This is a genomic window from Paenibacillus tarimensis (genome assembly GCF_021532315.1).
Taxonomy (GTDB): Bacteria; Bacillota; Bacilli; order Paenibacillales; family Paenibacillaceae; genus Paenibacillus_I; species Paenibacillus_I tarimensis.
In genome coordinates this window covers 1-115,343 of the sequence record NZ_JAKGAO010000013.1, presented here as the reverse complement: position 1 = coordinate 115,343, position 115,343 = coordinate 1, and the positions used below count along the sequence as shown (strand labels likewise).

General features: G+C 53.1%; 100 protein-coding genes and 3 riboswitches (1 of these 103 running past the window's edge). Of the genes, 77 read left to right on the top strand and 23 right to left on the bottom strand.

From position 1 onward, the window contains the following. The 4 genes from L1N82_RS15325 to L1N82_RS15310 all read left to right on the top strand — a co-directional run. Positions 1-1,602: the 3' portion of an ABC-F family ATP-binding cassette domain-containing protein gene (locus L1N82_RS15325; RefSeq protein WP_235288325.1), read on the top strand. It extends 18 nt beyond the left edge of the window; only the last 1,602 of its 1,620 coding nucleotides appear in the window; its start codon lies off the left edge, out of view; the stop codon is at positions 1,600-1,602. 93 nt (positions 1,603-1,695) lie between these two features. Further along, positions 1,696-2,229, top strand: coding sequence for a zinc ribbon domain-containing protein (locus L1N82_RS15320; protein WP_235288324.1), 534 nt, complete (start codon positions 1,696-1,698; stop codon positions 2,227-2,229). Positions 2,230-2,525: 296 nt separating this feature from the next. Then, positions 2,526-3,425 carry a cation diffusion facilitator family transporter gene (locus L1N82_RS15315; RefSeq protein WP_235288467.1) on the top strand — a complete coding sequence of 300 codons (900 nt, stop codon included), beginning with the start codon at positions 2,526-2,528 and terminating at the stop codon, positions 3,423-3,425. Positions 3,426-4,056: 631 nt separating this feature from the next. After that, positions 4,057-5,091, top strand: coding sequence for a C40 family peptidase (locus L1N82_RS15310; protein WP_235288323.1), 1,035 nt, complete (start codon positions 4,057-4,059; stop codon positions 5,089-5,091). An 85-nt stretch (positions 5,092-5,176) separates the two neighbouring features. On the opposite strand, the gene L1N82_RS15305 is transcribed toward L1N82_RS15310, so the two are convergent. Both L1N82_RS15305 and L1N82_RS15300 read right to left on the bottom strand, forming a co-directional pair. Further along, the gene (locus L1N82_RS15305; RefSeq protein WP_235288322.1) at positions 5,177-6,589 is read right to left on the bottom strand and encodes an NAD-dependent malic enzyme; all 1,413 of its coding nucleotides are present in this window, start codon (positions 6,587-6,589) and stop codon (positions 5,177-5,179) included. Positions 6,590-6,707: 118 nt separating this feature from the next. Continuing rightward, positions 6,708-7,823 carry an MGDG synthase family glycosyltransferase gene (locus L1N82_RS15300; RefSeq protein WP_235288321.1) on the bottom strand — a complete coding sequence of 372 codons (1,116 nt, stop codon included), beginning with the start codon at positions 7,821-7,823 and terminating at the stop codon, positions 6,708-6,710. A 168-nt stretch (positions 7,824-7,991) separates the two neighbouring features. Between L1N82_RS15300 and L1N82_RS15295 the strand changes: the two genes are divergently transcribed. Next, a complete protein-coding gene (locus L1N82_RS15295) occupies positions 7,992-8,378 on the top strand; it encodes a kinase-associated lipoprotein B (RefSeq protein WP_235288320.1) in 387 nt (128 codons plus the stop codon). A 111-nt stretch (positions 8,379-8,489) separates the two neighbouring features. Here L1N82_RS15295 and L1N82_RS15290 read toward each other — a convergent pair whose 3' ends face one another. Next, positions 8,490-9,848, bottom strand: a complete 1,359-nt coding sequence (locus L1N82_RS15290; RefSeq protein WP_235288319.1) for a stalk domain-containing protein — start codon at positions 9,846-9,848, stop codon at positions 8,490-8,492. A 385-nt stretch (positions 9,849-10,233) separates the two neighbouring features. On the opposite strand from L1N82_RS15290, the gene gltB reads away from it, so the two are divergent. The 18 genes from gltB (at position 10,234) to L1N82_RS15200 (ending at position 32,996) form a co-directional block, all read left to right on the top strand. After that, positions 10,234-14,835, top strand: a complete 4,602-nt coding sequence (gltB, locus tag L1N82_RS15285) for a glutamate synthase large subunit (RefSeq protein WP_235288318.1) — start codon at positions 10,234-10,236, stop codon at positions 14,833-14,835. A gap of 425 nt (positions 14,836-15,260) precedes the next feature. After that, entirely contained in the window at positions 15,261-15,413 is a 153-nt protein-coding gene (locus L1N82_RS15280; RefSeq protein ID WP_235288317.1) for a hypothetical protein, read from the top strand. A 300-nt stretch (positions 15,414-15,713) separates the two neighbouring features. After that, positions 15,714-16,187: a PilZ domain-containing protein gene (locus L1N82_RS15275; protein WP_235288316.1), complete on the top strand. Its 474-nt coding sequence runs from the start codon at positions 15,714-15,716 to the stop codon at positions 16,185-16,187. 36 nt (positions 16,188-16,223) lie between these two features. Beyond that, the gene (locus tag L1N82_RS15270) at positions 16,224-17,009 is read left to right on the top strand and encodes a tyrosine-protein phosphatase (RefSeq protein WP_235288315.1); all 786 of its coding nucleotides are present in this window, start codon (positions 16,224-16,226) and stop codon (positions 17,007-17,009) included. Between the two features lie 46 nt (positions 17,010-17,055). Next, the gene (locus L1N82_RS15265; protein ID WP_235288314.1) at positions 17,056-17,802 is read left to right on the top strand and encodes a YveK family protein; all 747 of its coding nucleotides are present in this window, start codon (positions 17,056-17,058) and stop codon (positions 17,800-17,802) included. Then, positions 17,783-18,469 (top strand): CpsD/CapB family tyrosine-protein kinase, encoded by a 687-nt coding sequence (locus L1N82_RS15260; RefSeq protein WP_235288313.1) that lies wholly within the window; start codon positions 17,783-17,785, stop codon positions 18,467-18,469. The genes L1N82_RS15265 and L1N82_RS15260 overlap by 20 nt, the downstream gene beginning before the upstream one ends. 347 nt (positions 18,470-18,816) lie before the next feature. Beyond that, the gene (locus L1N82_RS15255; protein ID WP_235288312.1) at positions 18,817-20,142 is read left to right on the top strand and encodes a lipopolysaccharide biosynthesis protein; all 1,326 of its coding nucleotides are present in this window, start codon (positions 18,817-18,819) and stop codon (positions 20,140-20,142) included. Next, complete coding sequence (locus L1N82_RS15250; protein WP_235288311.1) at positions 20,139-21,548, top strand: phenylacetate--CoA ligase family protein; 1,410 nt, start codon at positions 20,139-20,141, stop codon at positions 21,546-21,548. Before L1N82_RS15255 ends, L1N82_RS15250 begins: the two co-directional genes overlap by 4 nt. A 24-nt stretch (positions 21,549-21,572) precedes the next feature. Further along, a complete protein-coding gene (locus tag L1N82_RS15245) occupies positions 21,573-22,682 on the top strand; it encodes a glycosyltransferase (protein ID WP_235288310.1) in 1,110 nt (369 codons plus the stop codon). A gap of 13 nt (positions 22,683-22,695) precedes the next feature. Then, positions 22,696-24,183 (top strand): O-antigen polymerase, encoded by a 1,488-nt coding sequence (locus tag L1N82_RS15240; protein WP_235288309.1) that lies wholly within the window; start codon positions 22,696-22,698, stop codon positions 24,181-24,183. Further along, positions 24,077-25,243 carry a glycosyltransferase gene (locus L1N82_RS15235; protein ID WP_235288308.1) on the top strand — a complete coding sequence of 389 codons (1,167 nt, stop codon included), beginning with the start codon at positions 24,077-24,079 and terminating at the stop codon, positions 25,241-25,243. Before L1N82_RS15240 ends, L1N82_RS15235 begins: the two co-directional genes overlap by 107 nt. Then, a complete protein-coding gene (locus L1N82_RS15230) occupies positions 25,221-26,654 on the top strand; it encodes a right-handed parallel beta-helix repeat-containing protein (RefSeq protein WP_235288307.1) in 1,434 nt (477 codons plus the stop codon). The genes L1N82_RS15235 and L1N82_RS15230 overlap by 23 nt, the downstream gene beginning before the upstream one ends. A 61-nt stretch (positions 26,655-26,715) precedes the next feature. Next, positions 26,716-27,738: an NAD-dependent epimerase gene (locus L1N82_RS15225; protein ID WP_235288306.1), complete on the top strand. Its 1,023-nt coding sequence runs from the start codon at positions 26,716-26,718 to the stop codon at positions 27,736-27,738. Positions 27,739-27,744: 6 nt separating this feature from the next. Beyond that, positions 27,745-28,959: a glycosyltransferase family 4 protein gene (locus tag L1N82_RS15220; RefSeq protein WP_235288305.1), complete on the top strand. Its 1,215-nt coding sequence runs from the start codon at positions 27,745-27,747 to the stop codon at positions 28,957-28,959. Positions 28,960-29,049: 90 nt separating this feature from the next. Next, entirely contained in the window at positions 29,050-29,718 is a 669-nt protein-coding gene (locus tag L1N82_RS15215) for a sugar transferase (RefSeq protein WP_407946762.1), read from the top strand. A 14-nt stretch (positions 29,719-29,732) separates the two neighbouring features. Continuing rightward, the gene (galU, locus tag L1N82_RS15210) at positions 29,733-30,626 is read left to right on the top strand and encodes a UTP--glucose-1-phosphate uridylyltransferase GalU (protein ID WP_111147152.1); all 894 of its coding nucleotides are present in this window, start codon (positions 29,733-29,735) and stop codon (positions 30,624-30,626) included. A 5-nt stretch (positions 30,627-30,631) separates the two neighbouring features. After that, positions 30,632-31,963: a UDP-glucose 6-dehydrogenase TuaD gene (tuaD, locus tag L1N82_RS15205; RefSeq protein WP_235288303.1), complete on the top strand. Its 1,332-nt coding sequence runs from the start codon at positions 30,632-30,634 to the stop codon at positions 31,961-31,963. 43 nt (positions 31,964-32,006) lie between these two features. After that, positions 32,007-32,996 carry an NAD-dependent epimerase/dehydratase family protein gene (locus L1N82_RS15200; protein WP_235288302.1) on the top strand — a complete coding sequence of 330 codons (990 nt, stop codon included), beginning with the start codon at positions 32,007-32,009 and terminating at the stop codon, positions 32,994-32,996. Positions 32,997-33,135: 139 nt separating this feature from the next. On the opposite strand, the gene L1N82_RS15195 is transcribed toward L1N82_RS15200, so the two are convergent. Next, on the bottom strand, positions 33,136-33,519 hold the full coding sequence (locus L1N82_RS15195) for a helix-turn-helix domain-containing protein (RefSeq protein ID WP_235288301.1): 384 nt from the start codon (positions 33,517-33,519) through the stop codon (positions 33,136-33,138). Between the two features lie 337 nt (positions 33,520-33,856). Between L1N82_RS15195 and L1N82_RS15190 the strand changes: the two genes are divergently transcribed. The 4 genes from L1N82_RS15190 (at position 33,857) to L1N82_RS15175 (ending at position 37,700) form a co-directional block, all read left to right on the top strand. Beyond that, complete coding sequence (locus L1N82_RS15190) at positions 33,857-35,179, top strand: UDP-glucose dehydrogenase family protein (protein WP_235288466.1); 1,323 nt, start codon at positions 33,857-33,859, stop codon at positions 35,177-35,179. Positions 35,180-35,477: 298 nt separating this feature from the next. Further along, entirely contained in the window at positions 35,478-35,753 is a 276-nt protein-coding gene (locus L1N82_RS15185; RefSeq protein WP_235288300.1) for a hypothetical protein, read from the top strand. A gap of 215 nt (positions 35,754-35,968) precedes the next feature. Next, the gene (locus L1N82_RS15180; protein ID WP_235288299.1) at positions 35,969-36,922 is read left to right on the top strand and encodes an ABC transporter ATP-binding protein; all 954 of its coding nucleotides are present in this window, start codon (positions 35,969-35,971) and stop codon (positions 36,920-36,922) included. Then, entirely contained in the window at positions 36,915-37,700 is a 786-nt protein-coding gene (locus tag L1N82_RS15175; protein ID WP_235288298.1) for an ABC transporter permease, read from the top strand. The genes L1N82_RS15180 and L1N82_RS15175 overlap by 8 nt, the downstream gene beginning before the upstream one ends. A gap of 102 nt (positions 37,701-37,802) precedes the next feature. Here the strand turns inward: L1N82_RS15175 and L1N82_RS15170 are convergent, their stop codons facing one another. Next, on the bottom strand, positions 37,803-39,125 hold the full coding sequence (locus tag L1N82_RS15170; protein WP_235288297.1) for a glutamate-1-semialdehyde 2,1-aminomutase: 1,323 nt from the start codon (positions 39,123-39,125) through the stop codon (positions 37,803-37,805). 174 nt (positions 39,126-39,299) lie between these two features. Continuing rightward, entirely contained in the window at positions 39,300-40,379 is a 1,080-nt protein-coding gene (locus L1N82_RS15165; RefSeq protein ID WP_235288296.1) for an LCP family protein, read from the bottom strand. A gap of 173 nt (positions 40,380-40,552) precedes the next feature. Here L1N82_RS15165 and L1N82_RS15160 point away from each other — a divergent pair, with 173 nt between their 5' ends. The 21 genes from L1N82_RS15160 to purD all read left to right on the top strand — a co-directional run bounded on the left by L1N82_RS15160 (position 40,553) and on the right by purD (position 65,105). Continuing rightward, positions 40,553-41,632 (top strand): ABC transporter ATP-binding protein, encoded by a 1,080-nt coding sequence (locus tag L1N82_RS15160; RefSeq protein ID WP_235288295.1) that lies wholly within the window; start codon positions 40,553-40,555, stop codon positions 41,630-41,632. After that, on the top strand, positions 41,625-42,419 hold the full coding sequence (locus tag L1N82_RS15155) for an ABC transporter permease (protein WP_235288294.1): 795 nt from the start codon (positions 41,625-41,627) through the stop codon (positions 42,417-42,419). The genes L1N82_RS15160 and L1N82_RS15155 overlap by 8 nt, the downstream gene beginning before the upstream one ends. Positions 42,420-42,423: 4 nt before the next feature. Beyond that, a complete protein-coding gene (locus tag L1N82_RS15150; protein ID WP_235288293.1) occupies positions 42,424-43,218 on the top strand; it encodes an ABC transporter permease in 795 nt (264 codons plus the stop codon). A 105-nt stretch (positions 43,219-43,323) separates the two neighbouring features. Next, a complete protein-coding gene (bcp, locus tag L1N82_RS15145) occupies positions 43,324-43,794 on the top strand; it encodes a thioredoxin-dependent thiol peroxidase (RefSeq protein ID WP_235288292.1) in 471 nt (156 codons plus the stop codon). Between the two features lie 79 nt (positions 43,795-43,873). Then, positions 43,874-45,412, top strand: coding sequence for a glutamine-hydrolyzing GMP synthase (guaA, locus tag L1N82_RS15140; RefSeq protein WP_235288291.1), 1,539 nt, complete (start codon positions 43,874-43,876; stop codon positions 45,410-45,412). A gap of 214 nt (positions 45,413-45,626) precedes the next feature. After that, a complete protein-coding gene (locus L1N82_RS15135) occupies positions 45,627-46,469 on the top strand; it encodes an HD-GYP domain-containing protein (RefSeq protein ID WP_235288290.1) in 843 nt (280 codons plus the stop codon). A gap of 52 nt (positions 46,470-46,521) precedes the next feature. Continuing rightward, complete coding sequence (locus tag L1N82_RS15130; protein ID WP_235288289.1) at positions 46,522-47,205, top strand: Crp/Fnr family transcriptional regulator; 684 nt, start codon at positions 46,522-46,524, stop codon at positions 47,203-47,205. Between the two features lie 91 nt (positions 47,206-47,296). Next, a riboswitch (purine riboswitch) is annotated at positions 47,297-47,396 on the top strand. Between the two features lie 123 nt (positions 47,397-47,519). Then, the gene (locus L1N82_RS15125) at positions 47,520-48,908 is read left to right on the top strand and encodes an NCS2 family permease (protein WP_235288288.1); all 1,389 of its coding nucleotides are present in this window, start codon (positions 47,520-47,522) and stop codon (positions 48,906-48,908) included. 157 nt (positions 48,909-49,065) lie between these two features. Next, positions 49,066-51,246, top strand: coding sequence for a transglycosylase domain-containing protein (locus L1N82_RS15120; protein ID WP_235288287.1), 2,181 nt, complete (start codon positions 49,066-49,068; stop codon positions 51,244-51,246). 194 nt (positions 51,247-51,440) lie between these two features. Next, a riboswitch (purine riboswitch) is annotated at positions 51,441-51,542 on the top strand. Positions 51,543-51,831: 289 nt separating this feature from the next. Next, positions 51,832-52,317, top strand: coding sequence for a 5-(carboxyamino)imidazole ribonucleotide mutase (purE, locus tag L1N82_RS15115; RefSeq protein WP_235288286.1), 486 nt, complete (start codon positions 51,832-51,834; stop codon positions 52,315-52,317). Next, on the top strand, positions 52,314-53,486 hold the full coding sequence (gene purK / locus L1N82_RS15110; RefSeq protein ID WP_235288285.1) for a 5-(carboxyamino)imidazole ribonucleotide synthase: 1,173 nt from the start codon (positions 52,314-52,316) through the stop codon (positions 53,484-53,486). The genes purE and purK overlap by 4 nt, the downstream gene beginning before the upstream one ends. 6 nt (positions 53,487-53,492) lie before the next feature. Then, the gene (gene purB, locus L1N82_RS15105) at positions 53,493-54,788 is read left to right on the top strand and encodes an adenylosuccinate lyase (protein WP_235288284.1); all 1,296 of its coding nucleotides are present in this window, start codon (positions 53,493-53,495) and stop codon (positions 54,786-54,788) included. A gap of 73 nt (positions 54,789-54,861) precedes the next feature. Next, the gene (locus L1N82_RS15100) at positions 54,862-55,758 is read left to right on the top strand and encodes a phosphoribosylaminoimidazolesuccinocarboxamide synthase (protein ID WP_235288283.1); all 897 of its coding nucleotides are present in this window, start codon (positions 54,862-54,864) and stop codon (positions 55,756-55,758) included. A gap of 85 nt (positions 55,759-55,843) precedes the next feature. Then, positions 55,844-56,086 carry a phosphoribosylformylglycinamidine synthase subunit PurS gene (gene purS / locus L1N82_RS15095; RefSeq protein ID WP_111147175.1) on the top strand — a complete coding sequence of 81 codons (243 nt, stop codon included), beginning with the start codon at positions 55,844-55,846 and terminating at the stop codon, positions 56,084-56,086. 4 nt (positions 56,087-56,090) lie between these two features. After that, complete coding sequence (purQ, locus tag L1N82_RS15090) at positions 56,091-56,786, top strand: phosphoribosylformylglycinamidine synthase subunit PurQ (protein WP_235288282.1); 696 nt, start codon at positions 56,091-56,093, stop codon at positions 56,784-56,786. After that, entirely contained in the window at positions 56,764-59,007 is a 2,244-nt protein-coding gene (purL, locus tag L1N82_RS15085; RefSeq protein ID WP_235288281.1) for a phosphoribosylformylglycinamidine synthase subunit PurL, read from the top strand. Before purQ ends, purL begins: the two co-directional genes overlap by 23 nt. Beyond that, positions 58,992-60,479, top strand: coding sequence for an amidophosphoribosyltransferase (gene purF, locus L1N82_RS15080; protein WP_235288280.1), 1,488 nt, complete (start codon positions 58,992-58,994; stop codon positions 60,477-60,479). Before purL ends, purF begins: the two co-directional genes overlap by 16 nt. Positions 60,480-60,514: 35 nt before the next feature. After that, the gene (gene purM, locus L1N82_RS15075) at positions 60,515-61,558 is read left to right on the top strand and encodes a phosphoribosylformylglycinamidine cyclo-ligase (protein WP_235288279.1); all 1,044 of its coding nucleotides are present in this window, start codon (positions 60,515-60,517) and stop codon (positions 61,556-61,558) included. After that, a complete protein-coding gene (purN, locus tag L1N82_RS15070) occupies positions 61,558-62,166 on the top strand; it encodes a phosphoribosylglycinamide formyltransferase (RefSeq protein ID WP_235288278.1) in 609 nt (202 codons plus the stop codon). The genes purM and purN overlap by 1 nt, the downstream gene beginning before the upstream one ends. A 71-nt stretch (positions 62,167-62,237) precedes the next feature. Continuing rightward, complete coding sequence (gene purH, locus L1N82_RS15065; protein WP_235288277.1) at positions 62,238-63,785, top strand: bifunctional phosphoribosylaminoimidazolecarboxamide formyltransferase/IMP cyclohydrolase; 1,548 nt, start codon at positions 62,238-62,240, stop codon at positions 63,783-63,785. A gap of 54 nt (positions 63,786-63,839) precedes the next feature. After that, positions 63,840-65,105 (top strand): phosphoribosylamine--glycine ligase, encoded by a 1,266-nt coding sequence (gene purD, locus L1N82_RS15060; RefSeq protein WP_235288276.1) that lies wholly within the window; start codon positions 63,840-63,842, stop codon positions 65,103-65,105. Between the two features lie 420 nt (positions 65,106-65,525). Here purD and sspI read toward each other — a convergent pair whose 3' ends face one another. Then, positions 65,526-65,759 (bottom strand): small acid-soluble spore protein SspI, encoded by a 234-nt coding sequence (gene sspI / locus L1N82_RS15055; protein WP_235288275.1) that lies wholly within the window; start codon positions 65,757-65,759, stop codon positions 65,526-65,528. 134 nt (positions 65,760-65,893) lie between these two features. On the opposite strand from sspI, the gene L1N82_RS15050 reads away from it, so the two are divergent. After that, positions 65,894-66,574: a potassium channel family protein gene (locus tag L1N82_RS15050; protein ID WP_235288274.1), complete on the top strand. Its 681-nt coding sequence runs from the start codon at positions 65,894-65,896 to the stop codon at positions 66,572-66,574. 3 nt (positions 66,575-66,577) lie between these two features. Continuing rightward, positions 66,578-67,390 carry a TrmH family RNA methyltransferase gene (locus L1N82_RS15045; protein ID WP_235288273.1) on the top strand — a complete coding sequence of 271 codons (813 nt, stop codon included), beginning with the start codon at positions 66,578-66,580 and terminating at the stop codon, positions 67,388-67,390. Between the two features lie 134 nt (positions 67,391-67,524). Here L1N82_RS15045 and L1N82_RS15040 read toward each other — a convergent pair whose 3' ends face one another. After that, positions 67,525-67,899, bottom strand: coding sequence for a winged helix-turn-helix transcriptional regulator (locus L1N82_RS15040; protein ID WP_235288272.1), 375 nt, complete (start codon positions 67,897-67,899; stop codon positions 67,525-67,527). Positions 67,900-68,122: 223 nt separating this feature from the next. Here L1N82_RS15040 and L1N82_RS15035 point away from each other — a divergent pair, with 223 nt between their 5' ends. From L1N82_RS15035 to thrS, 3 genes are all read left to right on the top strand, one after another. Continuing rightward, positions 68,123-68,659 carry an NAD(P)H-dependent oxidoreductase gene (locus tag L1N82_RS15035; protein WP_235288465.1) on the top strand — a complete coding sequence of 179 codons (537 nt, stop codon included), beginning with the start codon at positions 68,123-68,125 and terminating at the stop codon, positions 68,657-68,659. Positions 68,660-69,478: 819 nt separating this feature from the next. Continuing rightward, positions 69,479-70,426, top strand: coding sequence for a prominin family protein (locus L1N82_RS15030; protein ID WP_235288271.1), 948 nt, complete (start codon positions 69,479-69,481; stop codon positions 70,424-70,426). A gap of 696 nt (positions 70,427-71,122) precedes the next feature. Beyond that, a complete protein-coding gene (gene thrS / locus L1N82_RS15025) occupies positions 71,123-72,871 on the top strand; it encodes a threonine--tRNA ligase (RefSeq protein ID WP_235288270.1) in 1,749 nt (582 codons plus the stop codon). Between the two features lie 69 nt (positions 72,872-72,940). On the opposite strand, the gene L1N82_RS15020 is transcribed toward thrS, so the two are convergent. Beyond that, on the bottom strand, positions 72,941-73,876 hold the full coding sequence (locus tag L1N82_RS15020; protein ID WP_235288269.1) for a DMT family transporter: 936 nt from the start codon (positions 73,874-73,876) through the stop codon (positions 72,941-72,943). 171 nt (positions 73,877-74,047) lie between these two features. Between L1N82_RS15020 and L1N82_RS15015 the strand changes: the two genes are divergently transcribed. The 3 genes from L1N82_RS15015 to L1N82_RS15005 are packed head-to-tail and all read left to right on the top strand — an operon-like array spanning position 74,048 to position 76,546. Then, the gene (locus L1N82_RS15015) at positions 74,048-74,947 is read left to right on the top strand and encodes a Cof-type HAD-IIB family hydrolase (RefSeq protein WP_235288268.1); all 900 of its coding nucleotides are present in this window, start codon (positions 74,048-74,050) and stop codon (positions 74,945-74,947) included. After that, on the top strand, positions 74,947-75,579 hold the full coding sequence (locus L1N82_RS15010; protein ID WP_235288267.1) for a YczE/YyaS/YitT family protein: 633 nt from the start codon (positions 74,947-74,949) through the stop codon (positions 75,577-75,579). Before L1N82_RS15015 ends, L1N82_RS15010 begins: the two co-directional genes overlap by 1 nt. Further along, positions 75,572-76,546, top strand: coding sequence for a LacI family DNA-binding transcriptional regulator (locus tag L1N82_RS15005; protein ID WP_235288266.1), 975 nt, complete (start codon positions 75,572-75,574; stop codon positions 76,544-76,546). The genes L1N82_RS15010 and L1N82_RS15005 overlap by 8 nt, the downstream gene beginning before the upstream one ends. A gap of 50 nt (positions 76,547-76,596) precedes the next feature. Here L1N82_RS15005 and L1N82_RS15000 read toward each other — a convergent pair whose 3' ends face one another. Together L1N82_RS15000 and L1N82_RS14995 are read right to left on the bottom strand one after the other, a co-directional pair. Next, on the bottom strand, positions 76,597-77,901 hold the full coding sequence (locus L1N82_RS15000; protein ID WP_235288265.1) for an N-acetylglucosamine-6-phosphate deacetylase: 1,305 nt from the start codon (positions 77,899-77,901) through the stop codon (positions 76,597-76,599). Positions 77,902-78,204: 303 nt separating this feature from the next. Further along, positions 78,205-79,320, bottom strand: a complete 1,116-nt coding sequence (locus L1N82_RS14995) for an NADH-dependent flavin oxidoreductase (protein WP_235288464.1) — start codon at positions 79,318-79,320, stop codon at positions 78,205-78,207. Between the two features lie 312 nt (positions 79,321-79,632). Here L1N82_RS14995 and L1N82_RS14990 point away from each other — a divergent pair, with 312 nt between their 5' ends. Both L1N82_RS14990 and L1N82_RS14985 read left to right on the top strand, forming a co-directional pair. Then, positions 79,633-80,889: a copper amine oxidase N-terminal domain-containing protein gene (locus L1N82_RS14990; protein WP_235288264.1), complete on the top strand. Its 1,257-nt coding sequence runs from the start codon at positions 79,633-79,635 to the stop codon at positions 80,887-80,889. Positions 80,890-81,297: 408 nt separating this feature from the next. Further along, positions 81,298-83,268: a stalk domain-containing protein gene (locus tag L1N82_RS14985; RefSeq protein ID WP_235288263.1), complete on the top strand. Its 1,971-nt coding sequence runs from the start codon at positions 81,298-81,300 to the stop codon at positions 83,266-83,268. Between the two features lie 337 nt (positions 83,269-83,605). Here L1N82_RS14985 and L1N82_RS14980 read toward each other — a convergent pair whose 3' ends face one another. Then, on the bottom strand, positions 83,606-83,845 hold the full coding sequence (locus tag L1N82_RS14980) for a helix-turn-helix domain-containing protein (RefSeq protein WP_235288262.1): 240 nt from the start codon (positions 83,843-83,845) through the stop codon (positions 83,606-83,608). Positions 83,846-84,024: 179 nt separating this feature from the next. On the opposite strand from L1N82_RS14980, the gene L1N82_RS14975 reads away from it, so the two are divergent. Further along, positions 84,025-85,239, top strand: a complete 1,215-nt coding sequence (locus L1N82_RS14975; protein ID WP_235288261.1) for a polysaccharide deacetylase family protein — start codon at positions 84,025-84,027, stop codon at positions 85,237-85,239. A gap of 396 nt (positions 85,240-85,635) precedes the next feature. Here L1N82_RS14975 and L1N82_RS14970 read toward each other — a convergent pair whose 3' ends face one another. The 4 genes from L1N82_RS14970 to L1N82_RS14955 are packed head-to-tail and all read right to left on the bottom strand — an operon-like array spanning position 85,636 to position 89,861. After that, positions 85,636-86,736 carry a glycosyltransferase gene (locus L1N82_RS14970; protein WP_235288260.1) on the bottom strand — a complete coding sequence of 367 codons (1,101 nt, stop codon included), beginning with the start codon at positions 86,734-86,736 and terminating at the stop codon, positions 85,636-85,638. Between the two features lie 13 nt (positions 86,737-86,749). Next, complete coding sequence (locus tag L1N82_RS14965) at positions 86,750-87,730, bottom strand: GDP-mannose 4,6-dehydratase (protein ID WP_235288259.1); 981 nt, start codon at positions 87,728-87,730, stop codon at positions 86,750-86,752. After that, positions 87,727-88,776 (bottom strand): glycosyltransferase family 4 protein, encoded by a 1,050-nt coding sequence (locus L1N82_RS14960; RefSeq protein ID WP_235288258.1) that lies wholly within the window; start codon positions 88,774-88,776, stop codon positions 87,727-87,729. The genes L1N82_RS14965 and L1N82_RS14960 overlap by 4 nt, the downstream gene beginning before the upstream one ends. Next, positions 88,773-89,861 carry a mannose-1-phosphate guanylyltransferase gene (locus L1N82_RS14955; protein WP_235288257.1) on the bottom strand — a complete coding sequence of 363 codons (1,089 nt, stop codon included), beginning with the start codon at positions 89,859-89,861 and terminating at the stop codon, positions 88,773-88,775. The genes L1N82_RS14960 and L1N82_RS14955 overlap by 4 nt, the downstream gene beginning before the upstream one ends. 256 nt (positions 89,862-90,117) lie before the next feature. Between L1N82_RS14955 and L1N82_RS14950 the strand changes: the two genes are divergently transcribed. Then, positions 90,118-90,519 carry a hypothetical protein gene (locus L1N82_RS14950; RefSeq protein WP_235288256.1) on the top strand — a complete coding sequence of 134 codons (402 nt, stop codon included), beginning with the start codon at positions 90,118-90,120 and terminating at the stop codon, positions 90,517-90,519. Between the two features lie 17 nt (positions 90,520-90,536). Beyond that, positions 90,537-90,737, top strand: coding sequence for a hypothetical protein (locus tag L1N82_RS14945; protein WP_235288255.1), 201 nt, complete (start codon positions 90,537-90,539; stop codon positions 90,735-90,737). Here the strand turns inward: L1N82_RS14945 and L1N82_RS14940 are convergent. Beyond that, positions 90,734-92,005 carry a glycosyltransferase family 2 protein gene (locus tag L1N82_RS14940; RefSeq protein WP_235288254.1) on the bottom strand — a complete coding sequence of 424 codons (1,272 nt, stop codon included), beginning with the start codon at positions 92,003-92,005 and terminating at the stop codon, positions 90,734-90,736. The two genes, L1N82_RS14945 and L1N82_RS14940, sit on opposite strands and share 4 nt — an antisense overlap. 111 nt (positions 92,006-92,116) lie before the next feature. Here L1N82_RS14940 and L1N82_RS14935 point away from each other — a divergent pair, with 111 nt between their 5' ends. From L1N82_RS14935 to L1N82_RS14910, 6 genes are all read left to right on the top strand, one after another. Next, positions 92,117-93,313: a hypothetical protein gene (locus L1N82_RS14935; RefSeq protein WP_235288253.1), complete on the top strand. Its 1,197-nt coding sequence runs from the start codon at positions 92,117-92,119 to the stop codon at positions 93,311-93,313. Positions 93,314-93,359: 46 nt separating this feature from the next. Beyond that, positions 93,360-94,133, top strand: coding sequence for a sulfotransferase domain-containing protein (locus L1N82_RS14930; RefSeq protein WP_235288252.1), 774 nt, complete (start codon positions 93,360-93,362; stop codon positions 94,131-94,133). A 471-nt stretch (positions 94,134-94,604) separates the two neighbouring features. Continuing rightward, positions 94,605-94,967, top strand: coding sequence for a group I truncated hemoglobin (locus L1N82_RS14925; RefSeq protein ID WP_235288251.1), 363 nt, complete (start codon positions 94,605-94,607; stop codon positions 94,965-94,967). A gap of 135 nt (positions 94,968-95,102) precedes the next feature. Then, complete coding sequence (locus L1N82_RS14920; protein WP_235288250.1) at positions 95,103-95,459, top strand: nucleotide excision repair endonuclease; 357 nt, start codon at positions 95,103-95,105, stop codon at positions 95,457-95,459. A 270-nt stretch (positions 95,460-95,729) separates the two neighbouring features. Next, a riboswitch (cyclic di-AMP (ydaO/yuaA leader) is annotated at positions 95,730-95,930 on the top strand. 17 nt (positions 95,931-95,947) lie between these two features. Further along, positions 95,948-96,196 (top strand): hypothetical protein, encoded by a 249-nt coding sequence (locus L1N82_RS14915; RefSeq protein WP_235288249.1) that lies wholly within the window; start codon positions 95,948-95,950, stop codon positions 96,194-96,196. 9 nt (positions 96,197-96,205) lie between these two features. Beyond that, positions 96,206-97,573 carry a TrkH family potassium uptake protein gene (locus tag L1N82_RS14910; RefSeq protein ID WP_235288248.1) on the top strand — a complete coding sequence of 456 codons (1,368 nt, stop codon included), beginning with the start codon at positions 96,206-96,208 and terminating at the stop codon, positions 97,571-97,573. Between the two features lie 352 nt (positions 97,574-97,925). On the opposite strand, the gene L1N82_RS14905 is transcribed toward L1N82_RS14910, so the two are convergent. Further along, positions 97,926-99,572 (bottom strand): LysM peptidoglycan-binding domain-containing protein, encoded by a 1,647-nt coding sequence (locus L1N82_RS14905; RefSeq protein WP_235288247.1) that lies wholly within the window; start codon positions 99,570-99,572, stop codon positions 97,926-97,928. A 267-nt stretch (positions 99,573-99,839) separates the two neighbouring features. Between L1N82_RS14905 and L1N82_RS14900 the strand changes: the two genes are divergently transcribed. Continuing rightward, positions 99,840-101,156: a cell wall-binding repeat-containing protein gene (locus L1N82_RS14900; protein ID WP_235288246.1), complete on the top strand. Its 1,317-nt coding sequence runs from the start codon at positions 99,840-99,842 to the stop codon at positions 101,154-101,156. A 103-nt stretch (positions 101,157-101,259) separates the two neighbouring features. Here the strand turns inward: L1N82_RS14900 and L1N82_RS14895 are convergent, their stop codons facing one another. Further along, the gene (locus L1N82_RS14895) at positions 101,260-103,242 is read right to left on the bottom strand and encodes a glycoside hydrolase family 15 protein (protein ID WP_235288245.1); all 1,983 of its coding nucleotides are present in this window, start codon (positions 103,240-103,242) and stop codon (positions 101,260-101,262) included. Positions 103,243-103,254: 12 nt separating this feature from the next. Next, positions 103,255-104,280, bottom strand: a complete 1,026-nt coding sequence (locus L1N82_RS14890; protein ID WP_235288244.1) for a LacI family DNA-binding transcriptional regulator — start codon at positions 104,278-104,280, stop codon at positions 103,255-103,257. A gap of 458 nt (positions 104,281-104,738) precedes the next feature. Between L1N82_RS14890 and L1N82_RS14885 the strand changes: the two genes are divergently transcribed. From L1N82_RS14885 to L1N82_RS14860, 6 genes are all read left to right on the top strand, one after another. Next, positions 104,739-105,320 carry a nitroreductase family protein gene (locus L1N82_RS14885; RefSeq protein ID WP_235288243.1) on the top strand — a complete coding sequence of 194 codons (582 nt, stop codon included), beginning with the start codon at positions 104,739-104,741 and terminating at the stop codon, positions 105,318-105,320. A gap of 88 nt (positions 105,321-105,408) precedes the next feature. After that, positions 105,409-105,816: a TFIIB-type zinc ribbon-containing protein gene (locus tag L1N82_RS14880; RefSeq protein ID WP_235288242.1), complete on the top strand. Its 408-nt coding sequence runs from the start codon at positions 105,409-105,411 to the stop codon at positions 105,814-105,816. Positions 105,817-105,993: 177 nt separating this feature from the next. Continuing rightward, a complete protein-coding gene (locus tag L1N82_RS14875) occupies positions 105,994-107,022 on the top strand; it encodes a LacI family DNA-binding transcriptional regulator (RefSeq protein ID WP_235288241.1) in 1,029 nt (342 codons plus the stop codon). A 22-nt stretch (positions 107,023-107,044) separates the two neighbouring features. Then, positions 107,045-108,211 (top strand): Gfo/Idh/MocA family protein, encoded by a 1,167-nt coding sequence (locus L1N82_RS14870; RefSeq protein ID WP_235288240.1) that lies wholly within the window; start codon positions 107,045-107,047, stop codon positions 108,209-108,211. 74 nt (positions 108,212-108,285) lie between these two features. Beyond that, a complete protein-coding gene (locus tag L1N82_RS14865) occupies positions 108,286-109,011 on the top strand; it encodes a ThuA domain-containing protein (RefSeq protein ID WP_235288239.1) in 726 nt (241 codons plus the stop codon). A 27-nt stretch (positions 109,012-109,038) separates the two neighbouring features. Continuing rightward, positions 109,039-110,139, top strand: a complete 1,101-nt coding sequence (locus tag L1N82_RS14860) for a Gfo/Idh/MocA family protein (RefSeq protein WP_235288238.1) — start codon at positions 109,039-109,041, stop codon at positions 110,137-110,139. 101 nt (positions 110,140-110,240) lie between these two features. On the opposite strand, the gene L1N82_RS14855 is transcribed toward L1N82_RS14860, so the two are convergent. Further along, positions 110,241-110,402 carry a hypothetical protein gene (locus tag L1N82_RS14855; protein ID WP_235288237.1) on the bottom strand — a complete coding sequence of 54 codons (162 nt, stop codon included), beginning with the start codon at positions 110,400-110,402 and terminating at the stop codon, positions 110,241-110,243. Between the two features lie 8 nt (positions 110,403-110,410). Beyond that, positions 110,411-110,827, bottom strand: coding sequence for a DUF2500 domain-containing protein (locus L1N82_RS14850; RefSeq protein ID WP_235288236.1), 417 nt, complete (start codon positions 110,825-110,827; stop codon positions 110,411-110,413). A gap of 229 nt (positions 110,828-111,056) precedes the next feature. Between L1N82_RS14850 and yunB the strand changes: the two genes are divergently transcribed. Continuing rightward, positions 111,057-111,893: a sporulation protein YunB gene (gene yunB, locus L1N82_RS14845; protein ID WP_235288235.1), complete on the top strand. Its 837-nt coding sequence runs from the start codon at positions 111,057-111,059 to the stop codon at positions 111,891-111,893. A 128-nt stretch (positions 111,894-112,021) separates the two neighbouring features. On the opposite strand, the gene L1N82_RS14840 is transcribed toward yunB, so the two are convergent. Then, on the bottom strand, positions 112,022-113,095 hold the full coding sequence (locus L1N82_RS14840; RefSeq protein WP_235288234.1) for a M23 family metallopeptidase: 1,074 nt from the start codon (positions 113,093-113,095) through the stop codon (positions 112,022-112,024). Positions 113,096-113,228: 133 nt separating this feature from the next. On the opposite strand from L1N82_RS14840, the gene lipA reads away from it, so the two are divergent. Beyond that, positions 113,229-114,134, top strand: coding sequence for a lipoyl synthase (lipA, locus tag L1N82_RS14835; protein WP_235288233.1), 906 nt, complete (start codon positions 113,229-113,231; stop codon positions 114,132-114,134). A 29-nt stretch (positions 114,135-114,163) separates the two neighbouring features. Further along, on the top strand, positions 114,164-115,138 hold the full coding sequence (locus tag L1N82_RS14830) for a YutD-like domain-containing protein (protein WP_235288232.1): 975 nt from the start codon (positions 114,164-114,166) through the stop codon (positions 115,136-115,138). Positions 115,139-115,343: the final 205 nt, after the last annotated feature.

Genomic DNA, 115,343 nt, shown 5'->3' with positions numbered 1-115,343 from the left:
GTAACGCTTCGCTATGGCAAGCGCGCACTCTTTGAAGATGTGAATATTAAGTTTACCCCCGGCAACTGTTACGGACTGATTGGTGCCAACGGTGCGGGCAAGTCGACATTCCTCAAGATTCTCTCCGGTGAGATCGAGCCGACCAACGGCGAGGTGCATATTACACCGGGTGAGCGGATCGCAGTGCTGAAGCAGAACCACTATGAATACGATGAGTTCAAGGTTCTGGATACCGTTATTATGGGCTACAAGAAGCTGTACGAGGTAATGAAGGAGAAGGACGCCATCTACATGAAGGCCGATTTCACCGATGAGGACGGCATGCGTGCAGGCGAGCTGGAAGCCGAATTTGCCGAGATGAACGGATGGGAAGCCGAATCAGAGGCGGCAGCGATGCTGAATGGTCTGGGTATCCCGACTGAGATGCATGACCGGCAAATGAACGAGCTGGACGGCAATGAGAAGGTCCGTGTCCTGCTTGCTCAGGCGCTGTTCGGCAACCCGCAGATCCTGCTGCTCGATGAGCCTACCAACCATCTGGATATGCAGTCGATTGAATGGCTGGAGAACTTCCTGGCCGGTTACGAAGGCACAGTTATCGTGGTCTCCCATGACCGTCACTTCCTGAATACGGTATGTACCCATATCGCTGATATCGATTTTGGTAAAATCCAGATGTATGTGGGCAACTATGACTTCTGGTATGAATCCAGCCAGCTGGCGCTGCAGCTGATGCGCGACCAGAACAAGAAGAAGGAAGACAAGATCAAGGAGCTGCAGGCGTTCATTCAGCGCTTCAGCGCGAACAAGTCCAAGGCGAAGCAGGCGACCTCCCGTAAGAAGCTGCTTGATAAAATTTCGCTCGATGACATTCGTCCGTCCAACCGCAAGTATCCGTTCATTAACTTTAAGCCTGAGCGTGAGGCCGGCAAGCAGCTGCTGCTCGCAGAAGGTCTTACAAAGTCGATTGACGGTACCAAGCTGATTGACAATCTTACCCTGACGGTGAACAAGGGCGACAAAATTGCGCTCGTCGGTCCGGATTCGCTGCCGAAGACGCTCTTGTTCCAGATTCTCACGGGTGAAGTGGAGCCGGATGCCGGCACCTACCAGTGGGGCATTACAACGACTCAGGCATATTTCCCGAAGGACAACTCGGCTTACTTCGACGGCGTGGAGATGACCCTGGTGGATTGGCTGCGCCAGTATTCGAAGGATCAGGATGAATCCTTCATCCGCGGCTTCCTCGGCCGCATGCTGTTCTCGGGGGATGAGGCGCTCAAGAAGGCGAATGTCCTCTCCGGCGGCGAGAAGGTTCGCTGCATGCTGTCGAAGGCGATGCTCTCGGGCGCTAACGTCCTGCTGATGGATGAGCCGACGAACCACCTGGATCTGGAGTCGATCACGGCGCTTAATAACGGGCTGATTGATTTTGACGGCACGCTGATCTTCACCTCGCATGACCATCAGTTCGTGCAGACCATTGCGAACCGGATTGTTGAAATTACCCCGAATGGTGTTATCGACCGGATGATGACCTATGACGAATACCTGGAGAGCAGTGAGGTTAAGGAGCTCCGGGAGCGGGCTTACTCCGCATAGTCAGTCGTATGACGGTCTGTCGGCCCGGACGGATAAAGATAGCAGCGGGTAATAACCAATGAAATTTTGTCCTCAAGAGAAGGGGTAGTGAGCATGTCTTTGTTCGAGCGCATGAAGCAGGGCGCCTCCGAGGCAGCCCGCAAGGTAGAGCAGACCGTTGAGATCACCCGGCTGAAATCCCAGATTTCGAGCAGGGAGAAGGAGATGGATAAGCTGTATGCCCGTATTGGCCAATCGGTCTACAGGTCCTATATAGCAGGCGACGTCTCGACCTCCGAGGAAGAAGTAATGGACTACTGTGCCGAGCTTACCGAGCTCGAACAAGAAATTACGCAAATCCAGACGAAGATTAAGGATATTAAGCTGGAGAAGACCTGTTCCGGCTGCGAGACGGTTGTTTCAGCCGGTGTACGCTATTGTCCAGAGTGCGGGAAGAAATTCCCGGAGGAGGAGCAGCCGAAGGCGCCAGATACCACAGCGGCAGAAATCCGTGTCATATGCAACCGCTGCGGAGCGGAGAATGATATGGCTGCACGCTATTGCGTTGGCTGCGGAGATGAGCTGTCGGCTGGCGCAGCGACAGGCGAATATGTTAAGAACGACCCGGACGACACCGCTCAGCGTTAATCAGCTGTAGTCGTTTTCACAGTGGTCGAAATATGGGGGACAGCGCCAGGGGGATTTCCCTATGGATAAGCTGTCCTCTTTTTGGCTTGCTGCAGCGTGTGAAATATGCGGCTCCTGGGTATGCTTAATAGTTGTAGGGCGGCTTAAAAGCGCAAGGAGAGAAAGTTGAATAGGGGCAAACTAATTGCCCCGCTACATAATGCTGGGGCTGCGGCAACACTGTTTCTCTAGACCCACACAGGATTCGTCAGGTATGATACCGATATTGGAAAAAGCTTGGAACGGAGGCGGAGAAGCTGGATCAATATCAGAAGATTAAGGCAGGGGAACGGGGAGCATGGGTTAGTATTTCGGCCTACCTGGTTCTGTCGACAGTTAAGCTTGCGGCAGGCTACTGGTTTCTTTCGAGTGCACTCGTAGCGGACGGATTCAACAACCTCACAGATATCATCGCGTCTACGGCCGTCTTAATTGGCCTCCGCATCTCTCAGAAGCCGCCGGACCAGGATCATCCCTATGGCCACTTTAGGGCGGAGACGATCGCGGCTCTGGTAGCCTCCTTCATTATGGCAACAGTTGGTTTGCAGGTGTTGATAGGTGCTGTTCGTTCCCTGTTTGCTGAGGCAAAGGCAGTCCCGGATCTGAACTCGGCTTGGATTGCCCTCGCTGCTTCCGCATGTATGCTGGGTGTATACTGGTACAACCGGCGGCTTGCGAAGCGAATTGAGAATCAGGCTCTGATGGCGGCTGCGAAGGACAATCTGGCGGATGCTCTTGTGGGGGTAGGGGCTGCAATCGGGATTATTGGTTCTCAATTCGGCTTGCCATGGATGGACCCTGTAGCTGCGTTGGCGGTCGGTATCATTATCTGCAAGACAGCATGGGAGATATTCCACAGCTCCACTCATGCCTTAACTGACGGATTTGATGTCAATCAGTTGAATAATCTGCGGATGACAATTGAAGGGACGAAAGGGGTTCGTTCCATTAAGGATATCAAGGCAAGGGTTCATGGCAGTAATGTGCTGATTGATGTCATTGTACAGGTAGATCCCAGTTTGTCCTTAATTGAGAGTCATCGTATTAGCGACGAGATAGAGAGACGGATGGAAGGCGAACATAATATATTAAATGTCCACGTCCATGTTGAGCCGCATATCATGGAAGAGGCGGTCAGAAAACCGGACACGCACTAAAATGATGATGCCGGCTCTACAAGAAGTACTGTTTCATGGATTGGCAGCAAGTCCCTTCGATAAACATTGGAATCCTGAGCGGATTATGCCGATGATCTATCTAAGGGGCTTTTTTGTGTTAACACCTACGCTTGGTAAATGTATGGAAGGCCAGGCGAAACGGCTCGTTGGCAGGTGGTAAATTCAGCCAAGTCCTGGAACGAAATATAGTTAGAAGGACTTTAGCCCTATATTTAAGGAAGGTCAGGATTGTCTGCAAACTGCGAGCAAAGGAATATTTTTTCCCGGCGCTCCGCTTTTTTTGGCGGTTGGCTGTTTCAGATGTCCTTTGCGGGGGTTGATAACCAGCGCCAGACCTTTTGAAACAGACATGAAGTGGAGCAGCTGGTAATTAGGGCTCCCGTTGGATGCTCTATGGCAGCTGCGCAAATAGAATAAGAGCTATCAGACAAGCCGTCCAGATGAGGACAGCCTTCGGGGAAGGAAGTGAGGGATCGGGCTAATCCTGATTATACCGGCAGATTCCATCTGCGATTTGCGGATGAAGACAGTGGGAAATGACAGACACCAGGACGGGTAGCAAGGAAAGAACCTTACGAAGACAAATCGACAACTTGGAGGCTTTATTCATATGAAAAAAATGACATCGTTATTACTCTCGCTTGCTGTGGCAGCGGCATGCACGTTCCCGGCGCCTTCGCCGGCAAAAGCGGCACAAGCAACCCAGGCGGAAATCATAAACAGTGTAAGCTTTAGAGGGAAGCCGAGTGTGAACGGCGGTTTCATCCGCTACCTTAAGAAAGGCGAGAAGGTTGCCGTACTAGGCCAACCCAATGCTTACTGGTTTCAAGTGAAGGACGGACAAGGTGTCATTGGATATATATCGACTCAGAGCAAATACACGCAGGTAACGGGTACGGCCGTCAGCGAGACGGCTGCTTCACCAGCATCGGCAGGAGCGAACGCGGTAATCGTGAACTCGGTATCCTTCCGGACAAGCCCGTCGACAGGAGCCCAGCGTATCCGTTATCTGCAGAGCGGAGAGGCTGTTACGGTTGTAAGTCAACCAAACAGTTATTGGTATCAAGTGAAGGACAGCGACGGTGTGACTGGATATACGAGCACAAACAGCAGGTATATTCAAGTAACGGACGGGAATGCAGTACAAGCCCCGGCTTCAGCCCCACTATCTGCCCCGGAGTCGGCACCAGCGGTTGGAGGTTCTGTTGTTATCGAGAAAGTAGTGGCGGCAGGAATGGGTTATCTGGGCACGCCGTATGAGTATGGCTCAAGCCGCAGCACGACGGCAACGTTTGACTGTTCCGATCTGATACGCCAGATGTTCATTGACGGCGCAGGCCTCACGCTTCCGGCGGATTCCCGTAAGCAGGGCGACTATGTGAAGCAGCTTGGGATGGACAGCAAATCCTTAAGCCAGCTGAAGCGGGGGGACATCCTGTTCTTCATGAGCTATAAGGGCTCAAGTGCTTCCAGCTACAGCTCTGTGGATAAGGAGACGGCGAGGATTACGCATGCGGCTGTCTATCTGGGAGACGGACAAATCCTTCATACGTACTCGAAGACGTCAGGCGGGGTGCGGATCGACAGAATTGGCGGAAATCATTGGGAATATCGCTTCCTGTTTGGCGGCAGTGTAATCAAGTAGTTGTTAGCAAAAGGGGTGACTGGATTAGGCAGTCACCCCTTATTTTTGCTGTAATACCGTTACTCAAGAGCAGCACGCTAGCTGCTTACTCGCGGGGCGTGCGGCGTGCTGCGCCGCTTGCCAAGGCGGCTTGAATGACCCGCCGGCGAACCTCGCTGACAACCCGGCTGTTAAATACACTCGGTATGATATAGAACCGGTTCAGCTCTTCGGGATCAATGACGGCTGCAATTGCTTCAGCCGCAGCCAGCTTCATCGGCTCATTGATCTCTGAAGCGCGGCAATCCAAGGCTCCGCGGAAGATGCCTGGAAAGCAAAGCACGTTATTAATCTGATTGGGGTAATCGGAACGCCCTGTGGCGAATACGGCAACAAGATCCTCCGCATCCTCGGGCCGGATCTCCGGCTCGGGATTGGCCATGGCAAATACGATAGGCTCCTCCGCCATGGAGAGGATATGCTCACGTTTCAGCAACCCGCCGGCAGATACGCCAATGAATACATCCGCTTCTTTAACGGCATCGGCTAGACCGCCGCTGATTTTCCGCGGGTTTGTATGCTCTGCATACCAATTCCACATAGGATGAGCATACTTTTTTTCGGTGGTGAGAATGCCTTCCTTGTCCACGCCTACAATGTCGCGGGCGCCGCCGGCAAGCAGCATCTTGGTACATGCCGTTCCGGCAGCTCCAATACCGCAGACGACAATCCGGGCATCCTGCAGCTTACGGCCGGTGAGCTTGAGAGCGTTTAGAAGACCGGCATACAGGACGACCGCGGTGCCATGCTGGTCATCATGGAATACGGGGATGTCGAGCTCCTGGCGGAGCCGCTGTTCGATCTCGAAGCATCTTGGAGCCGCAATATCTTCCAGGTTAATGCCGCCGAAACCGGGTGCAACCGCTTTGACGGCTGCGATAATCGACTCAGTGTCCTGTGTGTCCAGGCATAGGGGGAAGGCGTCCACATCGGCAAATTGTTTGAACAGCATGGCCTTTCCTTCCATGACGGGCATGGCGGCATATGGGCCGATATTGCCAAGACCGAGTACAGCGCTGCCATCAGAGACAACCGCTACCGTATTCCGCTTGACGGTCAACGTGAATGCTTTAGCGGGATCCTCATGAATGGCCTGGCAAACCCGGGCTACCTCGGGTGTATACACCCGTGAGAGATCATCGCGGTTTTGAATCGGTGTCTTGGGCTGGACGCTGATTTTGCCGCCCAAGTGAAGCAGGAAGGTGCGGTCAGATACATTTACAAGCCGGATGCCTGGCATTGCGCCGAGTGCTTCCTTGATGGCGGGCAACGTCACTGTATCATTTACTTTTACCGTCAGGTCACGAACCGTCCGATCGCGTCCGGTTTCGATTACGTCAATTGCGACGAGATCACCGCCAGCCTGTTCAATGGCACCGGCAGCCTGCCCGAAAGCAGCTTGCTTTGTGTCAAGCTCGACTCGCAGGATGATTGTTTTACCGTCCAGTGCTTTAGCCATATAAACTATCGCCTCCAGTTCAGTATCTATATATGTTACCCGGGTCTGCGCGCTTCACACTCATAACTGTTTACGTTCCTTGGCTGCTTGTTATGCCTTTATAAAAGAAAAGCGCCGGTTACTGCATCATCTGCAGTATGGCGCGGGAGCATTGTTCCGGATTATATTGTTGGTTGCGCTTGGACATCAGGGTTCTGCGGAATTGCACGGTGGCATAAGGCTCCTGAATCAGCGTAAACCACTTGTCTATCGTCTGTCTGCTGTCAAGCATTTCGCCAAAGCCGTTGCGGATAAAGTATTCGCAATTCTCTTCCTCTTGACCGGGAATCGGCTCATAGAACAGCATAGGTATGCCTTTGCTGAGTCCCTCGGTACAGGTCATGCCGCCGGGTTTTGTAATAAGCAGGTCCGACACATCCATTAGCTTGCTGACCTCGCGAGTAAAGCCCAGAATCTTAATATTGGTATGCTGGAACAGTGGGTTGGATGCCATCTGCCCGCGGACCTTCTCATTGCTTCCAACGCAGAAGATCAGCTGTACCTTATCCCGGTAACGGGCCATGTATTCGAATAAGTCGTTATCCTGCAGCAGTCCCCAGCCTCCGCCCATAACAAGTACAGTCGGCATAGGCTTAAGATCGAATTGACGCTGAATTTCATTGCGGTCAAATGTTGTCCAGAACGTAGGATGAACGGGAATGCCTGTTACTTCGATCCGAGCGGGCGGGATACCGTGCGCCATCAGCTTGCGTTTAACAATGGGGGTCGAGACCAGGTATTTGGTCACTTCGGCATTGGTCCATGTGCCGTGTGCATCATAATCCGTAATTAGTGTATATAATGGCACATTCAGGCCAAGGCGCTTGAGCCGCCCGACGACAGCATTGGGCACGGGATGCGTACACACGATCAGGTCGGGCTTAAGCTGAGCGATGACCTGGGAGGTATGTGTGTAAAATATCCTGTGCAGCGCAAGCTGCGTGAAGCGGTTCAGCGAACGTTTATAGTTCGTCCGGTACATCATGCCGACCAGCTTGGGTTGTTTGCTGACGGTTTTGCGGTATGCTGATACGATCCAGGGACCCAGCACCGGGTTGAGAAATTTACCGAGCTCGATTACGCGGGTCTGAATATCAGGATTGAGCTGCTTGATGCCAACGGCCAGCGCATAAGCGGCTTGGGTATGTCCGGAACCGAACCCCTCAGAGAGCAGAAGCACTCTTTTTTTACGCATCGTCTCACCTACTTTTCCTAATACCATATTACGGGAGGAAATGCCGATTGACAAGGTGGTTCGCCCCTTCCGCAGCGCCTTGGCCGCTTAAGTTCTTCTAAAGAAATTGAAAAATGAGGTACAATAGATTTAAACTCCATAATTTATACGATTGGAAGGTGCAAAAAGATGAGCCAACCGGCAAAAGATTTTCCCGCGCCAGGACAGAACGTCAAGATGAATTACAAATCCGGTGTCTACATTGGAGAAGTCATGGAAATCAGCGGCCCGCGTGCTGTTGTTAAGGTGCTGGCCGTATTGAAGCATCCGGAGCAGGGGGACCTTCACAACCCGTATAACCCGGATGTACCGATGTTCCATGAGCGTCGTGCATTGAGCTACACGGAAAAAGCGCTTGCTCTCATTAATGATCTGCAGCCGTACAGCGGCCATATACCGGATTACCGCGAGTCGCTAATGCATGCGGTGGAATCAGAGCTTGCAGATTTGGAGAGACTAAGGCGCTGGGCGGATCGAAGCATCCAGCAGCTGGAAGCGCTGCGCAGTGAATATTAAGGAAGAGTAACCGCAGGCCTGGCCGCTTCTAAAAGCCGTGCCGGCCCGTCCACACACCGCTGTTTCATATCTGCTGATATATGCTTGTTACCATACATTCTACGTTTGTAACTATGAATTAATGAATGCTGTTTTTATCGGAGCCCGGTAGACTACCTGATAACCCAGCCCGTCAGCCAGAACGGCAAGCGGAACATAGGTTTTCTGTTCTTTTCCGGAGCGCTGCAGGAAAGGCGGCGAGTCGATGGTAACCGGCTTGCCGTCGACGAGCATGCTGTCCGAGCCGATCGTGAGCGCTACCTGCCGGCTGCCAAGCTTAATGATGGCTGTCTTGGATGAAGCGTTCCACGAGGTCTCCGCTCCCATAGCATCGGCTATGTCACGCAAAACCAGATAAGAGCGACCATTCTTAATTATGGGCTTGAACGGTGTTATGACCTCTTTACCGCTGACAACAACCGAAATAGGCTGATCAGCAGTCCTTGGCGAGGTTTGGCGTACCTCCCCCCACACCGCTTTTGCAAATGCATCGCCCATAGCGGTATACCCGCTTTGGGTAGGATGAATATCTTTCCCCTTGGAAGCTACTATAGTTGTATATTTCGTTTCATTATTAATGAAGGATTCCCCGACGTAAGCGGGTTTAACCCTATAGCCCTCCGTTGAAAAACGGCCGCTGACCTCATTCAGCTTAGCTCGGAACTTGGCTGATACACTTTGTACATAGAGGTAATCGGATTCCTGAATGCCAAGCAGCTTATTGTTTGGAAGCGGCGAATAGAGATCTGCGGCGACAATCTGCACCTTCGGATTAATAGATAGAATGCTGCTCAGGGCTGCAGAGAAGGAGAGGTCAAATTCTGACAGCATGCTGTCGATCCAGGCGTCCGTTTCTTCCCGTGTCGCGCCGGCCTTAATAAGGTCAATCATCGGGGAGAAGTCGTTGGAACCAATCGTCAGGACAGCCAGGTCGGCCAGCTGAAGCTGTTCCTTGATCTCGGCAGCACCCGCAGCGATTTTATCGGCACGGGGGTCAAAAAGGCCTGTCTGGACTTCTGCTCCCGACAGCGGCTTGCTCATTGCGGCAGCGGCCATAAGACGTTCCAGCCCGCCAGTCTTCAATCCAAGGATGCCGTAATTAGCGATTTCGGTGCGGTAGCCTTGGAACAGGGCTTGCTCATATACGCGCTCCACATAGCCGTATGGTATGGGGTTTGGCTGGTTTTCCATGCCGAATTCATAGCCTACCGTCAGTGAATCGCCAAGCGCCACGATACGGAAAGTCTGGTCCTCATGTGAAGCTGTTTGTGCTGCTGTATAGGGAACAGCCAGCAGCTTAAGGTTATGAGCATAGGCAGAAGTAGTTAGCGGAACCGTCAACAGCGACAGGCCGACAGCAAGCGCTGCCATACGCTTGACATACGGTTTGGCGGCAGGGGCAGCTGAGGATTTCCTGAATTTTCTATACATTGAATGCACGTCCTTTGGTATATTGATAGTATGTTCATGAAGAAAAGTGTATAAAAACAAGCGCCCAGTTAAGGATTCCTTATCACTACCATAAAAATATTAAATTGATATCGGTATAGGGTGATGTTAGAATAATATAATAATGAAAATGCGGAAACTGGCCGTTTTTGCTTGATTATGCCGGCAGAAGCCTGGTAAACGGCTGTAACAGGTTCCGAGGTATCTATGGGCGGGCTTTTGGATTGGACAATGAAATCCGTCTCTGCAATTTCCATTTTATGATAAAACAAGCCGGAATTGAAGCACGTTTTTTTTACCGGCGTATCCGCCGCTTGAACGGCTGCCGGATGTTGTCCAAAATTTTCTGATAGAAAGGTTGCACGAAATGAAAGAACATCGTTTGGGATTGCCGCCGAAGCAAGGCCTCTACGACCCGCAGTTCGAGAAAGACGCCTGCGGTATGGGCTTTGTGGCAAACATCAAGGGGAACAAGTCGCACACGATCATTCGTCAGGCGTTAACCGTTCTGGAGAACATGGAACACCGCGGCGGTCAGGGAAGTGAAGCGAATACGGGAGACGGTGCGGGTATTATGCTTCAGCTTCCGCATACGTTCTTCGTCCGTGAGCTGCAGAAGCAGGCTATCACCCTGCCCGCAGAGGGAGATTATGCCGTAGGCATGCTGTTCCTGCCGCAGGATGAAGCGATTCGCGCTGAGCAGGAGCGCCGCCTGGAAGAAATTATTCGTGAGGAAGGCCAGCAGTTCCTGGGCTGGAGAACCGTTCCAACGAATGACGAGAAGCTGGGCGAATCCGCCAAAGCGGTAAAGCCTTATGTCCGGCAGGTCTTTATCGGCCGTGGAGAAGGTGTAGAGGGCGAGCTGCCGTTCGAACGCAAGCTTTATGTTATCCGCAAGCGTGCGGAGCTGGCGATCCGTTATTCGGGTTCGGCAGGCGGGGAGTCATTCTATTTCCCAAGCCTCTCCAGCAAGAAGATTGTTTATAAGGGTATGCTCACGACCGAGCAGGTGCGTTCCTTCTATATTGATCTGAATGATGAAGCGATGGAGACGGCAATTGCGCTTGTACACTCCCGCTTCAGTACGAACACATTCCCTAGCTGGGAGCGGGCGCATCCGTACCGCTACCTGATTCACAACGGCGAGATCAACACGCTGCGCGGCAATGTGAATTGGATGCACGCGCGGCAGACTCTGTTCGAATCCGAACTGTTTGGCGAGGATATGAACAAGATTAAGCCGGTTATTAACCCGGATGGTTCGGATACGGCGATGTTTGATAACACGCTGGAATTCCTGTACCTGGCCGGCCGTTCGCTGCCTCATGTGGCAATGATGATGGTACCGGAGCCATGGTCCAACCATGAGAGCATGAGTGAAGAGCGGAAGGCATTTTATGAGTATCACAGTACACTCATGGAGCCGTGGGACGGCCCTGCCGCCATGGCATTCACGGACGGTACGCAGATTGGTGCCGTGCTTGACCGTAACGGACTGCGCCCGGCGCGATACTATGTTACGAAGGATGATGTTATCATTCTTGGCTCCGAAGCAGGCACGGTTGAAATCGCTCCGGAGAACATTCTGTACAAAGACCGTCTTCGTCCAGGCCGCATGCTTCTTGTCGATACCAAGGAAGGACGCATTATTGCCGACGAGGAGGTTAAGGCGCGTATTGCATCCGAGCAGCCATACAGAGAATGGCTGGATGAGCATCTGGTTGGTCTTGAAGAGCTGCCGGAAGCCGTTGAGCTGCCGGAACCCGACCATAAGACAGTACAGCGTCGCCAGCAGGCATTCGGATATACATTCGAAGATCTGCGCAAGGTGCTGGAACCGATGGCCGGTAGCGGTGTTGAGCCGATCGGCTCAATGGGTTATGATGCTCCGCTGGCTGTTCTGTCCGAGCGCCCTCAGCGTCTGTACAACTACTTCAAGCAGCTGTTTGCCCAGGTAACGAATCCGCCGATCGATGCTATTCGTGAGGAGATTATTACCGCTACGGGAACAACGATCGGACCTGAGCGGAACCTGCTCAATCCAGAGCCTGAGAGCTGCCGTCATATCCGGCTGGCTACGCCGATTCTCTCCAACGAGGAATTCGCGAAGCTGCGCCATATCCGCCGTCCTGGCTTCAAGGCGATTACAATCCCGATCTTCTTCCCCGCAGACGAGGGAGAAGCGGGACTGCGTGCAGCGCTTAAGACAATGTGTGAAGCGGCAGACCGTGTCATTGCGCACGGACACAATATTATCATTTTGTCCGACCGCGGAATCGATAAGGAGAATGCGGCTATACCGGCTCTGCTGGCCGTGTCGGCCCTGCATCACCATCTTATCCGCACAGGCATGCGGACGAAGGTCAGTCTGATGCTGGAATCGGGCGAGCCAAGAGAAGTGCATCATTTTGCTCTCCTGCTTGGTTATGGGGTAAGTGCTGTGAATCCGTATCTTGCCTTTGAATCGCTTGATGATATGATCCGTCAAGGCATGCTGCGCGGCATTTCACATGAGAAGGCCGTCAAGAATTACATCAAGGCAGCTACCAAGGGTGTCGTAAAGATTCTTTCGAAGATGGGGATTTCAACGATTCAGTCTTACCGTGGAGCGCAAATCTTTGAAGCCGTTGGTCTGAAAGAGGATGTCATCGACGAATTCTTCACCTGGACACCGTCCCGTATTGGCGGCATCGGGCTGGATGTTATCGCCGATGAAGCGCTCAAAGCTCACAAGCGCGGTTATGATGATAAGGAAGGCGTAGACCTCGAGCTTGATTCCGGCGGGGAATATCAGTGGCGCAAGGACGGGGAAGAGCATCTGTTCAACCCGCATACCATTCATACGCTGCAAATGTCCACCCGGGCTAATGACTACGCATTGTATAAAAAATATTCCCATCTTGTACAAGGTGAGGATCGCAAATATGCAACACTTCGCTCACTGCTTGGTTTTAAGAAGGGCAACCCAGTACCGCTGGAGGAAGTTGAACCGGTGGAGAGCATTGTAAAGCGGTTCAAGACCGGTGCTATGTCCTATGGTTCCATCAGCAAGGAAGCTCATGAGGCATTGGCCATTGCGATGAACCGCATCGGCGGCAAGTCTAATACGGGTGAAGGCGGGGAAGACCCGGACCGTTTCACTCCAGACGCCAATGGTGATTCCCGCCGCAGTGCGATCAAGCAGGTGGCTTCCGGACGATTTGGCGTAACAAGCAACTATCTTGTGAACGCCGATGAGATTCAGATTAAGATGGCCCAAGGCGCGAAGCCTGGTGAAGGCGGACAGCTGCCAGGTCGTAAAGTATATCCTTGGGTTGCTGAGGTCCGGGGTTCAACTCCTGGTGTCGGTTTGATCTCGCCGCCTCCGCATCACGATATCTATTCGATTGAAGATTTGGCGGAGCTTATTCATGACCTGAAAAATGCTAACCCGCGTGCCCGTATTAACGTTAAGCTTGTATCCGAGGTTGGCGTAGGCACAATTGCAGCTGGTGTAGCCAAAGGCCGTGCTGACGTAATTCTGATCAGTGGTTATGACGGCGGAACCGGCGCTTCGCCAATGGCATCCATGCGCCATGCGGGACTGCCTTGGGAGCTGGGTCTTGCCGAAACTCATCAGACCCTGATGCTGAATAATCTGCGTGACCGGGTTGTTGTTGAGTGTGACGGCAAGATGATGAACGGTCGTGACCTTGCCATCGCTGCGCTGCTGGGTGCAGAAGAATTTGGCTTCTCGACAGCACCTCTTGTAGTGCTTGGCTGTGTCATGATGCGGGTCTGCCAGCTGGACACTTGCCCAGTAGGCGTAGCTACACAGAATCCGGAGCTGCGTAAGAAGTTCATGGGCGATCCGGCATACGTGGTCAATTACATGCGTTTCGTGGCGGAGGAGCTTCGTGAAATTATGGCTGAGCTCGGCTTCCGTACTCTGAACGAAATGGTAGGCCGCTCCGATATGCTGGAGACTAAGGAAGCAATCGGTCACTATAAAGCGAAGGGTCTTGATCTCTCGCCTCTGCTTCATCAGCCGGAAGTGCCGGTTGAAGCTTCGCGCTATTGCGTTCAGGAGCAGAACCACGGCCTTGATGAGTCACTTGACGTACGCGAGCTCCTTCCAAGAGCCCAAGCGGCAATTGAATCTGGAGAAGCAGTACGTGCTACATTCCCGATCTGTAACACGAATCGTGTAGTGGGTACTATTCTTGGCAGTGAAGTAACACGTAAATACGGGCTGAAGGGACTGCCTGAAGATACGATTAACTTCCACTTTGTGGGCTCGGCGGGCCAGAGCTTTGGTGCGTTTGTGCCAAAAGGGATAACGCTGTCGCTTGAGGGCGACTCGAATGACTACGTCGGCAAAGGATTGTCCGGCGGTAAAATCGTCATTGCTCCTTCTCCGAAGGCTACATTCAAAGCCGAGGAGAATGTCATCATCGGCAACACTGCTTTCTACGGAGCGACAGGCGGAGAAGCCTATATCCGTGGGATTGCAGGTGAACGCTTTGCGGTTCGTAACAGCGGTGTGAAGGTCGTTGTAGAAGGCGTGGGGGACCACGGATGCGAATACATGACGGGCGGGCGAGTAGTCGTCCTGGGTACAACAGGACGCAACTTTGCAGCTGGCATGTCCGGCGGTATCGCCTATGTCTACGACCAGGCCGGTGACTTCGTGAACCGCTGCAACCTGGAGATGGTTGGACTGGAGCGTCTGGAGTCTGAGCAGGAGCTGGCGGAACTGAAGCAGATGATTATGAATCATGTCATGTACACGGATAGTGCTCCGGGACAATACATTCTCAATCATTGGGAAGAGGAAGTTCCGAAGTTCGTTAAGGTTATCCCGAAGGACTTCAAGCGGATGCTGGAGCAGATCGACAAGATGCATGCCTCTGGTCTTACCGGGGATGAGGCTCTCCTTGCTGCATTCGAAGCCAATATGCGTGAACTGGCGCGTGCTGGTGGTAACTAAATAAGATGCATATGAGTCTATAGAACTACTATGGTGCTCCCGCTTGCGGGGGCACCATTTTTTTGTTACGAATACCCAATTATAGAGCGTTGAAACATTAGAGTTTTTTTAAGGGTTTCGACAAAAAATTAGAGAAGAGGCTTACATGATACGACAGACAGTGATGATTGCATTCGGTATAATGGCAATGTTGTGATTTCCAACGGATTCCTTTTGAGTTAGAATTCTGTCTACAGATTCTTAAGTCTGAATATTTCCCGTATAGAGATGAGTATATGAACCCAATTCTCAATCATTATTCAATAATATGTTTAAGTATGTAGCATAGCGGGTAATTGGACAGGCTGGGGTAAATCGACAGATGCTGATAGCGTTTAAAGGTTCATTCACAATGAATTAGAACAGTAAAGGCTGGGAGTGTGGGTATGATTAACAACGGAGCTAATCGGCTGCAATCAATTGAGAGTGAACAGAAGACTCTGGACGTATATGAGGTATTGGAACAGCTTGGCATACCGAAGGCCAAATGGATTGAATTTTACATAAGCAGTGCACAGGAGGCAGCCTCGGGTGAGTGAAAGCTTAACCGTTAATAAGGAGCCGGAACGGACTGGCCGCATTAGGATGCGGGTTCGTAAAGGTTCCTTTTTTCTTTGTTTTACTGACAAATGATCCTACATCTATCCGGAAAAGGTGGAATTTTGGAGAAGACGGCTGGAGGTTTACGGGATAACACGTTGGATTGTGTCATATATAAGGAATCTTAATAAAAAAACGCTTGACATGTTACAGATTGTATCGTAAATTAAGAGTGCAAAATGATACAGAACGTATCCTAAATGAGGAACTAAAAATGTAGCAGAGGACGGTACAACCTAATGACTGGCTTATTAACTTTAGAGAAGTTGAGGGCACAGAGCCAACTGCGCATCAAGCTATCCGATATCGCGCAAGCCGTAATGTCGGTGGTTGAAGTGGCAGGCAGCCGGGTTCAATCAGGTGAAAGGCCGATATTAATCACGACTCTCGACGAACAAGGCCTGAGCATGCTGACATCGCTGCGATTTCCAGTACGTCAAGATTACAAGTTAGGTTTCCAAATTTCAATCAACGGACACAAATTATACCTGACTGGCGAATGTATATGGCAAAGGGAAGAAGGCAGCAGCCTGTACCGCTATGGGGTCCGGTTCGTACAAAGTGTGCAGGAACGTGAAGCATTATGGTGCCAACTGGCCGGCTATAGTCATCCGGTGCTTCCAGACCGCAATCAGATTCATGAGCTGTACAACAAGATGAGCAGTATAGAATCGGAATTGGAGCTGTCGGCATCCATGAACATGGTCAGCTGATGGGCTTTAACCAAAGTTCCAAGGAGTACGTGTGCCATGATTGATACACATTGTCACATTTTGCCCGGATTGGATGACGGTCCGGCAGGCTGGGAAGAGTCGATACGTATTGCAAGAATCGCCTTTTATGGAGGCATACAGACAATAGTAGCGACTCCGCATCACGGAAACCGGCATTACTGCAATGCGGCAGCCAATATTCAAGATTCTGTTAACCGTATGAATGAGAGGTTGAAACAGGCTGGCGTGCCGGTGCTGGTGCTGGCTGGGCAGGAATACCTGCTTGGTGAAGATTACCGTGAAGAGCATCTCGCCGGGCGGCTTCAGAGTCTGGGAGGAGCAACGCCTTACCTTCTGGTGGAACTGCCGTCTGAAGAGGTTCCAGCTTATTTTGGGCCTTTCGTTGAATATATGCAGCGCTACGGAATTACAGTCGTGATCGCACATCCGGAACGCAACCGGCAGTTTATGCGAAGGCCTGAACAGATGTATGGATGGATTGAAAGAGGTGTTCGTTTTCAGGCGACTGCTCATTCCATACTGGGACTGAATGGCAGAAAGGTTCAAGCGGCGGTCCAGGAAATGTGCCGTTACCGCTGGATACAGCTGATTGCTTCAGATGCTCATAATACCCGTACTAGGGGCTTTCAGCTTCGTGAGTCGCTTGTGCGAGTAAGGCTGGAGTATGGAGGGGAATTCGCGGATCTGTGCGAAGCAAACGCTGAGCATGTGATTGCAGGCCGTGAGTTGATTGTAGCCGATCCGGTGAAGCCGCATCGCAAACGGACGCTGCTTGGCCGGATATGGGGCGGCAGCAACTGAAGTAGAATCTGGATGATGAGAGAGGAGTTTGAAGATGAACTTGGATATGAAGGATTTATTGCGGATCATTCGCAAGCGGGCATGGATTATCGGGCTGTTGATTGTAATTGCAGGGAGTGCGGTTGGATTTTATTCCTACCAATATATAGAGCCGGTATATGAAGCTTCCTCCAAGGTGATTGTTAACAAAACCCGGATCGTTGAGGGGGTTGAGGATGTAACTTTCCAAGACCTTAATGCCCAGGTACAGATGATCGGGACCTATAAGGAAGTGGTCAGAACACCATGGCTGCTGGATGATGTCGTACAGAAGCATCCGGAGCTTCAGACTACTTCGTCTGAGCTGGCAAGCAAGCTGGAAGTAAGCTCACCGGCTGGCACACAGGTCATGACCTTCAAGATCTCGGACACGGATTACAGCAGAGCGGCTAATATGGTCAATGCGGTAACGAGTGAATTTGTGGCCAAGATGCCGGAGGTTATGATCGATAACCTGACCGTGCTGAACCGGGCGAATCCCGAAGCGACACCGGATCCGGTTAGCCCCAACCCGGAGCTAAACATTGTGATCGCGGTCGTACTGGCACTTATAGCTGGCGTAGCCATTGTACTGATTGTTGAATACTTCGATGATTCAATCCAGTCAGAAGAAGTAGTTCGTGATTATCTGGATCTGCCGACATTGGCAGTAATTAACCATATCAAGGCATCGGACCTGAAAGGGACGAACCGTTATCCGACCAACAAGACGCAGAAAGCAGGGGAGGCAAACTATGCTGCGGCAAAATCTTAAACAGGCGATGGTTACGGAGATTAACCCATTCTCACCGGTTTCTGAATCGTTCAGAGCACTTCGCACGCATCTCCAGTTCATTGATCAGGACGAGCCCCTCCGGGTTATTACAGCGGCTTCCGCTGCCAGCGGGGAAGGCAAGACAACAACCTTGGTTAATCTGGCGATAGCTTATGCACAAGAAGGCAGAAGGGTCGTCCTTATAGACGGCGATCTCCGCCGGCCAAATCTGCATCATGTATTTGCAGAGAGCAACCATATCGGTCTCTCCAACTGTTTGCGTGACAAGCTGGAAGCAACTGAGGTAATGAGGTCAACTGCAATCGGAGGATTGTTCTTGATACCGTCAGGTCCGATTCCTCATAACCCGGCAGAGCTGCTCGCAAGCGGCCATATGAGAGAGGTTGTCGAACAGCTTAAAGGTAAAGCGGATGTCGTGCTGATCGATGGGCCGCCTGTATTGGCCGTTACCGACTCCAAGCTGATCGCATCCTATTGTGATGGTGTAGTGCTTGTTGTTCACACCTCCAAGTCCAAGCGTGAGCTGGTTAAGAAGGCGAAGGAGCAGCTTGAAGCGGTCAAAGCACGGGTGCTTGGCGTTGTTCTTAACGGACAGAAGCATCAGGCGAATAAATCGGTGTATCAATACGAACGGGCTGCCAAGTAGCAGCCGGTCACTTTTACAGGATATAAGGGAACATCAGCGCTTATAACCGGGATTATTGTCTCGTGCAGGTGCTAAGGTAATGCCTACCAGACCTTTATCATTGTAGGCACTCGGCCGTGCTGTGGGCGATAATCGCCTTAGACGTTAATCGTCAAGGGTGCGGTGATGAGGAGGGGTTAGATGCCCCGATGCATGGCGGAGCCAGCGGATACGCTCGCTTCGCCATGCGCCTTTTTTTATCAGCAAAATGATACAATCTGTATACATGAGGCTCGATAGAAACTTAAGGTATGGGGTTAAAGCTTAACCTTGTACCTTGACTTTCTATTGAATGGGAGAAGTGTGTAATGAGAACTCCGCTCGCGGGAAATGCAGCCGGCCGCTTGAAGATGGGCTCCTTCGGCAAGCAGCTGGCCGTACTGATGTCCGGTACGGCACTGGCACAGGTCATCACGATACTGTCTGCACCAGTGCTCAGTCGTCTGTTTACGCCGGAGAATTTCGGTGTGTTTACCTTCTATAGCTCGATTATCAGCGTGCTCTCCATAGTGGCGGGGGGCAAATACGAAATTGCTGTTGTGCTTCCCGAGAAGGACGAGGATGCAGTGAACGTAATGGGGTTATCCATTATGCTCGCATTCATCACATCACTGCTGTCCGCGCTCTTGCTGGGCGGAGCGATGTGGGTGAATGCGCCAATTACCGCGCAGATGGATACGTGGTGGCTGCTGTGGATTCCGGCAAGCATTCTTGCCATCGGAATCTATCAGAGCTGCAACTACTGGAGCACCCGTCAGAAAACGTTCCGCAGACAGTCTGTTTCACAGGTTGTCCGCTCGGTTGGCGTTTCGGGCACTCAGCTGTCGACAGGGTTTGCCGGGTTAGGCGGGGCCGGATTAATCTTAGGCCAGCTGCTCGGACAATGGGTAGCGACGATGACCCTGTTTGTGCAGACCTGGCGTGAAGACGGGAAGGCCATTCGCGATAAGCTCAGCATGAAGAAAATGCTGGCGTCAATCAAGACGTATAAGCAGTTTCCTCTCTTTAATATGCCGCAGGCGTTCATCAATGCGATGTCTCAGCAGATGGCGCCTTTTTTGCTTGCTGCTTACTATGGATCTGCTGCGGTTGGTTTGTACGGCTTGTCGCTGCGGCTGCTGCAGATGCCGATTAATGTGATCAGCCAGTCGATCCGTCAGGTGTACCTGAAGCGAGCATCAGATGTGTTTAACCGTAAAGGCAAACAGTTTCCCCTCTATGTGAAGACAATCTTGTCACTGGGTGCTGTTGGCATCCTGCCGGTATGTATCCTGGTAGTCTGGGGACCAGAGCTATTCGCTGTCATATTGGGCGAGCAGTGGCGTGAGGCCGGTGAATTTGCCAGATGGATGATCTTGTGGCTGTACCTGGTTTATCTGAATCCGCCGGCATCGGTGACTGCACAGGTGCTTAACCTCCAGCAGCTGGTTCTGGTATTTGAAGTCTTTCTGTTCGCTGCGCGCTTCCTGGCGCTATGGCTCGGTTTTGTTTACGGCACAGCGCTGACAAGCATTGTATATTACAGTCTGACAGGCGTTTTGTTCCAAATGACTCTCATTGCGGGGATGGGCTGGTTCGCCTACCGCCATGATAAACAAATCAAGCAACAGCTGAAAGAGGTCGATGGGAAATGATAGGGCTCAAAAAACAGATGGTGAAGATGAAGCTGAGCAGCCATCAGCATGTGATGGATAAATTTCACCAGCTTAAAAAAGTGGAACAGCTTGACGCTGCAGCGATGAAGGCAACACAGGATGCACAGCTGACGAAGCTGCTGGAGCATGCTTATGCGCATACGGGCTATTACCGTAAGCTGTTTGAAAAGCATGGTGTGATGGCAGGCGGCAAGATCAGGCTGGACCGGTTTGATCGTCTGCCTTTCCTGACAAAGGAAATTATGCGTGACGAGTTTGAAGGGCTGAAGTCAGATGACCTCGCAAGCCGCAGCTGGTATGAGAATACATCGGGGGGCTCGACAGGCTTCCAGGCCAAGTTCCTGCAGGATAATGTATATAAGGATTGGGCACAGGCGAATAAGGTGCTGTTTGACGAGTGGAGCGGCAGGGGGATCGGGGACAAGCAGATTCGTCTCTGGGGCTCCGTCCGGGATCTGCTGGTCGGTAAGGAAACCTGGCGCACACAGGCGGGCCGCTGGCTGCGCAATGAAATCTGGTTGAATGCCTACAACATGACAGCCGACCGGATTAGCGAATATGTGAATACAATTAACCGGTTCAAGCCGGTTCATATTCTGTCTTACGTAGAGAGTATATACGAGCTGTCCCGGTATATCCGCCAGAAGGGAATCAGAGTCCATTCGCCGCGCGGTATCATGACGACAGCAGGCGTGCTTACGCCGGAGATGCGGGAAATGATTGAAAGCACATTTAATACCCGCGTATTTAACCGGTACGGCTCCCGGGAGGTTGGTGATATTGCCTGTGAGTGCGATAAGCATGAAGGGCTGCATATCAGTGAATACACGCACTATGTCGAGATCGTCCGTGATGACGGCTCGCTGGCTGAACCCGGCGAGATCGGTCATATAGCCGTTACTCAGCTTACCAATTATGCCATGCCGCTAATTCGTTACCGCATCGGGGACATGGGGGCCATGTCGGAGCACCGCTGTTCATGCGGCCGTCCGCAGCGGATGCTGCGCGAGGTGACTGGCCGTGAGAGCGATACGTTCTATACACCGGGCGGCGGCAAAGTGCATGGCACCTATTTTACGCAAATCTTCTATCCTGAGCAGTGGATCAAGCAGTATCAGGTTGTTCAGGAGCAGATTGATGAGATTGAGGTCAAGATTGTCTGCGAGGAAGGCGCAGTTGCGCTGAACAGCCGTAAGGACCGCTTGGATGCTGTCAAGAGCAGCATTAAGCGGGCGATGGGAGATACCTGCCGGATTACGTTCACATTTACGGATCACATTCCGGCAACGGCGTCAGGCAAATACCGGTATACGATTTCGAAGGTGGATCCGTCCAAGCTGGCGGAAACAGGGGAAGACAGCCGTGAGCCGGTTGGAATCGGATAATAGAAGCAAGGAGACCGCTATCTTATGAAGAAAATCGTATTCATCACGCCTTCACTGCGCGGCGGCGGCGCTGAACGTGTCGTCGTCCATCTTCTGCGGCATATGAACCGTGACAATATCAAGCTGGGGCTCATTGCGCTTAAGCTTGAGGGTCCTTATGTCAGCCATCTGCCGGATGATGCGGAAATTGTCGATCTGGGGACGCGCCGGGTGAGGCACAGCATCGGCAAGCTGATTAAGGAGCTGAACCGGATGCAGCCGGATGTGGTCGTATCCACGCTAGGACATTTGAACGTTGCGCTGCTTGCGCTGCGGCCGTTTCTGAAGAATAAGCCCAAGATCGTGCTGCGTGAAGCCAACGCACCGAGCTTTGCCATGCGCAAGGGTAAGGGCGGCGTGAAGCTGTACCGGACCCTGTACCGGATGTTCTACCCGAAGGCGGACCGCGTGATCGCCCTCTCAAGAGGGATGGCGGATGACCTGCTTTCCTTCTCAAGGATGCCAAAGGATAAGATATCGATTATCCACAACCCGGTGGTAACAGAGGAGATTAAACGGCAGGCAGACGAGCCGCTGGATCATCCATGGCTGCGCGAGAAGGGAGCCGGACGTGAGCTTCCGGTATGCATCAGTGTCGGCAGACTGGTGGAGCAGAAGAATTATGATATGCTTCTCCGTTCGTTCGCCAAGGCTGTAAGGCAGACACCGGCCAGGCTGATAATCCTGGGTGAAGGCCCCAAGCGGGAACACCTGACCGCGCTGATCAAGGAGCTTGGCCTTGAAGACAAGGTTGAGCTGGCAGGCTTTACGGGTAATCCGTATGCTTACATGGCCCGCGCAGATTTGTTCGTCATGAGCTCCAGCTTTGAAGGCATGCCGAATGTGCTGCTCGAAGCGCTTGCCGTCGGGCTTCCGGCAGTGGCCACTGACTGCATCGGCGTGCCGGACGTGCTGGATGACGGTCGGTACGGCACGATGATTCCTGTAGGGGCAGAGGATGCGTTAGCCGAAGCGATTGTGAACGCTCTACAGCAACAGACGGCGGATATCGGTGACCGACAGCGTGAGCGGGCCAAGCAGTTCCATATTGAGAAGATAGCAGGTGAATACCGACAGCTGTTAACCAGCGTGTGAGGTGAATGTACACATGGGAATATACGCAATACCGGTTGCGCTGCTGCTGGGCGGTTTGATTATACTGGTCGAGCTGAAGCGGAAGAAGCAGCGTGGACCGGTTGACTTTTTGACGTTAGTGAATGCCATCTACTTTATGAGCTTTGCTGCAAGTCCAATTTTTCTGATGACCTACGATGTAGAAACGATGAGCAAGTGGACATGGCTGACGAAGGAGCCCCGCGATTCGGCGGTTTACTTCTACGCGGCACTGATCGCACTGCTCGCTTACATTGGCGTCCTGCTGGGATATGGATGGGCGCAGAAGCTGCCGATTAAGAACCGGGTTCATATACCGTTTGGACGTCCGGCGCTGAGCTACGCCATTTCAGAGAAACAGCTGCTGGTATGCGGGCTCATTATCGGAGCCATTGGCACGCTGAGCTTTGGTGTCTACACGATGGCGATCGGCGGACCGTCCAAGCTGTTTGAGCTGGCGATTGTTCTGCGCGGCGGCGGTAATATTTTTGATTCAAAATGGATGTTCCTGAAAAATGTAAGTCCGTTCATGCTGGTCGCCTCCTACTTCTTCTATGCTTTGATGAAGCAGAGCAAGAGGCCGGATATCAAGCGGCTGGCAGCCATATTATTTGCGATCATGTTCGCCTTGTCGCTGGCCCTTCTGTTCCATAAGGCTGGACGGATGGGGCTGCTGTCTTACCTGATTACCTTCCCGATCGCCAATATGCTGTTTACCGGGAAAATTAAGCTGCGGACGATTGTGTTCGGCGGCTTGTTCTTTGTTTTCATTACTCTGTTCGGCAAACAGATATTTAACTACTTTATGTATCCGGAAGGGCTGACGCAGCGGATGGGCACGGTATCGGAGGATACCGGCGGCGTGCTCGCGATGATTTTGGCGGAATTCGCGTTTCCATTCGCTACACTCGTCAACGTCATGACCAGCTATCCGGTGGCTGAGCCATTCCGCTGGTTCCAGGATGTGGCGGTAGGCTGGATGTATATTATACCAGACAGGCTGCTCGGTCTCGGTGGTATCGAGCTGCCGGCGACTGTGTCCCAAATCAATACGGAGCAGTTCGGCGCAAGCGGAACGGTGCCGGTTGATTTGGTGTCATTCGGCTACCTCAGCATGGGTCTTGCAGGAGTTGTCATTGCGGCACTCGTATTTGGCATTATGCTGGCCTTCATGGACCGCCTGTTCAAGGATACATCCCGGATGGCATGCATTATTTTCCGGGTGGCCTGGATGAATTTCTTCGCTTTCCGCGTGATGTATTCCGATCCGGAAATGTTCTTTGCAGCTTCCTTCTCGCTGGCAGCCGGAACGGTCATGCTGCTGGGAAGCGCTTGGCACACAAATAAGAAGCAAGTGAAGGAGTACGATTGGACCCATGAACGACAAGGTGAAAGTGCTGAGCTTGATCACAGGGCTGCAGACCGGCGGCGCCGAAATGATGCTGTTCCAAACGGTGACTCACTTAAACCGCGAACGGTATGAGTCCGTCGTCGTATCGCTGGAGTCGAACGGCAAGCTGACCGGCCGGCTTCGTGAACAAGGCATCAAGGTATATGAACTCGGCTTCAAGAAGAAAAATCCGCTTCACTGGCTGCGGCTCTTCCGTGTGCTGGCGCTGCTGCTGAAGGAGAAGCCGCAGATTGTGCATGCGTATATGTTCCATGCGGATATTATAGCCCGGGTTATGGGCAAGCTTGCCGGCATTCCAGTTATTATCTCATCCATTCGCAATGAGAATATCGGCGGCCGGATGAGAGAGCGGATGCTAGGCATGACAAAGCGTTTTGCCGATTGCGTGACGGCTGTCTGCCGCTCGGCCGGCGAACGCCAGGTCAGGCAGGGGGCAGTCGGTGCAGACCAGCTGACCGTTATTTACAACGGAGTGGACATGAGCCGTTTCGAGACTCATGCGCATGAAGATCCGGCAGCAATCCGCCGTGAGCTGGGCGTGCCGGAGCATCATTTCGTCTATATGACGGTGGGCAGGATGGCACAGCAAAAGAATCATCTTCAGCTGATAGACAGCTTCGCTGAAGTACAGAAGCGGCATCCGGATACAACGCTGCTGATCATCGGCGACGGCCCGCTTCGCGGAGAAATCATGGCGAAGATTAAGGAAAAAGGGCTGGAGGGCCATGTCCGTTGTCCGGGTCTTCGGACGGATGTGCCAAGGCTGCTTCGGGGCGCCGATGCTTTCGTTCTAGGCTCGCTCTGGGAGGGCTTCCCGAACGTAGTCATTGAAGCGATGGCATCCGAGCTGCCGGTTGTGGCTACCCGAACCGGTGGAGTGGCTGAGGTAGTTGAAGAGCCGGGCAGCGGCTTTATAGTAGAACCGGGTGTAACGGATGAGATGACCAAAGCGCTCTCCGCTCTGATCGCTATGGACAAGCCGGCAAGGGAAAAGATGGGCCGGTATGCGAAGAACATTGTGACCACACGATTTACTTTAGAACGTACGCTCGAACAGACAGATGAGCTTTACCGGTCCCTGCTGCAGCGCAAAGGTGTCGTGCCTCTATATGAGCGGACGCCCGCAGGATAAGCCGGATGCTCTGCTGTCACGGAGGCAGTTTCTGAAGAAGGCTACAGCAGCCGGACTTAGTGTTGTGCCGCTTGCGCTGGGCGGGCACAGCCTGTGGGCAGAGCTGCTCCGAACGGCTTCTGCCGAAGCAGTTGACGGAACCGAAACATGGAAACCGGCTGAGTCCTCAGAACATGCCAATCCGGAAGCTCCTTCACCCGGCTGGTTGAATGTCAAGGATTTTGGGGCAAGAGGGGACGGCAGTACGGATGACCTAGAGGCGATAGCCAGAGCGGCAGGAAAGGCTGCTGAAGTCTCAGGAGGGGTCGTGTATTTTCCGCCAGGAGAATATGTGATTACGGATACGCTGATGATCACCCGGCCTATGAAGCTGGCGGGTGCTGGCAAGGATGCATCGGTCATCAGGCTGACAAAGGAGAACGTTGATGCTGTTAAGGTTCAGGGAACCAAGGATGTGACGATCTCGCATCTGCAGGTCAGGGACATTATTAACAGGGGCCAGGGTGAGAACACCGGTATTCATTTGTACGCCAGTCACAACTGTGTGGTCGAGCATGTTAGAGTATACAATAGCGATGACTCGGGTATCCGGGTAGGCTACGGCAAGTTCGAGGTATCCCGTAGCTGCCGTATTCTGAACTGTCAGATTGAGAAGACGAATGGCGGTTCAGGAATCGAGGTCATGCGTGCAGCGGATACGCTGGTGCATGGGTGTACAATCCGCGACAGCCTGCAGCACGGCGTAAGGCTATGCGGGTCCAGCGGCTCTATTGTGACGTCTAACCGGATATCGGGCAGCGGAAGTTCTGATATATCTATCCAGGGCTTTGGCAGCAAGGGGGTTATCCTGCATCCGGTAGAGGACTTTCTGGTTGAGGATAACACCTGTGAAGGCACAGGAGAGAACGATGGCGTGTCGATGTTCAATTATGCGCTCACCGGTCTTCTGCAGCATAACAGCTTCAGCGGACACCGTAACGGGATGAGGCTTTACGATCCTGACGGCTACGGAAGCCGGGATGTACGAATCACCGGGAATACCTGGAGAGGACAGCAACGGGGGATCCTAATTGAAGGCAAGCATAACCGGCTTACATTCCGGTATAACCGGTATGCAAGCTTTGCGCGTCCGGAGAACGGAGGTCCGGCTTATGCCTTTGATATACAAGGCACAGGCGCCGAGACCGATATTACCATTGAAGAAAATTGGGTGACAGACAAAGTTGAGTCGCCTGCAGAGCTGGTTGCCATCCGGCTTCGCCATTGCGGCAGCGGTACCCGCATCCAGTTCAGACGCAATCAGCTGGAATATTGGCCAGCGGGCGCAACAGGCACGTATTGGATGAATGATAATACAGGCCTGCTGATTCGCGACCATGGAGGCAGAGATACAAACGTCATCGGCAGCTGATGCCGCTGCGCGTTGTGAATAATAATACAGAACCCGATAAGGGGCATGGAGGGATTCCACGATGAAGGTATTGATCACAGGAGCGGCAGGCTTTGTCGGTTTTCATACGGCGGTACGCCTGCTTGAAGCGGGACACGAAGTAGTAGGTGCCGATAATTTTAATGACTATTATGATGTAAGGCTGAAGGAAGACCGGGTAGCTCAGCTGCTGGACTATGACCGGTTTGAACTGGCGAGAATGCATCTGGAGGATCTGACAGCTGTTCAGGACCTGTTTGCACGTCACACGTTCGACCGTGTCATCCATTTGGCTGCACAAGCAGGCGTACGTTACAGTCTGAAGAATCCGCATGCTTATATCGCTTCCAATGTGGCAGGCTTTACGAACATTCTTGAAGCATGCCGTTATCAGAAGACGCCGCATCTGATCTATGCTTCTTCCAGCTCGGTCTATGGTGCCAACGCCAAAATGCCGTTCGCTGAAGCCGATCCGGTCAACCATCCGGTCAGCTTGTACGCGGCTACGAAGAAGGCCAATGAACTGTTTGCGCATACCTACAGCCATCTATACGGTCTGCCAACAACCGGGTTGCGATTCTTCACCGTATACGGTCCTTGGGGTCGTCCTGATATGGCGTATTTCTCCTTTACGAAGAAAATTATGGCCGGCGAGAAAATCCAGGTGTTCAACCATGGACAAATGCGCCGTGACTTTACGTATATTGACGATATTGTAGAAGGCATCGTCCGCCTGATGGATCATGTTCCGCAGGGTGAACCAAGCTTTGACCGGTTGAACCCGGACCCGGCGACAAGCTATGCGCCTTACCGTGTGTACAACATCGGCAACAATGAGCCGGTTGAGCTGATGCATTTCATCCGCACGCTGGAGAGCGCGCTCGGCAAGAAGGCGGACATCGAACTGCTGCCGATGCAGGATGGTGACGTTGTAGAAACATTTGCTGATATCAGTGCGCTGCAGCAGGCTGTCGGCTTTAAGCCGTATACATCTATTGAAGAAGGCCTGTCGCGCTTTGTAGCCTGGTATACCAAGTATTATGCAGACCAGCCCGCGGGGGTGTAACGGGACATGAAGGTTGCTCATCTCTGTACGAGTGCGCTAAGTCATAAGATATTAGTCGATAAGCTGGCGCTGTTGCGTAAGAAGGGATACGACATTCATCTCGTTTCGTCTGAGGAAGGCTATGATCCGAATCTCGTGGACAAATACGGGTTTGAGCTCCGTTTTGTTCACATGAACCGGCCGATCAAGCCGTTGGATGACCTGCGCTCGATCTTCAGAGTGGCCAAGGTTCTGAAGCAGGAGCAGTACGATATTGTTCATACGCATACCGCAAAGGCCGGGGTAGTCGGACGGATAGCGGCGCGGCTCGCAAGAGTCCCCGTCGTGATCCATACGACCCACGGTCTTCCGTTTTATGAAGGGCAAAGCCGGCTTAAGAACCGGCTTTTTTGTTTGCTTGAAAAGGTTGGCGCTGCCTTCGGACATGCCATAGCCTCCCAGAATCGTGAGGATATTGCCAAAATTCGCGAATATGCTCCGCGTGCGACTGTCTATTACGAAGGCAACGGCGTTGATCTGGAAGCCCTCGACGCCAAGCGTGCCGCCATTACGCCTGATATGCTAAGCGAGCTTCGGCGGCAGTGGTCGATCCGGCCCGATCAGAAGGTTATGCTGATGGGTGCCCGCTTTGAGCCGGTGAAGGATCACTTCTTCCTGCTGGAAGGGCTGAAGCGGCTGAAGCAGCTTGGACAGACGGATTATGTCTGCGTGCTTGCCGGCAAGGGTGAGCTTGAGGATGAGGTGCGAAGCCGGATCAAGGAATACGGTCTGGAAGCTCAGGTCCGATTAATTGGGCATACCCGAGAAATTTACTCATGGATTGAGCTGGCTGACGTCATTGTTCTGTCTTCGGAGAAGGAAGGCATCCCTCGCATCGTGATGGAGGCCATGACCTACAGCAAGCCTGTTGTGGCGAGCGATGTCATTGGCACGCGTGAGACGGTAATCAATGAGCGCAACGGTCTTCTTGTTCCTTATAAGGATGCGGATGCACTCGCCGGAGCGCTTAACAAAGTGCTGAGCGACGGTGAATACGCGCATCGGCTCGGCCTGGAAGGCCGCCGCATGGTGGAGCAGGAATTTACCGAGGAGCTGGTTGTCGAGCGCATTCACGCTTACTACGGCGAGTTGATTGAGAAGCTGGGATTAACGGAGAAAGCCAAGCACCTGCAGTCCGTAGCGGTAGATACCGGCTACGCCGAGCGCTCGAATTCCGCTTAGCTTAGCCTGCCTGAATACGTACAATGTTTTACCCATAATCAGAATATGAAGGAGTGAAGTCGAACCATGAGTATGAATCCCCAGCAACGTATGTCAATGGAGATGGAACTGAACCGCACTGAGAACCAGTTCTTATCTTACCGGAGAGTGAAGCGTATGCTGGATGTCGTCAGCAGTGCCTTTATCCTGGTCTTTATCTCGCCGCTGCTGCTATTGGTCTATCTGGCCATAGCCATTACAGACGGCCGTCCGGCTGTATTCAAGCAGGTTCGCACCGGGGTAAACGGCGTACCGTTTACGATTTATAAGTTCCGTTCGATGAGACTTGCCCACAAGCAGGTGCCCGCGCCTAACCAGGCCAAGGCCAACTATGACGAGTGGACAGACGGAGTGCCGGATGATTTTGTATTCAAATCCGGTTTTAACCCGAATGTAACCAAGCTAGGTGCATTCCTGCGCAAGACCAGCCTGGATGAGCTGCTGCAATTCTACAATGTGCTCAAGGGTGATATGAGCATTATCGGCCCACGTCCTGAAGTGCCGCAGATTACAGATAAATACAACGCTCACCAGCGTCAGCGTCTGCTTGTCAAGCCGGGCATTACCGGCTGGGCGCAGGTTAACGGCCGTTCGGATATTCCGCATGGCGATAAGATCCGATACGACCTGGAATATGTGCAAAATTGCTCGCTCTTGCTTGATGTGAAGATCTTTCTGAAGACGATCCAGATGGTACTGCTGAACAAAGGTTCATATTGAGGAGGTAATCATTCATGAAAGTTAAAAAAGCGATTATACCAGCCGCGGGTCTTGGTACAAGGTTCCTGCCTGCAACGAAGGCGCAGCCAAAAGAAATGCTGCCGATTGTCGATAAGCCGACCATTCAATACATTATTGAAGAAGCTGTCGCCTCCGGTATTGAAGATATTATCATTGTCAGCGGACGAGGCAAGCGTGCGATTGAGGACCATTTTGACAAATCGTTCGAGCTCGAAGAGACCCTTGCCAAGAAGAATAAGCAGAAGGAACTGGACGAGCTGGCTGCCATTAATGATCTGGCACAGATTCATTACATCCGTCAGGGCGAGCCGAAGGGTCTAGGACATGCGATCTGGTGTGCGCGCAAGTTTATCGGCCATGAGCCGTTCGCGGTACTGCTTGGCGATGACATTGTGCAGTCCGAAGTACCTTGCCTGAAGCAGCTGATCAATGTTTTTGATATGTACCAATCCTCCGTTGTCGGCGTGCAGGAAGTGCCGGATGAGGATGTATCCAAATATGGCGTAATTGACCCGCATGGCCTCGAAATCGCTCCGGATTTGGTGCGTGTTGCCAACTTTATCGAGAAGCCGAAGAAGGAGCAGGCGCCATCCAATTATGCGATTATGGGCCGCTATGTGCTGCGTCCGGAAATTTTCGATATTCTCGGCAGCCTGGAGCCGACCTCAGGCGGCGAGATTCAGCTGACAGACGGCATCCAGCGTCTGAACGCATTGCAGACTGTTCTGGCGTATAACTTCACGGGTGTTCGTTATGATGTCGGTGACAAGTTTGGCTTCATCAAGGCAACGGTTGACTTTGCATTGCAGCGTGAAGACTTGCGCGATGATGTGATGGCGTATCTGCAGGAAATTTACCAAAATCAGCTTGTAACTCACGGGGGGTAATCGATATGAAAAAAGTTGCAGTAATCGGAACGGGCTATGTCGGTTTGGTATCGGGCACATGCTTTGCCGAAATCGGACATCAGGTTATCTGCTGTGATATTGACCGCCGCAAGATTGACCTGCTGAAATCGGGTATTATTCCTATCTATGAACCGGGCCTTGAGGAACTTGTCTCCTCGAATACCGAACTCGGACGCTTGTCCTTCACGGATGAGATCGGGGCGGCTATTCAGGCCTCCGACATTGTGTTCATCGCAGTCGGCACGCCGATGTCCGCTACAGGCGAAGCCGACCTGACGTATGTTAAGGCCGTAGCCAAGACGATCGGTGAGAACCTGAATGATTATAAAGTTGTCGTTACCAAGAGTACGGTACCGGTAGGGACGGGCCGGCTCGTTGCGCAAACCGTTGCGGATAACCGTCCGGACAGCTCGATTGAATTCGATGTTGTATCCAATCCGGAGTTCCTGCGTGAAGGAACAGCGATAGCCGACTGCATGAAGATGGAGCGTGCGGTTATCGGCGCAACCAGCGATAAGGCTGCGCAAATCATTGCCGAGCTGCATGAGCCGTTCAACACAACGATCTTTATCACTGACCTGGAAAGTGCGGAGATGATTAAGTACGCGGCCAATGCTTTCCTCGCGACTAAGATCTCGTTCATTAACGAAATCGCCAACCTGTGTGAGCGCGTAGGAGCTGATGTTACGGAAGTTGCTGCAGGCGTTGGCCTTGACAGCCGGATTGGCTCGAAGTTCCTGCAGGCAGGCATCGGTTACGGTGGCTCTTGCTTCCCTAAAGATACGGAGGCGCTCAAGCATATTGCAACACAGAACAACTACGAGTTTAAAATTATTGAGTCGGTTATCGAAATTAACCATCGTCAGCGCCTCATCATGCTGGATAAGCTGAAGGAAGCGCTCGGCAGTGTTCAAGGCAAGCACATTGCCGTTCTTGGTCTCGCATTCAAGCCGAATACAGATGACATGCGTTATGCACCTTCCCTTGACCTCATCCCTGCTCTTCTGAAGATGGGCGCAACGGTTACAGCATACGATCCGGTAGCTATTCCTGAGGCAAGCAAGCAGCTGCCGGCAGAAACGGAGTATGGCGCAAACGTATATGACACCCTGCGCGGCGCGGACGCTTGTATGATTCTGACGGAATGGAACGAAATCAAGGAGATGGATCTCTCCCGCGCGCGTGAGCTTCTCCGCGCCCCAATCGTCGTCGACGGCCGGAACTGCTTCTCGCTGCAGGAAATGGAAGAGCTTGGTCTTGCCTATTACAGTGTTGGCAGACCTGTAGTCCGTACACCGGAGCACGCAGTCGTATAACCAGGCACTCATTAATCCACGCAGATAAAGGAGTCGGAGCAGGATGCAGAAAATATTAGTCACAGGGGGAGCCGGATTCATCGGCTCCCATATTGTGGATCGCTGTATTGAAAAAGGCCACCGTACGATCATTGTCGACAATTTATCGACAGGCAAGCGGGAGAATGTGAACCCGGAAGCGATATTTTACGAGGCGGACATTCGTTCCAACGACATGTTCAGCATCATGGAAAAAGAGCGGCCGGATGTTGTGATTCACCATGCCGCCCAGATTGACGTTCAGCAGTCTATCGTCAATCCGTTCGAGGATGCGGGTATAAACATCTCCGGCACCGTTAACCTGCTGAAGGCTTCGGTTACAGCTGGCGTGAGGAAGTTTATCTACGCCTCATCGGCTGCGGTTTATGGTCCGCCGGAGAGTTTGCCGGTGACGGAGGATCACCGGAAGATGCCGATTTCATTCTATGGTGTGTCCAAATATGTGCCCGAGTATTATATCCGCACCTTCGCTTCGCTTCATAATATTGCGTTCACGATTTTGCGGTATGCCAATGTATACGGAGTCAGGCAGGATCCGAAGGGTGAAGGCGGCGTAATCTCGATCTTCCTTGACCGGATGCTGCAGAATAAGCCGCTTCGGGTATTTGGAGACGGTTCGCAGACACGGGATTTTATCTACGTCGGAGATATAGCGGAGGCCAACGTGCAGGCGATTGACCGCGGGGACGGTCAAATTGTAAATATCAGCACGGCTACCTCCGTCAGCTTGAACGGCCTGATTACCGCTTTCGAGGGTGTCATGGGAAGGAAGCAGGAGGTTATCTATGAGGAGGCCCGCCAAGGCGATATCCTTCACAGCTGTCTTGATAACAGTCTAGCTAAGGAACAGCTTGCCTGGGAGCCGAAGGTCAACCTCGAAGAAGGACTTAGGCGAATTTATGATTATTACGCGCCCCTCTATTCGGCCAGCCGTATAGAAGAGGCCAAACAGCTCGAACGGGAAGCGAGGGAGGCGGCGCTGGCTGCAACCTGATGCTGTCCGGTACGGTATACCACAGCATAAAGCGGGGATGCTTCGAATATCGAAGCATCCCCGCTTTTTTGGCGTGTCAAGCACAACCCTCCCATGCAACAGACCGCTGCCCGCGTGGGGGCCTACTCAGCAGGTAAAGTTATTGATTGCCGCGTCCGTGCATCAACCGCTCCGCACGGACAAAGGCAATAAACCGGCGTGCTTCGTCGGCCGACAGCTTGCGACCATCTATCGCAAGGGCAAACTTCTCCAATATTTCCTCATCTGATAATTCCAATGCATCCGAAAACTGTCTGACCTCCGGGTCTAATGTCCTATGCGGCAGCTCAGTACGTCCAACCAGATAATCGATGGATACTTTAAACAGGTCAGCAAACTTTGTCAGTGTCTCTGTGTCCGGCTCCCGCCGGTTTTTCTCATAGTGCGAGAGAGCGGCGCGGGATATTCCAAGCGAGGAGGAAGTCTGTTCCTGTGTCCACCCCCGCTGTTCCCTCAACTTTGCAATACGGCTGCCTATGTTCATTGTAATCCCCCTATATATATAACCCGTCAAATGCACGCTTGGAAACAAAAGTCGATCGAAAGCTGTATTCGCCGGACTACCTAAAATTACCGTTACATTTTGTATCTTATGATATTCAATCTTGCCTGTCTATACTACTTCTATACCTATCTTAAAATTTTTTTAAAGTTTTGGTAGAACGATGGAAAAAATAGAGTCATTTTTCGCGTAAAACCCGCATAGAATGGCGGATAAGGGCACAAGGGACATGCCAAAATGCCGAAAAACAGGGCTGAGGATTTTCCGCGGCAACGGTAGTATAATGGAGGCAGCATATAAGGGTACGGAGGGAATTGTCGTGAGAATTGCTATTATTGGAGTCGGTTATGTAGGCCTGGTCACAGGAGTATGCTTTGCTGAGCTGGGCCACCGTGTAGTCTGCATTGATCGCGACGAAAATAAAATTAAACTGTTATCGGCCGGAAGACCCGCGATTCACGAACCAGATCTGGAGGAATATATGCTTCGGCTGATGGGAGAAGAGCGTCTCCGCTTCTCGGCTTCAGTGGACGAAACGGCACAGGCTGATGTGGTGGTCGTAGCCGTGGGAACTCCGCAGCGCATAGATGGAGCTAGTGATCTGACGGATTTAGAGTCAGCAGTGCGTAGGCTTGCTCCGTTCTTGCGCGAGGATACCATTGTCATGATCAAAAGCACCGTTCCGGTCGGGACGAATGAACGTGTAAGGGATTGGATTAGGGAGGAAACCGGGCGGCATGCGGATACGGTATCGGTTCCGGAGTTCATGAGGGAAGGCTCGGCGCTGCAGGACAGCTTCCATCCTGATCGTATTGTGATCGGATCCGACAGCCCCAGGGCTGCTGCTATAGCAGGGGGGCTGCACGCTCCTCTGACTGCTAATATTCTGCATACCGACCTGCGGACGGCCGAGATGATCAAGTATGCTTCGAATGCTTTTCTGGCGACGAAAATTTCCTTTATTAATGAAATGGCTAATCTTTGCGATAAGGTGGGCGCGGATGTTGAGGTTGTGGCGGCAGGGATGGGGATGGATCCCAGGATCGGCAGCGCCTTTCTTAAGGCGGGTATTGGTTACGGGGGCTCCTGCTTCCCCAAGGATACTCACGCGCTGCTGCAGATTGCCGGTCATGTGGACTATGATTTCAAGCTGCTTAAGGCTGTTATTGAGGTGAATCAGACACAGCGCAGATGGGTGCTGGATGCTCTGAATGAACAGCTCGGGACGATCGAGGGCTTAACAATTGCTGTATGGGGAGCTTCCTTTAAGCCGGGAACAGATGACGTTCGTTCTGCTCCTTCGCTTGATATCGTGCCTGAGCTGGTTTCGCGCGGCGCTGCAGTACGGATGTGCGATCCGGCCGGGGAATCTAACTTTCGGCGGGCATATGAGCATCCACAGGTAACCTGGTACAACGAAGCACTAGCCGCTGCTGAGGGTGCTCATGCCGTCTGCCTGCTGACAGAATGGCCTGTCTTTAGAGAGGTGGATTTGAGCTTGCTTCGCTCCGTTATGGCTGCACCTGTTCTGATAGATGGACGTAACGCCTATCAGGGTGAAGCGGTCATGCAGGCAGGGCTTTATTACACGGCGGTAGGGCGCCCGGTACTCCGCCAGATGGCCCCGTGCTCCTTGGACTAAATGGAGCTATGGTAGATCATTGTCGGATAAAGTCTGGCGAGGGGAATTTTTAAAATTTTGTTGAGAAAAATGACGAATCGTGTTTTAAGGGGATAGGGCTTGGGTAATGAGAAATATCCTACATATGAGTTTATCAGCTTATCATAATGACAAAATAGAACAATGTAAGCGTCTTATCCTTGACACAAATCGAGAAATGTCATAAATTAAAAGTGTGCTTAGATACATTCTGTAACATAAATAAACATAAATGATACAAAAGGTATACACACTTTACTATTAAGGGAGTGAATTACTAATGCACGGATCAAATCAGTTCTACTGTGTCTGCTGTAACAGTCTGGAGGAAATGAGCGAGGCGGATGTGCTGTTCAAGACAGGTTACTTCCGTGTTATTCATCCGCTCGGCTGCTGTGAAAGCTGCACGCAGTCAGCGGTGAACAGCGGAACGGACGACGACCTGCTCTGCGCTGAGCTTACGGCATCTGAATCAGGCAGAGACGTTTATGAACCCAGCCAGAAGCTCAGGGATGAACGGTTTGACTCGCTGCTGGCCCGGTTGGTGTCTGCGTAGCCGCATTCAAATACCGGATGGGTCCCATGGGTATGTGAAGGAGACAAGCAAATAATCGTTTAGAATAAGACAAACAGCCCGGGGGAGTTATAGATCCCAGCCGGGCTTTTGGTTATTCCAGCATAACAGCCGGCCAATCTCAAGGTTTGTTAAAGAACCTTCCAATGTTTTCCTAGCTCCTATATAATAGCAGGAGTATAGAGGGAGGGGAAACAATGCGTGAACAGATACCTGCATCCGCGGCAGTTGCTAAAGAGCCTGTCGTACGACTGCTGAATGTTACGAAACGGATTGGCGGCAAGACAATTATCGACAAGCTGACGCTGGATATCCCAACCGGTGAGGTATTCGGCTTTCTGGGACCTAACGGATCGGGTAAAACAACGACGATCCGGATGATGGTAGGTCTCATGGGCATGACTGACGGGGAAATCAAGATTAGAGGATACAACATCAAGACGGAATATGAGAAGGCTATCCGCCAGGTGGGGGCGATTGTCGAAAACCCCGAAATGTACAAGTATTTGACGGGTTATCAAAACCTGCTGCATTATGCCAGAATGATACCGGGCATCACCAAGCAGCGGATCGATGAAGTCGTCGCCCTGGTAGGGCTTAAGGAGCGCATTAATGATAAGGTGAAGACATACTCGCTTGGTATGCGGCAGCGTCTTGGCGTCGCTCAGGCAGTTATGCATAAGCCTTCCTTGTTGATTCTGGATGAACCTACCAATGGTCTCGATCCCGCGGGTATCCGGGAGCTCCGCGACTATCTGCGCCAGCTGGCAAGAACAGAAGGTATCACCGTGTTTGTCTCCAGTCACTTGCTGTCCGAGATGGAGCTGATGTGTGACCGTGTGGCAATCATTCAAAGCGGAAAGCTGCTGGATGTCCGGGCTCTGAACGGAGCTGCAGAGACTGGTCTGACCGGCACGGTTGTCCATTTCGAAGTGGACCGCCCGGAGGAGGCGGTGAAGCTGCTTGAAGCAGAAGGTGTACCGGTGACCCTTGCTGGCGCCTTGCTGTCCATGAACATGGACCGGGAAGCGGCAGCCGGCGTTAACGCACGTCTGGTTGGCGCAGGCTTTAAGGTGTACGGCTTCCGCTCGGTAGCCAAATCGCTTGAAGATCAGTTTCTTGAAGTGACCGGAGGTGAGGGGATTGTTTGATTTCATGCAGCTAGTCGCCAATGAGAATATGAAGACTTACCGCAGAATCCGCACCTGGATTATGCTCGGGATATTACTTGTGCTTGCAGCGGGCACGACCATTGTCTTCTATAGTATCACCGATGAAATTCCGAACATGTGGATGGTCACGGAGCTGGAGGCAACCTTCTTGTCTTCGCTAATTACCATCTTCGTCGTTATAGTGGCAGCCGAGAGTGTGGCAAGTGAATTCTCGACAGGTACGATAAAGCTGCTGCTTATTCGCCCGTGGAGCCGTTCCAAGATCCTGCTCTCCAAGTACATATCGCTGATGCTGCTGGCTGTATTTTTTACGGCTGTCGTGTTCGTGTTTACCGTTCTGATGAATATGATCGTCTTTGGATATTCCAGCGAGTTGGAGCTGGCCGTTGGCTCGGCGGATAATATGGCACCGCTGCCGTATATGCTGATGTTCTATCTGTATAACTTCATCAGCCTGGTCGTGGTGGCTACACTGGCGTTCATGATTTCTTCTGTCTTCCGGTCGTCGGGACTGGCGATCGGTCTGTCGATCTTCCTGACGGTTGGCGGGGGAAACATCCTCGTGGCCGTTCTGGGTATGTTCCAAGCGGATTTGGTGGATTATATCCTGTTTACGCATCTCGACATTACGGGTCACCTTTCAGCTGGTGAAACCGAGTATACGCTCGGTTTCTCATTGGGCGTGCTAGCGGTCTATTATGCCATCTTCATGGTGCTTGCCTGGTACGTGTTCAAAAAGCGTGACGTGGCGGCGTAATTGAAGGCAGGTATTGCTGCCGCATAGCTAATCGGCAACTCATAGTGAAGCAGCCCCACAGACTATCGATAGCGATGGCTGTGGGGCTGCTCTTGTTTATTTTTACTTCATGGCCTTAAAGGCGCGGTCGGCCGCTTCCAGCGTAAAGGCGATATCTTCCTCGGTATGAGCGACGGTGAGGAACCAGGCTTCATATTTGGAAGGCGCCAGGCAGACCCCTTGGTCCAGCATGTACCGGAAGAATGCTGCGAACTGCTCGCTGTCCGTATCCTGGGCTTCGTCATAATTCGTGACCGGGTGGCTGCAGAAATGTGTCGAGAACGAGCCTCTGATCCGGTTCACGGTCAGAGGGATGCCATGCCGCCCGGCAGACTGCTCCAGCCCTTCGGTGAGCTTTGCCGCCAGCGTGTCCATCTGTTCATAAACGCCCGGCTGTTCCAGCACTTCGAGGCAGGCAATGCCGGCAGCTACGGAAGCAGGATTTCCGGCCATGGTACCGGCCTGGTATGCGGGTCCAAGCGGCGCAACCTGCTCCATAATGGCCTTGCGTCCGCCGTAGGCCCCGATCGGCAGTCCGCCGCCGATGATTTTGCCAAGCGCGGTGAGATCTGGCTCAATGGCAGCTTGATCCGAAAACGCGTGGAACGTTTGGGCGGAGCCATAATGGAACCGGAAAGCGCTGATGACCTCGTCATAGATGACAAGCGCGCCAGCATCGCGGGTCATCCGGCACAAGCCTTCGAGAAAGCCAGGCTTCGGCATCACCATGCCGAAGTTGCCGACAATCGGCTCTACCATGACAGCAGCGACATCCTCGCCGTATCGCTCTAGAGCAAGCTTCAGTCCATCCAGATCATTGAAGGGAACGGTGATGACTTCCTGCGCGATGCTGACGGGAATCCCTGCGCTGTCCGGGATACCAAGAGTAGATGGTCCGGAACCGGCAGCGACCAGCACAAGATCGGAATGGCCGTGGTAACAGCCGGCAAATTTAATGATTTTATTGCGGCCGGTATAAGCCCTTGCCACACGGATAGTGGTCATGACTGCTTCCGTACCTGAATTTACGAACCGTACCTTATCAAGAGAGGGGATAGCTGTTTTCAGTTTGCGCGCAAGCTCGATTTCCAGCTCCGTTGGTGTACCGTACAGGGTGCCGTTCGATGCTGCCCGGGTTAATGCTGCTGTAATATGGGGGTGCGCATGTCCGGCAATTATAGGTCCATACGCCGCTAGATAGTCGACATAACGGTTGCCGTCAACATCCCAGAAGTAGGCGCCTTCAGCACGCTTCATGAATACGGGTGCACCGCCGCCGACAGCCTTGAAGGAACGGGAAGGGCTGTTAACGCCGCCTACTATATGCTGAAGTGCTTCCTGATATAGTGCTTCCGACCGGGTGCGAGGGCGAGATTGTATTGTCATATATAAATACCTGCCTTTCATAAGGGAAGACGATCCGTTAGCGCGGATCACCTTCCAGTTAAGGTTTAGTCCTATTATAGGCCAAAAAGAAGAAGAGGGCGATTACGGTGCCAGACCGTAAACCCTCTTCGTTATGCGGGTGAACAATAATCGGCTTTTTGTTAGTAAGACTCGTCAGCCGGCGGTGCCGCCCGCGGTTCGGGTCTCGTCTCCGCTGGACTCGATGCCGCTTGCGCCGGAGCCTTGCGTCGATGTTTCCTTGACAGACTCCGGAATAGACGTGTCTTCATTCAGAACCTCTTGAACGTAAGCCTTAAGCGCCTCTGTGTCGCGGATGCCGAGCACACTGCCCACACCCTGAATCCGTTCGTCAGCCAGCAGATCCATTGGAGGGAGCTGGGCTGAGCCGGCCATATGGAGGCCGAGGCCCAGCTGGCCGAGCTTCAGCATGTCGTTCACTTCAAGATTCGTCTCAATGAAAGGCTGTACGCTGTCCAGAATTTCCTTCATGCGGACGAGATTCCAGGTGGACTGCATCTTCGTGGCAACGGCATTCAGGAAGTTCCGCTGACGCTCTGTCCGTGTAAAGTCGGACATGGCATCATGGCGGAAGCGGACATATTGAAGCGCTTTGTCCCCGTCCAGGTGCTGGTAGCCCTTCTTCAGATTAATATCGTAGCGGTTCTTGTCGGCATTATCGGTGTAGACCATGTCCTTCTCTACCTCATAGTCCACTCCGCCAATGGCGTCAACAAGAGCCTTAAATCCTTCAAAGTCTGCATAGATATAATATTGGATGTCGAGCCCGAGCAGGTCCCCGACCGTCTGCATAGCCAGCGGCGGTCCGCCGAGTGTAATGGCCGTATTAATTCGGTTGCTGCTGTGACCGGGAATTTCAACATAGGTGTCCCGAAGCAGAGACAGCAGGTGGGCTTTTTTGGTAATCGGATCTATGGAAGCTACCATCATGGAGTCAGAGCGAGCTACCTGGCCTTTTTCCAGTCCTCTGGCATCGCCGCCTAGCAGCAGAATGTTTACCCGTTCCGTGCCCGTCCATTCCGGCGGTTTCTCAATGGAGACATCAATGACATCCTTGAACCGGGACTCCGTATCTGATTTCTTGAAATTATCCAACGCGTTGTAGATGCCGATCCCTTGGTAGGCTGCATAAGCCCCAATTATAATAGCGACTCCTAATATACTGTATAAAGCCCACTTCCACGGCCTTTTCTTCTTTTCGGCCCGCACTTTCATCCGGCTTAGACCATCCTCTCTTTTTGTGCTTCCAATGCTTCAGGATAAAATGTATGATTACATATCATAAAATTATAATTTGTCAGGCGCTGTCTTACAAGTGGTATACTAAATGTCGGAACAAACCAGCCATTTCCCGGGAAATGTCGAGCAGGAGAGGAGAACAAGAGACCATGCCGGCAATTGACGTTAAAGATTTAAGGAAAGAGTTTCGAGTACAGAAGAACAGGGAAGGCTTGACAGGTGCGTTCAAGGACTTGTTCAAGCGTGAATACACGGAGGTTGCTGCCGTAAAGGATATCAGCTTCACGATCCCCGAAGGCGAGATTTGCGGTTATATCGGTGAGAACGGAGCGGGCAAATCAACCACGATCAAGATGCTGACCGGTATACTTGTGCCTACTTCGGGACAGCTGAAGGTGAACGGTTATGTCCCTTATCAGGAACGGGAGAAATTCGTCCGAGAGATCGGTGTCGTCTTCGGGCAGCGCAGCCAGCTTTGGTGGGATATCGGCGTTATCGAATCCTTCCAGCTGCTTCGCAAAGTCTACAGGGTGCCGGAGGATCAGTACCGCAAAAGGCTGAATGAGCTTGTTGAGCGCCTTCAGCTGGGTGACCTGCTTACCCGCCCGGTGCGCAAGCTAAGCCTAGGCCAGCGGATGCGTTGCGAGCTGGTTGCTTCGCTGCTGCATAACCCGTCCATTCTCTTCCTGGATGAGCCTACAATCGGTCTTGACATTGTCGTGAAGACGGAGATCCGCGATTTTCTCAAGATGCTCAACCGAGAGCACGGCACGACAATTCTGCTGACCACGCATGACCTGCAGGATATCGAGGCGCTCTGCTCCAGGGTCATCATGCTGGATGACGGTCGGATTATTTATGACGGCGGATTGGAGGAGCTCAAGGAAAAATGGAGCAAGGGCAGGGAGATTCGCTTCCAGTTCACGAGCCGTCCCAAGCTTGAAGAGCTTGTGCCGCTGACGAGGGATTTTCCAGATGTCCAGTGGACCTCAGAAGACGAACTCACGGCCAGTATGTGGCTGCCTCATCATATCAATGTGTCGGATGCCCTGTCACGGGTGGTTGGTGCGAAGGAAATTCGCGACATTAAGATTATCGAGACCAATACCGATGAAATTGTGCGGGAAATCTACAAGTCCGGCTCCGCAGAAGCGCGGAAGCATGGCCAGGCAAGCGGTGAAAACGGCGGCAGTCCGGCTGGGCAAAAGGAGACGGTCCCGAATGCTTAGCGCGTATATGGACCTGATCCGCATCCGCTTCCTCATGATGCTGGCTTACAGGGTTAATTATTACAGCGGTATTGTTATTTATGCGATTAATATCGGCGCGTATTACTTTTTCTGGAATGCCATCTATATGGACGAAGAAGTAATCCGGGGGTTTACGCTGGCCCAGATGACGACCTATGTGGCGGTCTCCTGGATGGCTCGTGCCTTCTATTTCAACAACCTGGACAGGGAGATTTCAAATGAGATCAGGGATGGCAGTGTCGCCATTCAATTCATCCGTCCCTATGTTTATTTGGTCGTGAAGATGATGCAGGGCTTTGGAGAAGGCCTGTTTCGGCTGCTGCTGTTCATGGTTCCGGGGCTGGTCGTCGTCAGTCTCATCTTCCCGATCGAGTTTCCGTCAGAGCCAAGGACCTGGCTTTTGTATGCGCTGATGCTGCTGCTGAGCTTTCTGATCAATTCGCAGATCAACATACTGACGGGCTTATGTGCGTTCTTCATTGAGAATATCGAGGGCATGATGCGAATGAAGCGCGTGCTGGTCGATTTGTTCTCAGGAGTTGTCATTCCAATCGCACTGTTTCCAGGCTGGCTTGCCGCCATCGTGCAGTGGCTGCCGTTTCAGGCAATTGCTTATCTGCCGAGCTCCGTCTTTACCGGGCGGACAACGGGAGATGCGGCTCTTCAGGCATTGATGGTTCAGGGGATCTGGTTTGTGGTGCTCATCATCCCGATCTGGCTGTTGTGGCGCGCGGCACGCCACCGCCTGTTCGTGCAAGGGGGTTAAGACGATGTTCTTTCATGCGATGCTGTTCTGGGAATATCTCAAAAATTATGCAAAGACACGGCTGACCTACCGCGCGGACTTCTGGATTGAGGTGCTCTCGGATCTTGCGTTCCAGGCGATGAACCTGATTGTAATCCTGATTGCCTTCCAGCATACGCCGACACTCGGCGGGTGGACGGAGTCGGAGGTAGTGTTCGTATACGGCTTCTTCATGGTGCCCTTCGGCATCTTCAGCTGCTTCTTCAATCTCTGGAACTTCAGCGACCGTTATATTGTAAAAGGCGAGATGGACCGCATTCTGACGCGGCCGGCTTATAACCTGGTACAGATCATGCTCGAAAATATGGACCCGCCATCGCTGTTCGGCTCGCTTGTCGGGCTGGTGATCATGGCCATCACATCGGCCCAAATGGGCATGACATACGGCTTCCTGGACATTCTGGTCCTGATCCTGCTCGTCGCAGGAGCGGTGCTGATCTATTTTGGCATCTATACGGCACTGACGGCGATTGCCTTCTATTCGGATTCGCCAACAGGCATTCTGCCGCTGATGTACAATATTCAGAACTACGGCCGTTACCCGGTCAATATTTACAACAAGGTTATGCGTTTTATCTTAACCTGGCTGATCCCGTTTGCCTTTGTGGGCGTCTACCCGGCCGCTTTTTTTCTGGAACGGAGCCAGACGGATGATATCCGGATGGCGTTCCTTACTCCTGTGGTAGGACTGGTGTTCGCGGCGATTGGCCTTGCTGTATGGAACTTTGGCGTGAAGCGTTACAGAGGTGCAGGCTCCTAAGGGCTGGCTGTGCCTGGCAGGCGGAACCGGTCAAGGCCGGGTCCGCCTTTTCCATTTTTGGTCTATACTAAATTCTGTACTACATATCCAAGGAGGAATTGCATCATGAGCACCATCATCGGCGCGCCAGCGCCCGACTTTACACTGCCTGCTCCAGGCGGCAAGCAGGTTACGTTATCTGAGCTGAGGGGGAACCATGTCCTCCTGTATTTCTATCCCAAGGATATGACGCCGGGCTGCACGACCCAGGCTTGCGATCTGCGTGACAGGCATCCGGAGGTCAGGGGACTGAACACGGTTGTGCTGGGCGTCAGCCCCGATCCCGTGAAGCGTCACGAAACCTTTGCGGCTAAGCATGAGCTGCCCTTCACGCTGCTGTCTGATGAGAACCACGAGGTCTCCGAGCTGTACGGCGTCTGGAAGCTGAAGCAGATGTACGGGAAGCAGTTCATGGGCATTGAGCGTTCCACCTTCCTGATTGACCAGAGCGGCATACTGGTCCGGGAGTGGCGGAAGGTTAAGGTAGCCGGGCATGCGGATGAGGTAGTGAAGGCAATCCGGGAGCTGGAAGCCTAAGAAGCGCGCAACCTTCGTTCTTGACTGGCAGAAAAGCCGTTCGATATAATATGCCTTATGAATTAAGGGAGGCCGTGGAATGGACAAGCCAAATGAAATCATCGTCGTTCTCGATTTCGGGGGACAGTATAACCAGTTAATCGCACGCCGGATTCGTGACCTGGGCGTATACAGCGAGCTTCTGCCGTATAACACGCCGGTTGAGAAGATACGGGAGCTTCAGCCGAAGGGGATTGTATTCTCCGGCGGTCCTGCAAGCGTGTATGAAGAGAATTCACCCCTGATTGATCCGGGCGTGTACGAGCTTGGCGTGCCGATCTTCGGCATTTGCTACGGCATGCAGCTGATGGCCCATCAGCTGTCCGGCAAGGTGCAGCGCGCGGGCAAGCGCGAGTACGGCAAGGCCGAGGTTGATTTCGTCGAAGACAGCCAGCTTGTGCTTGGACTGGAGAAGCGCCAGACGGTCTGGATGAGCCACAGCGATCTGGTTGTGGAGCCGCCGGCAGGCTTCCGCATTGACGCCAGCACCAATCATGCGCCGATAGCCGCGATGAGCAATCCGGACAAGAAGTTCTTCGCGGTTCAGTTCCACCCCGAAGTGCGTCACTCCGTCTTCGGCAACGACATGATCCACAACTTCTTGTACTCGATCTGCGAATGTGAGGGCAATTGGTCGATGACGACGTTCATCGATGACGCGATTCGTGAGATCCGTGAGCAGGTAGGCGACAAGAAGGTATTGTGCGCGCTGTCCGGAGGTGTCGATTCCTCCGTTGTGGCGATCCTGATCCACAAGGCGATCGGCGATCAGCTGACGTGCATGTTTATTGACCACGGCCTTCTCCGGAAGGGCGAAGCAGAGAGTGTTATGGAGACCTTCGTCGGCAAGTTCGACATGAAGGTTGTGAAGATCGATGCGCATGACCGGTTCCTTGGCAAGCTGAAGGGTGTTGATGACCCCGAGCAGAAGCGCAAAATTATCGGCAACGAGTTCATTTATCTCTTCCAGGAAGAGTCCGAGAAGCTCGGCGAGTTTGAATTCCTGGCACAGGGCACGCTGTACACCGACATTGTGGAGAGCGGCACAGCTACAGCTCAGACGATTAAGTCTCATCACAATGTAGGCGGCCTGCCTGAGGACATCAAATTCAAGCTGGTTGAACCGCTTAAGGCGCTGTTCAAGGATGAAGTCCGCAAGGTCGGCGAGGAGTGCGGACTGCCGGCAGCAATCGTATGGCGCCAGCCGTTCCCAGGTCCGGGACTTGCGATTCGCGTGCTGGGTGAAGTAACCGACGAGAAGCTGGAAATCGTCCGGGAATCGGATGCCATCCTTCGTGAGGAGATCGCGGCAGCCGGGCTGGAACGCGAGATCTGGCAGTATTTCACGGCGCTGCCGAATATGAAGAGCGTAGGGGTTATGGGCGACGCCCGTACCTACTCCTACACCGTCGGCATCCGCGCGGTAACCTCGATCGACGGCATGACCGCCGACTGGGCGCGCATCCCGTGGGACGTGCTGGAGCGCATCTCGAACCGGATCGTCAACGAGGTCGACAACGTGAACCGCGTTGTGTATGACGTGACGTCGAAGCCGCCAGCTACGATTGAGTGGGAATAGGTTGAATTTGTAAAATGGATAAGCTGTTTTTCCGGATATTCCATCCGGGAAGGCAGCTTTTTTGCTGTGATAACTCCCATTTTGTAACTGTGGTTACAGAATTCTGGCCGGTACCTGTGCTACCATGGTTTAACAAGTTACCTAGGGAGTGGATTCAGACCTATTACTTAGGTTTTGAGCCACTCCCAATGATCGGGATATTGGAGTGTGCAGAATGATGGTAGTACCAGTGCGAAAGCTTCGGGAAGGGGACCGGCTTGGCGCCCCTGTCTACTTTAACGACGGGCGGGTGCTCATGCCCAAGGGGACAGTCTTGAATATCAGCCTGATTACAGTGCTCGGGGGTCTGAATGTAGACACTGTACTGATTGATAACATGGCTGCCGGTCAGAAGCAGAGCGCTTATCCGGTTCAAAAGGCAGAAGAGCTGCAGCGGGCAGCTTATGAAACGGTGCTCCAGGTTTTCAGAGATGTTGAACGCAGCGGGAGCTTCCAGGGCGGAGCAGTTATGGGGCTGGCTACCGAGCTTGCAGCCTTCGCGATTGAAGCTCCAGTGTTCCCGCCCGTAGAGCGGCTGGAGGGTGACGGAAGTAAGTGGTCCGAGCTGGCGGCTCATAGCGCCTACGTCTGTATGCTGGCTGTAGCAACCGGTCGTCAGCTCCCCTATACCGGTCAGCATCTGAAGATGCTGGCGATTGGCTCTCTTTTGCACGATATCGGTTATATCACGGATAAGGATCGGGCGCAGAGCAGGCTGGAGCATCCTCAGAAGGGTTATGATATGATCCGCCGCCTGCCGGATCTGCCGCTTCTATCGGCACATATTGTGCTGGAGCATCATGAGGAGCTCAGCGGAAAGGGCTTCCCCCGCGGGCTTCGGGGGGATCAGGTTCGCTTATCCGCCCAGATTTGCGGGATTGCCAATGCGTTTGACCGGTATAGGCACGGAGAGCAATTGAGGTCCTTCAATGAAGGAATCGAGCATCTTTTGTCGAAAATAGAGATATCGTACGATGGAGCGGCTGTCCGGGCGTTTATCCAAGCGGTATCTCAATAACGACCGGCAGTGTCTCCATCTTGAGTCCACTCGGATGAAATGGGGGAGACCTATGCCGATCAACAAAGAGCAGCTGTGCTCCGCTATCCCTTTCTTTGGGGCAATCGATCCGGACCTGCTGGATAAGGTGCTGCCTTACATCCGGGAGACGGTCTGCAAAAGGGGGACAATCGTCTTCTTCGAGAAGGATGAAGCGGATAACATGTATTTTATCCGGTCTGGTTCAGTGGATATATACACGTTTGACGGAACGAAGAAAGTGATCCTAGCTACGTTGCGGGAAGGCGATTATTTCGGTGAAATGGCGCTGATCCGGCCTGGGCTTGTCCGGTCGGCCACTGCGGAGGCGGCTGAGCCGGTTAAGCTGTATGCGCTTGGACGAAGTGATTTTGAACACTTGATAGCATCAGATCCGCGGCTAGTTATTCATCTGCTTGAGGATACGATGGAGCGGCTGCGCAGGGCCAACCGGCAGATTTATGAGTTGACCTTCCTTAATGTTCGGACCCGTATTATCAAACGGCTGGCGAGGCTGGCAGAGGAGCATGGCAGAAGTACGGAGGAAGGCGTTCTGATCAATATGAAGCTGACGCATCAGCATTTGGCTGACATGGTGGGAGCTGTGCGCGAGACGGTCACCAAGGTGCTGCTGGACCTTCAGGAGAACGGCATGATCAGGGTGGAGAACAAGAAGATCCTGATCTTTGATCTGGACACGATGATGCGGCTGGAATGACGAAAACCGAACATTCCATGTGACAAATTATGTGATCATTCGATATTTTTCGTTGACAATACGTATGGACGGCGCTTAGAATGAATTTGAAAAACAACAGCATAGCTCTTTTCGTATAATCCCGGGGATTGGCCCGGGAGTCTCTACGAGGTCACCGTAATGATCTGACTACGAAAAGCAGGAACAGTACCCCCGGTAACCGGAACCGTATGGGAATACTATTCCTCTTTTGCGCAGAACCTAAGAGACGGATCGATACGCTCGGAGGTTCTTTTTTGTTTGTTCGGATAACTATTTGGGAGGCGTATTAACCAATGGAACGTTTCTTTAGGCTCAGAGAGCTGGGCACGAATGTCAGAACGGAAATTATGGCAGGCTTGACGACATTCATGACGATGGCCTATATACTGGCTGTCAATCCGGGCATCCTCTCAGGTGCAGGACTTGATTTTTACAGCGTGTTTCTGGCAACGGCGCTTGCAGCGGGTATCTTTACGATCGCCATGGGATTGTTCGTTAATTTTCCTGTAGCGGTAGCGCCGGGTATGGGGCTTAACGCTTATTTTGCAGCTACGATACTGGCATCAAGCGCGACGGATACACCTATATCTCCAGCGATGGGTCTGACGGCGGTATTCCTCTCGGGTATCATCTTCATCATTCTGACAGTTACACAGGTAAGACAGATGCTTCTTGTCGCTGTACCGGACAGCCTCAAGCATGCCATAACGGTGGGGATCGGGCTGTTCATCACCATCATTGGCCTGAAGGGAAGCGGCATTCTGACAATTGCGGTTGAAACTACGCAGGATGTGCCAGCTGGTACATATACAAATCTGCTTGGCTTTGAATCGGTTATTCACCTCGGTGATTTCAACGATCACGGCATGCTGCTGACGTTAATCGGCATTCTGCTGATTGCGTGCCTGATGGTCATGCGCGTGCCGGGCGCGATTCTCTTCGGTATCGTCCTGACAACAATTATTGCGGCCTTCACTGGCGATATCAACACTTCTTCACTTGAGAACGCAACATGGATTCCTGATTTTGGCCAGCTGAATTTCTGGCACTTTGACTTCAAAGGTGTTCTGGAGGTTGGTCTTGTATCCGTTATTCTGACCTTTACATTCGTAGAGCTGTTCGATACCTTCGGAACGCTCGTCGGTACGGCGAACCGCGCAGGCGTTATGAAGAATCCGGAAGAAGGCAAGAAGACAGTCGGCAAGGCGATGTTCGTTGATGCGGTAGCGGTCAGCGGCGGCGCGATGCTCGGTACAAGTACGGTTACGGCATTCGTGGAAAGCTCCTCCGGTATCGCGCAGGGCGGACGCAGCGGCTTGACGGCTGTTACAACAGGCGTATGCTTCCTGCTCGCGCTGTTCCTGGCTCCTGTAGTGGCGCTTGTACCGGCAGCTGCGACAAATGCGGCGCTGATCATTGTTGGCGTACTGATGATGCAATCCGTCAAGGAAATTGATTTTTCTGACATGGTATACGCAATTCCTGCATTCCTGACCATTACGCTGATGCCGTTTACGTATAACATTGCTAACGGTATCTCGTTCGGTATCGTGTTCTATGTTCTGCTGGCTGCGCTGGCGAATGTTTCGGGCCGAGCTGAGAAGAAATATTCCATTCACTGGCTGATGTGGGTGCTTGCAATCCTAATTGTCCTGCGGTATGCGTTCCTCGGCGGGCACTGATCTTATTAAGTTGAATTAATGGTAACGGGCATTCAGACGGGTCATTTGATCCGGCTGGATGCCTGTTTTTTTACATCGGGCTATCCCTCAAATGCTCCCCTGCTTGCGAATGTTCTTTACCAAGTGCAAGGACACAGCAAGAGAAGGGGGAACACTTATGTTGAATAAGCCTAAGAAGCTTCAAAGTAAGCGGCGGTATGTACGCAGAGCAGCGGGAGCGGCCCTCATCGCGGCGGCAGCTCTGCTGCTGATAGGAGCATGGTGGGTTTCTTCCCAGGATATAAACAAGCTTGGAGAGCCGCTGCATGGGCAGACACTGCTGTTTGACCGCAATGGCGGGCAGTATGCGGCCTTATCCTCCTCCAAAATCATTCCGGTTCCGCTAGCGGAAATCCCGAAGCACCTGGTTAATGCCGTTGTGGCGGTAGAGGATAAACGGTTTTATGAGCATGAAGGCGTAGATCTAAGTGCGCTTGGCAGAGCCGCGGTCCGCAATATAAGGGCTGGGGGAGTTGTCGAGGGCGGAAGCACCATTACCCAGCAGCTGGCCAAGAACGTTCTGCTGAACGCAGACCGCACCATGGCGCGCAAGCTGAAGGAAGCCGCAATGGCGGTCAAGATTGAGCTGGTTTATGACAAGGATGAAATCCTGGAGATGTATATGAATCAGATCTATTTTGGAGAAGGGGCTTGGGGAGTAGAGCAGGCGGCCAGAGTTTACTTTGGCAAGTCTGCTGCAGGGCTTGGGCTTGCGGAGTCGGCTCTGCTGGCCGCGCTGCCGAAGGCCCCCTCGCATTACTCTCCTTATACTGATGAAGGCAGGGCGCTGGAACGCCGCAATCTGGTTCTCCAGCTGATGGCAGAGCAGGGTTATATCACGGCAGATGAGCGGAAACAAGCCCAAGCCGAGCCAATCAGGACCTCAGGCGAGCGGGAAGCGCCAGGCCGCAAGTACCCGTATTATGTAGATTATGTGCTCCAGGAGGCGGAGGAAACATACGGGCTGACCGAGCGTGAGCTCTTGAGCGGGGAATATCGGATCTATACGCATCTGGACCCGAAGGTGCAGGAGGCGGTAGAGCAGGTATACGCTGATAACAGCATGTTTCCGGAACAGGCTGACGATATACCGGTTCAGAGCGGAGCTGTGGTCAGCGAGCCGTCCTCCGGCGCGATTCGCGGTCTGGTTGGAGGGCGGGGCGGTCAGGTATACAGGGGACTTAACCGGGCAAGCCAGATCCGCAGGCAGCCGGGCTCGGCCTTTAAGCCGATATCCGTCTATGCCCCCGCGCTCGCAGAGGGCTACAAGGCGGATTCCCGTCTTTATGACGGAGAGCTGGATATCGGCGGTTACAGGCCCCGTAACTATGACGGCAGCAGCAGGGGGGAGGTTTCGTTAAAAGAGGCCTTGGTCCACTCTTATAATGTACCGGCTGTATGGCTGCTTAACGAGATCGGTCTTGGTAAGGGCTGGGACTACGCGATGAAAGCCGGCTTCAAGCTGCTGCCGGAGGACCGGAATTTGAGCCTGGCACTGGGCGGCCTGCAGCAGGGCGTATCTCCTCTGGAGCTTGGCCAGGCATATGGCGCATTTGCAAATGGCGGCATGATGATGGAGAGCCATGCGATTGTCCGGATTGAGAATAAGGCGGGCACGGTGATTGGCGAGGCAAGTCCCGCAAAGACCAGGCTGCTCAGCGAGAATGATGCTTATACGATGACGCTGCTGCTTGAGGAGGCGGTGAAATCGGGAACAGGGACCCGTGCGGCGTTAGAACGGCCGGCTGCAGGGAAGACTGGTACGACACAGCTGCCGGATACGGAGATGTTTCAGGGATTGGACGGTTCGAAGGATATCTGGTTTGCGGGCTACACGCCCGAGCTGGCAGCTGCGATTTGGATGGGATATGACAAGACAGACGCAGACCACTACATGCAGGCCACAGGCGGGACCTACCCGGCTGTCCTGTTCCAGCGAATTATGAGTCTGGCACTCGCCGGCGAGCCAGTGCGGCCGTTTCCCGTGCCGGATGGCTATGACCCCTACTTAGCGATTGCCCGGGAGTCCAAGCAGGAAGACAAAGGCAACAAGAAAGACAAGGTAAAGGAGAAAGATAAAAAAGAGAACGAGGAGCGGGAAGAAAACCGCAAGGATAACGGGAAGAAGGAAGCGGAGCGAAGCGGGCGCGCTGACGACACTGACGACGAGGGCGATGGGGGCGGTGAGGACGACGATGACAATGACAATGACAATGACAATGTCAATGACGATCCGGAATGGGAACAACCAGGTAAGGGAAACGGAAAAGGTAACGGGAAGAAGGACCGGGAGGATTAGCAGTGGGAAGGTGCGCCGGGATGAAGCGTGATTTTTCATGAAATAAATCAACAGCCGGGCTGAGATTTCGATACTTCAGGAGACGAGCAAGTAAAAACCGAACTATAAATATTAAAATAAATTCTATCGTTCGTGTTCTGACGTTGACAACCTACAGGAGGATTGTTAAACTAAAGAAAGTTTTAAGCGTTATAAAGTGAACTTTCATACAAACTCGTATAAATTCAGGAATATGGCCTGGAAGTTTCTACCCGGAAACCATAAATTTTCGGACTACGAGCATGATAATAGAAACAGGTTGCTCCCTAGACGAGCAGCCTTCTGCTGTCTATTTCCGTACAACCGCGTTTCATGTGCTGTATGCAGCGGTTGCAGGGCGTTTGGTGCAAAGCCGATTCGATTGATGAGGCGGTGCTTGCTGCGGCTGGAACTGCGCAGATGCGCCGACCCTGGAGATGCGAGAAGATCGGGACAGACGGCATATTATCAGCTCGCGTCCCGTATCGGGCCCTTTGCAAGAAGGGTTCCGACGGGATTTTTCTATTTTGGGCAGTATGGCACTTTATATAGAAGGTGGGTAACTACATGTCAGCACTTGTTGGCGTCATCATGGGCAGCAAATCAGACTGGGATACCATGAAGCTGGCTTGCGATGTTCTGGAAGAACTGCAAATTCCTTATGAGAAGAAGGTTGTATCGGCTCACCGGACGCCTGACCTGATGTTCGAGTATGCCGAGACGGCAGCCGCGCGCGGCCTGAAGGTTATCATTGCGGGCGCAGGAGGCGCCGCGCATCTGCCCGGGATGGTTGCTGCGAAGACAATCCTTCCGGTTATTGGCGTTCCGGTAAAATCATCGGCGCTAAGCGGCATGGATTCGCTGCTGTCCATCGTCCAGATGCCGGGGGGCATCCCGGTTGCGACTGTTGCCATCGGCAACGCCGGGGGAACGAATGCGGGACTGCTGGCGGCACAGCTGCTGGGGGCATTTGATCCGGAGCTGCAGCAGCGCGTGCAGGCAAGGCGTGACCGGATCAGCAGGGAAGTCATGGAAAGCAGTGATACTTTATGAGCAGCATCCGCACCCAGTCACATGCACCTGTGCTACCGGGCAGCACCGTCGGTATTCTCGGCGGCGGCCAGCTTGGGCGGATGATGGCTCTGGCGGGAAGTGCCATGGGCTACCGGTTCATCACACTGGACCCGGCGGATGATGCACCCTGCGGGCAGGTGGCGGAGCAGATCAAGGCTGCTTATGATGATCATGAAGCAGCCCGCCAGCTGGCCTCGCGCTCGGATGTCATCACCTATGAATTTGAGAATGTGGATGCCGGCGTGGCCGAGATGCTGATGGCGGAGTCACTGGTGCCGCAGGGCAGCAGGCTGCTGCATACGACGCAGCACAGGCTTCGGGAGAAGAGAGCGATTGAAGCGGCGGGTGTGCGCGTGGCGCCATATGCCGAGATTACCAGTCTTGCGGACCTGGAAGAGGCGGCGGGGAGATTTGGTTATCCCTGCGTGCTCAAGACGGCAACGGGCGGTTATGACGGCAAGGGACAGCGGGTAATCAGAGGCGGCCATGAGCTGGCCGAAGCCTATAATTCTCTGGCAGGAACAGGCACGGAGCTTGTACTGGAGCAGTTCATCCGCTTCGATAAGGAGCTTTCCGTTATCGCGGCCAGAAATTCCCGGGGCGAGATTAAGACGTTCCCGGCTGCAGAGAACATCCATGTGGACAATATTCTGCATCTGTCCATTGTCCCTGCACGGGTACCGGAAGCGGTGCTGGAGGAAGCAGAGGAGCTGGCGAAGGCGATTGCCGAAGGGCTTGGAGCGGTAGGCCTGATAGCCGTTGAGATGTTCTGGTCTTCGGTGGACGGGCTGTACGTGAACGAGCTGGCCCCAAGGCCCCACAACAGCGGACACTACACAATGGAAGCATGCCGCACCTCGCAGTTTGAGCAGCATATCCGCGCGGTCTGCAACCTGCCGCTAGGCGATCCGTCGCTGATGACGCCGGTTGTGATGGTGAACGTGCTCGGCGAGCATGTGCAGCCGCTGCTGGAGCGGCTTGGGGAGCATGATGAAGCGGCTGACAGGCACGGGGTATCCCCTAAGGTGCATTTGTACGGCAAGCAGGAAGCGAAGGATAAACGGAAGATGGGCCATGTCAACGTACTGGCTGCCGATGTGGAGTCGGCACTGGCCTGGATAGCCGAAACGACGATTTGGAGGGTTTGATCGATTATGTTGGAACGTTACAGCAGACCGGAAATGAGAGCGATCTGGACAGAGGAGAATAAATTTAAGGCATGGCTCGAAGTGGAGCTGTGCGCCTGTGAAGCATGGGCAGAGCTTGGCGTCATACCGAAGGAAGACGTAGAGGCGCTGCGCCGTTCGGCCGACTTCGACATCGACCGGATCTATGAAATTGAGCAGGAGACCCGGCATGACGTCATCGCGTTTACCCGTGCGGTATCGGAGAAGGTCGGCCCGGAGCGCAAATGGGTGCATTACGGCCTGACCTCGACCGATGTCGTAGATACGGCGCTTGGCTACCTGCTGCGGCAGGCGAACGAAATTCTGCGTGCTGATATTGAACGGTTTATTACGATCCTCCGCGACCAGGCAATCGCCTACAAGGATACCCCGATGATGGGCCGTACGCACGGTGTGCATGCCGAGCCGACAACCTTCGGACTCAAGCTGGCGCTCTGGTATGAAGAGATGAAACGGAATCTGGAGCGCTTCGAGCATGCGGCGGACGGTGTCCAGTTCGGGAAAATATCCGGTGCTGTCGGTACGTACGCCAACATTGACCCATTTGTTGAGGAGTTCGTCTGCCGCAAGCTGGGCACAAAGCCGGCTCCTATTTCGACCCAGACTTTGCAGCGCGACCGTCATGCGGAATATATGGCGACTCTTGCGCTGATTGCGACCTCGCTTGACAAGTTCGCCACGGAGATCCGCGCTTTGCAGAAAAGTGAATTCCGAGAGGTGGAGGAACCGTTCGCGAAGGGCCAGAAGGGCTCATCGGCGATGCCGCACAAGCGCAACCCGATTGGCTGCGAGAACATCTCTGGTCTGGCGCGTGTTATCCGCGGCCATATGGTTTCGGCTTATGAGAACGTGCCGCTCTGGCATGAGCGCGATATCTCCCACTCCTCCGTGGAGCGCGTCATCCTCCCGGATGCGACCATGCTGCTGAACTACATGCTGAACCGTCTCGGCAATATTCTGAAGAACCTGCAGGTGTTCCCGGAGAATATGAAGCGGAATATGCAGCGTACCTACGGCGTGCCGTTCTCCGGACGCGTTATGACCAAGCTGATCGACAAGGGGCTCAGCCGCGAGCAGGCGTATGATACGGTACAGCCGCGGGCAATGCAGGCGTGGGAGGAGCAGCGGCAGTTTAAGGATATTATCCTGGAGACTCCGCAGATTACAGAACTGCTCAGCGTGGAAGAGATTGAGGACTGCTTTAACCCGGCTTGGCATCTGAAGCATGTGGATACAATTTTCCGCCGGCTTGGCCTGTCCTGATCACCCGCACGCTTGACGATAGAGAAGCGTCTTATTGATACAATCGCAACGCCAGGAGAAGGAGGCAGTAATAATGAGCCTACAAGCGCTGGAAACAGCAGAGCATTTAGTCAAGGCCCCGCTGCTCTACAAGGGTAAGGTGCGGGAGCTGTACGATCTTGGCGAGCATTATTTGATTGTGGTGACAGACCGGATTTCGGCATTTGATTATGTGCTGGAGCCGGCTGTGCCGGAGAAGGGCAACGTACTGAACCGTCTCAGCGCCTTCTGGTTTAATCTGACGGAAACGATGCAGCCTAACCATGTCGTGCATACGGATGTGGACAAGCTGGGCAGTCTGGTAACGGACGCGGAGCAGCTGAAGGACCGGATCATGGTCACGAAGAAGGCGCAGCGGATTGATATTGAATGCGTCGTGCGCGGCTATATTACGGGTGGCGGCTGGAGACAGTATCAGCAGTCAGGCTCGGTGAACGGCATTGAGCTCCCGGAGGGCATGCGCAAGAATGCACGGCTTGAGAAGCCGCTGTTCACCCCGGCTGCGAAGAACGATGTCGGCCATGACGAGGATATCCCGTTTGAGCGGATGTGTGAGTTGGTTGGGACTGAGCTTGCGGAGGAGCTGAAGGAGCGGAGCCTGAAGCTGTATGAGTTTGCAAGGAGCTACTGCGAGGAGCGGGAGATCATACTTGCGGACTGTAAGTTTGAATTTGGCGTCATTGACGGACAGGTCATCCTGATTGACGAGCTGTTCACGCCGGATTCCTCGCGCTTCTGGGCAAAGGAAACCTACGCGCTTGATATCGAGATCGACAGCATGGACAAGGAGCCGGTCCGCACCTATCTGGCCGGTACGCCATGGGACAGGAACAGCGAGCCGGCCAGGCTGCCGGATCTCGTCGTGGAAGAGACGACCCGGAGATACATGGATATCTACAACCGCCTTACAGGCGATAGCATAGCGGAATAGACACGGTCGCTGGCTTAGCCAGCAAATCAATCATAGCGGATCATTAAAGCAGAGGCTTCACCCATTGAACAGGAGGCTGGAAACGATGAAAGCAACGGTTTATGTCACCATTAAACAGAACGTATTGGACCCGCAGGGAGCAGCGGTTGAGGGCGCGCTTCATTCGATGGGTTTTCAGGAGGTCGGCAAGGTCAGAATCGGCAAGTACCTGGAATTTGAATTGGACACGACAGACCGTCTGGAAGCGGAGCAGAGAGTGACGCTGATGTGTGAGAAGCTGCTGGCGAATACGGTAATTGAAGACTACCGATTTGAATTGGAGGGCTAAACCGATGAAGTTTGCAGTAATCGTTTTTCCGGGCTCCAACTGTGATATTGACTGCTATAAAGCGGTTGAGCAAACGATCGGACAGCCGGTTGACTATGTATGGCAGACCGCTACGGATTTATCCGCTTACGACGCCATTATTGTACCTGGCGGATTCTCCTATGGCGACTACCTCCGCTCGGGTGCGATTGCACAGTTTGCCCCTGTTATGGCGGAGGTTGTGAAGGCTGCTGAAGCGGGCAAATATGTGCTTGGCATCTGTAACGGATTCCAGATCCTTACAGAAGCACGGCTTCTGCCGGGCGCACTGCGACGCAACAAGAATTTGAAATTCCGCTGCCATTCGGCGCTTCTGGAGGTTGTCAATAACGAGACCCCGTTCACGAACGAATACAGCAAGGGCGAGATTATCGATGTTCCGATCGCGCATGGCGAAGGCAACTACTATTGCGACGAGACGACACTGGCGCAGCTGAAGGCGAACAACCAGATCGTGTTCCGCTATGTAGCGGGGGCGAATCCGAACGGCTCGGTTGAGGATATCGCGGGAATCTGCAACGAGAAGGGCAACGTGGTCGGCATGATGCCGCATCCGGAGCGCGCAGTCGACAAGCTGCTGGGCTCAGAGGACGGCAAGCGGATGTTTACATCGATCTTGAATGTATGGAGGGAACAGCATGGCGCAGCAGTTAACAGCTAAGGAACCGACTCCCGAGCAAATCGCGGAACAGCAGATCTACAAGCAGATGGGCGTAACGGACAAGGAATTTGACCTGATCTGCGGGCATCTTGGCCGTAAGCCGAACTATACGGAGATCGGCGTATTCAGCGTTATGTGGTCGGAGCACTGCTCCTACAAGAACTCCAAGCCTGTCCTGCGCCGCTTCCCTGTAACAGGCCCCCGTGTCCTGATGGGTCCTGGTGAAGGCGCCGGCATCGTGGATATCGGTGACAATCAGGCTGTGGTGTTCAAGATCGAGTCGCATAACCATCCATCGGCGATTGAGCCTTACCAGGGTGCTGCGACCGGTGTCGGCGGCATTATCCGCGACATCTTCTCGATGGGCGCGCGTCCGGTTGCGCTGCTGAACAGCCTGCGCTTCGGGCGTCTTGAGAATGAGCGCGTGCGGTACTTGTTCGAGCATGTTGTCAGCGGTATTGCCGGCTACGGCAACTGCATCGGTATTCCGACGGTAGCCGGAGAAGTCATGTTTGACGAGAGCTATGAGGGTAACCCGCTTGTCAATGCGATGTGCGTGGGCCTGATCGATCATGATAAAATCCAGCGGGGCGTAGCCAAGGGTGTAGGCAACCCGGTATTCTATGTCGGTCCTGCGACCGGCCGGGATGGTATCCATGGCGCGACCTTCGCTTCCGAGGAGCTGACAGAGGAATCGGAATCGAAGCGTCCAGCCGTTCAGGTGGGCGATCCCTTCATGGAGAAGCTGGTTATGGAAGCATGTCTGGAGCTGATTGATACCGGTATCGTACTCGGTATTCAGGATATGGGCGCGGCAGGTCTGACTTGCTCCAGCGCAGAGATGGCTGCCAAGGCAGGCAACGGTCTGGAACTGTACCTGGACGAGGTGCCGCAGCGTGAGGAAGGCATGACGCCTTACGAGATGATGCTGTCCGAGTCGCAGGAGCGGATGCTGTTCGTTATTGAGCCGCAGCATGAAGCACAGGCGAGAGAGATCTTCGAGCGCTGGGGCATCCTCTGCGCCAAGGTTGGCAAGGTGACGGATGACGGCCGTCTGCGTCTGTTCCATAAGGGCGAGCAGGTTGCCGACATGCCGGTTAAGCCGCTTGTCGATGAATGCCCGATCTATAATAAGCCGTCCAAGGAGCCTGCTTATTATGCAGCGAATGCGCAGATCGATACGACTGCTTACGGAGAAGTAACGGATCTAACAGGCGCGCTGGAGAAGGTTCTTGCCTCGCCAACGGTATCGAGCAAGGAGTGGGTATACAGCCAGTACGATTACATGGTCCGCACAAGCACGGCCGTTCGCCCGGGCTCAGATGCTGCAGTAGTGACCGTGCCGGGCACGCGCAAGGCCCTGGCGATGACAACGGACTGCAACGGCCGTTATGTATATCTGGACCCTGAAGTAGGAGGACGGATTGCAGTAGCCGAAGCGGCGCGCAACATCGTATGCTCTGGTGCCGAGCCGCTGGCCATTACGGACAACCTGAACTTTGGCAACCCGGAGAAGCCGGAAGTTTTCTGGCAGATTGAGAAGGCGGTAGACGGTATGGCGGAAGCCTGCCGTGTGCTGGATACGCCGGTTATCGGCGGCAATGTGAGTCTGTACAATGAGAATGCGAAGGGTGCGATCTACCCGACGCCAGTCGTCGGCATGGTCGGCCTCATTCATGATATTGATCATATTACAACCCAAGCCTTCAAGGCAGAGGGGGACGTCGTTATCCTCGTAGGCGAGACGAAGGCCGAGCTTGGCGGCAGTGAACTGCAGTATGTACTGTACGGACGTACGGAAGGCCGTCCGCCGCAGCTGGACCTTGCTCTGGAGAAGAAGGTGCTGGGCGCGGTGCTTAGCGCGATCCAAGGCGGACTTGTCGCTTCAGCGCATGACCTGTCCGAGGGCGGCCTCGCGGCTGCAGCAGCAGAGTCCTGCATCAGCGGCGGCATCGGTGCAGCGCTTGAGCTGAGCACGGACCTGCGCGCGGATCACGCGCTATTCAGCGAAACCCAGTCGCGCATTCTGCTGTCGGCGAAGCCGGACAAGGCGGAAGCGCTGCTGGAGCAGCTTGGCGCAGCAGGCGTAGCCTGCGCGCGTATCGGAACTGTCGGAGGCAGCAGCCTGACCATTAACGTAAACGGACAAGCCGGCATTGCAGCGCCGGTCACACAACTGGAGAAGGTCTGGAAGGATGCGATTCCATGTCTGATGAACTGAAGCAGCTTTCCAAGCTGTGGACGGACGGAGGCGGCCACTACAACGAAGGTATTGGCCGGGATGACATATTCGACAAGCTTCGTGAGGAATGCGGTGTATTCGGGGTGGTCGGCCACCCTGACGCCGCTTCTCTCAGCTATTACGGGCTTCATGCCCTGCAGCACCGCGGCGAGGAAAGCTGCGGCATCTGTACGGTAGACCGGGAGCATGACGGCGTGTTTAACTATCATCGCGGCATGGGCCTGGTCAAGGAAGTGTTCGACAAGGATAAGCTGGATGCCCTTCAGGGCGACCGTTCGATCGGCCATGTCCGCTACTCAACATCCGGCGGCAGCGGCCTGGCGAATGCCCAGCCCCTGGTGTTCAAATACCGTGATGGGGACCTTGGTATCGCGACCAACGGCAATATCGTCAATGCGCCGGAAATCCGGCGCGAGCTGGAAGCGAACGGTTCGATCTTTCAGACGACAAGCGATACCGAGGTTGTTGCCCATCTGATTGCGCGTTCGCCGAAGGATTTCGTGAATGCGGCAAGAGATGCGCTGCAGCGGCTCATCGGCGGCTATGCCTTCTTAATTATGACGAATAGCAAGCTGCTTATCGCTACCGATCCGCATGGCCTGCGCCCGCTCGTCATCGGGCGGCTTGGCGAGGCGTATGTGTTCGCATCGGAGACCTGTGCGCTTGAGACAATCGGCGCAGAGTATGAGCGTGATGTGGAGCCGGGCGAGCTCATTATATTTGACCGCGAAGGCATGCATACGGAGCGTTATGTTCCCCTGGAGCGGCGCGCGGTATGTGCGATGGAGTACATCTATTTTGCCCGGCCGGACAGCGATATCAGCGGGATTAACCTGCACTCCGCGCGCAAGCGCATGGGCAGCCGCCTCGCTATTGAATCGTTCGTCGATGCCGATGTGGTGACCGGCGTGCCGGATTCCAGCATCTCGGCGGCGATCGGTTATGCCGAGCAGACGGGCATCCCGTATGAGCTGGGGCTCATCAAGAACAAGTACACCGGCCGCACGTTCATCCAGCCCTCGCAGGAGCTGCGCGAGAAGGGTGTCAAGATGAAGCTGAGCGCAGTGCGCAAGGTGGTTGAAGGCAAGCGCGTGGTCATGATTGACGACTCGATCGTGCGCGGCACGACCTCACGCCGGATTGTCAATTTGCTGCGGGAAGCTGGGGCGACGGAGGTCCATGTGCGGATCACCTCGCCGCCATTCGCGAACCCGTGCTACTACGGCATTGATACACCGGACCGCAAGGAGCTGATCGCAGGCTCCAAGACGGTTGAGGAGATTCGCCAGCTGATTAACGCGGATACCCTGACCTTCCTGAGCAACGAGGGCTTTACAGAGGCGGTCGGCGGCAATGAAGGCGAGCATAACCGGGGGCTGTGCATGGCGTGCTTCGACAATGATTACCCGACTCCGGTCGATTTTACATCGGATAAATCCTGCAGCTGTTAAGCTGCTCTTAGAACAATACTGAAGGAGTGACCATGGTGGCAGAAGCGTACAAACAGGCCGGCGTCGATATAGCGGCAGGCAATGAAGCGGTCGAACGGATGAAGAAGCATGTGAAGCGGACGTTCAGGCCCGAGGTACTGACGGATCTGGGCGGGTTCGGCGCCTTGTTTGGCCTCAATAAGGACAAGTACGAGGAGCCGGTGCTCGTATCGGGAACCGACGGCGTTGGCACGAAGCTGAAGCTGGCGTTCGCCATGGACAAGCATGACACCATCGGAATCGACGCCGTAGCCATGTGCGTGAATGACATCATTGTACAAGGTGCAGAGCCTCTGTTCTTCCTCGATTATCTGGCCTGCGGCAAGGTGGTGCCGGAGAAGATCGAAGCGATTGTAAAAGGCATTGCGGACGGCTGCGAGCAGTCCGGCTGCGCACTCATCGGCGGTGAGACCGCGGAGATGCCGGGCATGTACAGCGAAGAGGAATATGATATCGCCGGATTCACGGTCGGCATTGTGGACAAGAAGAAGATTATCGACGGCAAGGCCATCAAGCCTGGCGATGCGGTGATCGGTCTCGCTTCCAGCGGTGTGCACAGCAACGGCTTCTCGCTGGTACGCAGGCTGATGCTGGAGCAGGCCGGCTATTCGCTGCAGGATACGCTGCCGGAGCTAGGCGGCGCGAAGCTTGGTGACGTTCTGCTGGAGCCGACACGCTTGTATGTGAAGCCTGCGCTGCAGCTCATCGAACAGGTGCAGGTCAAGGGCATGGCCCACATTACAGGCGGCGGCTTTATCGAGAATATTCCACGCATGCTGCCTGAGGGCGTCAATGTGGAGATCGATTACGGCTCCTGGCCGGTTCTGCCTATCTTCAGCCTGATGCAGGAGAAGGGAAGCATCACAAACCGTGACATGTTCACGACCTTCAACATGGGCATCGGCCTTGTCGTTGTGCTGCCGGAAGATCAGGCTGCGCAGGCGCTTGATTTGCTGAAGGGCATGGAGATGGATGCATACCGGATCGGCCGCGTTACAGAAGGAAGCCGTGTGGTCACCTTTACGGGAGCTGAAGTGTAATGGCTAAGCTAAAAATCGCCGTGTTCGCATCCGGCAGCGGATCGAACTTTCAGGCGATCTCGGATGCGGTTCAGGCAGGAAAGCTCGATGTGTCCATCGAGCTTTTGGTTTGCGATAAAGCGAGCGCGCCCGTTGTAGAACGGGCAGAGCGTGCCGGTGTGGATACCTTCTTGTTCGCACCGAAGTCCTTCCCGTCACGGGAGGCTTACGAGGAAGAAATTTTGGCGGCATTGAAGCGCCGGCGCGTGGAATTGATTGTGCTGGCGGGGTACATGCGTCTGATCACGCCCGTGCTGATCGAGCCGTATTACAGCCGTATGATTAATGTTCATCCCTCGCTGCTGCCGGCTTTCACCGGCATCCATGCAGTCCGGCAGGCGCTGGAGTACGGAGTGAAGGTGACAGGGGTTACCGTGCATTATGTTGACGGCGGCCTCGACACCGGACCCATCATTGCCCAGCGTACCGTCGATGTGCTGCCGGGGGATACGGAAGAGACGCTTACGGCCCGCATTCAGGAGACGGAGCGGGTGCTGCTGCCCTGGACCATAGGACAGATTGCCGAGGGGCTTGTCCGGCTGGACGGCCGGCATGTTCATGTAGGCTGATCGGATAGATGACTGCTAACGGATCCGGGGAACTGGATTCTAGAAAACCACTATTAGGAGGGACCTGTATTTTGGCTATTCGCAGAGCGTTAATCAGTGTTTCGGACAAGACAGGCATCGTGGAATTCTCCCGTGCGCTTGCGGCGCAGGGCGTGGAGATTATTTCGACCGGGGGAACAGCTTCCCTGCTTGAGAAGGAAGGCATTCCGGTGATCGGGATTTCGGATGTGACCGGCTTCCCGGAAATTATGGATGGACGCGTCAAGACGCTTCATCCAGCTGTACATAGCGGCCTCTTGGCCGTGCGGGATAATGAGGAGCACACGCAGGCGATGAAGGAACTCGGCCTCGACTATATCGATCTGGTCGTTGTGAATCTCTATCCGTTCAAGGAGACGATCGCGAAGCCGGGCGTGTCCTATGAGGATGCGATTGAGAACATTGATATCGGCGGTCCGACAATGCTGCGTTCTGCAGCCAAAAATCATGCCTTCGTCACTGTGGTGGTTGACTCCTCTGATTACGCAGGCGTGGTGGAAGAGCTGCAGGCCGGCGGAGACACGACGCTGGAGACACGCAAGCGTCTGGCAGCTAAGGTGTTCCGTCATACGGCGGCCTACGATGCGCTGATTTCCGACTATCTCTCCAAGCTGAACGGCGAGCCGCTGCCGGAGTCTTATACGGTCACCTATGAGAAGGTGCAGGACCTGCGCTACGGCGAGAACCCGCATCAGCAGGCGGCCTTCTACAAGAAGCCGCTGGCTGCCGAAGGCAGCATTACGACCGCGGTTCAGCTGCATGGCAAGGAGCTGTCCTACAATAATATCAGTGATGCGAATGCTGCGCTGGCCATTGTGAAGGAATTTGAAGAGCCGGCCGTTGTAGCGGTCAAGCATATGAACCCGTGCGGCGTAGGAATTGGCGCTACCGTTCATGAGGCGTTTCAGAAGGCTTATGCGGCTGATCCGACGTCGATCTTTGGCGGAATTGTTGCGGCTAACCGGACATTGGAGCGCGAGACGGCGCTGCTGCTGCATGACATTTTCCTCGAAATTGTTATAGCACCAGATTTCACACAGGAAGCGCTGGACGTTCTCATGCAGAAGAAGAATATCCGTCTGATGAAGCTGGGCGAGCTGCATGCACCGAAGGAGCGCAAGCCGGAATGGCTGGTCACATCGGTTGAAGGCGGCATGCTCGTGCAGCAGAGCGATGTGCATTCGCTGTCAGATGCTGATCTGAAGGTTGTGACGAACCGCAAGCCGACCGAGGAAGAGCTGAAGCAGCTGCTGTTTGGCTGGAAGGTTGTAAAGCATGTGAAGTCCAATGCGATTCTGCTGGCGCAAAATGATATGACCGTAGGGGTTGGCGCCGGCCAAATGAACCGTGTGGGTGCAGCCCGCATTGCGATTGAGCAGGCAGGCGAGAAGGCGAAGGGCGCTGTACTGGCTTCGGATGCTTTCTTCCCGATGGGCGATACGCTGGAGCTCGCGGCCAAGGCAGGCATCACTGCTGTCATTCAGCCGGGAGGCTCCATTAAGGACGAAGAATCCATTGCGGTGGCGAACGCACACAACATTGCGATGGTCATGACCGGGGTACGCCACTTCAAGCATTAAGAAGTCAGCAGATATTAGAGCGTAGACGGATTCTTATAGATAGGGGGCACGACCATGCGGGTTATGGTTATTGGCGGCGGCGGGCGTGAGCATGCCATCGTCTGGGCACTGAGCAAGAGCGATAAGATAAGCAAGCTGTTCTGTGCACCGGGTAACGCGGGGATTGCTGCTTTGGCGGAATGTGTACCGATCCCGGTGAACAGGTTTGCCGATCAGATTCAATATGTAAAGGACAACGCCATCGACCTTGTCGTCGTTGGACCGGATGATCCGCTGGCGGCGGGTATTGTGGATGCACACGAGGAAGCGGGCATCCCGGTATTCGGTCCGCGCAAGAATGCGGCGGAGATCGAAGGCAGCAAGATCTTCATGAAGAAGCTGCTGAAGGACTATAACATTCCGACTGCAGCTTATGAGACCTTTACGGATTATGACGCTGCGCTGTCTTATCTGCGCAGCCAGTCCGCGCCGATCGTCATCAAGGCTGACGGCCTGGCAGCAGGCAAAGGCGTGACCGTTGCGGCCACATTGGAAGAAGCGGAAGCCGCGCTGCGCGGAATGATGGTCGACAAGGTATTCGGAGAGGCTGGCACACAAGTGGTAATCGAAGAATTCCTGGAAGGCCAGGAAATGTCGATTCTCTCGTTCGTTGACGGTGAGACGGTCCGTCCCATGGTTGCGGCTCAGGATCATAAGCCTGCCTATGACGGAGATAAAGGACCGAACACAGGCGGCATGGGCACTTATACGCCGCTGCCGCATATCGACCCGGCTCTCATTGAAGATGCGATCGAGAATATCATTAAGCCGACGGCACGGGCCATGGTCAGCGAAGGAAGACCCTTCCGAGGCGTCCTCTTCGCGGGTCTGATGATTACGAAGACGGGTGTGAAGACCATTGAATTCAATGCCCGGATGGGTGATCCGGAGACACAGGTTGTACTGCCAAGACTAAAGACCGATCTGCTGGACATCATCCTGGCTGCGGTTAACGGAAGACTGGACCAGCTCGATATTGAGTGGAGCGATGAAGCGGCAGTGTGTGTAATTGCGGCGTCTGAAGGGTATCCGGCTTCCTATCCGAAGGGCCGCGTAATTAGCGGTCTAGCGGAAGCGGAAGCAGCCGGTGCTTTGATATTCCATGCGGGTACTGCGGAGGAAGACGGGAAGCTTGTCACAGCCGGCGGCCGTGTGCTTGGCATTGTCGGCCGCGGAGCCAATCTGGACGAAGCCCGGAAGCAGGCTTACGAGGCGCTTGGGCTTATCCATTTTGAAGGCATGCATTACCGTTCGGATATCGCGTCCAAGGCACTTGTATAACGATGCCGATTTTTGCAAAAAGTAAACGTGCGGATTGTTTGTGACAAGGGCGGGGCTGTTTAATCCTGTCACTTTATAGCTGTTGATTCTACTCGCTAAGGGAGCTTTTCAGAAGGCTCCCGCGAGTGGGAATCAGCAGCTTTTGTTTTGCATAAAATAAATGCCCGGTTCTGCTGTCTGCCTACTCCTTGAGGAAAAGTGATTTGCGGTGATAGAGGACGAAAGCAACCGCCCAGATGATGCCGAGCAGGATGACGGTTGTGACCCAATGCCGGGTTATCCATTCTATGATTGTGTCCACTGATAGACCTCCTTACGGGTGCTATACCATATGCCAATACAGCCCGCCACAAGGGCGGCAGGCTGCTTCTTGCTTATGTCATGCGGCATTTCACTGTTGTGCGCGCATTGTCTTCACACTTACTGACGCTGCAGAGGCGGCTCGGTATGGACCAAGTGGTTATGCAGTGTTCCGACCAGCTGCTTCTGGGTGGAAGGGTCACTGTCCTGCCAGATCAGCTCGAAGAGTACGCCTAGGCCGGGCAGCGTCCGCTCATCATTACCAATGGAGCTTTCGATGACTTCATTCAGTTCCTCCTCTGACTTGTCATGAACCCGTTGGATGATGGCCTGGCGCAAATTGAGCGTATTCATGTTCAAATCCCCCCGTCAAAAGGTGTTTTCCCGTTTAATATGCCCTGTGACAGCTGGGTCATCCTTTTCAGCCGTTTAATGAGTTGTGGTATAATGAGGAATACGCAGTTATCGTTGGGGGAGTGATACCTGTCATGGCGAAGAAGCAGTATGCGGTTATCGGTATGGGTCGTTTCGGTACTAGTATTGCCAAATCATTGTCAGACCTTGGCTTTGAGGTGCTGGCGATCGATGAGAGCGAACACCGGATTCAGGAAGTGGTGAATAATGTTACCCATGCGGTAGCGGCAGATTCCACGGATGAGGAAGCGATGAAGGCGCTTGGCATCCGTAATTTTGATGTGGTTGTAGTGGCTATTGGCCAGGATATACAGGCGAGTATTCTTACAACGCTGATTATGAAGGATCTTGGGGTACCTTATATTATCGTCAAGGCGCAGAACGAGCTGCACGGCAAGGTACTGGACAAGATTGGCGCGGACAAGGTCGTCTTCCCGGAGCGGGACATGGGTCTGCGGGTGGCGCATCACCTGATCTCGCCGAACATTCTCGATTTTATCGAGCTGTCGGATGAGTACAGCATCGTAGAGCTTAAGGCGCCGGACAGTATGGTGGGCAAGAACCTGAAGGAGCTCGACATCCGGGCGGAGTATGGCTGCAACGTCATGGCCATCAAGACGGGAGTCAAGATGAATATATCGCCATATGCGGAAGATACGATTCGTGAGGGTGATGTTCTGGTCATTGTCGGGGAGAATAAAGACCTTGCAAAGCTGGAGCTCAGCTATTCAGACAAGAAAGCGGGTAAGGCGTAACGTATGATTAATGGGCCAGTTCAGCATATCGCATCACAGCAAAATCCGAAGGTGAAGGAGTGGGCAGCGCTGCTGGAGAAGAAGCAGCGGGACCGCACAGGACGCTTCATCCTCGAAGGCGTGCACCTGATTCAGGAAGCACTGATTTCCGGTGCGCCGGTCGAAACGGTCGTTTACGATACGGAGCGGGGGCTGCCGGCCGAGCTGGAACCGCTCCTTCGCTCTGAAGACGGTTATCCCTGCACCCTTGTGGAGGCATCGGCAGCCGTCATGAGCAAATGCACGGGTACTGATACGCCGCCGCCTGTGTTTGGCATCGTCCTCAAGGCGGAAGCAGACACCGCGCAGCTGTACGGCCCGAATGCGCTGGTCGTCGTTCTGGACGGACTCCGTGATCCGGGTAATGTCGGGACCATCATCCGCAGCGCGGATGCAGTCGGCGCTTCAGCGGTTGTCATCGGCAAGGGAAGCGTTGATCTGTACAATCCGAAGACTGTCCGTTCAACAATGGGTTCGCTGTTCCATCTGCCGGTTATAGAGGCGGATCTGGCGCAGCTTCTGCCCGAAGGGCGTGAACGGGGCATCCGGCTTGTGGGCACGAGCCTGCAGGCGGAGCAATCCTGCTTCAGCTATGACTGGAATGGCCCGGCCTGGCTGCTGCTCGGCAATGAGTCCAATGGCTTGTCCGCCGAGGTGTCGGCCTTGGTGGATGAGTCGGTACTGATCCCGATGCGCGGTAAGGCCGAGTCGCTGAACGTTGCCATGGCCGCTACCGTGCTGCTGCATGAGGCGATGCGGCAGCGGTATTACCGGTAGGCAGCCCTCACGGTTGCCGGCTATAACGTAAAACGTGTCTGATTACAGCATCGTTCGTGACTGTCTATAACATCAATATGAGACAGCTATAAGACAGGAAGATCCTCGGTTTTGAGGGTTTTTCTGTCTTTTTCTTATTTTATATTAGTCTTCTCCCCAGAATCAACAGCTCTCTCGGCATCCTTCTCCAAGTGAGCGAATCCCCAGCCGCACATGGCGGTCAGGATGTTGTGCAGCGACCTTCCATACTCTGTGATCGAATATTCGACTTTGGGCGGAATCTCTTGAAAGACGACTCTGGAGACGAGGCCGTCTTGTTCCAGCTCGCGGAGTTGATTCGTCAGCATTCCTTGGGTCACGTTAGGCAGAAGCCGCCGCAATTCACCGAACCGTTTCGTACCGTCCTGCAGCAAAATAAAGAGGATTAGCGGCTTCCATTTCCCGCCGATTACTTTCAACGTCGTCGTGATACCGTTAGTTCTAGGTCCGTCGTTCGTTGTGTCGTGCATGGGCGCACCTCCGTATCCATCCTAATATTAGGTTAGCAGGGTATCCCGATTATGGGTAGTACGATGATTTATGGTACATAGTATGTCTAACCATACTACTTGTGTTATTGGTTTGAGAAAACATACACAGTACGGAAAATCTGCGTACTTTACACGACTTCCCTTCTCCGTAAAAATGGAGGTACATCGCGATGTTATTTTGTACGGCGAAAGGATGATTGTCTTGAATATCATGGCTATTGTCGCCCACCCCTCAATGGAGACGTCCAAGGCTAACGCAGCGTTATCCCTGGAGCTGCAGCGTTCGGGCATGTTCATTCATGACTTGTATCGGGCGTACCCGGAATGGAACATCGATGTGGAAAGGGAGCAGGCATATCTGCTGAAGTATGATAGAATCCTATTACAGTTCCCCTTTTACTGGTACAGCTGTCCGCCGCTGCTGAAGAAATGGTTCGATGACGTGCTGGTACCCGGTTGGGCGTTCGGACCAGGTGGTGACAAGTTAGCAGGGAAATCGTTCATGGTTGTCACGACGGTCGGCGGGACCGAGAAGCAGTATCGTTCCGGGGGATTCAACAAGTATACGATGAGCGAGCTGCTCCGTCCGATCGAAAGAACGCTGACGCGCTGTCATGCTGATTTCCTTCCCCCATTTGCTGTATACAATACAACCTATGCTTCGGAAGACGAGATCAAAGAGGAAGCGAGCCGCTGCGCCGCAATTGTTCGTGCACCCGTGGAGTCGCTGATTGGTTAAAATATGTACGCAGTGAATTATGCACAGCATCCAGGTCCTGACCGTCAAGCATTCTTGATGACTCAGGACTTTCTTAGCATTAGCCGCTGGCTCCTGCAAAGCAAGCAGCCCTGAAAGTTACCCGCCATGAGCGCGTATATTGAATCTTTTCCACACAACCTTAGAGCTTGATTTGCTCAACAAGGGAGACTTCGATACATTCTAAGATCTTACGAGATAATGGCGGTTTACATCGCAAATTGTTAAGTCTATGGAACCAATTCAGCTTCTTTTCCGGAATAGTTTACGCAATAGTTTACGTGTTTTTCTAAAAGCTTCTCTGTAAAAGTCACTTAAATATTTATCCACCAGGAATCGCACCAAGCTAAAGAACAGTGAGATAAGGGCTATAAACAGTAAAAAACCAATTCCTGTTTCAATAATGATTAATTCACTCCTTTTCCACAATAATAAAACCCTTCTGCTTTAATCAGTTTTGACTCCGATTGCTTTTGGTTTACACTTTGGGATCTCCCTGCATGAAATATAGACGCAGCATGACTGTAATTGTTTCTCTTATTTGGTACATATTATACAGGTGTAATCGGAGATATCATTTCTCCTTATCTCAAACTTACTCGAAGCCAATGGCTGAATTATTATTGTTACCGATAAAAGAAATGGGCCGCCCGATGACCCAGTGGAGCAAGTTCATCCGCCCAGGTTACAAAATCATCGATCGGCGACGGAATGAACAGTGAACGGATTCCGTACTAGCGGCACGGAGAATCTCGCTCCCCATGAATACGCATATACTTTGCCTCTGCCCGCCATACTATATTGACTAAGCAGGTAACCGTACCGGAATATGCAAAGAAAGCAGCTTACAGCAAGCCGGGGAACGGTTTTTTATCCCTGAGGGGGAGGCATTGGCTTACCGTGCGTTACAGCTCATACTGGTATCTGGGTTTGGTGGCAATAAGTGTCGTCTTATTGATCCTGGTCTATTATAAGAGCAGAAATCATAGAAGCTTCGCGCTGTTCTTGGGGATGGTGGGTGTCAGCTATTGTATAGAATTCGTAATCTTTACCCTGCTGGGAAGCTACCAGTATTACCCGGGTTTTATTAAGCACAATTCATATTATGACAGCAATATCGGGTCAGGTATTTCCAATTTTCTCATACTGCCTTCATCTGCAGCCGCTATCGCTGTATTCCGTAAAGGCTGGCTTTGGATAGTGGTGACTACGGGGCTGTTTGCGGCTGTAGAGTGGTTGTTTCTGCATTTGCAGATCTACCGGCACAACTGGTGGAGCATTGGTTATACGGCGTTAGGTCTGCCCTTCTATTATTTGACGGCAAAGGCTTGGTATAACCGTATTATGCGCCCGATGAAAGGCCTCCTGCTGTTTGTTACACTGGTGCTGATTACTGGAGCGATCCTGGGTACGCTGATGTATCTGCCAATTGCATTCTTGGGAGTCAGGACATACCATATCGGATGGTTTGAGAATATATCCCGCGACACAACGGTCTTTGTAACGGTTTATTGGCTTGTGCTGGCTGTGGCGTACACCACGATCTTTAGTTTTACATGGTCCTATGCCTGGCCGAAGTATGTCATATCCTTGGGTCTGCTGATCTTCTTGATGTCAGCTTTATCACAAGCGGACATTCTTCGCACGCATGCCTGGTGGGACCCTTACTATTGCGTGTTTGTCTGCTTGCTGGTGCTCTTGTATTTAGGTGCTTTAAGAAAACGGTTATTAATGGGGCCGGCAGTTTAGCGGATCAATTAATCAGTTGACAATTCAAGATTGCGGATTCTATAATAGGCACTAATCAACAGCGATGACCAAGGACAACCAGTCATGGAAGATACCGGAACAGAGAATGGGAGCACCGGCTGAAACTCCCTGCGGCAATCACAGGTCTGTACCACCTTGCAGCTGCGTCCCCCAAATCACGAACGCTTGCTTACCTGGCAATAGTGAGAGTATGGAACGCCGGGAATTCCCGTTACAGATTTTCAGAGGATCTGCCTGCGTGTGTCAATAGATGCAGCAGCAGATTAAACTTGGGTGGAACCACGAGCGCGCTCGTCCCTATGCGGACAGCGTGTTTTTTGTTTTTACCGGCCGATGATCGTGAAAGGCTATGACCAAGGACCATGATGAATGAGAGATACCGGGACAGAGAGAGGGAGCACCGGCTGAAACTCCCTTACGGCAATCGCAGGCATATACCACCTTGCAGCCGCGCTCCCCAAATCATGTCATGCCTGCTTACCTTGGCAGGAGTGAGAGTATGGAGCGCCGGGAATTCCCGTTACAGAAGTCAGAGAATCTGCTTGCCTGCTGCTTATTTGAAGCTGCTGGCGGCGGATTGAATTTGGGTGGAACCACGAGCACGCTCGTCCCTATGCGGATAGCGTGCTTTTTTGTGTTCACATAAAATTATATGACGAGCAGGAGTGATTGGACATGTACGATGAACAAATGAATGGCCGGGAACGGTCTAAGGAGCAGGGCCAACTGGAACAAATGAGGCTGCTGGCAGCAGTTCGTCTTGCCCAGGCAGTCAAGCGGAGACATACGGGTGCAAGGCTGGGGATTGCAGCAGCTACGAGTAATGGATTTTACTATGACCTGGAGGTTCCCCAGTCCCTGACGGAACAGGATCTGGCGGGAATTCAGGAAGACATGAAGCGGCTTGCCTCTTCCAGGTCGTCACTGTCATGGAGAAGGGTTGCTCGAGAAGAGGCAGTTCGCCTGCTGGAAGCGTCGGGTGAGCACTTGAAGGCTGAATGGGTTAAGGGTTTGGATCAGGATTACCCGCTCAGTCTTATCGAAGAAGGCGGCTTTATGGATGTGCTGTCCCTGCCTCTGGATGCAGTGCAGCTAGAACTACCGGCTTATAAGCTGTTGAGTGTCTCAGGCGCTTATTGGCTTGGAGACAGCAGCAGGCCGGTGCTTCAGCGGATCTATGGAGCGGCGTTCAGCTGTTCTTCGGAGCTGGAGGACTATCTGGCTGCATATGAGGAGGCCCAGAAGCGGGATCACAGGAAGCTCGGTAAGCAGCTGCAGCTGTTCATGTTCGCGGATGAAGCGCCAGGGATGCCCTTTTATCTGCCGAAGGGAACTGTCATCCGGAATGAACTGGAGGCGCTATCGCGGGGTTTTCTGCAGAAATATGGTTATGAAGAGGTGCGGACACCGATCATGATGGACCGGCAGATGTGGGAGCAGTCGGGGCATTGGGATCATTATCACGAGAATATGTACTTCTGTGAGCTGGATCATCATCAGTTTGCGGTTAAGCCGATGAACTGCCCGGGCCACATGCTGATGTTCAAGAACAGGCTTCACTCCTATAAGGAGCTTCCGATAAGATTTGCCGAGTTTGGCCAGGTGCATCGTCATGAATTCAGCGGCGCGCTTAATGGACTGCTGCGTGTTCGTACATTCTGCCAGGATGATGCGCATATCTTCGTACGGCCGGATCAGATCGCGCAGGAGATTGGCGGAGCCATTGAGCTGATCAAGGAGATGTACGGCATATTCGGCTTCGAGTACAGCCTGGAGCTGTCCACAAGACCCGAGTCGTCTATGGGGTCGGATGAACAGTGGGAAGCGGCGGAGGCAGCCTTGTCAGAGGTACTCGGGCATTCCGGTCTGCCCTATAGTCTGAACCCGGGGGATGGTGCTTTCTACGGGCCGAAGATCGATTTTCACATCAAGGATGCGCTGAACCGCAGTCACCAGTGCGCTACGATACAGCTGGACTTCCAGATGCCGGAAAAGTTTGGCCTGTCCTATGTAGATGAGCGCAATGAACGGCAGACGCCAATTGTCATTCATCGTGCGGTCTACGGCTCGATCGACCGTTTCCTCGGTATTCTGATCGAGCATTATGCGGGCGCGTTCCCTGCTTGGCTGGCTCCCGTTCAGGTCGTCGTGATCCCTGTCGCAGACCGGCATGCCGCTTACGGCGCGGAAGTTTGCAGGCTGCTGAAGGAGGAGGGCATCAGAGCGGAGCTTGACGAACGCCAAGAGAAGTTGGGCTACAAGATCCGGGAGGCCCAGTTGCAGAAGACTCCGTATATCGCGGTCATAGGCGATAAGGAGCTGGCCGACGGATCGGTGACAATTCGGGCGCGCGGCAGTGAGCAGCAGCAGCAGCTGAAGCTCGAGGTCTTCCTATCCCGGCTTCTAGGTATCCTTGAGAGATGAGAATAGGAGTCTGGCAGGAGCTGATAATCGGACAGGTGCGAAAGTCTTGGTTATCTCTTCAGACGCGGCTTACCTTCGGGAGTACAAGCTGTGCAGCAGCATGCCGGCCATAATGACAGCTAAGCCCGTCAAGGCAGCTCCGCCAGGCAGCGGGGCCGACAGGAATATAACCTCTCCGGCCATGACGAACATGACCTGCGTGGATTGGGTTGCTTCGACTGCAGCCAGCTTACCCTGATCATTCCGTACACGGTCGGTTGCGATGAAGAAGAGCGTCGTGGCGATTACACCGGAGCAGACTGCAACGATAAAGGTTTGCAGCAGCTGTTCAGCTGCCGGCGGGCCAGCCTCTATATAGCCGGCTGCTGCAATAATAAGCCAGCAGGGAAGACTTGCGAGCGTCATGCCGAATACCCGCTGGAACGTATCCAGTCTGCCTCCGCAAACCTCCATCATCTTGCGGTTGCCGAGCGGATAAGCGAAAGCGGCGAGGACGACTGGAAGCACGCTGGCAGCGAGCAGCCCGGGAGTGATATCCCCGGCCTGCTGGAATTGAATCATTACAATCCCCGCCAGGATAAACAGAGAGATGATTAGAGCCCTGCCCGGGATACGGTGCCTGACCTTTACAGGACCGGAGCTGGTTTGAACGGTATGGTAGAACAGCGGGCCCAGCAGGACGCCTGCCACAATGGTGAGCTGCCAGGTTCCTGCAACCAGCCAGCCTGGTCCATAAGCGGCTGCATAGGTGATGGGAGCGTAGAACAGCACGAAACCGACAAAGCTCCAGCCGAACCAGCGGACGGGCTGCCGCTTGATTTCCTGCAGAACGGGCTTAATGTTTCCGCGCAGCAGTACGATCAGGAAGAGAAAGGGGAGCATGAACAGGAAGCGCAGTGATGAACTCCACAGCCAGCTGCCGCCTGCCAGCTCCATTGAGCGGTTAAGTATGAAGGTTACAGCAAAGAACATAGAGGCCAAAATGCCAATCATAATTTCTCTCATAGTAAGAATCGAACCTTTCAATGAATAAGCGTTAGAAGTATTTTAATACAAAAACAAGGCGGGGTCATCTGTCCTCCAGGCAGGTGCAGCTTATCGGGGGGTTGCTGTGAAACGCGTTCCATACTTTATACTAGCGATGCGCCAAGCATAGCTGGAAGGGTGGGAAAGCGAATGAAGATAATAGCGATTGATCTGGATGGTACACTGCTCTCTGATGACTTGACCGTTCATCAGAAGGATGTGGAGGCTATCAGAGAAGCCCAGCAGCGGGAAGACCTGCTTGTCATTATTGCAACGGGTAGGGCACTGTTCGATGCCCGGCAAATCCTAGACCGGTATGGGCTGAGCTGTCCGGTTATTGCCTCCAACGGGGCACAGATATGTGTGGATGACCAGCTGCTAAGCCTTCATGCGATGGAGAGGGAGACAGTCAGGGCGGTGCTCGCGTGGTTGAATGCTAAGGGCATGTACTGTCAGGTCTACCTTCCGGATGCCATTAAGGTATCGGACAGGGGAATTTCTCTGCTGGAGAATCAGCTCAAGGAGGTACTGGCTGCTGATCCTACTTATAACGAGGATATCTTCTGGGAGTCGATCAAGGCGCAGGTCTATCAATACGGCCTTGAGGAAGTGGAAGGAAGCATCGGGGCGAATGATTACGAGGATGTTATCAAGCTGATGATCGTTTCACCGGATATGGAGCTGCTCGCCAAGGCCAGTGCTTATCTGCAGGGGATTAAGGGCTGCGTAGTATCCAGTTCGGGGACGTATAACCTGGAAGTGATGGGTACAGGCGTGGATAAGGGGACAGCTCTGCAGGCGATCTGCCAGCACTACGGCGCAAGCACGGATTCGGCCATTGTGATCGGTGATAATCAGAATGACCTGCCGATGTTCCGTGTGGCCGGCACCGGAATTGCCATGGGGAATGCGAGAGGAGAGCTTGTGCAGGTTGCCACACATCATACCCTGTCCAACCAGGAATGCGGTGTAGCACATGCCTTTCACAGCTTGATCCTGCAGCCGCAGCAGGAACCAGGCCGAAGCGGGCTGATTGGAAGTGAGTCCTGATGCCGAGTCTGGTTAAGCGGTGCTTAATCTATCTGGCTGGCCTGTTCATATTGTCTTCAGGTGTAGTTCTCATGATAAAATCAAACGTTGGCATCGCTCCCTGGGATGCGCTGAACGTAGCCTTATCCGAACGCATAGGCCTCACCGTCGGTTCATGGGTTTTTATCGTCGGCGGTATTCTAATCTTCGTGAACAGCATCATCAGGAGAAGGGTTCCTAACTTAACCGGTCTTATTCCGATTCTCATTATTGGCCTATTCGTCGATCTGCTTAATCTGGGGTTGTTAAGCTCTATGGAGGTTCAGCCGCTTGTTCTGCGGTGGGTTCTGTTTGTGGGCGGTTTGAGCGTGCTGGCCTTGGGGATTGTCATCTATCTGAGGGCTTCCCTTCCTACAGTGCCGAATGATGAGCTTATGCTGGCCATTACGGAGCGGACCGGGTGGGGCATTCATGTGACCAAGACAATCGGCGAGATTGCCGCTTTCATCCTTGCTGTGATGTGGCAGGGGCCGGTTGGTCTTGGTACAATTATCGTAGTGCTGTGTCTGGGCCTGTTCGTAGGCCTGTTCGACCAGCTGCTCAGCAAGGCCGGAGTGCCGCGATCATTTACTGTGAGGAGTATGGATGAGTAACATTACCGAGATTGCCCGCAGGGCGCGAGTCTCTCGCACGACCGTATCCAGGGTGCTGAATAACCATCCCTATGTGAAGCCGGATAAGCGGGAGGCCGTCCTGAAGGCCATGCAGGACTTGAATTATGTACCGAATCTAAACGCCGTTAACCTATCTAGGGGAAAGACCAATGTGATCGGCGTGATCGTTCCGACGATTAACCACCCCTTCTTCAGCAACCTGATCGAGGGGATCGGAAGAGGCTGCCACAAGCATCATTACAGACTACTGGTGCATCAATCCAATTATGATCCGGGTCACGAGATTGAGTTCTTCAACATGCTGAAGTACAAGCTGATTGACGGTCTCATACTGGGGTCAAGTATGCTGCCTGCAGCAGCTCTGGATGAGCTGTCGCATTACGGGAGTATCGTATCCTGTGAAGCATCAGGCAGCCGCCTGATTACCAAGGTTCTCGTCAATCATGAGTCGGGAATCCGGATGGCGGTGGATCACTTACGTTCCAAAGGACATCGGCGGATTGGACTCTGCATCGGCAACCCGATAAGCGGGATTGGAATCAGCAGGAAGAAGGCATTTAGTGCTCTGCTTGAGGCTTATGGCCTGGATTGGCGGGACGATTGGTATTTTGAAGGGAAATATTCTGTTGAAGACGGCTCTGCTGTTGCAGCATCCATTGCCGGTCAGTCCCTAGCGCCTTCGGCCATGGTAGTGGGAAGCGACTATGTGGCCGCTGGTCTTATCAAGGAGGCGGCAAGGCAGGGAATCAAGGTGCCGGAACAGCTGGCGGTTATCGGTTTCGATAACCAGCCCATAGCACAAGTAATGGATCTGACCACCATTCAGCAGCCGATTGTGCAGATGGGGGAGACAGCTGCGGCAGCACTCCACCTTATGCTGACGGAAGCTGAACGTCCAGCGGATCAGACGCTGGAGCTTGAACTCGTGGTCAGACAATCTACTTGAAGAAGCCTGCATGACAACCTCACGCAGGCTTCTGTTGTCTTGCTGTTATTTTAGGACACGAGCTGGGGCATTCGGGCCTTGAAGTGATGCCGGGTCTTTGTCTCATCCATATAGCTGTACGGCTTAAAATCCATTCTCTCCAGAATATCCAGATACCCGCAAGCGCGGAGAGGAACTAATGAAGTCATATCCCATACGGCCTGCTCGCTGAACCCGATGGCCCGAATATTGTGCATAAGCCGGTCGATTGTATAGGAGCCTGCTGCAACATAGCCCTTCCCCTGATACCACAGGTTGTTGCCCTCCATTTTCTCCAGAGGTTGTCCGCACATGGAATCCGTATCTATACGGTCGGTCATGGCAATGATGCTCTTCGAGCCAGTCAGCTCCACAACCCTGCGCGCAACCTCCAGATCAACATGCTCGCTGTCAAAATTCATGCAGATAGTCAATTGGCCTTCCGCGGCATAGTGGATCAGCGTGCCAGGTACTTCTCCTACCTTCTGGTTGATTGTATCCAAGCTCCATTCATTAAGCTGCGCCTGCCGCAGCTGTTCGATTCGGTTCATGCGTTCCGCGGGCGTCCGCCAGCTGTGTTTGAAGGTGTTGGGCATGTCATTGAAGAGATGATCCGTCAGTACAGCATCAGGTCCAGCGAAACGGCTGCGTCTTTGAGCCGTGTCTACAACCTTATGAATGAGCTTGGCCGTCTCCTCGGGATAAGCCTTCTGAAAATGCCCCAGAGCTGGCTTGATGCCTGCTTCAACGAGCGTGTCCACGATCCATTCAATACCTGGATGTTCCGCCGTCATGTGAGGCTTCAAGTAGGACTGTTCTGTCATGGCATCCGGTGATAGGACGGTGTAGATCAGACCAAGCTGGCCGCAGGAAGCCAGCTTCTCCCATTCGCTCTTGGTAGGTGCCCAGTTGCCCTTCTCGGGTGTTCCTGCAAAGCTCGCCAGCAGAGGTCCCTCCAAGGAAATACCAAGGATGTTGGCATACCGGCTCTGCTTCTTGTGCTCGTGGAACTCCTTCATAAAAGCCAGGAATTGATCCAATTGATTATGCGGGAGGAAAATGGAAGGCAGGCAGAAGATACCCTCCTGCTCGGCCCGGCGGTTTACCTGTTCGAGATCAAGTTCATCCAGATCGCTAAAGTCATAGTCGCCGATTCCATGACAATGGAATTCCATGGGGAGGGCGCCGACAAGGTAAGCGCCGGACTTGCGAAACAAGCCTTGTTCACCAAGCTCGAAATCCACCCATTGCTGATCTCGGTAGCTGATACGGGAAATCTTCAATACACCATCGGAGCCCAGATAAGAAGGGCAAGTGAACTCCAAAGCTTTATTCATCATTTATTCCCCTTTCGGTAGAGAAGTAGAGGAACCCTTTTCCTCAAAGGGAATTGTAAAATATGGAACTAGTACCATAACAATACTTTATTTGGAAATCGATATAATTTTTATGTAAACTCCAAAAACACCAGCCGTAACGCCGCTTTCTTATTAACAATAAGAAAGTGTTGCGCCGGCATGGTGTTCTTCTTTCAGTGTAGGGTATGAAACGGGTACCATGTCAAGGAATAGGGAATAGAAAGGAGCCCTATCCCCTTATAAGGGACAGAGCTCCTTGGTCACGAAGCAATGGCTGCAGGCTTAGACGCCTGGGAACCAGCCTGGAGTATTTACAATTGCTTGCCAAAGCGGGTCTGGTATAACCAGTTCCTGCTGCTTATCCTTCTCAATGACTGTCCGAATTTCCTTCTCCCGGCCAGACTGCACCTTCTCGGTCCAATCCGGGTCCATAATCAGCTCACGTCCGATGGCGAGCAGCGGAACACCGGTTTCCATTGCTTTAATCGCGTCATCAGGGGTGAGAATGGAACCGACGCCAATAACAGGAGCCCTGCTGCCGACAGTATCCAGCACAAGCTCAAGCCGCGTTTTGTCGGTTATCGCGCTCCGTCTTGGCATGGAGTCATACTCCATCAGCGAGATGTGCAGGTAATCCAGCTGCTTGTCAGCCAGAATGTCCAGGAAGGCCAGCGTGTCATCCATGGTAATACCCGGTGTTTCCGGCTCTTCAGGCGAGAAGCGGTAGCCCACGATGAACGGCTGCTTGGCGTGCTCGGCCACGATTCGTTTTACCTCATCCACAACCGCGAGCGGGAAGGTCATACGCTTCTCAAGCGAACCGCCCCAGCGGTCTTCCCTGCGGTTGGAATGCGGGGAGAAGAACTGCTGAATCAGGTAGCCGTTGGCGCCATGAATTTCCACCCCGTCATAGCCTGCTTCAATAGCACGGCGAACTGCTTGGCCGAAGTCACGGATGATGGCTTCAATCTCCCTATCATCAAGCTCTCTTGGCACGACATTAGGATTCTGGTCGGAGCCTACCGCGCTTGCGCTGACGACATCGCTGCTTACAAGATCAGGCGGGCACATACGGCCGCCATGGAAGATTTGCAGAATTGCTTTTGCGCCCTTGGACTGAATAGTGGAAGCCAGTCTTCTCAGGCTGGGAATCATGTCATCGGATACAGCGGAGAATTCCCCCTGGAAACCCTTGCCGTTCGGTGTAGCGAACGTGCATGCTGTAATGACCATGCCAGGCCCGCCGGAGCGGCGTGCATAATACTCAATTTCGGGATCAGATACGGTACCGTCGGGATTGGACGAGAAATTCGTCATGGGTGCCATCACAATCCGGTTTTTGAGCTCGACACCATTGAGCGTGAAGGTTTCGAATAGTGGAGCAAACTTCTGGTTCATAGACATATAACAACCTCCTCAATAACTTTATGTACCCCGGTAAGCCGGCCGGCACACAGACAAGTACCGGTTTTCAACTGTAACATTTGCAATTACACTTAACCACAACTGTAATAATATCGCATACAATTTAATAAATCAAGCAGGTTAGTAAAAGTAAGCATCTGATCTTCCTTATACTTTACTATCTAGGAAAAAAGAACTGTTTTGGTAACTTAGGCAGGATTAGGATGTCCAAAGACCGAAGGATTCATGTCGATATCTTAAATATGATTTGCATCAGAGGAAGGAAGGGAATGTAACCGGATGAAAATGACACGTAGAACATGGCTGGCCTTCATGCTGTCGGTCTGCTTGCTTGCTGCAGGCGTGCCTGGCCAGGCACATGCTGCCTATGACCCGCAGTTTGCCGAACGTATTGAGGAGAAGTATAACAATCTCCAGAACAAGTACCTGGAGCTCTATGAGAAGGACCTTGGCAGCATAGAAAAGGCCTATGAATCGTATCTGAAGGAGCAGAAAGCTGAACAGGAGAGATTGACGCGGCTGCTAGAGGAAGATCTCGCCTATTTAACAAAGCTCTTCGAGGAGGATTACGACCGTCTGGACCGGGCTTACGGTTCCAGTAACGAGTACGACAGTCTGCTCAGGTCTTATCGCAATGATATGAATCCAAACTTTTTAAGCGGTGCTATGTGGGCATATGCCACGGAGAGCAATGAAAATTACAGCACGGGCGCCCACTGGAAATTACATAACGAGATTAATCCGAACTACAGCCCAAGCGCCATGTGGAAATACGGTAATGAAATTAACCCGAACTATACGACCGGCACGATGTGGTCCTATAAGAATGAGATGAACGAGAATTACTCCCCCAGCACGATGATGGAACTGAAGAACGAATCCAATGTGAATTACGTTACAAGTACGATGTGGTACTACAAGGAAGGTTTTCTCAGCCAGAGTGAAGCGGAGAAGAAGATCAACGAGATCTTGTCAGAAGGCGAAGAGAAGCTTGCGGAAAGCCGCAGCAATGCGCTGTCCAAGCTGGAAGTTGTACGGAAGACGGCGATGGAGAGCATCAGCGGTACTAAGAAATCCGTTCTGGCGGCGATCCTGGACAAGCGGGAGAAGGCAGTGAAAGAGCTGAACACTATCCGCACCAAGATAACGGGAGAGCGCCTGCAGGTAAAACCGCTCGTCCTTAACCTTGATAGCATCAAGGTCTATATCGATGGCGAGCTTCAGCAGTTTGCCCAGCCGCCGATGCTGGTAAGCGGCAGCACAATGGTGCCGATGCGGGCGATCTTTGAGCGGCTCGGTGCGGAAGTGACTTATACGGCCGCTTCGAAGACTGTTAAGGCGAGCAAGGGGGCAACGAGCATCAGTCTGAAGCTGGGCAGCAAGCAGGCGGTAGTCAACGGCCAGACGGTGAAGCTTGGGGCAGCGGCCCGGTCCGTAAACGGACATACCTTGGTGCCGCTCCGGTTCATCAGCGAGGCGCTTGGAGCTGTAGTGGAGTGGGATAAGAATGCGATGACAGTAACAATTACAACGAAGCCATAGCCGCAGTAATCGGTGCATGAATGGAAGGCTGGATCATCAAGGCAAGCTGATATAATCCCCAATCGGTAGACAGTGAAATAAGACCTTATGTTAAGGTTGCATAGACTGTCGAATCGATAGGGGATTTTTTGTGCCATCAGAGAAGGGCCGGAAGTTGGGAAAATATCTACTGTAGGGTGAAAGTGATTAAACGAACGAAACCTAGTGGTACGCTGGTAGCTATGTATGTAGGCTAATATGTTTTCGCATTTGTCTACCTATGCTGGAAGGGTGGCTTATGCAGCGCTAGTGCACTAAATATTTAATTTGCAGAAATATTAATTAACTACAGCAACTTAATGAAGAATGATGAGTATACTACTTAATATAAAAGTTTAATAGCACTGCATAACACTACAGGAGGATACAATGAAAAACTTCACTCGCGGCCTTATTGTAACATTATTTCTACTGCTATTACTTCAACCGACCACATTAACAAACGCAGCAGCAGCTTCTAAATCCAATTCTGATTCATTTGTTATAGAGGTTGGTACAAAGAAGATGCTACATAAAGGCAGGGCTTTTACAGCGGAACAGCCTTCAGTACTGCTAAAAGGGACGACTTATGCAACTGCCAGAGCACTCGCCGCTGGTATGGAGCTACAATTAAGTTACAATGGTAAGGCAGGTACATACACTTTGAAAAATGCGGAGACGCAAGTGCATTTCAGCATTAACTCTAATAATTATATTATAAATGGAAGTAAGTTCGTCAGAGATAATCCCTATGTGGAGAAAGGAACATTAATGCTCCCAGTCCGACCAATTGTGGAATTCTTTAATGCTCAAATGAAGGTTTCGACTAACAAGAATAGTAAAATGATTGAAATAATGTTAAATGTCAAGCCGGTCGCTGCCTTTAAAGTCACTCCGAGTGAGATTTATGCTCAACAAACCGCAGTCGAATACCAAGATCTTGCTACCTATGCACAGGGAAGAGCTATTGTGGCTGAGCGCTGGGAAGGAAAGAGCGTTACCTTCGATCAGGCTGGTACCTATACCGTGAAAAGATGGGTAAAGGATAATACTGGACAATGGAGTGAACCCTTTGCTGTTCAGTTGGAGGTCAAGCCGCCCAATCAGCCTCCAACAGCTTATTTTGAGACGGATAAACACACTTATAAGATGGGCGAATGGATTGAATATAGAGATTTGAGTACGGATGATGAAAATCGGATTGTGCATACCGAATGGCTCAACCGAGAGGATGGCTACTTTGAGCCCGGCCAGAAAGAAATTACATTAACCGTAACTGATGCCCATGGTGAAAAAAGTACATACACACAGACGATAGAGATTACAGAGGAACTTCTCTATCCGAAGGATCTATTTGATGTTGTGTATCGGCAGCAAGGTGACAAGTATACTTTTAACGGTTCAGAGGTCAGAGAGTATCCACAGGTTGATTATTCAACTTCCTCATACACACAGACTCTCATCAGAAGTAATAGTCCTGAAATGATTCATGAGGAAGGGATCTACTATAAAGATATCGTCCAGGGCAAGGTTCGCTTTCTCCTTCATCATCAGAATAAAACAAATTCTTCGAAGCGAGTGTTTTTAGTAGCGACTAATGTTAATAAGAATCCCGTTGGGGTGAATATTGAACACGTTGGAATAGGGGGACCCTACACCTATGTCTCGACCACTGGGAAACAGGCAGTTGGTCGCTTTCTCGAATCGCACGTAGCTGCTAAACCTCCTGTTAAGGTAATCATACCTGCTGGTACAAGCAAGATCATTATCCCAGAACTTAATAAGAACCAACTTAACCCGGGTTCTGTTGTAACGATGTATGCAGACATTGCTGTCGATTCGAATATTAAAATTGAGGTCGTTATAATTAATGCGAATGAGGATTTAGATAAACGTCTTCCGACTCTCCCGCTGCTTAATCGAGATGGCAAGCATGTGAGAGGGACATTTGAAGATGCCAACCGGACGTTGACGGTGGTACAACCTGTTGGTCTTCGTAAGGAACGAATGATCCTTACTGACAAGATAGTTGATACTCGCCTTTCTGGTTTTGATAGAACAACTGGCGATGTAATGTCTAATGACGGGAATAACGGTGTGCTCTATACGGTTGAATTGACCAACGTTAATCCTTATACGGCAATTGTGGTCAATCCTCGAGGGGGTCATTATGCCGGCGCTTTTAATGTAAATGGAAGAGTTATATATACAACCGAAAGAAGTATTCTCAAAAATCCTGACGAGGCAGCCATTCTCTATAAAACAGGGGAAGAAACGGAGTCGGTAACCATTACGTTCACTCCTGCCTCAGGCAGCAATCTACCCATTAATTTTCTATTTATTCCTTACCAGCAACATTAGGTATGAAGCAGGTTGTCTCTCTAAACTATAGTTCAACTTCTATAGTTTTGGACAGTATCTGTCGAACTGGATGCGCGCTGGAAGAGCAAGAGTAAATCATTTTTCGGTTACAAAAAAACCTATCGCCATGACGGAAGAAGAAATTATAAGTATTATCACTTTTGAAGTGACCCCGGGTAGTACAGATACCGGGGTCTATTCCGCATGCGATTACAAGCCTGCCTAACCGCGTTCGTTATAAACGTCATACGAACGGCGAAGCTATTCGAGCAAAAAGCAGCCCGCCCTCGGTTGAGGATGGACTGCTTATGAGTTTGATTATGAGCGCGATCACTGTTTATTCAGGTTGCGGTATTCTCTTATAAGAGAGTTCGTCTGGAAATAACTGGGCAATGGGTACATGCAGGGCGTCGGCAATTTTTCCAATATTCTCTAAGCTTATATTGCGTTGTCCACGTTCCACACCACAAATGTATGTTCGATCAAGACCGGCCTGATACGCTAAGATTTCTTGTGAGAGACCGATTTTGGAACGTAACTCCTTTACACGGGAACCAAATTCCTTCTGTAACCCCACCACTACCACTTCCTCAATCAATCTCAATCCAATACCAATATAATACAATGAGCACTAAGAACTAGTCAATCTGCAAATTCAGACAAAAGTTACGTAAAGTCGACAGACGCTGTGGTTGTTTTCTCCTATAATTATACTAATAGAGTAAGTGGACCAATAGGGGAAAAGGGCGTGTAATCTTGAAACGTTGGTTATTAATAGTAAGCTTGATTTGTGGATTATCCATTATCAGTTCGACTACTATGTTTAGTTCAGCCGCAATTTCACAAACAGATTATAAGAAAATGGAAGTTATCATGGGTGATCAGATTGTCAAAGAACAAGAAATGCTGCTAGTTAATAACAACTACTATTTGCCAGCTGGTTTTTTCGAAAATATTGGTCTTAAATCGAGTTATGATAAGAAGAAGAAGACGCTCTTATTTACAAAGAGTCAAGGTAGTAGTGTTAATTACTCTCCTGTTTATTATAAGGATCAAGTGATTGTATTGATGTATCATAATATTACAAAACGACAAGGTGAAAAGAATGAACTCCATGTCGACTCTTTTCGAAAGCAGATGGAAGGTTTAAAAAACGAGGGATTTAATGTTATTAGTATGGATCAGTATGCAGAGTTCATGCTAAAGAAAAAAAGTATTCCGGCTAACGCCGTCCTAATCACTTTTGATGACGGTTATCAGAGCTTCTACGAGCTAGCATACCCAATACTGAGGGAATTTAATTATCCAGCCACCAACTTTGTTATTGTAAAATGGATTGACCAACCTTATGGAATTCCAAAAGTAACCTGGGATCAAATGCGAGAAATGAAGAAGAACGGAATGAGTTTCTATAATCATACGTATGATTCCCATTACTACGGAACTTTAGATGCGGGTCAAGATAAGAAAAAACCTGCTCTCTCTAACCGTTTGTATCTTAAAGAGAAGAAACGTAAGGAAACCCTCCAAGAATACCGCTCACGAGTAAAGAAAGATCTAGAACGGGCAGAAAAAAGACTTCAAGAAGAGCTTGGCAACAAATACAGCATGATCGCTTTTCCTTACGGAGCATTTAATCAAGATGTGCTTGACATTGCAGAAAAGATAGGGATCAAGTTAACATTTACAGTAAAGCCTGGGGTCGTAACTCGGGGAGTTTTAAATGGTAATCGCATAAATGCCGGAAATCGGGATAACAATGGCGTCGAAATGCTAAAAGATATGCAAACGGGATTAAAGAAAAAAACTGTTTTACCGATAAAGGTCTTCTACGAAAAGAAAGAAATTCTTTTTAATGAGATTAAGCCAATTACCATCGGCAGCACCTTATGGCTTCCTGTCCGTCAATTTTCGGAAATGTTTGGGTACAATCCTCGACTGGATAAGAATAGGAACAGCATAAGGCTATGATAAATAGGATGGGGAAGTCTGACCTGACTAGACTCTAATGATATATTCTCCTTATGGTAGGCAGTGAAAAAAGATCTAGTGTTATCTGAGGTCACTGAAAAAAGTTCATCCCTTAGAAAAAGGTACAATCTTTCAAGAAATTGAAAGACTGTACCTTTTTTTACCCTATGATGGGGTATCACGAAAACGGGGTGAGAGTAAGATATGACCCATGCCCGCAAACTCATTGGCTAATACATTCGGTTCGGCAACGAAGAACCATTCCCAAATAAGCCCGGCGACCTCCCACCGTGGAATACCAGGAAGAGATCACCGAATAATTCAAAGCCCATCTATACTGTCTACTTGACGGGGGAATGACCCATACATGCATTGATGGGTCAGCCTTCTTGCTGTTTAGCGGCCCAGAGCGGCCAGCCGTTTCTTCATGCGGAGCCCGGCGGCTTCGGGCGAGAACCCGCGTCGGATTGACATGCATCCCTTAGCTGCGAGAGCCCGCCGCCATGTATGTTCGGTGACGAGCCGCCGCATGTAGTGTGCTGCATGCTCAATGTCCGGTTCCGCCCATACCTGATGGCGCTTATACGGACCGTAATCCCGGCCAACCCGGATAAGCTTGTAGTTGACGGGACAGGAATTGCCCGTATTCATGAAGGTCATGTTACCGGACCAGCCGGTAGCAATTACCGGCTTGCCAAGATACATGGCTTCTGCAAGTGGCAGGCCGAAGCCTTCGGAGCGGTGCAGCGAGACGACGCTGTCCACCGCCATAATCAGGCTGTTGACTTCATGGCGGCTGAGTGTCCGGTCCAGTATGCAGATATTCGGACGCCCGTTTATTTTCGAGAGCAGCCGCTTCATGTCGTCGGGCGACTGGTCGGCATGATTCACCTTAATGACTAGAGCTGCCGAACGGTCCTCCGGCTGGAAGGCCCGCAGGAAGGAATCGATGGCAGCCGATGGATTTTTGCGTTCCTGAAAGCTAAGCATATCGTACATAACCAGGAACAGGAAGGTATGATCCGGTAATCCAAAATAACTGCGCTTCAGCTCCTGCGGGATATCAACCTGAACACCATGCGGCATGAGCGTAACAGGTACGGGCGATTTGGCAGCCAGGCTGTCACGAACGAAGACGGAAGGCGCCCACACTTCATTCACGACCTTAAAGCTCGGCAGCCAGAGGTCCGGAAATTCAGGCAGCTCCCAATGCCAGTACCCGATGATGTAATCCGCTGATGACCAGAGCACGTGATCAAGCTGATGAAGAACCGGCATTTGATCTGCATTGACATGGAAGACGGAGGTGCGGTATACCGGCTTGGGAATCAAGTGATGTGACCAGGAACGGTCCTGTGACCGGGATATATTGCCCCTGGTCACCTTGACGATGCCGAAGGGGATGCCGGCAGTCTTAAACGCTCTGGCAGCCAGCCTGCAGGATTCACCGACCCCGGTCTCCGCTTCCGCATAACCGATAAGATTAATGCCGTTCATCTGTCTTCACCCCTTAGGCCTGAGGAGCCTCGCCTGCAGTACGAAGCTCTGTGCGCCAATAATTAAGCAGGTCCTTCATCGTGGTCTCAAACGGGATTTCCGGCTTCCAGCCGGTTTGCGCGCTGAATTTGCTGGCATCACCAAGCAGGATTTCGACATCGGATGGGCGCAGTCTCGCCGGGTCCGTCTCAATCTTGATGCTGTGGCCGGAGAGAGACAGCAGGAGCTGCAGCATGTCGGATATTTTATAAGCAGTGCCGGAAGCAATATTGTACGTCTCTCCGGGCACCCCCTTCTCAAGGGCAAGCCAGTAAGCTCTCACAACATCACGCACATCGGTAAAATCACGCTTGGCTTCCAGATTGCCTACGTGGATAACCGGCGGCCGAAGACCAAGCTCAATCTCGGCAATCTGTTTGGCAAAGTTTGATGTAACGAAGCTTTCGCCCCTGCGCGGGCCTGTGTGATTGAAGGTGCGTGTACGGATGACATGCAGCCCGTAGCTCTCGTGATATTGATAGCCCAGATAATCCTGCGCGACCTTGCTCACCGCATACGGACTTAACGGGCGAAGCGGGTTCGTTTCCTTGATAGGGGTCTCTTCCGGATGCACGAGGCCATACTCTTCACTGGAGCATGCGATCAGGATCTTGCTCGAGAGGCCCTGCTTGCGGACGGCTTCGAATAGATTAACCTGGCCTGCAATATTGTTCACCAGCGTCTCGGTTGGAGAATTCCAGGAAGTGGGGACGAAGCTCTGGGCGGCGAGATGGAAGATCAGGTCCGGCTGGACCGACTGAATCATCTGGCTGACCGAATGAGGGTCCTTAAGCTCACATTCAGTCAGATGAATGCTGGACTGCAGATGCCGAATATGGTTCATGCGGCTGCGAAGCCGGTAGCTCCCATGAACCTCAATGTGCCCTTTGGCCAGTAAATACTCGGCAAGATGGCTGCCGACAAAGCCTGTAATACCGGTAATGAGTGCTTTCATCCTCCATATTCCTCCTTACAATATTTGCTGACAAGTGCCGCATCCAGCCTTGCCAGAACAGCCGGCCAGTTATACTGCCTGGCTGTTTGCACAGCGTTAGCTGCTAGGTGACCGGCCAGATGCCGGTCGCACAGAATCCTTCCTATAGCGGACGCCACCGCTTCGGCATCATCCTTGTCTACGAGCAGGCAGTTCCATCCGTCCCTGCAGAACTCCTCATTGCCCTCAGCTTTGGTGCAGACTACAGGCGTGCCGCAAGCCATCGCCTCCAGAATGGGCAGGCCGAAGCCCTCATGCCGGGAGGTCTGTACAAATACGCCGCTGTTTGCATATATGCTTGCCACATGCTGGTCATCAGGAGCCTGAACATGCTGGTGGGACAGCTCCGGCATATCCTCCGTCTCAGTCCCGTAGGTGAGGAATTGAATGCCGGGTAACCTGCAGTGAACCAGCCGGACAGCTTCCCGGGTCACCGAATACCCTTTAAGAGGCTGGCTCCTGCGGCTGCAGGCGGCAATTTGGTAAGGATTATGCGCAGCATCCCGCCTTGAAGGGTTGAACAGATCCTGGTCTATAGCGATCGAGATCTGCGATGCCCGCTGTCCGAACCGGCTGAGCAGCTGCTCCTCGACCCACTCTGAGATAGTCAGATAGTTCACAGGAAGCCGGTAAGTAGCCAAAACCTGCTCACGGATATCGGGACGGTCCGGGCAGTGATAGTAATACTCCTCAATATCCTGTACCAGATAGTAAGGTACGCCTCTGCCTCCAAGCCTCGGATCACAGCTGGACCATACAACCGGTGCGGTACGCCACCAGGTAGCCACCTTTAGGGCATCCTGTCTGCGGAGCTCGCGCAGAAGATGGTGGTAATTCGGAAACTGCCTAAGTGGAGCGTTCAGAGGAAACCAGCGGGGAATGCCTCCAAGTGCGTAAATTTCGGTCTGATAACCGCGCAAGGCAAGACGGTCTGCCAGTTCAAATACATTTTTGATGCCTCCCGCAAGCCCCGTCGTTTCCAATACGAAAATAATTCGCGGCTTCATAACGGTCCATCCTGTAAGGCTTTACGCACGTTCTCCAGATGATGACGAATATTCTGGAGCTTGCTCTTATGACAGATCAGAGTAGCCTCATCCGTTTTCACAATAACCAGGTCCTTAATCCCGACCGTAGCGATGAGGGTATCCGTGTCATTAAATATGGTACAGTTATCCGTCTCGGAACCTCCGTGCTTGCCATGGATTACGTTGCCGGAGCTGTCGCTTGGGCTGATTCGCTCCAGGGCTCCCCAGCTGCCAAGATCATCCCATTTGAAATGAACCGGCAGCATGAAGAGAGACGAGCACTTCTCTATCACGCCATAGTCAATAGACTGCTTCTCGAGCTGTTCGTACAGCTTGGAGACCGTTAGGGAAGCTGGCGTCTGCTCGGCAGGAGGCAGGTTCCGGATTTGGTGAAGAGTCTTATGCAGCCGGGGCATATGCTCTGCCATCAGTCCCAATATGGTAGCTGCTTTCCATATATACGTCCCGCTGTTCCAGTAGTGCATGCCATCAGCATAAATTTGCTTGGCAACAGACAGCGGGGGCTTCTCCGTGAAGCCGGCTGCTGGAATGAATCCGCCAGGTTCTGTATCAGGCGGCACAGGGCCGGCCTTGATGTACCCGAGCCCCGTGTCCGCACGATCCGGCCGTATGCCAAGTGTAACAACCACACGCCGTTCTTGAGCAGCAAAATCGGCGGCAGATTTAAGCGCCGAAATATAGGCTTCATTATCGCCAATATATTGGTCGGCAGGAAGCGTGATAAGCACAGGGTCCTGGCTTTGATCCAGTAGACGGATTGCGGCGAGACCGATTGCCGCAGCTGTATCCCGGGCTGCCGGCTCAACAATAATCTGATAATCGGGCAGCTGGGGAAGCTGGCTGCTTACAAGAGGCACGTATGTCTGCAGGGTAACGACATAGATATCTTCTGGCGGGAGCAGCTGCAGAAGACGCTGGTAGGTCGCCTGCAGCATCGTTTTCTCCTCAAGGACGGAGAGAAACTGCTTGGGCCGCTCGCTGCTGCTGTAAGGCCAGAATCTAGTGCCTTGCCCTCCGGCAAGGATCACTGCTTTTACGTTCAAGATCAAGTCCCCCTAACCCATAAGTAGACTCTTCTTACCCTATGGATCAAACGGACCGGAAGGCACGGCTTTTGACACAATTCTCCAGTATATGGGCATTTCCCCCAACTTTACAGAGACGAGTTGCCTGCATGAGGCGGACTACATACCTTGCTACATATCAAACATGAGGGGTGAGCATGTGGAAGCCTTGGAGACTACAGTAAGAAGTCTTGATGAGAGACTAAACGCTCTGGCGAACTTAGTGAATGAGCTCATGGTTAACGTAAGCCTGATCCGCGAGCAGGTGGAAGAGGTCACCTTGAATCTTGGTGGTCTTATTAATCAAGTCAACTATGTGAACACTGCGGTGAGCGAGCTGCAGAGCCAGTCTGTGCAATCGACTACCGCCATTGACGCGCTTACAGGCCAATTATTATCCGTAACGACGACCCTTGCGGACGTTCAGGCTGAGTTGAGTCTGCTGACAGCGCCTATAGAAGCAGTCCGTGAGCAGCTGACCGCATTAATCGGCACCACGGCTACGATTGATACGGACGCGGGAACTATTACGGGTGAGATCGTTACAGTAGGAACGGACTTTGTGCAGGTTCAAGAGCCGTCGGGTGCTGTTGTGCTCATTCCGCTGTCCAATATCAATCTGGTTGACGCAGCCTAAGAAGGGAGGAAGCCATTGTGAATTTTCAACAAGCACTACAGCAATATATTGGGCGCACAATTGAAGTACTGACGGTCGGCAGCTTGCTTACCGGCACACTGCTTCAGGTGGGAGAGGGCTTTCTGGTTCTTCGCACCTCCAGCAACTACTATAATCCGGTAGAAGGAGATGTAACGGTCTTCTTTACCAATATCGAGTTTGTTCGTGTACTGCCTTAGCGATCTCCTTGCAGGGCTGAGATAAACCAATTCCGCCAGGACGGGTATAATTCCTGGTTGGATTGGGACGCACTGCCGCTTCGGATTCGCCGGTGATACAGCGGCTGCGGCAGATGAGTCATGCTGCAGGCCTCAGCCAGACGGCATAGGATCTGAATATCCTCATAGAGCCTGCCATCATATAAGCCATCCTCCCACCAGCCGCCGGCAGTCCTCAGAGCTTCTGTCCGGTACATTCGCGGTGCGACCGGAAGGCCCTGTGCCAGCAGCTGGCTGGGATGCAGGCTGGGTGGCGAGGCCGCAATCCCGCGGTAGATAATCTGCTTGTTGAAGCGCTCCTGCCAATCATACCGGTCGGCATACAGGAGGCCGGCATCCGGGTTTGCGTCAGCAGCGTCAGCCAATATGCGCAGTGAGCCGTCCGCAAGCCAGTCGTCCGCATCGAGCTCAAGCAGCCATCGGCCGCGTACAGCCTCAAGTGCCCGGTTCAGGCAGGCCGCCTTGCCAGCATTGTGCTCATTGCGAAGCAGACGGACTTGGGGGACGGCTTTATACTGCTCCAGCTGTTCAAAGGTGCCGTCGCTCGAACCATCATCGACTATAATTAGCTCCCAATTGCACGCTCCCTGCAGCCTGACACTCTGAATGGCCCAATGGATGTGCTCCGCCTCATTATAGGCGCAGATTACAACGGAAACAGCGGGTTCACCTGCCGGTGGAGTAAGCGGGATACGACCGGCTGGCTGGAGAAGAGGACGGATATGCTGCCATTCCTCCCGGCTCTTATGCCAAAGAGGCCTTCCCCTGTTTGGTGTCCTTAACAGGCCTGTCAACGGTTCATGACGCCACTGCCAGCGGCCGGCGCTCAGCCGGTTCATCAACTGGACACCCATATAATGAGGAAAGGGCAGATGGTTGCTATCGGCAAACCCGCCGGCTTCCCGTACAGCCTCAAGCCGCCATACAAGCGGTCCGCGGGGGGAGTTGTCTGTTCCAGCCGGACAGATACCTGCAAGGGCAGGTGTATTCCTCATATCTTGGTATATCCAGCGGTAGAGAGCGGATCTGAAAGCGGGCATAACGGTTTCTCCGGCATGAAGCGTAACAAAAAACGGTGAACCCAAAGAAGCGGCTTGCCTGTTAAGTTCAGCAGCATGCCCGGCATGCAGCCGGCAGACTGGCATATCCGGGAATATTGCACGCACGCTCAGATAGGTCTGCTCAGCTGCCAGAGCATCGGAATGGAAATCCAAAATGTAAAAGAACATAAATAGCCTCCTGCAGATGCCTTAGGTTATGTTGCATGATATGCGGGTCTGGGCAAAGGGTGAAAAGTGTCCCATTAGCTAGCATGAACGGCAGGAAGGAGGAAGATAGCGGTGTCCATAGGCATGTGTACCATAGCAGCAGGCAATTACATCGCTTATGCGCGTGTACTCGCACAATCTTATTTGAAGCAGCATCCGGAGGGTAAAGCTTACGTGCTGCTGGTTGACAGAGACCTGCCCCCCGGCCGGAAGCATGATGAAGGATTTGAATGGATTAGAATGGACCAGATTGGCATTCCGGATATGGAGGCCTTCTGTTTTCAATATGAAATAACCGAGCTGTGTACCGCTGTGAAGCCCTATTTGCTGGATTACCTGCTGAAGGAGAAGAAGCTGGAGCAGGTCCTTTACTTTGACCCGGATATCTGGATTATGGGGCGGCTGGATGAGCTTTACCGGCAATTAAACGCTCATACAGCGGTCTTGACCCCGCATCTGACAGCACCTATTCCGATGGATGGCCGCAGGCCCTCTGAGCAGGATATCATGAAAGCCGGGGTGTATAATCTCGGTTTTATCGGCGTGTCTGCGGGCGGAGAGGGTGACAGATTTCTGCAGTGGTGGAAGCAGCGGCTGCGCCGTCATTGTCTGGCTGCGGTAGAAGAAGGGTTGTTCGTTGACCAGAAATGGATTGATCTTGCTCCCCATATGTTTGCTCCCTTCGCCGTTATTAGAGATCCGGGATACAATATGGCTTACTGGAATTTGCATGAGAGACGGCTGGAAGCGCATGGAGGAGAATGGATAGTTAATGGGCGGCCGCTTGTGTTCTATCATTTCAGCGGATTTCACCGGAGCTTACAGCACATATCCAAATACCAGGACCGCTATGACTGGAAAAGCCAACCCGCACTGCTGAAGCTGTTCGAGCAGTACCGCGAAGCTGTCATGCGCAGCGGGTTTGAAGCTGTGAAGGACCTGCAATGCCCGTTCAATTACTTTGATAACGGTATGCGCATACCGGATTACGTGAAGAGAATGTATTACCGGCTTGGCGAGCAGGAGGTACGCAGGTTCGGGAATCCGTTTCAGACCGGCCCGGAAGGAAGCTTCTACCGCTACATCTTCTCACCTGTTCATGAGCGTACCACTGTGCCCGTTCTCGTGCATGAATTGTACCAGCTGCGCCCAGACCTGCAGGCAGCCTTTCCCCGGCCGTTTGACGCGGATCAGCGGCGGCTGCTGAACTGGGCCAGAATCAATATACCGAAGACCTACAGCGTTGACCAGCGATTCATGCAATTCTGAAAGCTGCCAAGGGGAGTGAACAGGATAAGGAAGGCAGGGATAAAGTGTGAGTAATCAAGACCGTCTTGCGCCGCGGATATTCGCCAATACGTTCCCCAAGAGCGGAACAGGCCTTCTGGAGCAGCTTCTCTGGGGGCTGCCCTATGAGAAGACAATCCGGCGCGTGATTGAATCAGAGGAGAAGCTGGAGGAGCGGGGGATTGCACCCGGCGAGATTGTATTTCGCCACACTGTGCATACGGAGGAGCATTATGCCCTTGATACCCGCAATGAACGGCTGCTGACATATCTTAAAGAGAATCAGGTCAAAACTTTTTTCCTCTACCGGGATTTGAGGGATGTATGTGTCTCGAATGTGTTCTATATAACGGATATCGCCGGACCGGCGCATCCGTTATATACGTACTTTACCGAGCATCTTCATACCTTTGAACAGCGGCTTACAGCTGTCATTACCGGCGTTGAAGGAATCGATCTTGGCATGCCGGATCACTTCCGCCGGTTTGCCGGATGGCTTGAAGAGCCGGATGTCTGCACGCTGGCTTATGAAGATTTGGTTGGTCCCGACCGGAGAATGCATGTGGAGCGGATGGTCCGCTATCTGTGGGAATCGATTGCACATTTTGGCAGAGACCAAGAGGCGGTGGCCCTGTCCATGCTGGGATCCGTCGAGCCGGGTAAGCCGCAGACTACCTTCCGTGTCGGCAAAGCCGGCCGCTGGCGGAATTATTTTACAGAGGAGCACATACGTCTGTTCAAGGCAGAGGCTGGAGACCTTCTAATCCGTCTGGGCTATGAGCTATCGAATGACTGGAACTAGGCGCAAGGCTGTCCAGCTCATATAAAAGGGAAAGAAGCGCCATGAGGGGCGCTTCTTTTGTCGGTTGCTGCTGTAGTGGTACTCGTGATGTCTGCCGTCCTGCCGCAGCCGCTTCTAGTTGTGTCATGCTGTTAGTCTGGGTGAGCTGCGTCTAGGCTGTCATTCTGGATGTGTGCTGGGATGTCCAGCAGCTGCAGGCATGTCCGGCTCTAAGGAAGATGATCCTCTGCTGCTGTTGCTCATGGTGTAATTCTGAGGATCTTGTTTGGCGTTAATTACATTATGCTTCTGTCCATTTAGGAAAGAATAAGTAAATTGTTTGGTTTTTGTTAGGTTATTTTTGACTTTCCTAATGAATGCTGCTTGTTTAAATATAGTAAAGACCGCCAGACAGCACCGGCTTTGTGATATATTCTTGGTTTGGATATAAGCGGACGTGATGGTAATCTATTGAAGAGAGGAGATGATCAGATGACAGAACAAACGCTTTTCACTAAGCTTGGCGGACAGGAGACGGTAGACAAGGTGGTGGACAGCTTTTACGCAAAGGTGCTGGCTGATCCGCTGGTTAGTCCATTCTTCGTACATACGGATATGGCCAGGCAGCGCCGGCATCAGGCTGCATTCATCGGGTTCGCTTTGGGGAGCGGGGCGGCTTACACAGGCAAATCCATGGCGAAGGCCCATGAGGGGATGAACCTGCAGCCGGAGCACTTTAATGCAATTGCGGCCCATCTGAGTACTACATTGGAGGAGTTCGGGGTGTCAGGGGAGGATATCCATCAAGTAATGGCTAAGATCTCTGCACTCAAAGATGACATTCTCTATAAGTAGCTCTAATCAGCCGCGCTTATGGTCACATGGCCGCGCCTACACCATAATGAATCCTGAATAGGGCAAAATGAAAGCGACGCGCGGAAGCAGTTGTGGTACGATGGACTTCTATATGGAAAGAGGAAGTGATGCAGCGTGATAAACATAACAATACCTGTGCCCGATGTCACCATCCATAAGCAGGAGGCGCCCGAACTGAGCCACATCTACGGATTTACGGATTTCCACCTCATTACCAGGGAAAAGGGCGGAATCTTCATGTTTTATAATGTGAAGGACGAGCTCCTGTTTGTCGGCAAGGCCCGCAAACTGAGGCAGCGGATTAAGAAGCATTTTGAAGATACTGTCTCGCCCATGAAGAATCACCGCGATGAAGTTGTGAAGATCGAGGTCGCCATTGTGGAGGATCCCGTTGACAGGGAGATCTACGAAACCTATATCGCGAATAAGCTCGGGGCGAAATACAACACGGAGAAAATATCCGGCAAGTAATGCGTCTGAACCGAAAAAGGGCAATAGGCAATCTCTGATAAGGGGGGCATATTGCCTTTTTTGCATGGAATTTTACTTCTGCCTGCCTAAGAATTGTACCAACAGCAAGATAATAAAAGCGGCACAGAGCAGCGGTATTATTGCTGCCGGCATTTCGCCTTTTTATCCGGAAAAAGGACGGATTTAGCTGTTATCATCCGCTTTACAGGAATGTTGCTGAGGCGTAATATACGAAAGGTAGACCCGATTTGGAAGATGAAGTCAGTTTTCACGTTCAAATCGCTTAATTTTCCGCTTAGGCGGAAAAGCGGGGGAACCAACACACGAATCAAGGGAGTAAGCCGCCAGCGGCTGCCATGCTTGAATCCGTGCGGGGTGAATCCGATGTGCAGATCTATTCTGCGCATTGGTAGGGCGACTCTCAACGCCCGAATCCGTCAGCTAACCTCGTCAGCGTCTAGGAGGCGGCCATACTGCCGCTGCCAAGCTTGCTGCCCGGAATCCGTGAAGCAGCTTATGAGAGGAAGGTGAATGCTTGTGTATCGTTTCGCGACGACCGCAGGGAGATCCTTTGCGGCTTTTTTGGCGTTAAGCGTGCCCCCGCACCCGCAGGCCTGCGGGTGCGGGGGCACGCTGCCGCTGCTTCCAGGCTGCCGAGAATGGGTAGTGAAATGAAGTACAGACAGGAAGAGTATAGAGAGAATGCCGTTGTTTACCGAAAGAGACGCATGGGATAGGAGTATTATATGACGAGCGATACCATTATAGAGAAGCAGAAGAAGCAGCGAAAGCTGCTTTTGACTGCACCCCAGATCATACTGTTCGGCTTTGCCTTTTTTATTGTGCTTGGGGCTGTGCTGCTAAACCTGCCGGTCGCATCGGCCAGCGGTGAGAGCGTAGGTTTTCTGGATGCCCTGTTCACCTCAACCTCGGCCGTATGCGTAACCGGCCTTGTTGTATTTGATACAGCGGGAACCTTCAGTTTGTTTGGAGAGCTTGTCATCATGATCCTGATTCAGATTGGCGGCCTTGGCTTTATGACGTTTGGTGTCCTGTTTGCCGTGCTGATCGGGAAGAGGATCGGTCTAAAGGAGCGGCTGCTGCTGCAGCAGTCAACCGGCGCGATATCCTTCCAGGGAGTGGTCAGACTTTCCATAGGCATCTTCCTTACGGCATTGATTATTGAAGTGATCGGGGCTGCCCTGCTTGCTGTCCGCTGGAGCCAGGATATGGACTGGATGCGTGCCATTTACTTTGGCGTATTCCACTCCATCTCTTCCTTTAATAATGCGGGCTTTGGCTTATGGAGCGACAGTCTCTCCCGTTATGTGGGCGACCCGCTGGTGAATATCGTCATCGTAGCATTATTTGTAGTCGGCGGTATCGGCTTTACCGTTATCCTGGATATCTACAATAAGCGCAGATGGAAAAATCTGACCCTCCATACCCGCATCGTGCTCATTATGTCGCTGATCCTGTCGGCAGCAGGATTTCTGTTCATCTATTGTATCGAGCTGTTCAACCCGGCGACCTTCGGTTCGCTCTCCTGGTCGGAACAGCTGTGGGCCGGCTTCTTTCAAGGCTTGGTGCCTAGGACAGCGGGCTTTAACACGCTGGACATCGCTGCGATGATGACAGCTTCCCAATTCTTCATGATTCTGCTGATGTTCGTAGGCGCGTCCTCAGGGTCAACAGGGGGCGGGATCAAGACGAACACGTTCGCCATCCTGATGCTGACCGTACTGATGATTATAAGGGGCAAAGAGGACCTCCACCTGCTGAGGAGAAGAATTGCCCACGAAATTATTCTTCGTGCGTTAGCGGTCATCATCATTTCGATGGGGGTTGTGCTGACGTCGACCCTGCTGCTGTCCATTACGGAGCATACGCTTCAGAAGGACTTCCTGGAGCTGCTCTTCGAGGCGACTTCAGCATTCGCGACAGTCGGCATGTCTATGGGACTTACCCCTGAGCTATCGCCTGCTGGCCGGGTCATTATTATTGCGACCATGTTTATCGGCCGTCTGGGCCCTCTAACACTCGCTTTTGCACTGACACGCAATACCAAGGCGGTTAAATACCGTTATCCGGAGGAGAAGGTGCTGATTGGTTAAGCCGCACCAGCAGATTGTTGCCAGCGGCCTATGCCGCGTCTCTTACCGAAAAAAAGGATAGGCCGATTGGCTGGAGAATATACTAGCATACGCGGATTAAGACAACAGGGGGGATTGAAGTTGGGTGTGCCAGGAGGCGTGTGGGTAGGAGCCTTTATTATTTTGGTAATTCTCACATGGATGACCCTATGGGTAACGAAAAAAGCCTATTCCAAAAGATGGGATGATCCGGAAGAATAAAGTTATGCCGTGCCTTGGATGCACGGGTAACGGCAAGAAGCACGGGAGGCATGAGATGCCCTTCGTGCTTCTTGCCGATCATGGAGATGTAACCGGCAGGTGCAGGCTGATCTTAGCCTAGGCTTCTTCCTGCGGCTATAGCGACCTGCTTTTGCATGGAATCCTGTATCATGCCGTCACTGTGGCGCTGGCTGTTCAGAAAATGAATACAGAAGTGGCCGTTATAATTGTTATCCTTAATAGTAGCATCTCCATGGGGAAAAGAATGCATGGCCGCGGCGAGGCGCCTGCCATCCACCTCAATAATGATCGCCCGCGGGGTCCATGAGTAGCTTCCCCCCCAAATTTCCTTCATAACTTGGGCATCCCGGGCGGTCAGCGGCTCACTGTCTGCATGATTACCGCCCATGGTATGCTTCACTTGAAAGCTCCGGCCGGTCCGGAAATCGGTAATGGTGGCCGTCTTGCCTGTCGGGAAAACGTACCTTGCTTCCGTCCACCAGTCCAGCACTTCACCATGGCGCGGGGAGACAGCCTGTTTGACAGGCACATCATAGACAGCTACACGAACGGTTTGCCCGACGCGCAGCACGGTATTGTCCGTCATGCCGTTGAGCTTTAGCAGATCCAGAAAAGGCATGCCGTACTGCTGGCTGATGTTCCACAGGTTGTCACCAGCTTGAACCGTGTGGTTACGGTACGTTACGGTGATGCCAGCCGATGGAGCAGGCGGGAGTGCCTGCGGGGTTGGAGAAGCCTGCACCGCTGCAGGGGTGATAGTCTTTGGCACAGCAGGTATAACCAGCTGCTCGCCGGGAGATATTGTACCGCTGTCGCTGGTTATACGGTTTGCCATGGTAAGAGCATTGACGGACACACCATAATTTCTGGCGATCATCCATAGGGACTCTCCGCTGGAAACTGTGTGATAGTCTCGGGGAATAACGAGCTGCTGGCCGGGCCGGATCAGGTCGTCCGCCAAATGATTGGCCTGACGCAGGGCAGCAATGCTCGTATTGTACAGTTGAGATAATTTCCACAGCGACTCGCCCTCGCCAACGATATGAAACGGTGAAGACGCAGATAGCAGGTCAGTTCGAGTCTGAAGAATCGCTCTTCTGCCTGCTGAATCCCAGCTGACCTCCAGTCCTAGCGCTTCTCCAACGAAACGAAGGGGCACCATAGCCGTGCCTTGATACAGAAATGCCGATGGCGTGGAAATGGTCTGGCCATTCACTACAGCTGCAGGAGTGCCGATCTGAATGGTTATCGTGTCAGTATCTCGCCTGATAACGACAGTGCGGGTAACCGGGTTCCAGTCAACGGCAGCCTGCAGCGATTCTGATATGATCCGGATAGGCACATAAACGCTATTATTCATTATTACAGCTTGTGCGTCCAGCTGTTTGCCATTCAGGTAGACGGCTGGAGCCGCGGCAGAAGCGACAATGGTTTGTGATGTACTTGACGGCAGGCTGCTGGCGGCTGTATGCTCACCGCTGCCGAACAGTGACGCAGCCAGAATCGCGATACCGCCGGAAAAGATCCGGATACGCGAGACGCTGTAATTAGGATAGTGCCTAAGCAGCAGCTGTCTGGCCTTATCAATGACAGATCCGGCATTTGCGGGGGAAGAATGGCGGCCCTCACCCGGCTCCTCCGCGAGCTCCATATTATACGCTGTTATCAGAATGTCGAGGCAGTAAGAACCGTCCTCAAGCTGCAGCAGCTTCATTTGACCCTCATTTGAGATATTCATCAGTACCTCCCGGAAGACCGCAGTGGTCTGATCAGATTATATACATTACAGCATTGCCGGAAGGTGTAAGAATAATCCGGGCGGACATGAACATATGGCTGAGCAAAGGGAAGGTTTCAAAGGACGGGGGTTGTGACATAATTGAAAGTGTGAGCGCAGGCAGGTTGCAATAGCAGTAGGGACATAGTATTATATCTATAATTTATACCCTACGGGGGTAATGTTAGTTTGTTTGGGTTAATTCTATATAAGAAGGAGCTGAGACACATGAAACAAAGGATCAAGCTGGCAGCTGCAGCTGCTGTTATGGCTGTTTTCCTCGCAGGATGCACGGGCAGCGGAAATGCCGGGACAGGGACAATAAATCAAGATGCCGGAACCTCAGGTACTGCCGGGCAGACAGCGGTCGAATCAGGAGGAGCTGTTCCGTGGATTGCTTCCAAGAATACCACCCGTGTGAATACGGATAACCCTGCTGAGGCGGCGGTACTTGTATCCAGGATGCTTTGGATGGCAACGGATGACAGCAATCGGCCGGGCGGCATCATTATTGTGAATCCGTCGGACTGGCAAGCGGCGCTGGTGAGCGTGAATCTGGTCCATCATCCGTTTAATGGTCCAGTCCTGTTCACCGATAGCAAGGGAAGCCTGCCGGAGATTACACAGCAGGAGATGGAGCGGCTGAAGCCTGCCGGTATCGCGGAAGGGGTTCAGGTTCTGCTGGTCGGCCAGATGAATGAAGAGGTGAGCGGCCAGGTAAAAGCGCTTGGATACCGTGCAGACAGAATTGAAGGGGGCAGTCCGGCCGAGACAGGAAGACAGATTGATGAGTACTATGCCAAGCTTACAGGAAGCGTGCCGCAATCGGTTATAGTAGGTTCGCTGGAACAGGCACAGTATACACTTCCCGCAGCGAACTGGATTGCTCATATGCCGGAGCCGCTGCTCTACGTAGCCAAGAGTTCCATACCGGAGGAGACAGTCCGGGCGCTTCAGACGAGAGAAGGACAAGCCAATATCTACCTTCTGGGACCGGAAGCTGTTGTCTCCAAGGAGGTAGAGGAGAAGCTGCGGGAATACGGACGGGTTGTCAGAATCGCAGGGGGGGATCCGCACCGTAATGCGGTAGCTTTTGCCCGGTACACTGATCCGGAAACCGGATTTGGCTGGGGAATCAATAAGCCAGGCGGCAGCTTCTCTTTCCTGAACGCGGGTGCCGATCCGGCTCTGGCCGTAGCGGCGGCTCCATTCTCGCATCTTGGCAAGCACTCGCCGCTGCTGTTTGTTGATAAGGGCGCCGTACCCGAAGCCGTAACGGAATATTTGGCGGAGATACAGCCTAAGTTTGACAAGACACCAACGGAAGGGCCATATAGCCATGGGTGGATTACCGGAAGTGAATCATTGATTACGATGGATGTGCAGGGACAGCTGGATACCCGGCTTGAGATCGTCTCGCGTACGGGGGCCGGCCATGAGAGTCATGGGGGCAGCAGTAATGCCGGGGAAAGCACAGCCGAATCACCTGACGCGGACGCTGCAGAAGAGAATGAGCCGGGCAGCAGCCATAGCGGGCACCACTAGTTAGGAATATAAAAAAGCACCCCATACGGGATCAGCCGGCGGCTGTCCTCTATGGGGTGCTTGTCGTTTGATATTCTGTCAAGCAGATGAATGCGGATCCGCCTTACACGGCTGCCTCTTCCAATTGCAGCTTGCCGAGCTGACCTTCGGCGGACAGCATGGTTACCGCCAATACGTACATGGCATGTGACCAGGTAAGCGGAACGACCCAAGCGGTCTTTCCAGTCACCTTGTCAACCTGCTCTGGGAGCAGACCCGTCAGCGTCCGGTGTTCGGCGGCCCAGCGCAGCAGCTCGCGTGCTTCATCGTAGCGGCCCTGCCGGATGCGATAGTGGCACAGCCACAAGGTTGTGAGAATCCATGGGTTGCCGCCAATGTACGGGTCGCCTTCATACCGCATGATGCCGCCGACGGTACCGACGGTAAGCGCCTGCTCTATGGCATCTGCCGTTGCCGTCATAATTGGATCATCGACCGCAAGCACGCCGAATGGTACCGCTACGCCAAGCAGACTGATGTCAATGACCGGGTCATGGTCAAGCCAGTATGAGACATAACCTTTGTCATCGGTACGAATAGAACCAATTACGCCCGATTCGGCGGCCTTGCTGTATTCAGGCTCTGAAACGCGGAGCTTGAGGCCGCGGTACAAGGAGCTGCGTTCGCTGTTCCAGCATTGTTCCCGGATCGTTTCCCGGATACGGGCGGCAGCATCTCTCCAGACGCTGGCCTTTGCTCCGGCATTGTGCAGCTCTGCGAAGGAAGCAGCGGCAGTGAGACCGCCGTATACAGCGGCAGCAGAATAGGTATGCTCGCCGATCCGCTCCTCCCAAAGGTCATGGCTTGGGAGCGGCATGCCGTTCTCTTCATCAAGATAAGTCATAAGGAAATCAGCTCCCCGTTCGACCGCCGGCCATACCAGCCGCACGAACTCATCGCTGCGGGTATGGAGGTAATGCTGCCACATTCCCCATATGATCGATGCGCCTTCATCAATCTGAAGTCCCCACGACGGAGCCAGCCGGCCATCGGGGAAGTGGCGCTGCTGCCAGGAGCCGTCCGGGTCCTGGGCGGTCAGCGTCCAGGCATAGAAGCGGCCGGATAAGGATTCCAGGCCGGCACGGTCGAAGGCCGTTGTGATATAAGCGGCGTCACGGCCCCAGCAGTAGGCATATCCGCCGCAGCGGCTGAAGGCTTCGTCGAATTCGGGAGCGGCTACCACGCTGCCGCTCCGCTCGTCGGTCATCAGCTTCATAGCGAGCAGGGAGCGTTCATACAGCCCGCTGATTACAGTGTCCGCTTCAGCCGGTGCCGGGTTAGCGGCAGCCAGGTAGCTCCTCCAGTATTCCTGAGTCATATTGAGCCATTCGGAAGCCAGCCGGCTTTTTGCCTGCCTAAGGACGCGGTGCGCCTCATCACGAGTGGACCCGGCTGCGATATAGACGGGAAGTTCCACACTGGCGCCTGGGGCGACATCGGCAAACCGCCAGCTAAGGGCGCCCTCAGGAGACATGTCAATTCTTGTGCCGCCGAGTTCCCCATCCTGGGCATCGACCCACGCGGCTCCCGTCTGGTACCCTGTGCAAACGTTTGAACTTCCGACAGCAAAAACATAAGCATGGCGGAAATGAACTAACGCATCCTGATTAATGTCAAACTCTGTTGTCTGGTAATACGGCGACTCCGTAGAGCGGAAGGAAGAATAGTACAGGAAGCGGAAAGACACAGGCTGGTCGCTGTTATTCGTAAACTTGAAGTGCCGTACGTACAGGTCCTCTCCCGGCACGGCATAATCGGTCGTTACCGCTTCCACCGGACAGCTTGGGGAAGAAGCTATAACACGAAAAATATTCGTGCCTTCAAGGTAAGCCGCCTCGTGCTTCCAGCCATCCTGTTCTTCGTCGAACCAGGTAATAGCAGAGGTCTGCCCTTCCAGGAAGAGACCGCTCCGGATATCCTCGACATGCTGCGGGAAATTGACATGTGGCCACCACAGGCGGTACATTCTCCCGGTACGGCCAAGAGATGCGAGGAAGCGGGAGTTGCCGGTAACGGCATCAATCAGGTACGGTTTGCTGCTGTTCATTTCATCGTCTCCTTACTTATGGATGGTATGCAAAGATGATTCCCGCGGAATGAAGCGGTGCGGGATCAGAACCCGGTTCTGATGAACCGTCTCACCCTTCACAGTGCGCAGTAGAGTCTGTGAAGCGGTATACCCCAGCTGATAGATGCCAATGTCCACTGAACTGATCGGAGGTGAGGTCAGCTCTGACATAGGGGTATTGTTAAACGCCGCGAGACACAGGTCCTGCGGAACCTTGTAGCCAAGCTCCGTCAAGCCGCCCAGAACGCCGAAGGCGACCAGATCGTCCATTACGACAAGCGCAGTCGGACGCTCAGGCAGGTTCATGATATACGACATGGCCCTGTATCCGCTCTCCTGCAGAAAATCGCCTTCGACGATCCACTCGGGATGCACAGGAAGCTTCTCCTGCTGCATGGCCAGCTTATAGCCCTCCAGACGGTCGCGGGAGACAGTCAGGTTCGGGGGACCGCTTACAAAGCCGACCCGCGTATGCCCTTGCGCAATCAAGTGACGGGTCACGTCGAAAGCTGCCTGAACATTATTGTTATCGACCGTCAAAATGTCGGGATGCTCATCATTTCGGCCGATCAGGACAAAGGGGAATTTCTCTTCCTTCAGAAACGATATGACCGGATCTGCCTGGCGGGAATACAGAAGAATCACTCCGTCCACACGGCGTCCGCGCACAAGCCTTGTTATCGCATCGACTTCCTCGCGTTCCGTTGTACCCGTGGCCATCAGAAGGTCATAGCTCGATCTTGCCGCCTGTGTGACAACTCCCCGGATCATCTCCGAGAAGAAGAGATTGAGGAAGAGCTCCTCGGCAGGACGCGGCAGCAGAATGCCGATCGTATTCGTCACTTTGGAAACGAGGCTCTTGGCCATGACATTCGGGTGGTAGTTCATCTCTTCCATGATAGCTTTCACCTTCCGCACCGTAGCCGGGCTGATCTTCGGATGCCCGGATATGACACGTGAGACGGTGGACGGGGAAACTCCCGCTTGTTTGGCTATATCAACGATGGTTACGCTCATAGTAGGAATACCCCTTTCATGCAAACGATTGAACTACGGTCGACAGCTGTCAGGCCAGCCACTCCTCTTTTCCCTTATGTTAATGCATGTAGAGGCAGGTTGTAAACCACGTATATTTGACTAGCCCAACATAAATTAGCTATCCGGTGATAAGAGAGAATTGCGGATAGAGAAGTACGGGTAAGATAAGAATTAACGATACAAGAAGAAAATGCAAACGTTTGTACTAATTGAAACTTGTAGTATGTCAGGCCTTCCCGCAGATGCAAGCGGATAAATCCTTGTTTGCATCCGACGGGCAGGAACGTATACAATCAGGATAGAAACTAGTGAGATTCATTATCAATTACCGCGTGGTAAGGTATACTGCTGCGGCATAATCTGCCGGCAGCTGTTTATGGATTGACAAGCTTTTATGAGTACTGGCGGTTTAACCACATGGCGAGGAGGTCATATACATGGAAATTTATGAAGCAATTCGGGGAAGACGGACAATGGGCCGGGTCAAGCAGGACCCGGTGCCGCGGGAAACAGTGGAACGGCTGCTGGAGGCGGCCAACTGGGCGCCCAGTCATCATGCAACTGAACCGTGGAGGTTCTTCGTGATGACAGGTGAAGGCCGTGATGTGCTGGCGCAGGCTTATGCAGATATTGCCGCAGAGCAGGCACAGACCGAAGATGCGGAAGCTTTGGCTGAGATAAGAGCTAAGCAGGCTGCCAAAGCATACCGGGCACCTGTAGTTATAGCCGCAGCGGTCTCTCCATCTGATGATCCTAAGGCAGACCGCAGGGAAGAGCTGGCCGCAGCGCATGCAGCAGTCCAGAATCTCCTTCTGGCCGCCCATGCGGAAGGGCTGGGGGCGATCTGGCGTTCGGGTGAGCCGATGTACGATCCGATTATGAGCAGCGCTTTTGGCCTTAAGGAAGGCGATGCGCTAGTAGGTCTTATATACCTGGGGTATCCGGCTGTTGAGCTTCCGGAGGGAAGAAGGCGCCCGGTTGAGGAGAAGACGGTATGGCTTACGGGGCAGCAGCTCTAATTCACCGCAGGTTCGAGGGTTCAGTCAGATTTTAGAGACGAACCGGACGGTTGGCACGTATAATAAGTCCATAAGGGAGGCTGGTTCTATGAATTGTCCGGTATGTGACGGCATCAGAATGAGGGAAGTTGAGAAGGACGGCGTTATGATTGATATCTGTCCGCAGTGCAAAGGGGTATGGCTGGACCGAGGCGAATTGGACAAGCTGATGGGCGGCGTCCGGGAGATCCGTGAGGAATTTAACCAGTGGCATAATGAGCGGCACAGAGAGCCTGGAGGCGCCCAGTATGGGAGCCAAAGCAGCAGCTCCGGTCAAAATAATACCCATCCTGGCGGCTACAGCCCTAATCCCGGGAGCTTGGGAGGGAACCAGGGTAATTACAGTCGTCCAGCCCAGTACGGCAGCCAGTCGGGCCACGGGCAGTATAAGGATCCCTATTACGGAAAGAAGAAGAAAAAGAACTTCCTTGACCAGTTGGGAGAACTCTTCGACTAAACGAGCAGTACCAGCCAGCCGCAATCGGATGTTTTTAGAAGGCATATGCGGCTGGCCTTTTTTGTTTAGAAATAAGGACGGTTCCTTAGCAGCTTGTTGACAGCAGGATCTGCTGCATGGCAAAATGTACACGTGTACATGAAAGCGAATACAACATAGGGTGGTAAATTAACGGATATGGCAACGCGCAGCGAGGTGGCTAGACGGGCAGGGGTTTCCGAGGCTACGGTATCAAGAGTGCTTAACGGTGTCGGGCCGGTTAGGGAGGGAACCAGGAAGAAGGTGTTGGAGGCAGCGAGGGAGCTGGATTATCATCTCAATGCCGTGGCCGCCAGCTTTGCGAGAGGCCGCAGCGGGAACCTTGGCGTTGTGCTACCCCACGTGCCCAAGGTCAGGCTGTTCTCCACCTATTATTTTTCGGAAATTTTAAGCGGAATCGGGGAAGCGGTTCGTGAAGGGGGATACGGGCTGCTGCTGCTGCACCGGCATCCGTCAGAATTATATGACTATCCTTCGCTCTTCCGCAGCCGGAGGGTGGATGCCTGCATTGTACTGGGGGCAAGCGATCTGCCGGAGGAGACAGCCGGTATTGCGCTGGCAGCCGGCCAGGGACTGCCGTTGTGCCTGGTTGACCATTATTATAATGAGCTGCAGATCAGCTCAGTCGCAGCTGATCATCGCAGCGGCAGCCGGGAAGCGGTCAGGCATCTGCTGGCTGGCGGAGCCAAGCGGATCGGCTTCTTGAATGGCTCTCCCTACTATGCAACAAGCAGGCTGCGGCTGGAGGGCTATGCAGATGCTCTGGCTGAAGCGGGCATAACGCTTGATAAACGTCTTCTCTATCAGGGCAATTACAGCCGCAAGAGCGGTTATGAGTTAGCTGGAATTATTCATAGGGACCGGATGGCAGGCCGTATTGATGCGCTCTTCGCGGCCAACGACCGGATGGCAATCGGGCTGATTCAGGGACTCAGAGAACATGAGCCGCGGGTACAGGACCTCCCGCTTGTCGGCTGCGATGACTCAGACGCCGCACGTCTGTCCGATCCGCCGCTGACTACCGTGCAGGTTCCCTTCTACGATATGGGACGGCTGGCGGCAGCACGGCTGCTTGAGCAGTTGGGGGAGGACGGAGGCACGGTGTTTCAAGAGGTGCTGCCCACGAATCTGATCATCCGGCAGTCGTCGCAGCCCGTTGTCGAATAGTGATCCAAGGAGGAGAAGAATCATGGAGCCAAAAGAAATTCGGGTAGGGATGGTAGGCTACAAGTTTATGGGCAAGGCCCACAGCCAGGCTTACAGGGATGTGCCAATGTTCTTCCCGGATGCGCCGAGGCCGGTTATGAAGGCGATCTGCGGCCGGGATACGGAAGCCGTCCGGCAGGCGGCCCAGCAATTCGGCTGGGAGAGTGCTGTGACGGATTGGCGGGAGCTCGTAAGCCGCAGCGACATTGATGTCATTGATATCAATGCTCCGTCGAACGTGCATAAGGAAATTGCGGTCGAGGCTGCCAGGGCCGGCAAGCATATTTTCTGCGAGAAGCCGCTTGCGTTATCGCTTGCCGATTCACGGGAGATGCTGCGGGAAGCCGAGACAGCGGGTGTTAAGCATATGATCGGCTTCAATTACCGGTTCGCACCGGCCGTTCAGCTGGCAAGGAAGCTTGTGTCTGATGGCAGGCTTGGACAGATTTATCATTTCCGTGCTTGGTTCCTGCAGGACTGGATTCTTGATCCGGATTTCCCGCTCGTATGGCGGCTCGATAAATCGGTTGCAGGATCGGGCTCGCACGGCGATCTTGGCGCGCACCTGATCGATCTGGCCCACTTTCTAGTCGGTGAGATGACAGAAGTCATCGGCATGAGCGAGACCTTCATTAAGGAGCGTCCGATGCCATCGGCCATGACAGGCCTTAGTGCAAGCGGCAGCACGGATGGTCCGAAGGGACCTGTTACCGTAGACGACGCCACGCTGTTTATGGCGCGCTTTGCGAGCGGAGCGCTGGGCAGCTTCGAAGCGACCCGGTTCGCGGCCGGGCACCGGTGTACGAATGCCTTTGAGATCAACGGCAGCAAGGGCAGTGTCAAATTCGATTTCGAGCGAATGAATGAGCTGCAGGTTTATTTTACCGGAGATGATGAGGATGTTCAGGGCTTCCGTCGTGTGCTGGCAACCGATCCGGCCCACGCCTATATGGATGCCTGGTGGCCGGCGGGGCATACGATTGGCTACGGCCAGACGTTCACGCATGAGGTCGTTGAGCTCCTGCAGGCAATCGGCGGGAACAGGCAGCCTGTGCCCAATTTCCATGACGGGATCAAATGTCAGGCGGTGCTGGAAGCGGTGGAGCTGTCCATTGATGAACGGCGTTGGGTTCGGATTGATGAGCTGTAGGATATACTGTTGATAGAGGGGTCAGACAGGAACGGCATGCTGAAAGCTGTATATGGGGAAGGAGCGGATCGAATATGCGCAGGGCATTGATCGTATGGGGCGGCTGGGACGGCCATGAGCCAGAGCAGGTGGCAGGTATTTTCCGTGAGCTCCTGGAGAAGGAACAGTTCGAAGTGGAGGTATCCGATACGCTGGAGGCTTTCGCTGACCGTGATAAGCTGCTAGGTCTGGACCTGATCGTACCGGTTTGGACAATGGGGCGGATCGAGCAGAAGCTGGTTGAGCATGTTTCGGCAGCTGTCCAGCAAGGCGTGGGCCTTGCCGGATGTCACGGCGGCATGTGCGATGCCTTTCGTGAGAACGTCGACTGGCAGTTCATGACCGGAGGCAACTGGGTTGCCCATCCAGGTAATGACGGAGTGGATTATACAGTGGAAATCCGGCACAGCACAAGCCCGCTTGTGGAGGGAATTGGGAACTTTACCGTCAAGAGCGAGCAGTATTACCTGCATGTTGATCCCGCGGTTGAAGTGCTGGCGACCACACGGTTTCCGGTTGTCCCGGGCCCGCATGCGGCTAACGGTCCAGTCGATATGCCTGTCATCTGGACGAAGCGCTGGGGAGCGGGCAGAGTCTACTATAATTCCCTCGGCCACGTCGCGGACATTGTTCGTATGCCAGTTGTCCTGGAGCTGATGAGGCGGGGGTTCCTGTGGTGCGCGGAAGGCAAAGGGGCAGCGGGGGCACGGCAAAGAGAAGTCACGGAGATTTACACCGGCATGGCGGACAGCCAGCTGTAAAATTAGCGGACAGGAGAGTACGCTGCGATGGATAAGCTGAAGGCAGGGATTATCGGTACAGGAAATATCAGCGGCATCTATATGCAAAACGGCGGACGCTTCGGCTCCATGGAAATTGCGGCCTGCGCAGATCTGGATGTTGAACGGGCCAAGCAAAAAGGAGCCGAATATGGCATCCGCGGCTGCTCGGTGGAGGAGCTGCTGGCCGACAAGGAAATCGAGATGGCCATCAATTTGACCATTCCGCAGGCGCATGCTGCTGTCAGCCTGCAGGCGCTAGAAGCGGGCAAGCATGTGTACCTTGAGAAGCCGCTGGCGGTTACACGTGAGGAAGCGCGTCAAGTGCTGGATAAGGCGAGTAGCGCAGGGCTGCTGGTCGGAGCAGCACCCGACACCTTCCTTGGCGGAGGAATTCAAACCTGCATCAAGCTTATTGCTGAGGGCGCCATCGGCATTCCTGTCGGGGCCACCGCCTTCATGATGTCAGGAGGGCATGAAAGCTGGCATCCCGCTCCAGAGTTTTATTACAAGCAGGGCGGGGGCCCGATGTTTGACATGGGGCCATACTACCTCACTGCGCTGATCGCTATGCTGGGCCCGATCGCCCGCGTAACAGGCTCTGCCCGGATATCCTTCCCGGAGAGAACGATCACAAGCAAACCTAATGCCGGACAGAAAATTGAGGTCGATGTGCCGACGCATGTGGCGGGTCTGATCGACTTCGTCTCCGGTCCGGTCGCAACGCTGGTAACCAGCTTCGACATTAAGGGGGGCTCCATACTGCCGCGGATTGAGCTGTACGGGAGCGAGGGGACGCTGCAGGTACCGGACCCGAACACATTCGGCGGGCCTGTTCTGCTGTGCCGGGCCGGCTCGCGTGAGTGGGAAGAGGTCGCACTGTCGCACGGCAGCAGTGATAACGCCCGCGGAATAGGCGCAGCCGATATGGCACAAGCCATCCGCACGGGACGGAAGCACCGTGCGTCGGGCCAGCTTGCGTATCATGTGCTGGAGGCGATGCACGGCTTTCACGACGCATCGGAGCTCGGCTGCCATTACGGCATGCAGAGCACATGCGAGCGGCCGGAGCCGCTGCCCGCAGGCCGTAAGGACGATCAGCTGGATTAGCAGTAGAATAATTAAGCCTTCCGGATCCGTCAACCAAACAAGCCTTCGGCAGCGGCGCTTATGCGCAGGACCGAAGGCTTGTTCTCTCATTAAACGCAGCGTTATAAATGCTCGCGATTCACCCGTTCATTGCGAATCATCTGCTCCAGCTTCTCAATGAGCCGGTCATGCTCGGGCGCTGTCCTGCGGAGTCTGAACAGGCTCTTCCTCTTGTCCCGCTTCAGCACTTCAAGCATATATTCCTTCTCCTTCAAGGTAAACATCCGCAGCATCACCCCCCGTTCCGTTCGAATGCAACGAGCCAGTCACCCTGTATGGCCGCGTAGCCTGAATCGCCCTCGACCAGCAGACCATAAAGATTCTTCACATCCGCAAATTCCCGGCGCTCCCCGTTGTCAAACTCAAGGGTGATGTAATAATAGGTGCGCGAGCTATGTGTTGTGGAAGGGTGCATGCTGCCCTCGGCATTGTGATGATGTTGCGTATTGGAGTGGGAGCGGACCTCTGTACGCTTGGCCACGACCTGTGCATACACCGTCTCCCGCGGGGCATTCTTGTTCTTCATGTAGCGGGCCCCGTTCATTATGATGCCTCCGATCACCACGACGAAGCCGATCACCATCAGTATGGGAATGATGGTGAACATCAAGTTAAAGCCCGCACCAGGCCCTAAGTCAGTGTTAAACATATGATTTCCTCCAGTCCATGACGGCAGTACGAAGCGCGGCGCGCCGTATGCCTTTTTTCATGTTGTACGTACGAAGAGCCTGTAATGTTCCGCTTTGTGCATTCACTCCATTATAACAGCAAGTTTTCCTGATACGAGGCTTGACGGTATTATGGGCAGGAAACAGCGAAATGTTTTGGGGACTGCCCGCATAAGCATGGGATAAGGAGCCGGACAGGAGGGGGACGCCGTGGCAGGTTGGAGAAGAAAACGCTGGAGAAGCAGGCGGACCGGCAGGCTGGGCGGCAGGCTGGGCAGGCGGAAGCTATGGCTTCTGGTCATGCTGCTGATGCTGGCTTTTGCCATTCAATCATTCATATTCATAGAGCGGAATCTTAAGCCGCCGCTGATGAACGTCGCCGCGATTCGCGTTAAGCAGATTGCGACGGAATCCATCAACAAGGCAATCTCAGAGCAGGTAGCCGGCCATTCCGATTTTGAGAAGCTGGTGGAGTGGAAGACGAACGGCGACGGTAAAATATCAGGCTTCATGCTGAACTACGGCGAGCATATGCGAATCACATCCGAGACCATTAACACGGTTCAGAGCATGCTTGGGGAGCTGGGGCAGGTACCAGAACACATTCCGGTAGGGCAGGCGCTCGGGAGTGCGATTATCAGCTCGTTCGGACCGCGTGTTCCCGTACGTTTTGAGCCTGTTGGGGCAGTCAAGGTGGATCTGAATACCCGCCAGACGGATGCGGGCATTAATATGATTCTGGTAGAGGTTTATATCCGGATTCGGGCGGAGGTTGCGATTATTATTCCGTTTGATACGAAGCCTGAAATTGTAGAAACCGAAATCCCCGTTTCTTATTTGCTGGTCGTGGGCGATGTGCCGATGTACTACTATGATAACAAGGGCAATCCGGTTGGCGGAATGGGACAGGAGCCTCCGAGCATCGCGCTTCCGGTGCAGCCGCCTGGCGGGGCCGCTAGGGAGCCGGGAGTAAGCTCGGACCATGGGGAGGGTGCAGATAAGACGGCAGGGACGGAAGAACGGGCAGGAGAAGATACTGCCGAGTAGATGGTCAACTGATCCAGCTGCAGAATGCTTTTCTTATATTAGCGCAAGCCCTTTACCGGACCGGAGGGTCATGGTAAAGGGCTTCGCTGCAGGCTGAACTAAGGTATAAGGGTCCGCAGAGACGGGCTTTATCTGTTCCTGTTCTTCTGCCTGATTCTGCGCCATTCTTCCCGCTCCCACGCCTTAAGCATCGGGTAGGGATCGAAGGACCACTCGATCAGCCCGCGGTCGCGATATACTCCGTAGTGCAGATGGGGCGGAAACTTCCCTTGGGTGCCGGGCTTGCCGTAGCCCGAGCTGCCAACCCATCCGATAACTGTGCCGGGCTTGATAACGTCGCCGACCTTCTGCGTTTTGTCGAAGCCGGACAAGTGAGCATAATAATGATAGACATTATCAAGGTCACGGATGCCGATCCGCCAGCCGCCGAATTTGTTCCAGCCCTTGATCTCAATGACTCCATAGCAGGTACTGCGTACCGGGACGCCATAACGGGCAAAAATATCGGTTCCTTCATGAATCCGTCGGCCGCCCCAGCTGCGGGCTGAGCCCCAGGTGCTGCGGTATGAGTAGTCGCTTCTGACAGGCAGCGGAAAGGCATGCTCGTCGAGATCGAGTCGGTCGAAGGTTTCATATACCTTGGAGAACTGCTGAACCCGCTGAACGGCCCTGGTGTTATGGTAGTACTCCCATAAGCTGATGGCAAAGTCATCGGCTGTTGTGCCGTAAGCAAGGATATGGTTGGCAACTGTATATAAGATATCCGTATCATTCGCAGGATCAGCCAGTCCATCGCCGTCTCCGTCAAGGCCAATTCCCCCGAAGTATCTTAGCGTGGCAGGGGAAGCGGGCTGCTCCTTATCGGGATTCATCGCACCGGCCCAGCGTTCCGGGGGGATGTAGATCCCAATCAGGCCCGCGGGTTTGGGACGGGACTTGGGACGCGCCTTGGTCAGGGTGCGTTCATATTGGTCTATGGCGGCCAGATAATGCCACGGGATCGCGGTAATGTCACCAATTTGTTCAAACAGCTGCTTGCGCTTGGCTGCAGGCTGTTCCGCTGCAGGCACCGGGGGTGGGCTGCCGGGCGCTGATGCAGCTGCCGGAGTACCGCCGGCTGCCAGCGACAGGAGCAGCGCTGCCAGACCGGTCGCCGCACAGCGGTTCAGTGCTGTAAGTTGTATTTTCCATTTACGCTGCATGTTGAATCGTCGCCTCCTTTTATAGCGTTAGCTTACTGCATATCATTGGTTTTTATCCGATTCATGATATAATAAGGACACGGATCATTAACAAGGGCGGCTTGTCCGCTTAGAGGAAAGCAGGTCATGGTGCATGAGATCGAAACCACGCAACAAAGAACCAAAGCCGGACTGGCTTCGCATAAAGTTGGCTACAGACGGCAATTATGCCGAGATTAAGGATATGATGCGCTCGAAGACACTCCACTCGGTATGCGAGGAAGCGCGCTGCCCGAACATATACGAATGCTGGGCGAACCGTACAGCCACCTTCATGATATTAGGTGATATTTGTACAAGGGCATGCCGTTTTTGTGCTGTTAAGACCGGGCTGCCGACGGAGCTGGATCTTCAGGAGCCAGAACGTGTGGCGGAAGCGGCCGAGCAGATGGGACTTCGTCATTGTGTCGTGACCTCAGTGGCACGGGATGATCTGGCTGATGGCGGGGCTTCGATCTTCGCGGGCACGATCAAAGCAATTCGCGCCAGAATGCCGCTATGCAGCGTAGAAGTGCTGATTCCGGATTTCCAAGGCAATTGGGATGCGCTCAAAATTGTCATGGATGCAAAGCCGGATATTCTAAACCATAACATTGAAACAGTTGAACGCTTGTCGGACAGGGTTCGTGCCAAGGCCAAATATTCCCGTTCGCTTGAGCTGCTTCGCAAGGCGAAGGAGCTGCAGCCTGATATTCCAACGAAGTCAAGCATCATGCTTGGGGTCGGGGAAACATGGGACGAGATTATTCAGGCGATGGATGACCTGCGGGCGCATGACTGCAATATCTTAACGCTTGGCCAATATTTGCAGCCTACGCCGAACCATCTGGAGGTCGAGCGCTATGTTCACCCGGATGAGTTCAAGGCGCTTAAGGAAGAAGGCATGAAGCGCGGCTTCAGCCACGTGGAGTCCGGACCTATGGTGCGCAGCTCCTACCATGCACACGAACAGGTACAGTCCGCGGCACAAGCGCAGCCGGCAGGCCGTGCGAACGCATAACACGACGGATTGGAAATGGGGGCTCATCGTTGATTCAGATCGGCGGCAGAACATATGAACTCTTGCATGAACATAAGAATGCCTGGAACCTTGAAGCATTCAAGGGGCGGTACAGCGATGTTCTCGAAAGATATGACTATATTATTGGCGATTGGGGCTACAATCAGCTGAGGCTGAAGGGCTTCTTCAAGGAAGGGCACCCGAAGGCGACAAAGGAAAGCACGATTGCAAATTTAGCCGATTATATTAACGAATACTGCAATTTTGGCTGTGCATATTTCGTCTTACAGAAAATTTCCAGCGGCAGGATGGCAGATAGTGATACTGTCTTGATCAATCTGGATGAAGAACCGGAAGAGCAGCTGCTTCAGCAGCCGAATCATTACCGTTCCCGGCGGCAGTCGAGCGAGCTGGAGGCAGCGCCGCTTACGACGGCAGCGGCCCGAGAGGTTGAGACTGATCAACCCATTCCCGTACCCCGCGAAGGGGAGGGCGGCGCGAGACCAGGCCGTTCCCGCGAATCGCGGAATGGCGGACAGCGCTATGGAGCACGGGAGGGCGGTCAGCCCGGCCGCGGCAGAGACCGCCAGGGAGGCCGCGACAGCGGCACATCCTCTGGTGCTAAGGAAGGGCGCGAGCGGGAGGGCAAGGCTAACCGGCAGCAGCAGGGAAGTGGACAAGGCACGCCTGCCCAGGACCATAAGCCTAAGCATCGCTACCGCAGCCGGGAAGGTCGCCAAGGGCAGGAGCATCAGAAGGGCAAGGGCACGCCGCAATCCCCTGAGCAACAGGCACAGGGAGGACGGGCCGGGGGTAACCGGCAGCCTGGCAGTGAGCAGGGCAGCAGGAGACAGCAGCATCAGGCTGGAACCGGCAGCCCGGTTTCAGAACAGCCACGGCAGCCTCGCCAGAAGCCGGAAGGACGTTCTCAACAGGCAAGACAAGGGACACCTGGCGAACAGGGTGGACCAGCTGTTCAGCGGGAATCGGGCGGACAAGAATAACAGTAGAATAATCGAACGGAAGCGGGCGGATTGTTCATCTGCCGGCTTCCGCTTCGTTTGCCCATAACCACTGGCAAAATGGGGGTGTCCCATAAGTCATCCAAGATGACATGGGGCACCCCCTGTTATTGATTCAGGTTAAACAAAAGCAACTACGCATCTCGAATATTCTTCCGACCGCTGTTGCTCGTGGATTCCTTGAACG

Excerpts from the sequence above, each read along its gene's own strand:
- L1N82_RS15320 (WP_235288324.1), top strand. The coding sequence starts at position 1,696 with ATGTCTTTGTTCGAGCGCATGAAGCAGGGCGCCTCCGAGGCAGCCCGC.
- L1N82_RS15310 (WP_235288323.1), top strand. The coding sequence starts at position 4,057 with ATGAAAAAAATGACATCGTTATTACTCTCGCTTGCTGTGGCAGCGGCA.
- L1N82_RS15305 (WP_235288322.1), bottom strand. The coding sequence starts at position 6,589 with ATGGCTAAAGCACTGGACGGTAAAACAATCATCCTGCGAGTCGAGCTT.
- L1N82_RS15300 (WP_235288321.1), bottom strand. The coding sequence starts at position 7,823 with ATGCGTAAAAAAAGAGTGCTTCTGCTCTCTGAGGGGTTCGGTTCCGGA.
- L1N82_RS15295 (WP_235288320.1), top strand. The coding sequence starts at position 7,992 with ATGAGCCAACCGGCAAAAGATTTTCCCGCGCCAGGACAGAACGTCAAG.
- L1N82_RS15290 (WP_235288319.1), bottom strand. The coding sequence starts at position 9,848 with ATGTATAGAAAATTCAGGAAATCCTCAGCTGCCCCTGCCGCCAAACCG.
- gltB (WP_235288318.1), top strand. The coding sequence starts at position 10,234 with ATGAAAGAACATCGTTTGGGATTGCCGCCGAAGCAAGGCCTCTACGAC.
- L1N82_RS15280 (WP_235288317.1), top strand. The coding sequence starts at position 15,261 with ATGATTAACAACGGAGCTAATCGGCTGCAATCAATTGAGAGTGAACAG.
- L1N82_RS15275 (WP_235288316.1), top strand. The coding sequence starts at position 15,714 with ATGACTGGCTTATTAACTTTAGAGAAGTTGAGGGCACAGAGCCAACTG.
- L1N82_RS15270 (WP_235288315.1), top strand. The coding sequence starts at position 16,224 with ATGATTGATACACATTGTCACATTTTGCCCGGATTGGATGACGGTCCG.
- L1N82_RS15265 (WP_235288314.1), top strand. The coding sequence starts at position 17,056 with ATGAAGGATTTATTGCGGATCATTCGCAAGCGGGCATGGATTATCGGG.
- L1N82_RS15260 (WP_235288313.1), top strand. The coding sequence starts at position 17,783 with ATGCTGCGGCAAAATCTTAAACAGGCGATGGTTACGGAGATTAACCCA.
- L1N82_RS15255 (WP_235288312.1), top strand. The coding sequence starts at position 18,817 with ATGAGAACTCCGCTCGCGGGAAATGCAGCCGGCCGCTTGAAGATGGGC.
- L1N82_RS15250 (WP_235288311.1), top strand. The coding sequence starts at position 20,139 with ATGATAGGGCTCAAAAAACAGATGGTGAAGATGAAGCTGAGCAGCCAT.
- L1N82_RS15245 (WP_235288310.1), top strand. The coding sequence starts at position 21,573 with ATGAAGAAAATCGTATTCATCACGCCTTCACTGCGCGGCGGCGGCGCT.
- L1N82_RS15240 (WP_235288309.1), top strand. The coding sequence starts at position 22,696 with ATGGGAATATACGCAATACCGGTTGCGCTGCTGCTGGGCGGTTTGATT.
- L1N82_RS15235 (WP_235288308.1), top strand. The coding sequence starts at position 24,077 with ATGAACGACAAGGTGAAAGTGCTGAGCTTGATCACAGGGCTGCAGACC.
- L1N82_RS15230 (WP_235288307.1), top strand. The coding sequence starts at position 25,221 with ATGAGCGGACGCCCGCAGGATAAGCCGGATGCTCTGCTGTCACGGAGG.
- L1N82_RS15225 (WP_235288306.1), top strand. The coding sequence starts at position 26,716 with ATGAAGGTATTGATCACAGGAGCGGCAGGCTTTGTCGGTTTTCATACG.
- L1N82_RS15220 (WP_235288305.1), top strand. The coding sequence starts at position 27,745 with ATGAAGGTTGCTCATCTCTGTACGAGTGCGCTAAGTCATAAGATATTA.
- L1N82_RS15215 (WP_407946762.1), top strand. The coding sequence starts at position 29,050 with ATGTCAATGGAGATGGAACTGAACCGCACTGAGAACCAGTTCTTATCT.
- galU (WP_111147152.1), top strand. The coding sequence starts at position 29,733 with ATGAAAGTTAAAAAAGCGATTATACCAGCCGCGGGTCTTGGTACAAGG.
- tuaD (WP_235288303.1), top strand. The coding sequence starts at position 30,632 with ATGAAAAAAGTTGCAGTAATCGGAACGGGCTATGTCGGTTTGGTATCG.
- L1N82_RS15200 (WP_235288302.1), top strand. The coding sequence starts at position 32,007 with ATGCAGAAAATATTAGTCACAGGGGGAGCCGGATTCATCGGCTCCCAT.
- L1N82_RS15195 (WP_235288301.1), bottom strand. The coding sequence starts at position 33,519 with ATGAACATAGGCAGCCGTATTGCAAAGTTGAGGGAACAGCGGGGGTGG.
- L1N82_RS15185 (WP_235288300.1), top strand. The coding sequence starts at position 35,478 with ATGCACGGATCAAATCAGTTCTACTGTGTCTGCTGTAACAGTCTGGAG.
- L1N82_RS15180 (WP_235288299.1), top strand. The coding sequence starts at position 35,969 with ATGCGTGAACAGATACCTGCATCCGCGGCAGTTGCTAAAGAGCCTGTC.
- L1N82_RS15170 (WP_235288297.1), bottom strand. The coding sequence starts at position 39,125 with ATGACAATACAATCTCGCCCTCGCACCCGGTCGGAAGCACTATATCAG.
- L1N82_RS15165 (WP_235288296.1), bottom strand. The coding sequence starts at position 40,379 with ATGAAAGTGCGGGCCGAAAAGAAGAAAAGGCCGTGGAAGTGGGCTTTA.
- L1N82_RS15160 (WP_235288295.1), top strand. The coding sequence starts at position 40,553 with ATGCCGGCAATTGACGTTAAAGATTTAAGGAAAGAGTTTCGAGTACAG.
- L1N82_RS15155 (WP_235288294.1), top strand. The coding sequence starts at position 41,625 with ATGCTTAGCGCGTATATGGACCTGATCCGCATCCGCTTCCTCATGATG.
- L1N82_RS15150 (WP_235288293.1), top strand. The coding sequence starts at position 42,424 with ATGTTCTTTCATGCGATGCTGTTCTGGGAATATCTCAAAAATTATGCA.
- bcp (WP_235288292.1), top strand. The coding sequence starts at position 43,324 with ATGAGCACCATCATCGGCGCGCCAGCGCCCGACTTTACACTGCCTGCT.
- guaA (WP_235288291.1), top strand. The coding sequence starts at position 43,874 with ATGGACAAGCCAAATGAAATCATCGTCGTTCTCGATTTCGGGGGACAG.
- L1N82_RS15135 (WP_235288290.1), top strand. The coding sequence starts at position 45,627 with ATGATGGTAGTACCAGTGCGAAAGCTTCGGGAAGGGGACCGGCTTGGC.
- L1N82_RS15130 (WP_235288289.1), top strand. The coding sequence starts at position 46,522 with ATGCCGATCAACAAAGAGCAGCTGTGCTCCGCTATCCCTTTCTTTGGG.
- L1N82_RS15125 (WP_235288288.1), top strand. The coding sequence starts at position 47,520 with ATGGAACGTTTCTTTAGGCTCAGAGAGCTGGGCACGAATGTCAGAACG.
- L1N82_RS15120 (WP_235288287.1), top strand. The coding sequence starts at position 49,066 with ATGTTGAATAAGCCTAAGAAGCTTCAAAGTAAGCGGCGGTATGTACGC.
- purE (WP_235288286.1), top strand. The coding sequence starts at position 51,832 with ATGTCAGCACTTGTTGGCGTCATCATGGGCAGCAAATCAGACTGGGAT.
- purK (WP_235288285.1), top strand. The coding sequence starts at position 52,314 with ATGAGCAGCATCCGCACCCAGTCACATGCACCTGTGCTACCGGGCAGC.
- purB (WP_235288284.1), top strand. The coding sequence starts at position 53,493 with ATGTTGGAACGTTACAGCAGACCGGAAATGAGAGCGATCTGGACAGAG.
- L1N82_RS15100 (WP_235288283.1), top strand. The coding sequence starts at position 54,862 with ATGAGCCTACAAGCGCTGGAAACAGCAGAGCATTTAGTCAAGGCCCCG.
- purS (WP_111147175.1), top strand. The coding sequence starts at position 55,844 with ATGAAAGCAACGGTTTATGTCACCATTAAACAGAACGTATTGGACCCG.
- purQ (WP_235288282.1), top strand. The coding sequence starts at position 56,091 with ATGAAGTTTGCAGTAATCGTTTTTCCGGGCTCCAACTGTGATATTGAC.
- purL (WP_235288281.1), top strand. The coding sequence starts at position 56,764 with ATGGCGCAGCAGTTAACAGCTAAGGAACCGACTCCCGAGCAAATCGCG.
- purF (WP_235288280.1), top strand. The coding sequence starts at position 58,992 with ATGTCTGATGAACTGAAGCAGCTTTCCAAGCTGTGGACGGACGGAGGC.
- purN (WP_235288278.1), top strand. The coding sequence starts at position 61,558 with ATGGCTAAGCTAAAAATCGCCGTGTTCGCATCCGGCAGCGGATCGAAC.
- purD (WP_235288276.1), top strand. The coding sequence starts at position 63,840 with ATGCGGGTTATGGTTATTGGCGGCGGCGGGCGTGAGCATGCCATCGTC.
- sspI (WP_235288275.1), bottom strand. The coding sequence starts at position 65,759 with ATGAATACGCTCAATTTGCGCCAGGCCATCATCCAACGGGTTCATGAC.
- L1N82_RS15050 (WP_235288274.1), top strand. The coding sequence starts at position 65,894 with ATGGCGAAGAAGCAGTATGCGGTTATCGGTATGGGTCGTTTCGGTACT.
- L1N82_RS15045 (WP_235288273.1), top strand. The coding sequence starts at position 66,578 with ATGATTAATGGGCCAGTTCAGCATATCGCATCACAGCAAAATCCGAAG.
- L1N82_RS15040 (WP_235288272.1), bottom strand. The coding sequence starts at position 67,899 with ATGCACGACACAACGAACGACGGACCTAGAACTAACGGTATCACGACG.
- thrS (WP_235288270.1), top strand. The coding sequence starts at position 71,123 with ATGTACGATGAACAAATGAATGGCCGGGAACGGTCTAAGGAGCAGGGC.
- L1N82_RS15020 (WP_235288269.1), bottom strand. The coding sequence starts at position 73,876 with ATGAGAGAAATTATGATTGGCATTTTGGCCTCTATGTTCTTTGCTGTA.
- L1N82_RS15015 (WP_235288268.1), top strand. The coding sequence starts at position 74,048 with ATGAAGATAATAGCGATTGATCTGGATGGTACACTGCTCTCTGATGAC.
- L1N82_RS15010 (WP_235288267.1), top strand. The coding sequence starts at position 74,947 with ATGCCGAGTCTGGTTAAGCGGTGCTTAATCTATCTGGCTGGCCTGTTC.
- L1N82_RS15005 (WP_235288266.1), top strand. The coding sequence starts at position 75,572 with ATGAGTAACATTACCGAGATTGCCCGCAGGGCGCGAGTCTCTCGCACG.
- L1N82_RS15000 (WP_235288265.1), bottom strand. The coding sequence starts at position 77,901 with ATGAATAAAGCTTTGGAGTTCACTTGCCCTTCTTATCTGGGCTCCGAT.
- L1N82_RS14995 (WP_235288464.1), bottom strand. The coding sequence starts at position 79,320 with ATGAACCAGAAGTTTGCTCCACTATTCGAAACCTTCACGCTCAATGGT.
- L1N82_RS14990 (WP_235288264.1), top strand. The coding sequence starts at position 79,633 with ATGACACGTAGAACATGGCTGGCCTTCATGCTGTCGGTCTGCTTGCTT.
- L1N82_RS14985 (WP_235288263.1), top strand. The coding sequence starts at position 81,298 with ATGAAAAACTTCACTCGCGGCCTTATTGTAACATTATTTCTACTGCTA.
- L1N82_RS14970 (WP_235288260.1), bottom strand. The coding sequence starts at position 86,736 with ATGAACGGCATTAATCTTATCGGTTATGCGGAAGCGGAGACCGGGGTC.
- L1N82_RS14965 (WP_235288259.1), bottom strand. The coding sequence starts at position 87,730 with ATGAAAGCACTCATTACCGGTATTACAGGCTTTGTCGGCAGCCATCTT.
- L1N82_RS14960 (WP_235288258.1), bottom strand. The coding sequence starts at position 88,776 with ATGAAGCCGCGAATTATTTTCGTATTGGAAACGACGGGGCTTGCGGGA.
- L1N82_RS14950 (WP_235288256.1), top strand. The coding sequence starts at position 90,118 with ATGGTTAACGTAAGCCTGATCCGCGAGCAGGTGGAAGAGGTCACCTTG.
- L1N82_RS14940 (WP_235288254.1), bottom strand. The coding sequence starts at position 92,005 with ATGTTCTTTTACATTTTGGATTTCCATTCCGATGCTCTGGCAGCTGAG.
- L1N82_RS14925 (WP_235288251.1), top strand. The coding sequence starts at position 94,605 with ATGACAGAACAAACGCTTTTCACTAAGCTTGGCGGACAGGAGACGGTA.
- L1N82_RS14910 (WP_235288248.1), top strand. The coding sequence starts at position 96,206 with ATGACGAGCGATACCATTATAGAGAAGCAGAAGAAGCAGCGAAAGCTG.
- L1N82_RS14905 (WP_235288247.1), bottom strand. The coding sequence starts at position 99,572 with ATGAATATCTCAAATGAGGGTCAAATGAAGCTGCTGCAGCTTGAGGAC.
- L1N82_RS14900 (WP_235288246.1), top strand. The coding sequence starts at position 99,840 with ATGAAACAAAGGATCAAGCTGGCAGCTGCAGCTGCTGTTATGGCTGTT.
- L1N82_RS14895 (WP_235288245.1), bottom strand. The coding sequence starts at position 103,242 with ATGAACAGCAGCAAACCGTACCTGATTGATGCCGTTACCGGCAACTCC.
- L1N82_RS14890 (WP_235288244.1), bottom strand. The coding sequence starts at position 104,280 with ATGAGCGTAACCATCGTTGATATAGCCAAACAAGCGGGAGTTTCCCCG.
- L1N82_RS14885 (WP_235288243.1), top strand. The coding sequence starts at position 104,739 with ATGGAAATTTATGAAGCAATTCGGGGAAGACGGACAATGGGCCGGGTC.
- L1N82_RS14880 (WP_235288242.1), top strand. The coding sequence starts at position 105,409 with ATGAATTGTCCGGTATGTGACGGCATCAGAATGAGGGAAGTTGAGAAG.
- L1N82_RS14875 (WP_235288241.1), top strand. The coding sequence starts at position 105,994 with ATGGCAACGCGCAGCGAGGTGGCTAGACGGGCAGGGGTTTCCGAGGCT.
- L1N82_RS14870 (WP_235288240.1), top strand. The coding sequence starts at position 107,045 with ATGGAGCCAAAAGAAATTCGGGTAGGGATGGTAGGCTACAAGTTTATG.
- L1N82_RS14865 (WP_235288239.1), top strand. The coding sequence starts at position 108,286 with ATGCGCAGGGCATTGATCGTATGGGGCGGCTGGGACGGCCATGAGCCA.
- L1N82_RS14860 (WP_235288238.1), top strand. The coding sequence starts at position 109,039 with ATGGATAAGCTGAAGGCAGGGATTATCGGTACAGGAAATATCAGCGGC.
- L1N82_RS14855 (WP_235288237.1), bottom strand. The coding sequence starts at position 110,402 with ATGTTTACCTTGAAGGAGAAGGAATATATGCTTGAAGTGCTGAAGCGG.
- L1N82_RS14850 (WP_235288236.1), bottom strand. The coding sequence starts at position 110,827 with ATGTTTAACACTGACTTAGGGCCTGGTGCGGGCTTTAACTTGATGTTC.
- L1N82_RS14840 (WP_235288234.1), bottom strand. The coding sequence starts at position 113,095 with ATGCAGCGTAAATGGAAAATACAACTTACAGCACTGAACCGCTGTGCG.
- lipA (WP_235288233.1), top strand. The coding sequence starts at position 113,229 with ATGAGATCGAAACCACGCAACAAAGAACCAAAGCCGGACTGGCTTCGC.